75 protein-coding genes and 4 pseudogenes (1 of these 79 cut by a window edge) are annotated in these 115343 nt (G+C 71.2%); 34 read left to right on the forward strand and 45 right to left on the reverse strand.

Going from position 1 to position 115343, the window contains the following annotated elements:
• From ACZ5WG_RS28860 to ACZ5WG_RS28905, 10 genes are all read right to left on the reverse strand, one after another.
• A partial coding sequence (locus ACZ5WG_RS28860) for an acyltransferase family protein (RefSeq protein ID WP_468726950.1) occupies positions 1–527 on the reverse strand: 527 nt, incomplete at its 3' end.
• A 31-nt stretch (positions 528–558) separates the two neighbouring features.
• The gene (locus ACZ5WG_RS28865; RefSeq protein ID WP_468726952.1) at positions 559–1737 is read right to left on the reverse strand and encodes an MFS transporter; all 1179 of its coding nucleotides are present in this window, start codon (positions 1735–1737) and stop codon (positions 559–561) included.
• 206 nt (positions 1738–1943) lie between these two features.
• On the reverse strand, positions 1944–3176 hold the full coding sequence (locus tag ACZ5WG_RS28870; RefSeq protein WP_468726954.1) for an MFS transporter: 1233 nt from the start codon (positions 3174–3176) through the stop codon (positions 1944–1946).
• The gene (locus tag ACZ5WG_RS28875; RefSeq protein WP_468726956.1) at positions 3173–4204 is read right to left on the reverse strand and encodes a zinc-dependent alcohol dehydrogenase; all 1032 of its coding nucleotides are present in this window, start codon (positions 4202–4204) and stop codon (positions 3173–3175) included. The genes ACZ5WG_RS28870 and ACZ5WG_RS28875 overlap by 4 nt, the downstream gene beginning before the upstream one ends.
• Positions 4201–5007 carry a sugar phosphate isomerase/epimerase family protein gene (locus ACZ5WG_RS28880; protein WP_468726957.1) on the reverse strand — a complete coding sequence of 269 codons (807 nt, stop codon included), beginning with the start codon at positions 5005–5007 and terminating at the stop codon, positions 4201–4203. Before ACZ5WG_RS28880 ends, ACZ5WG_RS28875 begins: the two co-directional genes overlap by 4 nt.
• A complete protein-coding gene (locus ACZ5WG_RS28885; RefSeq protein ID WP_468726958.1) occupies positions 5004–6110 on the reverse strand; it encodes an alcohol dehydrogenase catalytic domain-containing protein in 1107 nt (368 codons plus the stop codon). Before ACZ5WG_RS28885 ends, ACZ5WG_RS28880 begins: the two co-directional genes overlap by 4 nt.
• The gene (locus ACZ5WG_RS28890) at positions 6107–7120 is read right to left on the reverse strand and encodes an ROK family protein (RefSeq protein ID WP_468726960.1); all 1014 of its coding nucleotides are present in this window, start codon (positions 7118–7120) and stop codon (positions 6107–6109) included. The genes ACZ5WG_RS28885 and ACZ5WG_RS28890 overlap by 4 nt, the downstream gene beginning before the upstream one ends.
• Positions 7117–7806: an HAD-IA family hydrolase gene (locus ACZ5WG_RS28895; RefSeq protein ID WP_468726961.1), complete on the reverse strand. Its 690-nt coding sequence runs from the start codon at positions 7804–7806 to the stop codon at positions 7117–7119. The genes ACZ5WG_RS28890 and ACZ5WG_RS28895 overlap by 4 nt, the downstream gene beginning before the upstream one ends.
• Positions 7807–7815: 9 nt before the next feature.
• Positions 7816–8583: an SDR family NAD(P)-dependent oxidoreductase gene (locus ACZ5WG_RS28900; protein ID WP_468726963.1), complete on the reverse strand. Its 768-nt coding sequence runs from the start codon at positions 8581–8583 to the stop codon at positions 7816–7818.
• Positions 8580–9827 carry a sedoheptulose 7-phosphate cyclase gene (locus tag ACZ5WG_RS28905; protein ID WP_468726965.1) on the reverse strand — a complete coding sequence of 416 codons (1248 nt, stop codon included), beginning with the start codon at positions 9825–9827 and terminating at the stop codon, positions 8580–8582. Before ACZ5WG_RS28905 ends, ACZ5WG_RS28900 begins: the two co-directional genes overlap by 4 nt.
• 219 nt (positions 9828–10046) lie before the next feature.
• On the opposite strand from ACZ5WG_RS28905, the gene ACZ5WG_RS28910 reads away from it, so the two are divergent.
• Positions 10047–10502: a hypothetical protein gene (locus ACZ5WG_RS28910; protein WP_468726966.1), complete on the forward strand. Its 456-nt coding sequence runs from the start codon at positions 10047–10049 to the stop codon at positions 10500–10502.
• A gap of 63 nt (positions 10503–10565) precedes the next feature.
• Here the strand turns inward: ACZ5WG_RS28910 and ACZ5WG_RS28915 are convergent, their stop codons facing one another.
• From ACZ5WG_RS28915 to ACZ5WG_RS28925, 3 genes are all read right to left on the reverse strand, one after another.
• On the reverse strand, positions 10566–11729 hold the full coding sequence (locus ACZ5WG_RS28915) for an MAB_1171c family putative transporter (protein ID WP_468726968.1): 1164 nt from the start codon (positions 11727–11729) through the stop codon (positions 10566–10568).
• A complete protein-coding gene (locus tag ACZ5WG_RS28920) occupies positions 11726–12157 on the reverse strand; it encodes a hypothetical protein (protein WP_468726970.1) in 432 nt (143 codons plus the stop codon). The genes ACZ5WG_RS28915 and ACZ5WG_RS28920 overlap by 4 nt, the downstream gene beginning before the upstream one ends.
• A gap of 459 nt (positions 12158–12616) precedes the next feature.
• Complete coding sequence (locus ACZ5WG_RS28925) at positions 12617–12769, reverse strand: hypothetical protein (protein WP_468727210.1); 153 nt, start codon at positions 12767–12769, stop codon at positions 12617–12619.
• A 155-nt stretch (positions 12770–12924) separates the two neighbouring features.
• On the opposite strand from ACZ5WG_RS28925, the gene ACZ5WG_RS28930 reads away from it, so the two are divergent.
• Complete coding sequence (locus ACZ5WG_RS28930; protein WP_468727211.1) at positions 12925–13092, forward strand: hypothetical protein; 168 nt, start codon at positions 12925–12927, stop codon at positions 13090–13092.
• A gap of 73 nt (positions 13093–13165) precedes the next feature.
• On the forward strand, positions 13166–13369 hold the full coding sequence (locus tag ACZ5WG_RS28935) for a hypothetical protein (RefSeq protein ID WP_468726972.1): 204 nt from the start codon (positions 13166–13168) through the stop codon (positions 13367–13369).
• A gap of 195 nt (positions 13370–13564) precedes the next feature.
• Here ACZ5WG_RS28935 and ACZ5WG_RS28940 read toward each other — a convergent pair.
• From ACZ5WG_RS28940 to ACZ5WG_RS28955, 4 genes and pseudogenes are all read right to left on the reverse strand, one after another.
• Positions 13565–13849: pseudogene (locus ACZ5WG_RS28940) on the reverse strand (SRPBCC family protein); the annotation flags it as partial.
• Positions 13850–13858: 9 nt separating this feature from the next.
• Positions 13859–14503: a dihydrofolate reductase family protein gene (locus ACZ5WG_RS28945; RefSeq protein WP_468726974.1), complete on the reverse strand. Its 645-nt coding sequence runs from the start codon at positions 14501–14503 to the stop codon at positions 13859–13861.
• 288 nt (positions 14504–14791) lie between these two features.
• The gene (locus ACZ5WG_RS28950; protein WP_468726976.1) at positions 14792–15367 is read right to left on the reverse strand and encodes an SMI1/KNR4 family protein; all 576 of its coding nucleotides are present in this window, start codon (positions 15365–15367) and stop codon (positions 14792–14794) included.
• 378 nt (positions 15368–15745) lie between these two features.
• Positions 15746–16210 carry a hypothetical protein gene (locus ACZ5WG_RS28955; protein WP_468726977.1) on the reverse strand — a complete coding sequence of 155 codons (465 nt, stop codon included), beginning with the start codon at positions 16208–16210 and terminating at the stop codon, positions 15746–15748.
• A gap of 93 nt (positions 16211–16303) precedes the next feature.
• Between ACZ5WG_RS28955 and ACZ5WG_RS28960 the strand changes: the two genes are divergently transcribed.
• Positions 16304–17344 (forward strand): alpha/beta fold hydrolase, encoded by a 1041-nt coding sequence (locus ACZ5WG_RS28960; protein ID WP_468726978.1) that lies wholly within the window; start codon positions 16304–16306, stop codon positions 17342–17344.
• A 1481-nt stretch (positions 17345–18825) separates the two neighbouring features.
• Positions 18826–19488 carry a deoxynucleoside kinase gene (locus ACZ5WG_RS28965; RefSeq protein WP_468726980.1) on the forward strand — a complete coding sequence of 221 codons (663 nt, stop codon included), beginning with the start codon at positions 18826–18828 and terminating at the stop codon, positions 19486–19488.
• Positions 19489–19617: 129 nt separating this feature from the next.
• Here ACZ5WG_RS28965 and ACZ5WG_RS28970 read toward each other — a convergent pair whose 3' ends face one another.
• Both ACZ5WG_RS28970 and ACZ5WG_RS28975 read right to left on the reverse strand, forming a co-directional pair.
• Positions 19618–20427 (reverse strand): alpha/beta fold hydrolase, encoded by an 810-nt coding sequence (locus ACZ5WG_RS28970; protein WP_468726982.1) that lies wholly within the window; start codon positions 20425–20427, stop codon positions 19618–19620.
• Positions 20428–20496: 69 nt separating this feature from the next.
• Positions 20497–21165: a DUF4097 family beta strand repeat-containing protein gene (locus ACZ5WG_RS28975; RefSeq protein WP_468726984.1), complete on the reverse strand. Its 669-nt coding sequence runs from the start codon at positions 21163–21165 to the stop codon at positions 20497–20499.
• A gap of 372 nt (positions 21166–21537) precedes the next feature.
• On the opposite strand from ACZ5WG_RS28975, the gene ACZ5WG_RS28980 reads away from it, so the two are divergent.
• The 6 genes from ACZ5WG_RS28980 (at position 21538) to ACZ5WG_RS29005 (ending at position 27078) form a co-directional block, all read left to right on the forward strand.
• On the forward strand, positions 21538–21720 hold the full coding sequence (locus ACZ5WG_RS28980; RefSeq protein WP_468726986.1) for a hypothetical protein: 183 nt from the start codon (positions 21538–21540) through the stop codon (positions 21718–21720).
• On the forward strand, positions 21717–22598 hold the full coding sequence (locus ACZ5WG_RS28985) for a hypothetical protein (protein ID WP_468726987.1): 882 nt from the start codon (positions 21717–21719) through the stop codon (positions 22596–22598). The genes ACZ5WG_RS28980 and ACZ5WG_RS28985 overlap by 4 nt, the downstream gene beginning before the upstream one ends.
• A gap of 912 nt (positions 22599–23510) precedes the next feature.
• On the forward strand, positions 23511–23822 hold the full coding sequence (locus ACZ5WG_RS28990; protein ID WP_468726989.1) for a hypothetical protein: 312 nt from the start codon (positions 23511–23513) through the stop codon (positions 23820–23822).
• Positions 23823–23901: 79 nt separating this feature from the next.
• Complete coding sequence (locus tag ACZ5WG_RS28995) at positions 23902–24717, forward strand: hypothetical protein (RefSeq protein WP_468726990.1); 816 nt, start codon at positions 23902–23904, stop codon at positions 24715–24717.
• A gap of 492 nt (positions 24718–25209) precedes the next feature.
• Positions 25210–25464 carry a hypothetical protein gene (locus ACZ5WG_RS29000; RefSeq protein ID WP_468726991.1) on the forward strand — a complete coding sequence of 85 codons (255 nt, stop codon included), beginning with the start codon at positions 25210–25212 and terminating at the stop codon, positions 25462–25464.
• A gap of 681 nt (positions 25465–26145) precedes the next feature.
• Positions 26146–27078 carry a helix-turn-helix domain-containing protein gene (locus ACZ5WG_RS29005; RefSeq protein WP_468726993.1) on the forward strand — a complete coding sequence of 311 codons (933 nt, stop codon included), beginning with the start codon at positions 26146–26148 and terminating at the stop codon, positions 27076–27078.
• Between the two features lie 97 nt (positions 27079–27175).
• Here ACZ5WG_RS29005 and ACZ5WG_RS29010 read toward each other — a convergent pair whose 3' ends face one another.
• Positions 27176–28837, reverse strand: a complete 1662-nt coding sequence (locus tag ACZ5WG_RS29010; protein ID WP_468726994.1) for a hypothetical protein — start codon at positions 28835–28837, stop codon at positions 27176–27178.
• A gap of 146 nt (positions 28838–28983) precedes the next feature.
• On the opposite strand from ACZ5WG_RS29010, the gene ACZ5WG_RS29015 reads away from it, so the two are divergent.
• The gene (locus tag ACZ5WG_RS29015) at positions 28984–29478 is read left to right on the forward strand and encodes a hypothetical protein (protein ID WP_468726995.1); all 495 of its coding nucleotides are present in this window, start codon (positions 28984–28986) and stop codon (positions 29476–29478) included.
• Positions 29479–29557: 79 nt separating this feature from the next.
• Here the strand turns inward: ACZ5WG_RS29015 and ACZ5WG_RS29020 are convergent, their stop codons facing one another.
• The 6 genes from ACZ5WG_RS29020 to ACZ5WG_RS29045 all read right to left on the reverse strand — a co-directional run bounded on the left by ACZ5WG_RS29020 (position 29558) and on the right by ACZ5WG_RS29045 (position 32506).
• Positions 29558–30760, reverse strand: a complete 1203-nt coding sequence (locus ACZ5WG_RS29020; RefSeq protein ID WP_468726996.1) for an enoyl-[acyl-carrier-protein] reductase FabV — start codon at positions 30758–30760, stop codon at positions 29558–29560.
• The gene (locus ACZ5WG_RS29025; protein WP_468726997.1) at positions 30757–31029 is read right to left on the reverse strand and encodes a hypothetical protein; all 273 of its coding nucleotides are present in this window, start codon (positions 31027–31029) and stop codon (positions 30757–30759) included. The genes ACZ5WG_RS29020 and ACZ5WG_RS29025 overlap by 4 nt, the downstream gene beginning before the upstream one ends.
• A 197-nt stretch (positions 31030–31226) precedes the next feature.
• The gene (locus ACZ5WG_RS29030) at positions 31227–31484 is read right to left on the reverse strand and encodes a hypothetical protein (protein ID WP_468726998.1); all 258 of its coding nucleotides are present in this window, start codon (positions 31482–31484) and stop codon (positions 31227–31229) included.
• Positions 31474–31710, reverse strand: coding sequence for a hypothetical protein (locus tag ACZ5WG_RS29035; protein WP_468727000.1), 237 nt, complete (start codon positions 31708–31710; stop codon positions 31474–31476). Before ACZ5WG_RS29035 ends, ACZ5WG_RS29030 begins: the two co-directional genes overlap by 11 nt.
• A gap of 212 nt (positions 31711–31922) precedes the next feature.
• Positions 31923–32264, reverse strand: coding sequence for a hypothetical protein (locus ACZ5WG_RS29040; protein ID WP_468727002.1), 342 nt, complete (start codon positions 32262–32264; stop codon positions 31923–31925).
• A gap of 71 nt (positions 32265–32335) precedes the next feature.
• Positions 32336–32506 carry an Lsr2 family DNA-binding protein gene (locus ACZ5WG_RS29045; RefSeq protein ID WP_468727003.1) on the reverse strand — a complete coding sequence of 57 codons (171 nt, stop codon included), beginning with the start codon at positions 32504–32506 and terminating at the stop codon, positions 32336–32338.
• Between the two features lie 265 nt (positions 32507–32771).
• On the opposite strand from ACZ5WG_RS29045, the gene ACZ5WG_RS29050 reads away from it, so the two are divergent.
• The gene (locus ACZ5WG_RS29050) at positions 32772–33212 is read left to right on the forward strand and encodes a hypothetical protein (protein ID WP_468727004.1); all 441 of its coding nucleotides are present in this window, start codon (positions 32772–32774) and stop codon (positions 33210–33212) included.
• 214 nt (positions 33213–33426) lie between these two features.
• Here the strand turns inward: ACZ5WG_RS29050 and ACZ5WG_RS29055 are convergent, their stop codons facing one another.
• A complete protein-coding gene (locus tag ACZ5WG_RS29055; RefSeq protein WP_468727005.1) occupies positions 33427–34905 on the reverse strand; it encodes an esterase/lipase family protein in 1479 nt (492 codons plus the stop codon).
• A 20-nt stretch (positions 34906–34925) separates the two neighbouring features.
• Between ACZ5WG_RS29055 and ACZ5WG_RS29060 the strand changes: the two genes are divergently transcribed.
• The 3 genes from ACZ5WG_RS29060 (at position 34926) to ACZ5WG_RS29070 (ending at position 41719) form a co-directional block, all read left to right on the forward strand.
• On the forward strand, positions 34926–39563 hold the full coding sequence (locus ACZ5WG_RS29060; protein ID WP_468727007.1) for a WD40 repeat domain-containing protein: 4638 nt from the start codon (positions 34926–34928) through the stop codon (positions 39561–39563).
• Positions 39564–39852: 289 nt separating this feature from the next.
• Positions 39853–40548: an RES domain-containing protein gene (locus ACZ5WG_RS29065; RefSeq protein WP_468727008.1), complete on the forward strand. Its 696-nt coding sequence runs from the start codon at positions 39853–39855 to the stop codon at positions 40546–40548.
• Between the two features lie 751 nt (positions 40549–41299).
• Positions 41300–41719: an XRE family transcriptional regulator gene (locus ACZ5WG_RS29070; RefSeq protein ID WP_468727009.1), complete on the forward strand. Its 420-nt coding sequence runs from the start codon at positions 41300–41302 to the stop codon at positions 41717–41719.
• A 19-nt stretch (positions 41720–41738) separates the two neighbouring features.
• Here the strand turns inward: ACZ5WG_RS29070 and ACZ5WG_RS29075 are convergent, their stop codons facing one another.
• On the reverse strand, positions 41739–43109 hold the full coding sequence (locus ACZ5WG_RS29075; protein ID WP_468727010.1) for an SMI1/KNR4 family protein: 1371 nt from the start codon (positions 43107–43109) through the stop codon (positions 41739–41741).
• A 163-nt stretch (positions 43110–43272) separates the two neighbouring features.
• On the opposite strand from ACZ5WG_RS29075, the gene ACZ5WG_RS29080 reads away from it, so the two are divergent.
• Complete coding sequence (locus tag ACZ5WG_RS29080; protein ID WP_468727011.1) at positions 43273–44106, forward strand: NAD(P)H-binding protein; 834 nt, start codon at positions 43273–43275, stop codon at positions 44104–44106.
• 264 nt (positions 44107–44370) lie between these two features.
• Here ACZ5WG_RS29080 and ACZ5WG_RS29085 read toward each other — a convergent pair whose 3' ends face one another.
• On the reverse strand, positions 44371–44559 hold the full coding sequence (locus tag ACZ5WG_RS29085) for a hypothetical protein (RefSeq protein ID WP_468727012.1): 189 nt from the start codon (positions 44557–44559) through the stop codon (positions 44371–44373).
• A 606-nt stretch (positions 44560–45165) separates the two neighbouring features.
• On the opposite strand from ACZ5WG_RS29085, the gene ACZ5WG_RS29090 reads away from it, so the two are divergent.
• Positions 45166–46101, forward strand: coding sequence for a hypothetical protein (locus ACZ5WG_RS29090; protein WP_468727014.1), 936 nt, complete (start codon positions 45166–45168; stop codon positions 46099–46101).
• Positions 46102–46162: 61 nt separating this feature from the next.
• A pseudogene (locus ACZ5WG_RS29095) lies at positions 46163–47463 on the forward strand (tyrosine-type recombinase/integrase).
• A gap of 155 nt (positions 47464–47618) precedes the next feature.
• Here the strand turns inward: ACZ5WG_RS29095 and ACZ5WG_RS29100 are convergent.
• Both ACZ5WG_RS29100 and ACZ5WG_RS29105 read right to left on the reverse strand, forming a co-directional pair.
• On the reverse strand, positions 47619–48122 hold the full coding sequence (locus tag ACZ5WG_RS29100) for a hypothetical protein (RefSeq protein ID WP_468727015.1): 504 nt from the start codon (positions 48120–48122) through the stop codon (positions 47619–47621).
• Positions 48123–48127: 5 nt separating this feature from the next.
• A complete protein-coding gene (locus tag ACZ5WG_RS29105; protein ID WP_468727017.1) occupies positions 48128–55012 on the reverse strand; it encodes an RHS repeat-associated core domain-containing protein in 6885 nt (2294 codons plus the stop codon).
• Positions 55013–55760: 748 nt separating this feature from the next.
• Here ACZ5WG_RS29105 and ACZ5WG_RS29110 point away from each other — a divergent pair.
• Positions 55761–60059 (forward strand): ricin-type beta-trefoil lectin domain protein, encoded by a 4299-nt coding sequence (locus ACZ5WG_RS29110; RefSeq protein WP_468727018.1) that lies wholly within the window; start codon positions 55761–55763, stop codon positions 60057–60059.
• A gap of 157 nt (positions 60060–60216) precedes the next feature.
• Here the strand turns inward: ACZ5WG_RS29110 and ACZ5WG_RS29115 are convergent, their stop codons facing one another.
• Positions 60217–61482 (reverse strand): MFS transporter, encoded by a 1266-nt coding sequence (locus tag ACZ5WG_RS29115; protein ID WP_468727019.1) that lies wholly within the window; start codon positions 61480–61482, stop codon positions 60217–60219.
• Positions 61483–61547: 65 nt separating this feature from the next.
• On the reverse strand, positions 61548–62639 hold the full coding sequence (gene gntD / locus ACZ5WG_RS29120; RefSeq protein WP_468727021.1) for a guanitoxin biosynthesis L-enduracididine beta-hydroxylase GntD: 1092 nt from the start codon (positions 62637–62639) through the stop codon (positions 61548–61550).
• 277 nt (positions 62640–62916) lie between these two features.
• Here gntD and ACZ5WG_RS29125 point away from each other — a divergent pair, with 277 nt between their 5' ends.
• The gene (locus tag ACZ5WG_RS29125) at positions 62917–63039 is read left to right on the forward strand and encodes a hypothetical protein (RefSeq protein ID WP_468727022.1); all 123 of its coding nucleotides are present in this window, start codon (positions 62917–62919) and stop codon (positions 63037–63039) included.
• A 107-nt stretch (positions 63040–63146) separates the two neighbouring features.
• The gene (locus ACZ5WG_RS29130) at positions 63147–64229 is read left to right on the forward strand and encodes a hypothetical protein (protein WP_468727023.1); all 1083 of its coding nucleotides are present in this window, start codon (positions 63147–63149) and stop codon (positions 64227–64229) included.
• A 1-nt stretch (position 64230) separates the two neighbouring features.
• On the opposite strand, the gene ACZ5WG_RS29135 is transcribed toward ACZ5WG_RS29130, so the two are convergent.
• The gene (locus ACZ5WG_RS29135; RefSeq protein ID WP_468727024.1) at positions 64231–64632 is read right to left on the reverse strand and encodes an ACT domain-containing protein; all 402 of its coding nucleotides are present in this window, start codon (positions 64630–64632) and stop codon (positions 64231–64233) included.
• Here ACZ5WG_RS29135 and ACZ5WG_RS29140 point away from each other — a divergent pair.
• The 5 genes from ACZ5WG_RS29140 to ACZ5WG_RS29160 all read left to right on the forward strand — a co-directional run bounded on the left by ACZ5WG_RS29140 (position 64597) and on the right by ACZ5WG_RS29160 (position 77380).
• Complete coding sequence (locus ACZ5WG_RS29140) at positions 64597–71748, forward strand: amino acid adenylation domain-containing protein (protein ID WP_468727025.1); 7152 nt, start codon at positions 64597–64599, stop codon at positions 71746–71748. The two genes, ACZ5WG_RS29135 and ACZ5WG_RS29140, sit on opposite strands and share 36 nt — an antisense overlap.
• The gene (locus ACZ5WG_RS29145) at positions 71745–75056 is read left to right on the forward strand and encodes a non-ribosomal peptide synthetase family protein (protein ID WP_468727026.1); all 3312 of its coding nucleotides are present in this window, start codon (positions 71745–71747) and stop codon (positions 75054–75056) included. The genes ACZ5WG_RS29140 and ACZ5WG_RS29145 overlap by 4 nt, the downstream gene beginning before the upstream one ends.
• Before the next feature lie 142 nt (positions 75057–75198).
• Complete coding sequence (locus ACZ5WG_RS29150; protein WP_468727027.1) at positions 75199–75366, forward strand: hypothetical protein; 168 nt, start codon at positions 75199–75201, stop codon at positions 75364–75366.
• Between the two features lie 172 nt (positions 75367–75538).
• Positions 75539–76216: a hypothetical protein gene (locus tag ACZ5WG_RS29155; protein ID WP_468727028.1), complete on the forward strand. Its 678-nt coding sequence runs from the start codon at positions 75539–75541 to the stop codon at positions 76214–76216.
• 99 nt (positions 76217–76315) lie between these two features.
• Positions 76316–77380, forward strand: a complete 1065-nt coding sequence (locus tag ACZ5WG_RS29160; protein ID WP_468727030.1) for a vWA domain-containing protein — start codon at positions 76316–76318, stop codon at positions 77378–77380.
• A gap of 215 nt (positions 77381–77595) precedes the next feature.
• Here the strand turns inward: ACZ5WG_RS29160 and ACZ5WG_RS29165 are convergent, their stop codons facing one another.
• Complete coding sequence (locus tag ACZ5WG_RS29165; RefSeq protein ID WP_468727031.1) at positions 77596–78708, reverse strand: ABC transporter substrate-binding protein; 1113 nt, start codon at positions 78706–78708, stop codon at positions 77596–77598.
• Positions 78709–79132: 424 nt separating this feature from the next.
• Between ACZ5WG_RS29165 and ACZ5WG_RS29170 the strand changes: the two genes are divergently transcribed.
• The 6 genes and pseudogenes from ACZ5WG_RS29170 to ACZ5WG_RS29195 all read left to right on the forward strand — a co-directional run bounded on the left by ACZ5WG_RS29170 (position 79133) and on the right by ACZ5WG_RS29195 (position 84367).
• Positions 79133–79801: a DUF4097 family beta strand repeat-containing protein gene (locus ACZ5WG_RS29170; RefSeq protein WP_468727033.1), complete on the forward strand. Its 669-nt coding sequence runs from the start codon at positions 79133–79135 to the stop codon at positions 79799–79801.
• A 69-nt stretch (positions 79802–79870) separates the two neighbouring features.
• Positions 79871–80643: pseudogene (locus tag ACZ5WG_RS29175) on the forward strand (ABC transporter permease).
• A 364-nt stretch (positions 80644–81007) separates the two neighbouring features.
• On the forward strand, positions 81008–81772 hold the full coding sequence (locus tag ACZ5WG_RS29180; protein WP_468727035.1) for a thioesterase II family protein: 765 nt from the start codon (positions 81008–81010) through the stop codon (positions 81770–81772).
• Positions 81773–82108: 336 nt separating this feature from the next.
• Positions 82109–82399 carry a hypothetical protein gene (locus ACZ5WG_RS29185; RefSeq protein ID WP_468727036.1) on the forward strand — a complete coding sequence of 97 codons (291 nt, stop codon included), beginning with the start codon at positions 82109–82111 and terminating at the stop codon, positions 82397–82399.
• A gap of 386 nt (positions 82400–82785) precedes the next feature.
• Positions 82786–83586: an alpha/beta fold hydrolase gene (locus ACZ5WG_RS29190; RefSeq protein WP_468727037.1), complete on the forward strand. Its 801-nt coding sequence runs from the start codon at positions 82786–82788 to the stop codon at positions 83584–83586.
• Positions 83587–83590: 4 nt separating this feature from the next.
• A complete protein-coding gene (locus tag ACZ5WG_RS29195) occupies positions 83591–84367 on the forward strand; it encodes a MerR family transcriptional regulator (protein WP_468727038.1) in 777 nt (258 codons plus the stop codon).
• Positions 84368–84523: 156 nt separating this feature from the next.
• Here ACZ5WG_RS29195 and ACZ5WG_RS29200 read toward each other — a convergent pair whose 3' ends face one another.
• From ACZ5WG_RS29200 to ACZ5WG_RS29240, 9 genes and pseudogenes are all read right to left on the reverse strand, one after another.
• Positions 84524–86794, reverse strand: coding sequence for an MMPL family transporter (locus tag ACZ5WG_RS29200; RefSeq protein WP_468727039.1), 2271 nt, complete (start codon positions 86792–86794; stop codon positions 84524–84526).
• Positions 86795–87085: 291 nt separating this feature from the next.
• Entirely contained in the window at positions 87086–90367 is a 3282-nt protein-coding gene (locus tag ACZ5WG_RS29205; protein WP_468727197.1) for a non-ribosomal peptide synthetase, read from the reverse strand.
• Positions 90368–90458: 91 nt separating this feature from the next.
• On the reverse strand, positions 90459–93566 hold the full coding sequence (locus ACZ5WG_RS29210; RefSeq protein WP_468727040.1) for a type I polyketide synthase: 3108 nt from the start codon (positions 93564–93566) through the stop codon (positions 90459–90461).
• A gap of 5 nt (positions 93567–93571) precedes the next feature.
• Complete coding sequence (locus ACZ5WG_RS29215) at positions 93572–100084, reverse strand: type I polyketide synthase (RefSeq protein WP_468727198.1); 6513 nt, start codon at positions 100082–100084, stop codon at positions 93572–93574.
• 60 nt (positions 100085–100144) lie between these two features.
• A pseudogene (locus ACZ5WG_RS29220) lies at positions 100145–105646 on the reverse strand (type I polyketide synthase); the annotation flags it as partial.
• 86 nt (positions 105647–105732) lie between these two features.
• Positions 105733–108861, reverse strand: coding sequence for a type I polyketide synthase (locus ACZ5WG_RS29225; protein WP_468727041.1), 3129 nt, complete (start codon positions 108859–108861; stop codon positions 105733–105735).
• Positions 108862–108913: 52 nt separating this feature from the next.
• Positions 108914–109651, reverse strand: a complete 738-nt coding sequence (locus tag ACZ5WG_RS29230; RefSeq protein WP_468727042.1) for a thioesterase II family protein — start codon at positions 109649–109651, stop codon at positions 108914–108916.
• Positions 109652–109656: 5 nt separating this feature from the next.
• Positions 109657–110898 (reverse strand): cytochrome P450, encoded by a 1242-nt coding sequence (locus ACZ5WG_RS29235; RefSeq protein WP_468727043.1) that lies wholly within the window; start codon positions 110896–110898, stop codon positions 109657–109659.
• Positions 110895–111131, reverse strand: a complete 237-nt coding sequence (locus tag ACZ5WG_RS29240; RefSeq protein ID WP_266674336.1) for a phosphopantetheine-binding protein — start codon at positions 111129–111131, stop codon at positions 110895–110897. Before ACZ5WG_RS29240 ends, ACZ5WG_RS29235 begins: the two co-directional genes overlap by 4 nt.
• Positions 111132–111466: 335 nt before the next feature.
• Here ACZ5WG_RS29240 and ACZ5WG_RS29245 point away from each other — a divergent pair, with 335 nt between their 5' ends.
• A complete protein-coding gene (locus tag ACZ5WG_RS29245; RefSeq protein ID WP_468727044.1) occupies positions 111467–112981 on the forward strand; it encodes an FAD-dependent monooxygenase in 1515 nt (504 codons plus the stop codon).
• A gap of 57 nt (positions 112982–113038) precedes the next feature.
• Here ACZ5WG_RS29245 and ACZ5WG_RS29250 read toward each other — a convergent pair whose 3' ends face one another.
• Positions 113039–115343, reverse strand: the 3' portion of a protein-coding gene (locus tag ACZ5WG_RS29250) for a non-ribosomal peptide synthetase (protein WP_468727045.1). 1532 nt of this gene lie beyond the right edge of the window; the window shows 2305 of its 3837 coding nt (coding positions 1533–3837); its start codon lies off the right edge, out of view; it ends in the stop codon at positions 113039–113041.

Raw genomic sequence — 115343 nt, forward strand, 5'->3', positions numbered from 1 at the left:
GCCCACGCCCACAGCGCGCCCTCCTTGATCCGCAGCACCGGGCGGATCAGGAACGGGAAGAGCAGGTAGAAGAGCAGCTCGGAGCAGAGCGACCAGGCAGGGGTGTTGAGGCCCATGTGGACGGCCGGGTCGGGGAACCAGGACTGGATCAGGAAGAGGTTAGGCAGCCAGACCTTCAGGGGGACCGCCGTGCCGGTGAAGAGCACGATGGTCAGCGCCCAGGTGGCGATGTGGTTGGGAAAGATCTTCAGCAGGCGTCGGCGCCAGAACCCCGTGACCGTGTCGTGGGGTTTGGCCGACCAGGTCAGCACGAACCCGCTGAGCATGAAGAAGAACGAGACGCCCAGCCAGCCGGCCTTGCTGAACAGCCAGCGGAAGCCGTCGGCGACGTCCTCGTCGGCGAACGGGTTCATCGAGATGAAGATCAGTGACGCGTGGAAGAAGAAGACCAGTGCGGCGGCGATGAACCGCAGTCCCGTCAGCGAAGGGAGCTTGGGTCTGGCGGGCGACGCGGGGCTGCTGGGCATGGGGCTGGCTCTCTCGTTCGGTGGACTCGGTTCAGGAAGCCGGCGCGGTGGTGACGGTCTCGGAGCCGACGGCCTTCGGATGGCGGCGGGCGGCATGCACGGTCTGGGTGAGCAGCAGGGCGCCGAGAGCGGTGAACGCGGCGGCGCCGACCGTCACTGCGCGGGTGCCGAAGCCCTGGTCGATGACCTGGCCGCCGGCCCATGAGCCCAGCGCGGCGCCGAGGCCGAACGCGGACATGTTGACGGTGAGGGACAGTGTCGGCGCGTCCGCCGCTGCGGAGAGGACCTTGGCCTGGAGTCCGGGAATCAGGGCGAAGGTGGCCACCGAGAACAGGACCAGGAAGACGGCCGTGCCGATCGCCGAGGGTGCGGCGAACCAGTACAGGAGGCAGACGGCCGCCAGCGTCCAGGACTGGCGGAAGACGGCCGAGTCGGCGGACCGGTTGGCGGACCTGCCGCCGATGGCGTTGCCGGCGATGGACCCCAGCCCGTAGGCGACGAGTACGGCAGGAACCCATGCCGGGGGGAAGTGCCCGACCTCGGTGAGCAGCGGCACCATGTAGGTGATCAGCGTGAACATGCCGCCCGAGCACAGGACGGTGGCCAGTACGGTGCCGATCACCTGCCAGTCCTTGAACACCCTCAGCTCGTGCGCGGCCGACGAGCCGGCCGTGCGGCCGTCGTCCGGGATCACCAGCAGGATCAGGGCCGCGGCGACCAGGGCGAGTACGGCGACGCTCGCGAAGGTGGCGCGCCAGTTCAACTGCTGTGCCACCAGGGTGCCGAGGGGGACACCGAGCACCGTCGCGAGGTTGACGCCCAGTTGGGTGGCGGCGACTGCGGAGCCTTCGCGTCCCTCGGCGGCCATGCTGCCCGCGGTGACGACGCAGACGGCGAGGAAGGTGCCGTGGATGACGGCGGTCAGCATGCGGCCGGCCACCAGGATGCCGAAGGTGGGCGCGAGGCTGGAGACGACGTTGCCGGCGACGGATACCAGGAGCAGCACCACGAGCAGGTACTTGCGGCGGATGCGGGTGGAGACGGCGGTGACGAGCGGCCCTCCGACCACCACGGTCAGCGCGTAGACCGTGACGAGGAGGCCGGCGGTGGGGATGGTCACCGCCAGGTCTCCGGCCAGGTCGCCCAGCATTCCGCTCGGCGCGAGTTCGGCGGTGCCGACGCAGAAGATGGCCAGGATCAATACAGCCATACGGGACCGCATGAATTGCCTCTCGTGAGCAGCGGACGGCGGGGGACGAGGCCGAGGACTCCGGGAATCCGGAGAACTCCCCGGAGGGGTTGGAACGCTGTTCCGGGCAGCGCTCTCCATTGGACGAACTGGCTCAACAGAGAACCGTTTTCAAAGCCTCACGATGACCTTAGTAGCTACTTGTCTCATATACAAGCAGGTTGGGGCTAAGAGAGCGCGGAGGCCGGCCGACGCGCGAGGACGATGGCCAGCACCACCGCCGCGAGTACGACCGAGACCGACGGCAGCCAGGCAGTGGAGTGGCCGAGGAGGACGGCACCCAACGCGGACCCGCCGGCGATCCCGACCTGGAACCCGGTGACGTAGACAGAGGAGGCCCGGTCGGCGTCCCCCGCCGCCAGGCGCATGACCGCCGTCTGGAAGACCGGTCCGGCGGCGGCGAACGCCCCGCCCCATACGGCGACGGCGACGCCGACGGCGGCGTACTGCACCACCCGCGGGGCCGGTAGGAACGCCAGGGCCAGGAGGCCGACACCCACCGCGAACGCCGCCATGGTCACGGTCGCCGCGCGCTGCGGGGCACGGTCATTGTGCCGGCCGATGAGGTAGGTCCCGGCGGCCCCCGCGACGCCGAAGGCCGCCAGCAGTACGACGACTGCGCCCGACGCCCCGGTGGCCTCGGTGACGATGACGGCGAAGTAGGTGTAGCTGAGGAAGTGCGCGGTGACGAGCACCACCGCGACGCCGCACACCCTCAGGAGCTCAGGCCAGTTCGTCTGCCCTTCCTCCGCAGGCGGAGGCGCGGCCGGTCCTGCGGGGGCGTCCTCCCGTGGCGCGGAGCCGGTCCGTCGCGGCCGGAGGGCCCAGGTGAGTGCGTACGTCACCACCACCGTGGCGGCCGCCAGGACCAGAGCGGTGGCCCGCCAGCCGATGAGCTCACCGATGAGGGTCGTACCGGGACTGCCCACGATCGCCGCGAGCGACGCACCGCCGAAGACCGCGGCGGTGGCGCTTCCCACCTTTTCGCGCGGCACCAGGGCCGCGGCGGCCGGGGCGATCAGCGACCACAGCACCCCGTGGGTCAGCGCCGCGGCAACCCGGCTGACCGCCATCATGGCGAACCCGGTCGAAGCCGCGGCGAGCACCTCGGCGACGACCAGGACGCCAAGAGAGACCACCAGTGCCGTGCGGCGCGAAACTCGCGCGGCGAGCGCGACGGCCGGAACCGTGACGATGGCGGCGACCACGGCGTATCCGCTGATGAGCAGCCCGACCTGACCGGCTGTGACATCGAGGTCGGCGGCAATGTCACGGATGAGTCCGACCGGGAACACCTCGAAGGTGACGTAGACGAACGCAGCCGCGGCGAGCACGGCCAGCCTTACCGATGTCGAACCGTCGACCGCCCCGGCCGCCGGTGGCGCCGCCGTACCGCTCATCGGCGCGCCTCGGCGCCTTGACCGAGCCGCACCAGGACCTTGGGGCGGCTCCGCTCGCCGTCCGCCAAGTGGGCGAAGGCGGCCTCCAGTTCGTCGAGCGGGAAGACCCGGTCGACGAGGGCGTCCAGGTTCACGGCCCCGGACTCCACGAGGGCCACGAGCCGGTCCCAGTAGCCGATGCCGGACAGCACGCCGTGGAGCGTGACGTCCCGGATCACCAGGGCCGCCGCGTCGAAACCGTCGACGGCGTGGTGCGGCGTCCCGAGCTGGGCCACCCGCCCTCCCGCCGCGACCAGACGGACGGCCGAGCGGACCGCGGCCGTACTGCCGGACGCTTCGATCACGGCGTCGTACGCCTCCTCGTCCGGCCCGGCCGGCGCGGCGCAGGCGCGCAGTCCGAGGCGGTCCGCCAGCTCCCGGGCGGCGGGCTGCGGCTCGAAGACGACGGGATCGGCGCCCATGGCCCGCGCGACCTGGGCCGCCGCCAGCCCCAGCGTGCCCGCCCCGAGGACGGCGACGCGGTCGCGGGAGGTCACGTCGAGCCGGTCCAGCGCGTGGACCGCGGCGGCGGTCGGCTCCAGCAGGACTCCGGCAGCGTCGGAGAGGCCGTCGGGTATCCGGGTGAGGGTGTCCACCGGTGCGGTGAGCAACTGCGAGCCGGCTCCGGGCCTGTCGCCTAGGACGCCGATCTCGCTGCGGTCGGGGCAGTACCGGATGCGGCCCGCGCGGCAGTGCGGACACCAGCCGCAGGCACGGAAGTTGTGCCCCGAGACCCGCTGTCCGGCCAGGCTGCGTTCCACGCCGGGGCCGATGCCGACCACCGTGCCGATCCATTCGTGCCCCGGGACGAACGGGTAGCTCTTCAGGCCGTCGCGAAGGTAGTTGCTGGTGCCGTCGTAGAAACCGAGATCGGTTCCGCACAGGCCTAGCAGACCCACCCTGACCAGCACCTCCCCGGAGCCCGGTTCGGGCGGGTCGACCTCCGTGACCGACAGCGTGCGGGGACCGGTGAGCTGAATGGCTTTCATCGTGCGTCCTCAGAGTGGCTGAGCCCGGCCGCGGTACGGCAGAGCATGATGTCCTCGCGTAGGCGTCCCGGCGCGTGCCTGTAGTCGTTCTCCACGAGCACGGAGCGGACAGCGCAGTGCCGCAGCAGGTCGGGCAGGTCGTCGAAGGCGGACCCCGGTGTCGGCGCAGCGCCGCCCGCCACGGGGGCTGGATCCTTCACGTGCAGGTCCGGCAGCAGCAGTCCGGGCGCCCCGACCTCTCGGGCGAAGGCCAGCGGATCCTCCCCGGCCTCCCTGAGGTTGCCGGTGTCCAGCACCAGGCGCAGCGCCTGGTGGTCCACCGCGCGGGCGAGGGCGAGCGAGTCGCGGGGGCCCAGGGGCGACTCGTACGCGAGCGTGATGCCCGCCCCCACGACGCGTTCGCACAGCGTGCGCAGCGCATCGACCGTGCCCGCCCGCAGCGCCTCGGTGGTCGGCAGGCTCCGCCGGAAGCCCGGGACGTGGAGGACCTGTGCCCCCAGGCGCAACGCGCAGTCCAGGGCCTGCTCCAGTACGGCGAGCGCCGCCGGGTTGGCGGTCCCGTGGTCGTCGGCCAGTCCGATGTCGTTGACGTGGTTGACCGCGAGGACGGAGATCCGGATGTCCTTGCCGATCGCCTCGGCTCCGCGCAGTTCGGCGGGTCCGCTGAGCAGGGGCCCGCGGTGGGCCCCGCCGAAGTCGAGGTGCAGCAGGTCGGATCCGGCCGCCACGGCGACGCGCGCCGCTTCGCGCCGGTCCGTGCTGATGCGCCATTGCGGTGCGGCGACCGCCACACCACCGGTCATGGCCGTGATGGCAGGCCCCCGATCCGGATGGCGGCCTTGAGCACCCGCCGCCCGTCGGCGACCCGGTCGGCCGAAGCCAGCACCGAGTTGATCAGTCCGGCCGCGGCCGCCAGGTCCACCTCGTGGGTGAGTACGCGCTCCCCCAGGGGTTCGTCGTCCCGCTCTGCCAGGAGGAGGTCGACCGCTTGCCGCAGGTGCTCCCCCGACACCCCGCGGTGGCCGTGGAGCAGCAGCGGGCCGGCCGGTCGTTCGAAGCGGTGCACCCGCGGCGGCCAGGGCCGGCCTCCGCAGTTGTCCGCGCGCAGGGCAGCGACGTCGATGCCGCCGGCGGACAGGGGGATGCGGCCGGACGGCAGGCCCGCATGCACGTCGACCAGCAGCGTGCCCCGTATGTGACGGTCCACGGCGGACAGCGCCTCCTGCGTCCCGGTGCGCGGCGTGGCGATCACGACGGCGACCGGTGAGGGAACTGCCGCCAGCACGTGGGGCAGGCCGGCGTCGTGCGGGTGGACGGCGTCGGCGCCGTGCCCCACCAGGAGCGTGGGCAGCCTGGGGAGTTCGCGCTGCCAGGCCTCACGTGCGAGCCGTCCGACGATCCCGTCGCCCCACACCACCAGGGCGGCGGGACGTGTCGTACGCAGGGCCGTACGCAGGCCGTAGAGGACCGAGGCGAGTGGTTCGGCCAGCGCAGCCACCCGCGGGTGGTCCGCCCCGTCGGGCACCTGCAGCACCAGTCCCCCGCGTACGGCTGTGGCGGGGATGCGGGTGCGCTCGGCCCACAGGCCCGGCAGGTTGTGCCCCAGCAGGAACGAGGGGTCGTCGGGGTGGGTGGGGTTCACGGTGACCAGCGAGCCGACCGGCAGGCCGGAGTCTCCCGGCTCCACGACGTGGGCCACGCCTTCGTGTCCCAGAACGGGGCTCGCGTCGGGGCGCAGCCCGCGCAGGATCTGCCAGTCGGTGCCGCAGATGCCGACGACGGCCGGAGCCAGCAGGACGTCCCCCGGTGCCAGCCGCGGCGTCGGCACTTCGGCGACCTCGACACGGGTACGGCCCAGAGCGTCCGGGGGCAGGCGCCGCAGCGCGCGATGTGTCGCGGCGCTCACTGGACGATCCCGGGCAGCCAGCGCCCGATGCGTTCCGCGCCCTGGAGCGCGTCCACCGCGCCGCGTCCGCAGAAGACCAGCCGGTCGGCGAGCCACGCGGCGTTCCGGCCGCGGTCGGCATAGGAGGTCGCGGTCCCCAGCTGCCGGCGTAACTCATCGGCGTAGTGGGCGCCGAGCCCCTCGACCACTCCCCCGCCGAGCCCCAGCAGGTCGAGGTGCGGGTCGAGGCACCACAGGGTGCGGAGCATGTTGGCGATCGGTTCGACGCACAGTTCGAGCAGGCGCCGCGCGCCGGGGTCCTGCGCCGCGAGTGCCTCGGGGAGCCACTTCGGGAGTTCGGGGCCTGCATCGAGTCCCAGTCGTTCGGCGACACGGGCGATGCCGGGCCCGGAAGCGATCGAGGCGAGGTGGTCGGGAGCCCCGCAGGCGCACAGCAGCCCCGACCGCTCGGGCACGTAACCCGTGACCATGGCCGGAAGATGGCCGATCTCGCCCTGCAGGCCACGGTCGTCGACGGGAATGCGTTTGCGGTCCAGGTCGGCGACGCGCAGCGCGATGCCGCTGCTGATGGTCAGGTACCCGATGCGCCGGGTGTCGTGCCGGGCGTGCTCGACGGCGAAGTCTGCGAGGGCCGCGGTGACGTCGTTGACCAGGTTCCAGGTGACATCGGGTCGGCGCCGGCGCAGGGCGCCTCGCAGGTCGTACGGTGCGGCCTCCGATCCCCACAGCGGCGCCGATCCGTAGACCGTGCCGGTGAGATGGTCGATCGCCGCGCCGAAGGAGAGGGCCGCGTTGGCGTCGGGGGGCGCCGCCCGGCACAGCATGTCGACCATGTCCTCGCGCAGTTCGGCGACGGACCGGCCGGGGTGGTTGAGCCTGCTGGGAGAGCGGAGCCGTTCGACGGGTGCCCCCGCTCCGCCGACCCGCAGCCGCATCCACGTGCCGCCGATGTCCGCCGCCAGGGCCGCCGTGGTGGGTCGCGTCCGGGGCATCGTGAGGGGAGCGGTCATTGCGAGGCCCCCGTACGGCCAGTGACCGGCTCGGGAGCAACCAGAACGACGGATGACGACCCGGCTGCGGATTCGGGTTCGGCGACGCGGAACGCACAGAAGTCGGTGTACCGCTCCGTCACGTCGTCGTAGGCGGTCAGACTGCCGATGACAACGGTGCGTGCGCCGCTGTCCAGTCCCGCCCGGACACCGGCGCCGGAGTCCTCGAACACGATCGTGGAGGCCGGTTCGACTCCCAGGGCGGCAGCGGCGCGCAGGAACCCTTCGGGATGGGGCTTGCCGTGCGTCACCTCGTCCGCGGTCACCATGATCTCGGGCAGCGGCAGGCCCGCGGCGGCGAGTCTGACCTCGGCGAGTTTCCGGCCCGCCGACGTCACGACGGCCCAGGAGCCCCGCGGGAGGGCCGCCAGGAGCTCGGGTGCGCCCGGTATCGCGGTGATGCCGGTGGTCTCCAACTCTTCGTGCGCGACGAGCCGTCGGGTCTCCGAGGCCGCGAGCTCCGGATCGGGAACGAAGCGGCTCACGGTCTCCCGGGTGGGGCGGCCGTGTGCGTAGGCCAGCACTTCCGACAGGTCCAATACGTGCCGCGTGCAGAAGTCGGCCCAGGTGGACTCGACGAGCGCGGTGGAGTCGACCAGCGTGCCGTCCATGTCGAACAGCAGCGCTGATGTGTACAGCTGTGGCAAGGGGTTCTCCTACCGGGAGGTGTTGTCCAGGGGGCGTGACTGGGACGCGGGCGCACCGTCGCCGACGGATGACCAGGTGCCGTCGGCGTGCACGACCAGAGCCTTGCCGTGCTCGGCCGCACCGCGGGTCCCGGCGAGCTCGGCGGCCAGCGGCGCGAACGCCGCCGGGGCCATGTAGCCGCTGTAGTCGAAGTCCTGTGACCGGCGGGCGCGGATGCCCGGGGTGTCGACCATGCCCGCGGGGAGCGCCTGGACGAAGCGCACCTCGGAGGGATCGGTCTCCTGGGAGACGGACTGGATGAGCGAGCTGGCCGCGGCCTTGGTGGCGGCGTAGCCCGCCCGGTTCGGACCGGCGTTGTAGACCACCTCGGACGAGATGTGCAGGAACAGTCCGGGAGCCGTCGCGCGCAGCAACGGCAGCGTCGTCCTCAGCGTCCAGGACAGGCCGTGCACGTTGATGGCGAACTGGTCCAGCCAGTCGGTCTCGTCGGTCTGCAGGAACGGCTCGCGCCGGGCGGTGAAGTAGACGGCTGAATAGCAGACCAGGCCGACCTGGGGCGGTATGGCGGACCGCAACGTCTCCTTGGCCTGGTCGGCGTCGCGGAAGTCGAGCCGGTGCCACACCAGGCGGTCGGCGCCGGGTCCGGCCGGCTTACTGCGGCTGAGGACGTGGGTTTCGATGCCCTGGGCGGCCCAGGCATCAGCGACGCCCCGGCCGATTCCGGTCGATCCGCCGACCACGACCGCCGCGTCCGCGGCCCGCGCCCGCCCGGTCATGCGCTCACCGTCTCGGGCACGGGCACCGCGGCCGCGCCGACGTGGGCCGACGTCCGGCCCTGCTCGCTCAGCAGCCGTGCGGCGTCGCGCAGTTCCGCGGGCGTGACGTCGTTGACGAAACGGTGCCCTCCGATGCCCACTGGCAGCGGCAGCCTCTGCTGGCCGTCCCGGTGGCGCACGGTGTCCCGCAGGGCCTCGTCCAGGAGCGTCGTGTCGTGCAGCACGTCGTTCCACAGGGGCAGGCCGAGCGCTCGGATCACGGCGTAGACACGGTCGGCCTGGGCCTGGCTGACATCGCCGCGCAGGGTCGCGAGGGCCGTCGTGAGCGCCATGTCGATCACGACGGCTTCTCCGTGCAGCAACTCGGGCAGCGCATGCATCTCAAGGGTCGGGCTGAAGGTGTGGCCGTAGTCGACGCAGCGCTCCAGCGTCGACTCCCAGAGATTGGGCTGCAGTTCCTCGAGCATGAGGTGGATGGACTCGGCGATGATCGCGTCCGATGCCGTGGCGAGTTCCTCGGTCGTTCCCTGGAGCCGGTCGGCCCGTACGGCCGCACCATGTGTCTCCAGCAGGGTGAACAGGTCCTCGGAGCGGATGAGGGCCATCTTCAGGATCTCGGCGAGGCCGTTGCTGACGTGCCGTAGGGGCAGGCTGCGAAGGAAGGACCGGTCCAGGAACGTGGCCGTGGCCGGCGCGTACGTGCCCAGCCGGTTCTTGCCGCGCTCGTAGTTGACCCCGGTCTTGACGCCGACTCCCGCGTCCACGAGGCCGATGAGGGTCGTCGGGATACGGATGTACGGCGTTCCGCGCCGGTACAGGCTGGCGGCGAAGCCGACGATGTCGGTCAGGACACCGCCGCCGATGGCGAGGACCGGCTCGCGGCGGCGGTCGATCCCGAAGTCGTTCATGGCGTCGACGACACGGGACACGGCGTCCCACTGCTTGACCGTCTCGTCGGCCCTCAGGGCTACGACGGTGACAGCGATTTCATGGGCGGCGAAGTATGCGCGGATCTGGGCCCCGTAGAGCACGTCGACATTCTCGTCGACGACGACGAGCCGCCGGTCGCCCGGGTTCATGGGCACCTCCGGACAGCCGGTCAGCAGCGCCGTGTTGCCGGGCTCGAACAGGCCGTCGGAGCTGACGACGTGGTAACGCACCTGGCGGACGGCCTCGACCGTCCACGCCGGGCCGTTGTCGACGGCCTGACGGAGCCCCTGAGTGAAAGCAGTACCGCTGCGCATATCCCCTCCAGTTCGAGTGCCACATGACAAGGCAAGTGCACTCTGTATCGGCGCTTCGTCGAATATAGTAGCAGCATGACTTCGTCAGCATCACATGTGTTACACTTTCCGCAAGCGCCGCTATAACGAGCGAGTGTGCGCACGCATGGGTATCCGGTCGAGCCTGAAGACTTCCGTGCTCACTTACGAAACCCGCCGAAGCCCACGGAGGTCGGACGCATGGCAACGCTGGCGGAACGCCTGAATTCCTGGTTCGCCGACGCCGCCACGGCGGACGCGGTGGGCCGCCTGCGCGAGCCGTCGACCGCGGAGGTCGCCCAGGCGATCTCGGACGACCCCCGTCACAGCGTGACGATCTCCCGGAGCTACCTGACGGCCCTGCGCAACGGCTCCCAGACCAACCCGACGGTCAGCGTGCTGTCGGCGATCGTCACCTACTTCCAGTCCCGGGACATGACGCTGCCGGTGTCGGTGAGTGCGCTGATCGACGAAGAGCCGCCGGCCCGTCCGGAAGGGCTGCCCGAGGAATGGGCGGCCCTGGCGGACCGGCAGGTGCGCTCGATCGCGTTGCGGGCCGGCCAGTTCACGCCCGAGCTGCGCGACCAGCTGTTGTCGATCATGGACGTACTGGACGCGTCGAGGAAGACGCAGCCGTCTGAGCAGGACGACGCGTAGCGGAACCGCAGGGACGCGCGGGGCGACGCAGCATGAGACCGCGGGGAGCCGTCCGTCGGCGCCCTACTGGGACAGGGCGCGCATCTCACGCAGTTCGAGGGAGAGCCTGACGAGGGCGCCGAGGTCCTCCTCGTAGTCGGTCCCGCCGGCGCGGCCCTGCAGCCTGGGAGCGAGGACGAAGACGGAAGTCGTCGGCGGGGCGCTGCCCTGGCCCTGCTGCTCGCGCAGCCGACGCAGCGCGCGGTCGACGAGGCACGCGGAACTCCGCGGGTCGTCCTCGGGGGCGGGGACAGACGCCTCTTCGGCCACGAGCTTGATGTAGGGGCCGAGCCGGGTGAGACCGTCCCGGCATTCCACGTACCGCCGGTACACGGCCGGGGCGCTCACGGGGAAGAAACCCCGCCGCCGGATGTGGTGGTCGAGGACCAGCTCGGGATGGATGTCCACCAGCCGGCTCCACAACTCCTCCAGGCCGCGGAACTGAGTCCGGCAGTCCAGCCTCTCCCGCACGATCTGCACCACGCTCACGAAACAGGGCAGACTCAGCCCGGCACACACCACGATGGTGGCGATCTGGCCGAAGGCGAAGTCGTCGGCGTACGTGATCGCCCGTCCCGGTTCGCGCAGCGTCGGCAGATTGACCCACAGGAAACGGAAGACGCAGGTGAGTGCCAGCGCACTCAGCCCGCCGGAGATGACACTCAGCGAAAGCCGATGCAGGGAGCGCCCCTTGCGCGCGTCCCGCGCGGCGAGCATGGCGCACGCGGCGTACCCGAAGAACAGGTAGAAATTGCCGAAGTTGTAGAACGTCCGCACACGCCAGTCGACGAGGAACTCGGACGTCAGCACGTGGTTGCGCAGATGCGGCGGAAGAGCCGCAGTCATAGCGATCATCACAGCCAGGCAGACCGCGCAGGCCACCACCTCCCACGGCCACGGCGCACCCCAGCGGGTCAGCGGGCACTCACGCAGGAATCCGACCATGAGGCCGAGCCCGGTCAGAATGGCCACGTTGTAGGTGATTTTCGTGAAGCCGGGGAATGCGAGGCCGTCGGCCCAGGCGAGGACCGGGGGCTGGGCCAGCACGTTCCCGAGCCCCATGAGGAACAGCGACAGGGCGAGGTGCAGGCGCATGGGGTCGCGGAAGCCTTGCTGGACGAGCGCGGGCATCATCCAGGCCGCACCGCCCAGCAGCGTGACGCTGGCGACCAGGTTGAGAGCGCTCACGTCACCCCGTCGGTGAGGACGAGGCTGTTGTAAACGGAGGGCCGCCACGGCTCGTCCAGGCCGTGGCGCCGCGCGCGCCGGCTCATGGAAAGGGCCTGGTTCATGATCGTCGATGCGATGATCTCGGCGTCGCGCTCGTCCCGATCGGAGTAGCACGTGCGCAGCTGCATGTGCGCCGGCCGCTCACCCGCGAGGTCGTAGGCGATGATGTGGCCCACCTCGTGGAGGATGATGTGCGCCTGGTGCGCCTTGGTGGTCTTCGCCTGATATGCGATCGCGTCCTCGTGCGGTCGCGAGATCAGGACACCGAAAGGACCATCGGCCGGCAGGTCCCACTCGAGCAAGCTGATCGGCGTGCCGCGCATCTCACCGAGCCGCTCGCACAGGGCGGTGACGCTCAGGGGCAGCTGCGGCGCGAGTCGACGCATCAAACAGCGGCTGTGCGAGCGCAATTGGGCATCACGCAGCCGATTTCCCCGTGCGCTCGGCGAATGCTCTAAGCCACGCCCACCCCGACTGCCTAACATGATCGCCCTCCCCGTGTACCGCACCGGCCCGAGCCCCCGGTCGACGACGACCGGTCGATTCCCGGTGAGCCGTTCATACGGGGTCCACGCTACCGACCAGCATGCCGAACCGCCACGAGATCAAGATCACCATCAAGCAACCCGGACAGCGAAACATGTAGGTCAGCCACGCCCTCCGCGCTTCCGCGCGGTAGCCCGTACGGCCCCGTACCGGTGGCGCCCCGGCGCCGCCCCCGCCGCCCCTCAGGACCCGACGTCCTCCGCCACAGCCGCCCCACTCTCGAGTTCGCCTCACGGCTCAACTCGCCGCCACCGCAGCATTACTGAAGGATCATCAGACAAACGGCCAGGTACCCTGAGTCAGGAGGGCTTGGTGTCGGAGAACGCCGTGATCGTCACCTTGCCGTCGCAGTCGGCGAACACCCCGTCGTCTCCGTGGCGATTCTGGTCCGATCCCGCACCGGCAATGCCCAGCACCAGCGTGGGGAAGCCGGACGGGGTGGCCCCGGACACGCAGCAGCCGTCCGCCTCGCCCTGGGCGTCGACGACGGTGAGCCAGGGTCACCGTGCCCGCCGCGCGGTCAGGGGCGGTTCTGTCCGGCGATCCGTTGCCCGCGCCGGCGACAGTGGGGAAGCCGTGCAGCATGCAGGGCTGCGCGGAGGTGTTCGTGACCAAGACGATGGCGGCGCCCGTACTGATCGACGTCGACTCGGACAACCCGGCAGCCTGGCGCACGCTCAGGTACTTTCGGCTCGCGCCTCGGCCGCTTTCCGCGACGAAAGTTGCCCGTACGATCATCCTCCGTGCGGACGAAGACCGCGCCACGGGTCCCTAGCGTGGTCCGCATGACCAGTGACTCGGGGGACCGTAGCGGCGGACGCCAATGGCTTCGGGCTGCAATGGGTGTCGTGGCGGGAGTGCTCGCTGCGGCAGGTGTGTGTGCGATTTTTTGGTGGCTGGGCCTGAACCTGGGCGTCGGCGCGGCCTGGCTGTCCGGCAAGGCTGCGGTGAAGGTGGGCTTCTTCGTGGCCGCCGGTGGCCTCGCCGCTGTGACCGTGTGGTGGCAGGGGCTCCGTGCATCGCGTTCCAAGCCGCCCGAGGAAACGGGCTGAGGCCCGTGCGCGGCCCTTCGGTCACCCGACCGATCGCACCGTCAGCCGGACCAACCAGGGCGTGGCACGCTGCTGGCGGTCGGCGCGGCTGAGGACGAGGGCGGCGAAGGTGCCGGTCCTCGGGCGGAGTCCGTGCGCACACGGGTCAGTTCGGGTGGTGGTGGGTGCGGGCCTCGGCGGTGGCCTTCAGGTGTGCAGTCCCTCGCCGGTCGCGGGGCCCGTCCAGCGGACGCAGGAGTGCCGCCGGAGCTGTTCGACGGTCGAGGTGATCTCCGGACTGGTGGCCGGAGTGAGGACCTCGGCCCGGTGGCGGACGCGGGCGGCGGGGTCGACGCCGGCTCCGCGACAGGTGAGGGACTTGGCGGGGCGTTGGCTGGGTAAGGCCGCTGCATCGGCTGGTAACGCGGCGGCGCCGAGAAGGCCGATGGCGAGCGGGATGGTGAACACGGCCTGGATGCGGGTGCGATGGATACCGGGCATGGGGCCGCCTCAGTCGCCACTTGCGACGCCGCGATCGGGTGCGCTCATGTCCCCCGTCGCGGGCGTGCCTTCGGCGAGCCCGTAGCGCAGGTACACGGTGCCCTTCGGGCCGGCTGTCGGGGGTGCGAGGAGCGTGACGTTCGTGGGCACCGCGCCATCGTCGAACACCTTCTTCCCGACGCCGAGGACGATCGGGTGCAGCCAGAGGTCGAGACGGTCGAAGAGCTTCTCGCGCAGGAGGGTCTGCACGAGGTTCAGGCTGCCGACGACCTTCACGTGCTCGTGACGGTCGCGGATCTCACGCACCGCGTCGGCCAGGTCCGGGCCGAGCTGCGTGGACCCGGCCCACGAGAGGTCGGGGCGGCCGCGAGAGGCCACGTACTTCGGGACGCGGTTGAAGAGCGTGGCGATCTCGTTGTCCTGGCCGCCCTCCTGGTGAGGCCAGTAGGCGGCGAAGATGTCGTACGTCCGCCGGCCGAGCAGCAGGGCGTCCGTGCCCTCGTACGCGGCACCGACCTGTGCCCCGGCTACGTCGTCCAGCAGGGGCGCCTGCCAGCCGCCGAACGGGAACCCCACCGGGTCCTCGTCGGGGCCGCCGGGCGCCTGCCCGACGAGGTCGAGGGTCGCGAACATCTCGATGTGGATGAGGCCCATGGCTTACTCCCGATGAGTCGGTTGTCTCCTTCAAGAGATGGACCTGCGAGTGCCCGCGAACTCATCGCCGCGCCGGAACCCGGCCGCATCTTGCAGGGGCGATTCACCTGGCCGGCTCCTGCGATCCGGCAAAACGGCCCGGGTCGACCCCGCTGGGCACTGCCTTCCGGGCACGTGGAATGCGCCCGGTGTGACGGGGCACCGTGCTCGGCCGGTCCGGCCGCGTACGGCGCTCAGCTAGTGCTGCGGCCAGCGGCGAACCAGGTCGTCGACAGCGGCCGGACGGCGTCAGCGCCTCGACACTCCGAGGGTCTGGTCGGCCGTCGCGAAGCGGTGCTCCGTCAGCTTCAGCTCTTCGTAGAGGTGGCCGAAGTAATCGGTTTCCGCGGTTCCTGCGAGTACCGCGAGCAGGAAGGCGAGGCACCCCATGTCGTGTTGCTCCCACAGCGGGCCGCGCCCCTCGTTGTAGAGCACGGTCCACTCGTCGGGGTGCTGCCCGGGCCGCACCAGCCAGTACAGGAACGCCCCCGTGCCCTCCTCGAACGCCCACGGCAGGACCCGCGCCCCTGCCTCCAGCAGGGCGGCGGGCTTCTCCTCGCCCATCTCCCACAGGTCCGCCAACATCTCGTCCCGTTCCGTCGTCTGCGCGTGCAGGTCGCAGTCGCTGTAGGCGGAGTCCGGGACGAGCAGCCAGATCGTTTCGTCGAAGATGCCGTCCCCGTAGGTCTCGACGAGCTGCTTGTAGTCCGCGGGCAGAGCCGCACCCAGGGCACGCTCGGCCTGCGCCCAGTCCACCGCGGGCGGCGGATCGGCGGGCGGCGGGCAGAGGCGGACGAGGGCATAGGGGGCATCCGGGGCGATCATGGAACCGACGCTACTGGAACCCCCAGCCGGTCCCCTGGACGGGTCGGCGATGAGCACGAGAGCGACGGTCGCGCTCGCCCCGCCGACCTGGCCCCCTCCGACTGGAAGGGACACGTCGAGCGCCTCTGCCTTGGAGCGGCCAACGACGGGAAATACGAGCTCGCCTGCAAGCCGTGGTCAGCTCACGCTCATCCCCCGCTCCGGCCACACACCCCGCTCCGTGTGCAGCGCGTTGAGCTTCCTCGAGGCTTTCAGGAACGTGTAGTCGATCTGCGCGTCCTGGACCGTCGAGCTGCAGGACGCCCTGTCCCTGGGGCTCCGTTCCCGTGGGCCAGTGTCGCCGGGGTCCGGCGGCTCTTCTGGGGCACGGTGGGCTGACTAGACGTGCCGGCGGGCCGTCGTGACGAAGGCGTTGATCAACTCGCTGGTGGTGTCCCGCCGCGGGATGAGGGCCTCGCGGCCGACGGGTCGGTCCAGCTTGCCCACCTCCGTGAACGCAGCGTCCGCCGCGGCCAGTACCTCGGGCTCCTCCGTGATCAGGTGCAGCCGGAACAGCGCGTTCTGGGCCGCGGAGCGCCGCTCGAACGAACGCCCCCGCAAGGCGACCTCCTCCTCCGCGTCCTTTCCCTCGTGGACGCAGAACCAGTGGTGCAGCATGGCCTGGCGGAACTCGACGAGCAGCCCGGCGTACGTGCCGTACACGTCCAGCCGCTCCTGCCGCAGGCGCTCATCGCGGGCCGTCTCCTCCGTCCGCCGGGCAGAGCGCTGCTGGAACACGTGGGTCACGGTGGAGCCCAGCAGGGTGCCGAGGACCGCGATCAGGCTGGTGAGTATGGCGTTCATACCCTTATGCAACCAGCTGCGGGACAGGGCGAGTCGGGCCGCTGCGCGACGCCCGCGAGGCACTTACGCAGCAGCGTCCACCAGCACGCAGGCGTGCGCGAGGAACACCGACGGGCTCACGTTGAAGGCGGCGTCTGCGCCGGAACAAGGCATCGAGCGATTGCGTCACGGCGAACGCCTCAGACGCTCCGGCACCGGACGTACAAGGCCAGTTGCGCTGTGAATGAAAAGCTTTGGCCGTCGATCAGTGCCGAGGCTAGCTTTGCCGCCATGCGCGAGTTGATCACCGACGACTGTCGGACGTTGGCGGTGGAGGAATGGGGCGACCCCACCGGGATACCGGTCGTCTACCTGCACGGCAGCCCGATGAGCCGACTGGCCCGATACCCGGACGATTCCCTGTTCCACGAGCTCGGCGTCCGGCTGATCACCTATGACCGGCCCGGGTTCGGGGGCTCCACGCCGAAGCCTGGGCGTCGGGTCATCGATGCCGCCGCTGATGTCGCCGCCATCACCGCCGCACTCGGCCTGCACCGCTTCGCGGTGTTCGGGGTGTCCGGGGGCGGCCCGCACGCCATGGCTTTCGCTGCCCGGTATCCCGAACGGGTGACACGGCTGGGGGCGCTGGCGAGCCTGGCGCCGCGTGACGCGGCCGGGCTGGACTGGACCGCCGGCATGAGCGAGGGAAACCGCCGCAGCGCCGCCGTGGCGTTGACCGGGAGGGAAGCCGTCACGGAACACCTGGCGAATCTCGGAACGGCCAATTTCCCGCCGCTGCCGGAGATCGAACAGGCGGTCCTTTCCCGACCGGAGATCAGCGCGATGATGGGCCCGGCGTTCGCCGAAGCGGTCCGGCCGGGGCTGGACGGCTGGGTGGACGACGTCACCGCCCTCTTCGGCACGGAATGGGGGTTCGACCCGGCAGACATCACAGTCCCGGCGCGGATCTGGCACGGTGGCCTCGACACCCTGGTGCCCCCTGCGCACGGCGAGTGGCTCGCCGCACGCATGCCGACCGCGACGCTGATCAGACAAGCCGATGCCGGGCACGGCGGCCACTTCGACGCCACCCCCGCAATGCTCGCCTGGCTGATCAGCGATATCAACGGCGAGGCTCACGCCCCCGGAAGCTGACCTCAAGATCACGAGTGGACGATCTCTTCGGCGGTTCCCGCGACAGCCGGGCCGAGATCCCTGGTCCGCACAACCGGACCGTACGACAGGCCCTTCGCAGGGCCGGTCCGGCCCGGACCGGCCCTGCGAAGGAAGACTCAGCCCGACTTCGTCGTCTTCCTGATGACCTTGACGTTGGCTCTCGTCACCAGAGGTGCTGGGTTCGTCACCGGCAGTGGCGGTTCCAGTGGTGAGGTTCTCGGACACCGAGACAGCTCCCACGGCCAGCGCCATCGATGCAGTGAGCAGGACAAGACGCCGAGTGGTCCGAAGGTGAACTTCATTGCGGCCTCGCGCACCGGGGCGCGTCAGTGCAGGCGCTCAGGCTGGTCGAAGGGCCGATGCCGCCGCCCGGGCTGACGCAGTCGCGGCGAGTACGGCTCGCGCTGACACGGCGCACGCGAGGGCGGGCCGGAAGCCGCGGGCGTGTCCGACGAGGCAGGCGATGACAGGTGCGCAAGCCCGCCCGATCCTGCCGACTCCGCCGGGACCGGGGCCGACGACCTATTGCGCCGGGCAGTGATCACCGCGGCAACGCCGCTCATCATCCCGCCCACAGCAGATACGGCCGCTACCGACATACTCGCCCACTCAGCCCCCGCATCAGACGCCGGAGAATCTGCGGACGCAGAAGGCGCAAGCGGATCCGACCCCGACTCCGCTGCCGGCGGCAAAAGCACGTCTGGGCTTTCCAGATCCGCCTCACCCTGCCGCTTAGGCGCCGTCGCCGTCGCCGACTGACGTTCGGCTACCGAATGCGTGGGGTCAGATGGAGGCGGGGAGCTGGGTGCCGATCCGGTCCCCGCGTCGGACGTGTAAACGGCGAGGATCAACGCCGCCAGCCCCAGGCCGACAACCGCGCCCGCCCACAGCCACCGCACACGCCTCGACCCGGTGCCCCACGGCCGGCCTACGCCATGGGCACTCCCTGCCACGATGCACCGGTACACAGCCGCGAGCACGGCGAGGCGTCGGTTCTTGGTGGTCATGCGAGTGGCTCCTGGTCCGGGAGTGCGGCGGGGGCCTCGATGGCCTTCCACCGCCAACGGTGTGTAACTCCATTGCGCCCCGGACGGCCCTACGGGTCACGGCACGGAATCTCGTGGCTTGACAGCCCGAAGGCGTTGCGGGCGCACTCTCGCGGCGTGGGCGGGAGCCGCGGCGCCGGCCACCTACGCCTCTGGCCGGGATGGGGAAAATCGTCATTTAGGATTCAGGCTGGCTGTGGGGCTGCGGCCCGTCGCTGTGCGCGGCGGCTGCGGAGAGGGTGGGTCGGCCGGTCGTTGAGAACGGCCGGTGTCGGGGTTCTGGTCCGGGCGGGACCATGTGACGCCGATCATGAATCTCCCGGGGAATCACGTGCCCGTCGGCGTGCGTCTCAGTGGTGTGGGGCGCCCAGCCCGCCCGCCCTCGAGTAGAAGACCCCCAGGGAGAAGTGAGGTATGCCCGTGATCTGCGTCGGAGGCATGATCGGGATCGGCAAGACGAGCGTGGCCGAACTGCTCGCCAAGGAACTGGGCAGCGAAGTCTTCTACGAGAGCGTGGACGACAATCCGGTCCTTCCGCTCTTCTACACGGCGAGCCCCGAGGAGATCCAGGCCAAGCGCTACCCCTTCCTGCTCCAGCTCTACTTCCTGCAGACGCGGTTCGCCTCGATCAAGGAAGCGTACAAGCAGGGCGACAACGTCCTGGACCGGTCGATCTACGAGGACTGGTACTTCGCCAAGGTCAACCACGACCTGGGCCGGATCAGCTCCCTCGAGATGCAGGTGTACGAGGGACTGCTCAACGAGATGATGCGCGAAATCGACGGCCTGCCCTACCGCAAGGCACCCGATCTCATGGTCTACCTCAAGGCGGACTTCGAGACCGTGCTGCACCGCATCGGCCTGCGGGGCCGTGATTTCGAACAGGACGAGAGCCTCGTCGAGTACTACCGGACGCTGTGGTCCGGCTACGACGACTGGGTACACCAGCACTACTCGGCCAGCGACGTCCTCGTCATCGACATGAACCACACCGACGTGGTCAACAACCCCGACGACGCGGCCCGCGTGGCGCAAGAGGTCAAGAACGCCCTGGCCGCGGTCCAGCGCCGGGGCTGAACACAGGGCGCGCCGAGCTCATGGCAGCCAGCCACCTTCCAGCTGCGGGGTGCGAGCAGGGACAACCGCCTCAACCTGACTGACGCCTGCCCAGTGCCACCGTCACACCCCTTCACGCACGTGGCCGGCTCAGCCGACCTCGTGGTGTTCGCGGGCGGTGGCGACCTCGCGTACCGCGTCGGCAACGGCCCGGAAGTCCTTGCGCAGGATCTTGGAGTGGTTGCTCGCGACCTTCGCGCTGACCCGGATGTTCGGGTTACGGGCGACCACCGGGTCGAGGTTGGCGCGGATCTTTTCCATCAGCTTCGGGTCGCCGCCGAGGTTGCCGCCGGTGGCGAGCACGTACCGGGCCGGCACGGTCACGCGGTCGAAGACCGGGTTGAGGGCGGCGGGCGTGCAGAGCTCGTTGATCTCGATGTTGATCTCGGCGTGCTGTGCGGCGCTCATGCGTGCGGCCAGGCCGAGCGGGCGGGCGATCGGGAACAGCGGGCTCATCCGGCGGAACAGCTTGCGGATCTGGGCCCGGGCCGCGTCGTCGAGCCACTCGTGCGGCATGGCGCCGTCCACGGACACCAGCCCCGCGGCGCGGTCCGGGTTCCGGGCGGCCCAGTGCACGGCGAGCATGGCGCCGTAGGACCAGCCCACCAGGATCGGCCGCTCCACGCCCCTGGCCGCAAGGACGGCGTCGAGGTCGCGCAGGCACGCCTCGAACGAATAGTCCGTGGCCCGCTTCGACTTGCCGCGGGCGCGCTCGTCGAAGGTGATGTGCCGGTAGCCGCTGCCGAGGTCGGTGATGACGCGCCGCCAGTGCGACTGGTCGGCGTAGGAGCCGTTGAGGTAGACCACGGGACGGCCGGGACCGCCGGTGTCGGTCAAGGCCAGAGCGGTGTCGTCGATCGACACCATGCCGGACCAGGCGGACTGCTTGATGGAGGTCACGGTTTGCCTTCTTCCAGGGTCAGAGAGGGATCAGGAGCAGTGGGCGGTGATGCCGTCAGGGACTGCGGGTCAGATGCTGCGGGCGCTGATGTCGCCGTAGGCGGTGGTGGCGTGGATGGTCAGGCCGGGGGTGCCATCGGTGTTCTTCAGGGCGTTGTGGATGCGGCCGTAGGAGGTGCCGGCGTCCAGGGCGGCGGAGACCCCGGCGGCGGCGCCGACCGACACGTTTCCGGCCTGGGTGCTCAGGGTGACCGTGCCGTGTACGGCTTCGGTGATGTTGATGTCGCCCTTCTGGGTGCTGATCTCGGCGGGGCCGCCCAGGCGGCCGACCGAGATGTCGCCGGCGAGGAGGGCGAGGCGGGCGCTTACGGCCTCGTCGAGCTTGACGGAGGCCTGGGCGCCCTCGAAGGCGACGTCGCCGAGTCGGCCGACACCGCGGAACTCGGCACTGGCCGCCTTCGCCTCGACACGGGAGCCGGCCGGCAGCTGGACGGTCACCTCGACCGAGCCGGAGTTGCCCAGGATCCGGTTCTTCGCGGGTGCGGCCTCGATGCGCAGGACGCCGCAGTCGTAAGCGACGGTGATCTGCTCCGCTGCGTTCACGTCGCGGGCCTTGGAGGCGTCGGCGGGCAGGACCTCGACGGTGGTGGTGGTCCGGTCGGCGGCGATGAACCGGATGTGTCCGGCGGGGATGTCCAGGACGGCGGCGATCGGGGCGGTGGTGTCGAACTTCTGCATGGTTCTCTTCCTTCGGCTCGTTGTTTCCGATGAAGGAAAAGCTACGTTGCGTTTAGAGATTCTTCAACACATTCGTTGCGGAAAAACAGTGTTTACGCAGGTCAGCGGGCATAAATCGTTGCAACAAACTCAAGCTTAACGCAACGAGAGCATCTGCATGTTGCAATGAATGCAGGTGAAAGCTATGCCGGACCCTGCGAGCGGGCTCCGGCGTGTCGTCGGAGAATTCCTCCGCGCACAGGCTGCGTGTCCACGAGACCACGGGACCTGCCCCCTTACGGGTAATTTGCCCGAATGGACCGCGGCGGCGCCGAGCTTGTCGAAGGGGGCCCCATGCGGACATCTGGCGAACAACACCGCGGAGGAGAACCGATGGGCAGCATGTGGGACGACGGCGAACCGGCCGGCGGCGAGGAGATGACCGCCGGAACGGGCACGGTCGGCGGCGCGGCGATCGAGGGGCTCCGGGATGAGGCCGGAGACGACCACGAGTCGGACGTTCGCTGGTCGGCGGCCCGCGAGGCGGTCCGGATCCGTGCGGGGGCTGTCCGATGACGGAGGACAGCGCGGTACTGACGTTCGCCGGTGACTTCCCGCCGGTCGACCTCGATGGCGCTGAGCTGGCCCTGTCCGAGCTGGGCAGCACGTCGCTGACCGGCTGGGCTCGGCCGGGTGCGCGGACGCCGCGAGGGGAACTGTGCCTGCCGCTGGTCGAGTACGGCGGCCGCCGCTGGGCGGTGGCGGACGTCCATGTAGCCGTTTCCTCGAGTGGCGGTCCGCGGGACCGGGTGGACGTCCGCTGGCACAGCGGTCATGAGCTGGAGGCGGTGGACCCGCACGGCAAGTACCGCGTGGAGGTGGCGTGGCTGTTGCGGGCCCGGACGCTGAAACTGCTGGAGCTTGGCGACCTGATCGACCAGATCGCGCGGCATGCCGTCACCCTGGCCTCCGGTAACAGGGAGCTGCGGTGGGCGCGGCGCCTGGAGCTCGCCTGCAACGAGGTGGCCTCGCGGGATCCGCTCGTGACGCCTCGGCGGCCGCGCCGGTGCGCCGAGGCGGGTCCGGTGCGGCTGCTTCACGACGTCATGGCGGCCGGCGGGCATCTGGCCACCACCACGGGCACGGTGCGGGCCCGGGCCGAGAGCCCGGACCAGCTCGCGGGGCTGTCCCTGGTCACGGTTCCCCGACGGATGCCCGCTCTCCCGGACGCGCCGGTCCTGCTGGTCAACGCCCTGGCCCACACGCTGGGTCTGCTGCGGGCCTGTGAGGACGTGGCCAACGAGGAGCGGGCCCGAAGCCGTGCCCGTAGTGAGGGAGCATCTGATCCCATCGCGTCGGCCGGGGACGCCTTCAAGACGGAGCGCGAGACCCTGCTTCGGCGCTACACCCCGCAAACTCCCTGGCGCCGTCGGCCGGCGGAAGGGGGCCGGTGACACCCGAACTCCCCCGAACGCCCCGACCGACGCGTCCGCGACGCCCGCCTTGCGCTCCTTCCACACCACCTGGCAGCGCGCGCTGTCAGGCGAGCGGGCATGGCTGGTGCCGTCTACTGCGGTCGCAGCGGGTCGAACGCATTCACAGCCGGCCGGACATGGCGCCGCACTCGGAACAGGCCGGGATACCGACCGAGACACCGGTCGTCTCCGGCGCTGCCCCCGCCGCGCCCCCGTGCCGCGCCTGCAATGCGTCCACGTGCCGGGACAGGACGTCCTTGAAGTGTTGTGCGCGTCGTAGCTCGCGGCTGTCTGTGTAGTGCATACGGCCAACCCCTGATGACGTCCAAGCGGTGATTCCCGTACCCAGTGCAGCGCAGATCAGCACGATCCACGGTAGGGCATCTGTCACAGCGGTTCCTTTCCGTGACTGAGGTGAGAGTGCCGCCTGCGGCCGGGGCTCCGGCGACACCTCGACATAACGCATAGGCATATGACGAGTTGCGTTATGTCAGCCGATTGCAGTCACGCGCAGCATTGTGTTGGTCTTCGTCAGTTCGCATGCTTTACCTACGAGCAGTCGGGTCGGGACCTGGCGGCCCTAGGGGACACAACGCCGTCGGAGTCACCCAAGGGGGCGCGTGGCGGAGCGTGAGCGCCGCGTCAGCGACCGAGTGCGCTTCGCCGGCCGGCCCGGCGGCCGTGCGCCCACAGGAGGTCGCGCATTCCGAAGGCAACCCCGGCTTACGGCACTACTGGCTGCCGACGGAAAGAACTGCAGCTCGCACGGGGTGCGGATGCGGACTTCGCATGTGCATAACCGATAAGAGACACCTGTCAACCCGTGCCTTCCTCGCCACCCTCACCTGCATGGAGCACACCTAACCAGGGTTCCGAAGCGTTGGGTGGACTATGACAACAGCAAACCACTCGTCCATCTTTCCGCAGAGCGGCGCAGAGGGCGACGGACGCAGTGTTCGTGCCGGGGCCACAAGGGTGGGGAAATGGACCTACACGCCGGTCTCGGCAGACTGGGCCCCGAACGAGAGCGCGACGTTGCACCGTGAGGGGAGGGATGTCGACCTCCACTACTCGTCGTCGGTCTTCGAGGACTTCCTGGAGGCGATGAACGCGATCGAGAACGACTTCGGCAGGCGGCTTCAAGAGGCGGCTTCGACCATGTCGTCCGTCGGCGAGCGATCCGGGCGGAACTCCCTTGTATGAATACGGCCTTCAAGACGCGAGTGGTTTCTACGGCCAGCCGGAAGGCCCGGCGTCCTGGCCGGGGCCGGGGACGGAACCCGTGCAGCACGCAGCGCCCACGCAACCGCTCCTCGGGCTGAACGAGATGAACTCCGGGTGGGATCCGGCGGAGGAGCTGGCCTGCCTTCTGCAGGAGTCCAGGGGAGCGAGGCACGCGGAGCCGCTCGACCGCATCGGATTCGACGAAACCGCTGACACGGTCAGCGCCGCCGGCCTTGCCACCGGGCTGCCCCAGAGCACCTACGACAGGCCGCGCACGGAGACCCCCAACGGGCACCGCCGGGTTCCGCCGAAGGCGCCGATGCTGACCCTTTTCCGAACGGGCAGCCTCTTCTCGGCGTTGCTGGTCGCGGTCATCGCCGCCGTGGTGAGCATCTTCAGCGGTCTGGCCATTTCCGAGGCCCTGCGCCAAAGCGCCGGACCGAACACCGCGCACGACGTCGTCAGCTGGTGGCCCCTGCTGCTCTACGGACCCTGGATGGTCGCCTCCCTGTCCATCCTCCGGGCAGCCCTACATCAACGTCGTGCCATCCACTCCTGGTCCATCGTCCTCCTGTTCTCCACCCTCGCCACCCTTCTGTGCGTGGCCCAGGCGCCCAGAACCTTCGCCGCGCAGGCTGCGGCCACGCTTCCTCCCGTCGCGGCACTGGCCTGCTTCCAGCAGCTCGTCCGCCAGATCACACTCACACGACCACCCCGTCACCCCGTGCCGCGCCACCGTAACCGGACGACCTCCCAGCTTCGGCCCCCGGCCGCGCCGAGCAGCCCCGGTACGCCGGTCTCCGAATACCCGGTGGTGGATCACAGGCCTGCGGGGCATTCCGCCCCCGGCTACAGATTCCGCTACGGGTCATGAGGGGGTCGAGCCCGTCGTCGTAGGAGGTCCCGCTGCAGATCGATGTGCGTCCTTTACCGGGGTCGGCGTCGAGGGAGTCCGGAGACAGGGTTCCCCGGAGCACGGCGCCGTGGGGACGCGGTGCACGGCGGTCGAGCGTCGCTGACGTGTCGGACAACTCGATCCTTCCCGGATTCCTGTGCTCGTGATCACTTCCATCACAGGAACGAAGATCGAAACCGATAGGTCACGGGCTGGGCACGGTCTCAGTCCTACGGGTCTCCCGCACCGAACAGTCACGACCTGGGCATTAGGGCCCGCACCGCACCCAGCGGAGCGCGACCCGGCGGATCCGCACGACCACTCTGCACGAAGAATCTGCACGAAGAATCTGCACGCCGTGATGTGCGAGCGCGGGAAATCCTTGTGCTGTTGGGCGCCCGACCGCCTGAACCATCCGAATCGGCAACGCACTTGAGCGCCCCGTTTCCCGTCCATCGAGAGGACAGCATCATGATCCACGACCTCGCCCGCGCGGAGCGAATCCAGTACGAGCGACGCCAGGACGCCGCATACCGGGCCGGCCAGGACGCCGTCACCAACCTCCAGGCCGCACTGGCCCTCGCCGGCCTGGCCCTTCCCTCACTCAGCAACGACGGCCCTGTGGGCTGCCGTGGTCTGGTCCGGCTCGGAGGGTGCAGCACAGACCTTGCCAACCGGCTCGCCGAGGTCATCGCAGCCGGGGCCCACGCCCTGCAAGACCGGTGACAACGGGCTGCGACCGATCCGGAGACACTCGGCCGGCCACCCGAACCACGTCGTGCCCGCAGGCACACCGCAGCTTCCTCGCCACAAGTGACACACTCGCGGAGGTTCTTGCATGAACGCGTGGCAGCCTTCATCCCACCTTCCGAAGGCGCCCGGAACGGAACTCGACCCCTACCGGTTCCCGGGCATACGGGGCTTGGCGGACGCCGAGGAACCGAGCGCCCCGCGCCCCCTGGACCCTCTCCCCGCTTCCGGTCATCCTCCGGGCGGGCTGAGTCCCGCAGACCGCCGACGCCTTGATCTGCACGCTTGCCTTACCGCCGCGGGCGTTCCGCCGCTCGTCGGCGACCTCCACGCCATCGCAGTACTCTCCACGGTCGACGACGCCACCAACGCAGCCGTCAGACGGTGGATCTCCAGCACATTTTGACGCACTCCCCCGGCACGTGCCCCGCGACACGGCCGCGGGTCGGCCCCAGACCGTCAGCAGGTACCCGCCGCCACCGACGGCCGCATTATAGGAACCGCGCAACCGCCGGCCTCCCGTCTTAGTCCGAACAGGTGGTGCTCGTCGTGCAGATGCGTGGAGTGCCGGGCAGGGTATGCAGAATGCGATTTGCCGGTGTCGGCCGTGGGGCGAGGGAGCCTGCGCGAGGTTCTTGAGCTGGAGGTGCACCGCCGGTGACGGCGAACGGAAGTCCCACGGTCAGAAGGCGCCGCCTCGGCGCGGAGCTTCGCCAGCTTCGCCGGGCGGCGGGAATGACGTCCGTGCAGGTGGCGAAGCACCTGCTCGTGTCACAGCCCAAGATCAGCCTCATCGAGACGGGGCGCCGTCCCATCAATCCGCGGGATGTGCGCGACCTGTGCCGACTCTACGGGGTCACCGAGCAGGGCGTCGTCGACTCGCTCATGCGCATGGCGAAGGAATCGGCTCGGCAGGGCTGGTGGGTTGCCTGCGGCGATGTTCCCTACGGCGTGTACATCGGCCTGGAGACGGAGGCCGCCGCCATCCACTCCTACGAGCCGCTGGTGGTCCCCGGCCTGCTGCAGACCCGCGCCTACGCAGCTGCGATCATCGCGGAAACGGTCCCTTGCCCCCCGGTCGAACAGGCCGCAGTCCGTCTCGACGTGCGGCTGCGGCGCCAGCACCGCGCACATCACCCCGCTCGGCCGCTCCGCTTATGGACGATCCTGGACGAATCCGTACTGCATCGCACCATCGGCAACCGCGACGTCATGCGGGAACAACTCGAGCACCTCAACGCCCTCGGTGAACAGCCGCACATCACCGTGCAGGTCCTCCCCCACAGCGCCGGAGCCCACCCCGGGATGACAGGGCAGTTCTCCACCCTCACGTTTCCCGACACCGACGCGGGAGTCGTCTATCTGGAGCGCTTCACCGGCGATCTCTACGTGGAGAAACATTCCGACCGGCGCATGTACCACATCATGTACGACCACCTTCAGGCACAAGCCCTCAACCCTTGCGACTCACGGCACTTCATCAACGACGTGATCAAGATGTACAGCGGGGCGCCAGTGGTCCGGGAGAGCGCCATGAACACGTGGACGCCTGCTCGGGAGGCCGCACTGCGCTCCCCGCTGCCCGTGTGACACATGCCCGGATCCGGCCGGGAAGGGACGTGCCCCGGGAACAGCCGCACTGGCTGTTCCCGGGGCACCGTCGTGAGGGCTCGGCCCGCCGGGCGGATCAGTACTCGTAGAGACCGAACATGTCGACCACCATGTCGGTGGGCTGCCAGCTGCGGTTCCAGAGGTCGATGACGCCGTTCTTGCCGGTGCTCGCCTGGACCAGGTTGGGGACGGTCGCGCCCTTCGTCCAGTTCAGGTTGGAGGAGTTGGGCGGTGTCGGCCGGATCCGGGTCCCGTCGAGGTACGAGGCCCAGGTGTTCGGGTCCGGTGCGACCGTGAGGTGGCCGTCACCCTGGGTGTTGGTGACCGTCGCGTTCAGGACGTAGCCCGTGACCCACGGCTTGCCGTCCCCGAGCGGCAGGTAGCTGTAGTCCTGGCCCGCCACCCGGGACCACTCGCGCGAGTCGTACAACCGCGTGGGCTTGACGGGCAGGTAGGCGGCCTTGCTGTCGGGGCTGTAGTAGCCGACGACGTCCACGATCACGTCGGCCGGGTCCCAGGAACCGTTGCGGACGTTGATCCTGCCGTCGGGGCCCACCGGGACGATCACCGAGTTCGCGACCGTCTGGCCCGACGTGAAGTTCACGTTCGAGGTGGACGGGGCCTGCTGCCCGCTCGGGAAGAGCGTGAGGTGGCCGGCGCTCCGCGGGTTGGTGACCGTGACGTTGAGGGCTACGGCGGTGACGCCCCCGGACGGGACGCCGGCCTGGCCGGCGATCTGGACGGGGAACGTGCCCTGCCCTGCGACCTGACCCCATGAGATGCCGAGGCCCTCACGGCTGTCGACGATGCGGGCCGGGTCCAGCGAGGTGTAGCCGCTGGCGTTGGTACGGGTGAAGTACCCGGTGACGTCCGCGATCAGGTCCACGTTGCCGTAGCTGCGGTTGACGAGCTCCACGTAGCCGTCCGTGCCGACGGGCACGATCGTCATGTTCGGCACGGTCTGCCCCGCGACGAAGTTGACGTTCGAGGTGTTCGGCTGCTCCGTGCCCGACGGGTAGGCCGTGATGTGGCCGCCCGAGCGGGCGTTGGTGACGGTCAGGTTGAGGGCCACGGCGGTCGCACCGTCCGGAATGCCGCTGTTGCCGCCGACCTTCACACGGGTCGTGCCGTACGGGAGGACCGGGCCGGCGGCGGCGCCGGTGCCGTCGCGGGTGTCCAGCAGCCGGGTCGGGCCGTGCGGGGTGAACTTCGAACCGTATGCCTGGGTCTCCACGCTGTTGGTGGCGGTCACGTTGTTGTTCAGGTCGGTCAGGGTGACTGTGACCTTGTGGGTCCCGACCTCGGAGAACGTGTGGTTCGACTTGAGGAGCTTGGCGTTGGTGGTGTGGGTGGTCTCGGTCTGACCGTCACCCCAGTTGATGTCGACCCGGATCGAGGACTCGACGCTGGTGCTGATCTGGGATGCCAGGCTGATGCCGTGCGCGGTGGTGCCCGAGGCGAGCAGGTCGACCGCGAGGCCCGGGTTGTCCTTCGCGGCGTCGGCGGCCTGCGGAGCGGCGGCCGTCTTGCCGGTCTTGCCCGCATCGGCGGGCGCGGTGGTGGCCTTGCGCACGGTGCGCTTGGCGGGGCTGTGGAAGACGGCGGAAGCCGCCGCCGCGGCCTTCGCGGAATCGATCTTGGCGGCCACGCTGCCCGTACGGTCCGCAGGCTGGTCTGAGGCCTGGGCCACGTTCGGTACGAAGCCGATGGCTGCCGCGACGACGGCAGCAGAAATCATGACGCGGTGACGCTGCACCGGTCCCCCCTTGTTCTTGAACCTGTTCAGAAGGTGAAGCGGATTCAGAGTACACATAGCGGCGGTGCGTACGAACATGTTTCCGCCGCGGAGGGGGTGGCCTCCCCCTCTCTCTTTACTGTGGAGTCATGAACGTGTTCGGCGGCGCTGACGGTCGGTACCTGGAGATGACGAACGGCGGCACGGCGGTGTTCGTGGACGTGCTGATGCTCGCCGTGTCCGCGCTTGCCCACGAGCCGTGGGAGTTCCGTTTCGCCGCCCTGCTGACGCTCCAGGACCAGAACGTGATGGGGCGTGGGGTGGTCGGCTTCGGCCTGGCAGAGCTCGACTGGGGCGACACGCCGCAGGAACGGGCCGCGGCCAAGGACTTCCTGCTACGCGTGCTCGATCTGGCGCTGTCCCGCCACCGGTGGGAGGAACTGACCTACGATCCGCCCCGAGCCGAGGGGTACCTGCGCGCCTACCGGGCGATGGTGGAGGAGTTCGACCCTGCGACCGCGAGGGCCGGCACGGGCGTCCTGCCCGGACTGGACGAGGCCGCGATGGCCTCGTGCGTACGCCACCGGGTACTGGACGCGCTGCCGTTCTGGGAGGCGTGCCTGTTCTGCACGGCTGCGGTCTGAGGGGCCGTACCCCTCGGCCTGTCGCCCAACGGCAGCGGCACCCGATCGCGTACCCGGTCTCGCGTGCGCTCGGGTCGGTCTACCGAGGTGCGGGCCAGGCAACCTCGGTCTCGACCGGCTGCCCGTAGGTCACGCCTTCGAGGCCCCAGCCGTAGAGTTCCCGGACCTGGCTCATGAACCAGTCCGCGCCGGCCCGGGCTGCTTCGATGCCGCGCTCGGGATCCGCCCACAGTTCCCGGACGCGGTCTTGGACCTGCTCGTCGAGTTCCCAGCCGTCCAGCCGGATCCGCCCTGCCGCATCGAGGAGCAGCGGGGTGCGGCCCTCCAGCTGGTCCCACAGGTCCACGGCCTGCTCGGCCGTGGTGCGGAAGCCCTCCTCGCCGAGAACGGTGCGGAGGAAGGCGGTGTACAGGGCGATGGAGGGGATCGCGCTGGATGCCTGGGTGACGGCGGCGCCGGCCACGACCGTGAAGACGCGGCCGTCCTGCTCCTTGAGTGCGGCCGAGGTGTTCAGGTCGTGGGCGGTCTGCTCCAGGTGTTCCTTGGCGGCACCGATGGTTCCCTGCCTGTAGACGGGCGCGGTCACCTCCGAGCCGACGTAGGTGAGGGCAGCCGTGGTGAACTTGTCCGCGAGGAGCCGGCGAGCGGCCAGGGCGCGCACCCACAGGGCCCAGTCGTCGCCGCCCATCACCGCGACCGTCGCGCGCGTCTCGCCCTCGGTTCCGGGTTCGATCCGGGCCCGGGTGACCTTCGGGTCGGTGCCGGAGAAGTCGAGTGCGGGTGCCTCGTAGGCGGCGCCGATGGGTTTGATCACCGAGTGGTGGACCGTGCCCGTGGCCGGGTCGGTACGGCGGGGTGCTGCGAGGCTGTAGATGAGGTAGTCGACGGGTCCGTAGTGCTGCTCCAAGAGGTCCATGACGTGCGTCTTGGCGTCCGTGGAGAAGGCGTCGGTGTTCACGAAGCGGATGTCGTGGCCGTCCTCGGCGGCGAGTCGGGCGGCGGCCGCGGTGCGGTACCACCCTGCTGTCGCGGTGCGGCGCCCGGTGTCGGCGGCCTCGTAGGCGACTCCGATGCCGCGGATGCCGTGCCGGCGCAGTCCGGCCAGGAGGGTGGCGAGCCCGTAGCCGGCGGAGTGTCCCAGGATGAGCGCGACGGGCTTGCGGCCGTCGGTACGGGCCGGGATCGCCTCCCATGTCCGGCGTACGGTCTGCGCGGCCCCTTCGGGGTGGGAGTTGACGATGAGGAATCCGCGCTGCTTGGGCTCGATCTGGCGAGGGCTCACGATGCGTCCGTTCCGTTGGGGGCGAGGCGGGCGAGGCGGGCGAGGAGAGCGCGCAGGTCCGCGACCGCGTGGAGGCGGCCGGTCTCCTCGTCCGGGATGACGACGGACAGCCGCTCTTCGAGGTCGGTCGGCAGCTCGGCCAGGGCCGGGCGGTCGACGCCGAAGTCCTGCTCCGGACACCCGTCATCGAAGATCGTATCGATGGTTCCGTCAGCGGCTCGTGACAAGGTGTCACGCAGAATGTGGTCGGTCGTTGTGCTGTGCGGCATTGACACCGCCTCGCCTCTCACCGGCCGACGGCCGCGGCCGCGCGAAGCCTCGTCATCAGCTGCTGTTCGGGGATGACCGGGAGCGGAGTCGTAGCCGGTGGCCCGTTCAGGGCAAGTGCATGCGGAGTCGCCAAACAGCCGCCACCCACGCTGGGCTGCATCCTCCAAGCGGATCCAGGGCGTTGCCGGTGTGCAACTCAGGCTTCGACGTAGGCCACGATCGTGATGGTCCGCAGGGCAGTTACGTAGTAGATGACGCGCACCCCGTCGATCTCGTCCGCGTAGTCGCGCAGCAGGGTGCCGGGCACCTCGGTGCCGAGTTCGGGGTTGACGCTGACGGCGACGATCGCGCGGTCCAGGCGGTGCGTCTCGTTCGCGGTGAGCTTGGCCAGCTGGGTGAGCGCGGGCTCCACCATGACGACGCTCGAGCGGCGCGCGGAGTGGTCAGGCGACACGGGGCCGCTCGTCCGCGAGACGGGCGAGGTGGGCGTCGCGAGCGGTTTCCCACAGCACGCCGGTCTCCGGGGACGGGTAGCCGTTCGCAGCGATGTCCTCGAGCACGGAGGCGAGGACGTCGGCCTTCGCGCGCTGGTCGGCTGCGTACGCGAGGACGGACGCGGCGGCGTGCTCGTCGAGGGGCAGGCGTTCGGGCACGGGCGCGGTGGCCGGCTGCTGGCTCATCCGGGGCTCCTGGGCTGTCATCTGACGTGTGTCACCACGGTATCGGCGGGACGGGCCGCCGCACCCCGGTACGGACGAATCGTGCCCCGGCGCCCCCCGCGCGACCGCTCACCCTGCAGCCGGCGCCGCAGCCGCAGCCGCAGCCGGCCCAGCTGGCGAGGTACGGCGCCGGGCTTCGCAGGCCCGGCAAGAGCCACGGCCTGAAGTCGGCCTCAGCCACCGCCCTGGAAGGCCCACAGCACGAACGCCGCCGCGTACAGCACGAAGGTCGCCAGGTGGGCGTAGACCAGGGCCACGAAGGCGCCGACCCCGCCCAGGACCAGGCAACGGGCCCGTGCGCCCGGGCGGGACGGCGGCCACCAGGAGGCTGCCACCAGGGCCATCGGAACGGCGTACGGCAGGGTCAGCCACGGCGTGGCGTGGACGACCGGGCAGGAGCGGTATCCCCATGCACCGCCCAGTACCGCGGCCACGGTGAACAGGGCCGGGGCCAGCCACCACGGCGGGGCCAGGGGCCGAGCGGCCGGAGGTACGAGGGGCGGAGTCGCGTTCATGGATCCATTGCACGGCTTCGTGCGCACCGTCCGCATGGGCGCACGTACTCAGACGGTCCTGGTCCGCATGCTCACTGCGCTTCGCAAGCCTCGCGGAGGGTTGCAGGGACACGCCCGCGGTCGTTCACCAGATGGCCATTCGCACGCGCCCAGCGGCGTATGGGCTCATCCTCCGGACGAGGATCGAGCCGACGGGCCCTGCCAGGTCCGCTCCGAGAAAGCGGCGACTGCTGACCATCCATGGGCAGACCGTACGTGGGGCCACTGACAACGAACGCTTCTGCCCGTGCTGCTGAGGGCCGGCCATGGCGCTCAGCAACGCGAGGAATTCCAGCGGGCCCCGGTACCGGCGCGGGTGATGCGGTCGGCGGTGGCGAGGACGGCGGAGGATATCGTCGAGCCCCGGGCGATACCGAACGTGAGCCCGAACAGCCGGGAACACATCGCGAACAGGAACGGGGGCGAGCAGCACATCCGCATCGTTCGCCCGGAACCGGATCGGTACTGATGGCCGCCACCTCACCCTCCCCCGCTACGGGCGACGGCGCCGCGCGCCCGCGTGCCGTCCCGTACGGCACCGTGACGGCGGCACTGATGGTGCCGCTGATGACCGTGGCGGGTGTGGGGACCTCCCTGCACACGCAGGAGATGCAGCACGAGTGGGCCGACCGGCAGCGGGAAGCGTGTCGGCACCTGCCCTTCCCGGTGGCGGAGTACGTCGCAGGGTGGGCCGGTGCGGTCCTCGGCGTGACGGCGGTGGCGGTGTGCGTGCTGCTCGCGCGGCGGCTGCGCGGCCGGTACGGACTCCGGCTCGGGGAGACCTGGCCGGGTCTGCTCGCCGGCACCACCGTGTGGTTCAGCGTCCTGGCGATTCCGATGGAGCTGATCCAGCTGTACGTCGTGTACTCGGCCGCCGCGTCGGGGATCAACCTCGGCGACGGGTGCTAGCCGGGCGCGGCGCGCCGGGCGCCCGCCGCGCGGCCACGGGATCGGCGTCGGCGGGTCTGGAGCAGGGACGCGCCCGGCCGGCCTGACGAGGCGTTCACCAACGATGGCGGGCGCCGGTGTCCCGCTCGGCTGCGTGCCGGGCGACTGCGGCGACGCCGGGGCCGGGGCCTTGAATGCGGCTGCTCCGGGCATCTGCCGTTCGAGCAGGCCGGGTTCAGTCCTCCGCCTCCGCCAGGGGCTCGTCCGGGTCGGTGGCCATGGTCAGCTGGGTGATGTCGCAGCCGTCCGGGGTGCGGACGTCGATGCGGTACAGGCCCGGGGTCGGGGCGGTTGCCGTTGCGGTGGCCACGCCGTCCTCCCAGGTCAGGGTGAGTGGGGTCGGGCGGGTGGGGTTCTCGAGGTCCGTGAGGCGGCAGGTCAGGCCCGAGAGGGTGTCGACGTCGCTGAGGTGGAGCTTCCAGGGCCGGCCCGCCGGGACCAGGTCGGGGGCGCTCAGGCCGCAGCCGGCCTCGCCCTGGGGCGGGCCGGGGTTGATGTCGTCGCGGACGATCTCGGTGACGGCTTCGAGGGCGGTCTGCGCCTTGGCGACGTCGCCGTGCTGGAGCGGCAGGTGGGTGATGATGTCGGTGAGGATCGCCGACTCCTTGTAGACGGTGCCGTCGCCGTGCACCTGGAAGTACCGGACGCGGTCGTGCCGGTCGAGGATGAAGGTCCCGTCGGAGTTCTGCCGGGCGCCGTCGAGGTGTGCCTCGACCTTGCCGTCGGTGATCGTCAGGTTCTGCCAGGTGGGCTGGTTGATGCCGACGACCGAGCGGTGGCCGGGCAGGGTGATGCCCTTCTGGCCGTGGTGGAAGCGGGCCGCGTTCCGCGCCAGTTCCGCGTCGCCGCCGATGGCCGCGACGTCGCTCGGCGTGAGGTGGCGTACGTCGTCCCCCGCGCGCAGGCTCCGGTACTGCGGCAGCAGGTCGTGGAGGCCGGGCATCGTGGCGCAGATGGCCCGGAGTTTGCGGTGCGGCAGCCGTACGGGGGCACCCCGGCCGGTGGCGAGGATGACGGCCGCCTTGACCGAGCCCTGGAAGGGCGTGCCGAGGGTGATGACGCCCCGGGTGTCGGCCTGGAGGTCGCTGTCGTAGCCGGGGTCGAGGGCCGCGCGGGTGACGAGCCCGCCCATGGAGTGGGCGACGAAGACGAGCCGTCCCTCCCGCTGGTCCTGGCGGTGGCGGCGGGCCTGGGTGTGGGCGGGGTGGCGGCGCCAGTCGGTCAGGTGGAGGCGCGCGGCGTCGGCCAGTAGACGGCCGTTGACGGCGACGGGCAGGCGCCAGTCGTAGGCGAACTCCAGGATCGCGGCGTCGTCGGCGACGCTGGTGCGGATCGTGTCGACGAGGTCGGTGTACGGCTCGCTGCCGGCGAGGTACGGGGTCCAGGCGGAGTGCTTGAGGAGGCCGGTCGCCTCGATGCGGCCGGTCTTGCCCGCCAGCTCGTCCTCGGTCATGGCCAGGGACTTCAGGCCGGCGGGCGTGGTCCAGGCCTTCAGCAGCCAGGAGACGCCGCCGAGGCCCCAGACGGCCTTGCCGGTGTGCGTGTCGTGGAGGGTGCTGCCCATGATCCCCGGTACGACGACCACCGCGTCCTGGGTGACGTGGTCGGGTAAGTCGTCCGTGCGGTGCCGGCGCTGGCGCTGCTGCTCGTTCATGGCAGTGAAGAATAGGGACCGTGGACGGGCAGCGGGGGGAGATCGGCTTAGCCGATGCGGTGGAGGAGGCTGCGCTGCCGGTGGTGGTGGGGCCGCCGCCCGCCGTGGTGGGGCCGCCGCCCGCCGGCACCTTGTACGTCCTGCCGATGGAGGACGGGACCGAGTCACTGCGCCAGGCCCTCGGCGCGCAGCTGGAGGCGGTGGCGCTGTGGTGGGAGCGGCCGCCCCCGGACGGGCCCGGATTCGTGAAGGTGGCGCCCGCACAGCCGGTGACCAGCCGTCATGACGTGGAGTGCTTCCTGGAGACGGCGGGGATCCGGGAGGCGGAGCCGGACGTCCCCGTGGTGCTGTACGTGTCGGGCCACGGCCTCACCTCGGGCGCGGCCAAGCACTTCGCGGTGCTGCGGGACACCGATACCCAACGGCTCCTGGCGACGGGGCTGCGTACGACGGAGATCGTGATCGCCGCGCTCGACTCGCACGCCCGGGACGTCCTGGTGATCGTGAACATGTGCGAGTCCGCCGACGTGGGAGGGGAGTTGCTGGAACTCTCGCGGAGCCTGGACACCGCGCGCACCACGCGCGCCACGCTGAACGTCCTGACCACCGCGGCGCCCAAGATGCAGGTGTTGGGCGGGGAGTTCGCGCTCGTCCTGCGCCGGGCCCACGAGTGGCTGCGCACGGCCGGCGGGGTCACCCGCCCCTACCTGACGATGGACGAGTTCAGCCGGGCCCTGTACCAGGCGGCGCAGGCGGTCGGCGCGGAGCTCGGCCGGAGCCTGTCCCTCGACTGCCGCCCGCTGATGGGCGGCAAGCTGCACGTGGCGACCGCCGCGCTGCCGAACCCGGGCTACCGGCCGGAGCGGGCCGCGGTGGAGGAGAGCCGGCAGGAGGTGGCGGCGACCCTGGAGGACCTGGACTACTGGCTGGAGAAGGCCAGTGGCCGCACCGGCGCCGACGACACCGGATGGTACTTCTCGGGCCGCAAGCGCCTGAACGCCTCGGTGGTCTCCTTCCTGAAGGGCGCGCCGGGGGTCCTCGTCGTCACGGGCATCACCGCGAGCGGGAAATCGGCGATCCTGGGCCGCGCGGTGACCTTGAGCGACGCGACGTTCAGGACGTCGGCCCTGTTCGCGGCCGCCGTCGGCCACTGCCCGCCGGACACCGTTCCGGACGAGGGCGCGGTGACCATCGCGGTCACCGCGCACAACCGGGAGCCACTGGGGCTGTTGACGGTCATCGCGAAGAAGCTGGGAGCCGCGGCGGACCCCTCGGGCAGGGACCAGCTGAGCCGCTGGCAGTTGGGGCTGCGGAGGTTCCTCGGCTCGCCCGGCCCCATGGTGACGGTCGTCGTCGACGCCCTGGACGAGGCGACCGACCCGGCGGCGGTGGTCCACCAGGTCCTGGTGCCACTGGCCGGACACCTGTCCGGCGCCGCGCCGTCGTCGCCCGTACGGCGCGGGTTACGGCTGGTCGTCGCCGTCCGCAGCAGCGATGGCGCCGACCGCCTCGTCCCGGACGGCGGCGGCGGCGGCGGGCAGGAACTGCTGGGCCGGCTGCGGGACGCGTTCCCCGGGGCGGCCGTGCTGCGTACCGACGACGAGGACATGGGCAACGACGTGGAAGGGTACGTACGGGCCCTCCTGGACGGGGAGCCCAACTGGGCGGGACACGACCTGACCGAGGTCGCGCGGACGGTGGCCGAGGCGGTGGGGCGGTCCTTCCTCGACGCCCGCGTGGCGGCGCACCAGCTGCGCGCCGAGGGGCCGCGGCTGCCGGCCGACGCGGGCTGGCTCGCGCGGCTGGGCGAGGGCACGACGGGACTGCTGAAGGACGATCTGGCGAGGTCGGCGGAGGACGGCCTGGGGGCGGACGAGGCGCTGGCGCTGCTGCGCGCGACGGCGTTCGCGCAGGGGCGCGGCATCGCCTGGGGGGAGGTGTGGCCCGCTGTCGCGTCCGCCGTCCACGGGAAGGCCCTCCGGGATGCCGATGCCAAGATCCGGGTGCTGCTGGAAGGCCGGCTGGCTGGGTATCTCACCCGTGACGCGGAAGAGGACCAGCGGGTGTACCGGCCGGCGCACGAGCGGCTGGCCGCTGTCCTGCGCGCCTGGCCCGTGGGCGGCGCGGCACCTGGTGGGGGGATGGGAATGACGGATGGTCAGGATGAGCCTGCCGAGCAGCCTGATGGGGCCGGCGGCGCTGATGAGGTGACGGGGACCGGCGCGACGGGGGACGCGTACGAGGACACGTGCGGGGACACGTGCCGGGACACGTACGGCGACACGTGCGGGGGCGACGATGCGGCCGTGCACGCCCGCATCGCGCGGGCGCTCGCCGATCTGGCCGCTCCGCACACCGGCGGCCGCGCCGCCGGCACCGCCCCGCACCCGTACGTACGGCGGTACCTCGCGCGCCACGCCCGCCTGGGCGGGGTCCTGGACGACGCGCACGTGCCGGCCGACGTGCTGCCGTGGCTGACCGGCAGCCCGATCCGCGGGCTGCTGGGCCCGGGCCGGGGGCAGGAAGGCCGGCTCTGGCTGGAGGCGTGGGCCGCGGTCGAGCCCTACCTGCACCGGGCGGACCGGGAGGACCACCCCTCGCGCCTGGCCAGCCTGCACCTCGCGTACACGGCGCTGCGCCACCCCGGCCTGCCGCGCCCGCGGACCGCCGAAGAGACGGCGGGGCCGCTGGCGGTGCTGTGGTCCCGGTGGACGCCGCCCGTGAACGTCCTGGCCACCCTCGGCGCCACCGTGCGTTCCCTGACGGCGCTGCCGGCACCCGACGGGCGCCCCGCCCTCGCGGCGGGCGACGACGACGGCGGCATCGAACTGATCGACGCGGTCGAGGGAACGGCGGTCCGCGAACGGATCGGCGCCCACGAGGGATCCGTACGCCATCTGCTCCTCGCGCCGCGCCCCGCGCAGTCGCCGCTGCTCGTGTCCGGCAGTACGGACGGCACCGTCCGCCTCTGGGACCCCGCGACCGGCCGCCTCGTCGACCAGGTCCACCGGCCCGGCGGGATGTGGATCGCCGACGTGTGCGCGTACCGCGACAGCGGGCACGAGCTCGCGGTGTTCTGCGTCAACGGGGACGGCGTGGTGGTCTGGTGGAACGAGCGGATGGGCCCGCTGGACCTGCTGACCCTGCCGGGCGACACGCCGCGTACGACGACCACCGCGCTGGCGGCGGTGGAGGAGGAGGCGCCCGGCCGGCCGTTGCTGGCGATCGCCGACGGCGCGTTCCTGGCGTTCCGGGACACCGCGGCCGGGGTGGAGGCGGCGCGGTTCGATTTCCCGGCCGACGTACGCGTACTCGCTGCGACCACGCGGCCGGGGACGGTCGCGGCCGGCCACGCGGACGGGAGCGTCACCGTCTGGGGCGTCGGCGGACCGCTCGCCACCCTCACCGGTGCCGACGGGCCGGTGAGCAGCCTGGCCGCCCTCACCCTGGGCGAACGCCACCTCCTCGCGGCCGGGACGGGCAGCCGCATCGCCGTATGGGACGTCTCCCGCTGGGACACCGCCACGAAGGAGCCTCCGGCGCTGCTCAGCGGGCACACCGCCGCGGTGACCGCGCTCAGCCCCGTCGCCTCCCCGGATTCCGGGATCCTCGCGTCCGCCTCCACCGACGGCACGCTGCGCCTGTGGAACCGTGAGGTCCTGGGGCGCGCGCTGGCCACCGCCCGTACGCCGGCCGAGCCGGCGCCGACGGGCGGGGCGCTGCTGCTGCCGGAGCCGGGGGACCTGCGCGGTCCGTCCTGGTTCGCGCTGGGCGACGGCCACCCGCACATCGAGGTGCGGGACATCGACACGGGGGACGCGGTCGCCCGGATCGACACCGGCCGGCCGCCGTCCGCGATGGCCTGGGCGCGCCGGCGGGAGGGGCGCGTACTTGTCTCGGCCGGATGCGAGGACCACGGCATCCGGCTGTGGGACGCGGGTACCCGGCAGGCGCTGCCGGACGTCCTGGAGGGGCACTTCCTCCCCGTCCGCGCCCTTGCCGGCTGTGCCACCGCCGACGGCAGGCACCTGCTGCTGAGCGGCGGGGACGACGAGACGGTCCGGCTGTGGGATCTGGACCGCCCGGGTCCGCTGCGCGAGTGGACCGGTCACGGCCTGCGGGTCCTGGCGGTGGCGGCCGCCTCGTGCGAGGGGGGCGGGGACTGGTTCGCCTCCGCCAGCTCCGATGGCACCGTACGGCTGTGGGACGCGGAACGCGGTGGTGCGCTGGGCGGTCCCCTGCGCTGCGACCAGGGGCTCCTGCACGCCGTCGCCGTCAATCCCGGCCCGCTGGGCGGCCTTCCGCCGCATCTGGCCAGCGGCGGCGACACGGGCACGGTGCGGCTGTGGGACCTGCGCGAGCGCCGGCCCCTGGGCGAGCCGCTGACCGGCCACACCGCGGCCGTGCGCGCCGTGGCCCTGTGGAACGCGGAGGGCCACGGCAGCTTCGTCGCCTCCGGTGCGGCCGACGGGACCATCCGCGTCTGGGACGCCGCCACCGGGCAGTGCCGGCTGCTGCTCGCGGTGGGGAGTCCCGTACGCAGCCTCGCCGCGCACCCGTCGGCGGCCGGTGGGCGCGTCGTGCTCTCCTTCGCCGGGGACGCCGGAGCCGCCGCGGTGGAGATCGACCTCGCCGAATGCCGGGCGGGCGGAACCTGATCACCCGCATGCGCCCCCTGCGTTCCTTCGTGCGCCCCCGATGACCACCGCAACCCGGTCGCGTCGGTCGTACCAGAGCATGAAAATGATCGTTCGGCATGTGCCACGGATCAATACGCCGTAGGACGCGCGCCATCCGCTCATGAGCGCCCCTCATGAGCATCACTCCGTCACGAGACCGGCTCTCCCGGCGGCCGGACCGCCCCGCCGGCCCGGCCGCCCTCCGCGAGCCACGAGCATCACCGGCCCGCGCCTCGCGGAGGGCGGCCGGAGCAAGGAGAGCGGCCGCATGAGCCGGGACACCGTACAGCCGGACGTCGTCCTCATCCCCGCGCCCGACCTGGGCGTATGGCGCCTGGGGAAGGCCAAGAACCCGGTCACGTACGAAAGGATCAGCCAGGAGGACGCGTCCCGGACGGGCGGAAACCGCTGGAGTCTGGTCAGCTACGACACGCTCTACTGCGCCTCCCAGCACGACGGGTGCTTCGCAGAGGCGTTAGCACCCTTCCGTGTGGACCCCAAGATGCGGGAGGTCATCGGCGACGAGTGGATGAAGCCGTCCTACATGACCCCCGGCAAGATCCCCCGTGACTGGACCACGCGGCACATCCTGGTCCGTCTGCAGCCTCCCAAGGAGGCCCGCTTCCTCGACGTGGACGACGAGCGGACCCTGGAGACGCTCTCCCGCGAACTCAAGGACGAGCTGGCGGAACAGGACGTGGACAGGCTCACCACGGAGCACATCCAGGGCTTCAACCGCCGGATCACCCGGCTGATCTCGGCGTGGGCCATCACCCAGCGCACCGGCCCCTCGAGGCAGGAGCGCCTCATCCACGGCATCGCCTACCGCTCCCGCTTCGGGATGCGCCAGTGCTGGGCCGTCTTCAACGACGTGGACCTCAAGCAGGAGGAGACCAGCCTGATCTTCCCCGAGTCGGAGGCGCTGCGGCGGGTGGCCGAGGAGTACGACCTGACGATGCTGTGACCGGAGCGCCCTGGAGCACGCCGGGGTAGCCCCGGAGCAGCCCCGGAGCAGCCTCCGCCCGCCCCCCTCAACCCCCTCATGTTGCCCACCCGAAAAGGGGACTGAAACCAACCCGAAAGCCGCCACATTGCTGTCGCCCAAAAGAGCGAAACAACTCGTTCTCTGCCACCCCCACGCCGCCGGACACCCTCCCAGCTCAGCAACATATACACAGGTCAAGACGGAAGTCCGGCTTCAAACCCGCCAGTTGACGCACCGTCGAGAACGTGCTGAATTCTGCCTAAGAGGTGGAGTTGGAAGGTGATAATGGGTAACCTAACCAGTACGTAGACCAACTTGGAGCATGTGGGGGATCTCATGAGCAACACCCGTTGCGCCGTCAGTGCGTTCTTACCCGTCGGGCCCGCGCCGCGCGTCGCGGCACCACCGCCCGCCACGGGCTCTGCACCCTCAGATCACCCCAGTCATCCATGTGCCGGATCCCCTCGGACCGGAATACATCGATGCTGAGTGCCGGCAGCTAACCGCTGGTCGGCACGCCCCACCCCACCCGCGCTGGTACACGCTTCCCGGCGGGTCGGGAACACACCACGAAGCGTTCGCAGCTCGCCGAGACCGAGCGTCCCTTCCGTCTGCCCTCGCGGCAGCACGCGACAGCCAGGTCCTGCGGGCACACCCCGACACCCGTCGCCTGAACACGCGACCCGCCACCGGACGGGCGCGCAGTCAGGGCAACGAGGGAGACCTGACCATGCCTTCTGACACCACCACGCCCCCCGTCGCCGTCGCCGTTGCCGTCGCCAAGAGCGTTGCCAGCGCCGAAAGAGCCCACGTCGCCACCGTGCGCATGCACATCAGCGAGATCGCCCGCTTCCTCCAGGAGAACCTGGGGCAGCGGCTGACCGCGCGGATCGCCAACATCAGCGATCCCAAGCAGGTCGGCAAGTGGGCATCGGGCGACACCACGCCCCGACCCGAATCGGAGCAGCGCCTGCGCGCGGCCCTGCAGGTCTTCCAGCTCATCCAGGACGCCGAAAGTCTCTACACGGCACGCGCTTGGATGATCGGCATGAACCCGCAGCTCGCAGACGAGGCTCCGGCGCAGTGCATCGCCGACGGCAGGATGCGCGACGTGATGGTGGCGGCCCGAGCCTACGTCGACGGCGGCTGACTCCACGCGTACCTGCCGGTCATACAGTGGGGCCGAGGTCTCCGTCGAGGAGCGTTTGTACGATCTGGGGCCGGTCCCAGAGGGCCAGGATCTCGTTGGCGATGGCCACGACGGGCAGGTGGTCCTGGTCGCGCACCTTGACGGCTGCGGCCTTCAAGGTGCGCGGGACGGCTCCGGCGTCCAGGAGGACGCGCCATTCCTCCGTGCCGAGTTCCAGGAACTCCAGTCCGGTGAGCCCGGCGACTTCCAGGGGGTCGGCCAGTGCGCCGGGGAAGGCGGTGAGCGTGCGCAGGCGGGGCAGGCCGGCGACAGGCGCGAGGCTGAACGGCCCGCCGTCCCGGGCCTCGATGGACAGGACTTCCAGGGCGGGGTGGGCCGCGGCGCGGACGGTCTCAAGGCGTCCGTGTCCGTGTCTGCTGCCGACCCTGGCCACGGCCGGGAGCTGGTCCCCGTGGCGATCCCGCCGTTCCTCTCTCATCCGGCCCAGGACGAAGTCGGTGAGGGAATCGGCCACGAGCTCGGCACCGAGGCTCTGCTCGTGATCGATCAGGATGACCTGCCCGAAGTATCCGCCCGGGCCGGGAGTCAGGTCGACCGCGAACTCGTCGCCGCCGTTGCTTCCGAAGCCGATCCAGCCCGGTGAACCGGCCAGACCCTGCACCGCGGCGTCGGGCGGGGTGCTGATCGTGTCCGTCGCGCCGAGGTCCCAGCCGGGGTGGCGGATTGCCGCGTCGATGCTGTACAGGTGTTCCAGCGCGGAGAACTCACAGCCGACGGCCGTGTTGACGCGATCCATTGCCGCATAGTCGTCGCTCCAGCCCTCCCACCGCGGGGTCGCCCGGTAGAGCACCCTCATCTCGTCGGAGAACGTGACGCCCAGGCGGGCTTCGGCGGCGGCGATCTCCTCCTCCGTGGCACCGACGGCGTCGGGCAGCCGCTCGCGGAGCGTCCGCTCCAGCAACTCGAGGTCCGCCGAAGGGGCCGGCACCACCCCGGGCAACGGTTCGGGAAGCTGCCGCCAGGGCTCGGCCTGGGCGCCTTCGACCAGCACGAGTACCCCCAGGTCCGGGTAGCCGATGGCCGGTTCCACGACCGGGCTGGGCCACACCAGCCCGAGCCTGGTCCTTCCGTCCGGCTGGACCTCCGCCCTGAACGCGACCTCCTGCACTCCGTCGCGAGCGAGCGCCCTCTGTATGTCCTCCACCGCGATCCGCCCGTCCGGCGACATACGTCCCGGATGGGCCAGACTCCAGCCGGTTCGGCTGATGCGTCCCGCCACACGGGCGGACCGGGCGGCACGCCTCTCCCCGTCGCCGCCCAGCATGAGCCGCAGCACGGGCTCCCAAGCCACGAAATCCCGTACCGAAGTCGAATGTCCTTGATCAACCATGCGCAGACCGTACGCGCAGGCTGTGACAGTGGATGCCGCCGGGCTGTCGGCGTACACGTGAACGTGCCCAGCAGCAGAAGGGCAGGGGACTCCTTGACCTGAAGTGTGATTGAGCTTCTAGCGTGCTCTCCAGTTGATCACTTGACGACGGGAGGAGGCGCTCGTGATCCTCGTGACCGGAGCCACCGGAAACATAGGCAGTGCGCTGTTGAAGGAGCTGCGAGCATGCGGTGCCGGGCCGCTGAGGGGGCTCACCCGAAATGCCGCACAGGCCGCCTTCCCCGAAGGGGTCGAGGCTGTGGAGGGCGACTTCGCGGAGCCGGCGTCGTTGAAGCCCGCGCTGGAGGGGGTGCGCTCGCTGTTCCTCGTGTCTCGCCTGGGTTCGGACGCCGACATCCTCGACGCCGCCCGGCAGGCGGGCGTGGAGCACGTGGTGCTGGTGTCGTCGATTACCGTCCAGACCCATCCACACCTTGGCCCCGCCGCCGAGAACTTGACGGTCGAGCAGCTGCTTCAGGAAAGCGGCGCGGCGTGGACGATCCTGCGGCCGACGCAGTTCGCGTCGAACGCCCGGATGTGGGCAGCCCCCATCCGGCAACACGAAACCGTCCGCGCGCCGTACGCGGACACGGCGCTGCCAACGATCCACCCCGCGGACATCGCGTCGGTGGCACGGGTGGCGCTGACCGAGCCGGGCCACCAGGGGCACACGTATGCCTTGACCGGTCCAGAGCCGATAACTGCCCGGCAGCAGGTCGAGGCCATCGCGGCAGCCCTCGGGCGGGAGATTCCCTTCGAAGAGATCAGCCGCCAGGAGGCCCGCGCACACATGGCCGCGGTCTTCGGGGCCGAGGCCGCAGACGCGGTGCTCGACGTCACGGGTGGAGACGTCAACGACGAGCTCCTGACGGTACGCGACACGGTTTCGCAGGTCACCGGAATGCCGGCCCGGCCGTTCCGGCAGTGGGCTTCGGAGAACGCCGCAGCTTTCCGCTGAATCCCTCCGCCTGAGCACGTTCGTCGTTCGTCCGTACGTGGCTCGGCACATTGACGGGTACGCCGACACGGGCCTCCCGAAAACACCGCAGGCAGACGAGGGCGTGGCTACCCTGCGGGTCAACTCGAGTGCTCTCCGATCGGTGTGGGGCACTCACGGTGATCCCGGGCCCCGCACTCTCCGCCCACCAGGTGGCCACGTTCACCATCTCTGCGGGATCGGGCATGGACCACATCGAGGACGAGCGGCCATCGCCGGTGGAAGTCACACCGGGTCCGGCAGGTCCATGAGCGCGAGTTCGGCCGGATCGACCACAGCCGTGATCTCGGTGATACGGCCGTCGGCGACGATGAAGGCGAGGAGCGAAAGCGGGGTCCCGTCTTCGCTCCAGGCGATGACACCGGGGAGTCCGTTGACGGTCGCCGCATGTCCGCGAGCTGCGCCGCCGGCCACCCGCGCGCTTCCCCTGGTGTCGCCGTCCTCACCGGCGCAAGACCACCTGTCAGTGATGTCCGGCGGTCCGCACCAATCCCCTCCGAGCTTCGCGCGGGCGGGCGTTCAGCCCGGTGACACGGTCTATCCCGTCCGGGTCCTTCGCACCCGCCTCCATGTGCTCGGCGGGATGGAGGTGTCCCGGATCATCCCGTACGAGCATGCCGGGTCGGAACTCCACGACGACGACTAGACGAAACTCCTGGACTGGCGGCCGCTGAAGGCGGGCTGTGTGACCGAGGTGGTCCTCGGGCCGCCGGGCTCTCCCCTGACGTTCGGCCCAGTCCTCCCTCCCGACCTTCTGGAGCGCCTGACGTTCACCTCTCGTCGGGGTGAGCGCACGCTCAAGTACGTCGAGGAGGTCGACTGATCCGTTCGGTGAGCCTTCAGGGCATCTACCGGCTCGCCGTCGACTCCGCTGCTGCGCTCCACGAGCTCGTCCTGGACCTCTGCCAGTGATCGCCTTGCCCTCTGTTGGAATGACGGCTATTCGCCAGGGGCGCGTAGGCCTTTATTGAGGCAGCCATGGCGTGCGGCGGGTTGGGTGGGTTGACGGATGATGGGGTTGTGGCACGGATCTCCGCGCAGCCGCTTAGCCTGCGGTCCATGAATCTGGATGCTGAACTGAGCGCGCTGGCAGTCCAAGAGGACCTCCCCGTCGACCTGGTGTGGCGTCTGCTCCGGCATCCGGTGGCCCGCCGCTCGGTGGCTCTGAGGCGCCGGGACCTGACCGAGCAGCTGATCAAGGAGATCATTGAACTCGGCTCCGCACGTTCCCTCGCTGCCAACACCTCCGTGCCCGCCGACGTCAGGGCCCGGCTGGCGGAGCACCCGGAGCCGTCGGTCCGGTGCGGGGTCGCCGCGAGCGTCGCGGACGAGCCGCCGGGGTTGCTGGCCCGGTTGGCGGACGATCCGGATCCCTCCGTGCGGTCGTTTCTCACGATGAACGAACGCCTGCCACCGGAACTGCTGGCCCGCCTGGCCTCAGACCCAGAGCCCAGTGTGCGGTCGTCGATCATCCAGCGCTGGCACGATGCCCCGGACCGTGTGCGTCGGGCTCTGCTGACGGATGCCGATCCCAACGTCCGCAGGGACAGTGTTCTGGCGTACCCCCCGCCGGCGGACCTGCTGCCAGGTCTGATCGCTGATCCAGTGACCCGTGCCGCCGCCGTCCGATACACAGCCCCCTCGCTGGAACTGGCTAGCGACCCGGATTCCGCTGTGCGCGAGGCCACCGCTGCCCATCCGGACCTGCCCACCGGTCTGCGTGATCTGCTGGCAGAAGACCCGGACGTCTTTGTCCGTAACGCGATCGCAGCCCGCCCGGACACCCCGCTGGCGCTGCGTGTGCGGATCGTGGCCAGCCTGGAGACCGACAGCCCCCTCGCGGAGTGGATCCTGTCGTCCCGCCGCAACCCACACACGTGTCCCTCACCAGCACCGGCCCCGCCGATACTCACCCGAGAGCAGGCGGAATTGCTCCTCGCCAGGGCTCACCTGTAGGCGTGACAGGCAGGGAGCCGAAGAGGGCCGTTACCAAGCCTTTCAGGGTGGGGTCGGTTGGGTGTGGCCGGTGGTGGTGGCCAACGGCGGGACGGTCTACCAGCGCAAAGACGGACGCTGAGAAGCCGCCGGCTACGTCCTCGCCCCGGGCAACACCCGCAAGCGCGTCCGCGTCTACGGCACCACCCGCAAGGAAGCCCTGGCCAAGCTCACCGAGAAGATCGCTGCCAGCAACCGCGACGTTCCCGTTCCGTCCGCACAGGGCAGCGTCAGCGCCTACCTGACGTACTGGCTGGAGGCCGTCGCTGTCCATCAGCTCCGAGAGAACACCCACACCCGATACACCGCCTGCGTCAACCAGTACCTCGTCCCCGGCCTGGGCAAGAAGAAGCTCGCCGAGCTCACCGCCAAAGACGTCTGTGCCTGGCTCAACCAGGTCCGCACCACCTGCCAGTGCTGCGCCCGCAGCATCGATGCCGGCCGTGATCAGCCCCGTTGCTGCGCCGCTGGGGCGTGCTGCTCCAAGCGGCTCTCCCCACTGACGCTGGCGTACATCCACTCTGTCCTCAAGTCCGCCCTGGAGCACGCCGTCCGCGAGGAAGAGATCACGCGCAACGTCGCCCGCAACGTCCGCACTGGCACACCCCAACCTCGTCGCTTCGAACCCTTCACCGTCGAGGAAGCCCGCCAGTTGCTCACCGCCACCGATTCCCGCCAGTTCCTCACCGCCGCACAGGGTCACCGGCTGCACACCCTGTTCGAGCTCGCCCTCCACACCGGACTCCGCAAGGGCGAACTCCTCGGACTTCGCTGGGAAGACATCGACCTCGACGCGGGCACCGCCGCAATCCGCCGAACCTTGCAACGCACCAACGCAGGCGGGCTCACCACGCTACCCACCAAGACGCGGGCCTCCGAACGCCGCATCGCACTCCCCACCCTCTGCGTCCAGTCACTGAAGCACCACCACGACCAGCAGCAGCGCGAGCGCGAGGCCGCGGGCGCCACGTGGCAGAACAACGGGCACGTGTTCACCACTGCGCAGGGAGGCCCAATCGGCCCTCCTATCTCACCCGCGCCTTCACCACGCTCCTCCGCACGGCCGACCTCCGCCGCATCCGCTTCCACGACCTCCGTCACTCGACCGCCACCCTGCTCCTGGAACAGGGCGTCGAACTCGTCGTGATCAAGGAACTCCTCGGCCACGCCCACATCGGCGTCACCGCCACCGTCTACGCACACGTACGGCTCCGCCTCCAACGCGACGCCATCGACACCCTCAGCACCGCGCTTGGCAGCTCGGCGACCACCAAGGCCAACAGTGACAGCGACGAACTGCCGCCCTGCACCATCGTCCGCTGACGTTGCCGTCATCTACTGCCGTCACCCCACGCAGAAGCCCCGCCAGGACACACCCGGCGGGGCCTCATTTCGCTACAGCGAACGAATTGAGCAAAGAAGACCTCGGGAATGTATCGGGCTGTACCAAGCTAGTGAACAGTCAGGCTCTCGGCAACTCAACTATTCCCAAGACTCGCTGACCGCTCCCACTCTTCAACCTCGCGCAACAGCGGCCCTACCACTGACTGCGCGCCGGCCGCATAGACCACCCACCGGAGCTCCTCGCAGCCATATACCGCCTCTCCGTGCGAATCAATCCACATGCACACAATATTTCCGGATACCGCCGTCACATCCCACCAAGACCAAGTTCGCTGGCCCGGCTCAAATGAGTACAGGAAATCCTGAACTGTCCACTCTTCATCACCCCGATGCACCGCATACCTAGGAGCCGCCTCTGCCCAAGCGTCGGCAGCCCAAGCGGGCATGTCGGCCTCTGAGATCGTCTCGGACTCAAAGTCGGCATCCAAGCCCGCCTTGACTCCAGCCCCGATCAACTCCCGCAGTCGCCGCCCAAAAACCTCTACCTCGTTCCACGCCTCCACCTCGATGTAGAACACCGACAACATCCCATCTGGGAATTCATCGGGACGGTTAGCGATCCTGACAAGTTCAGCCATTGATGTCACCGAACCACTCTCCCAGAACCAGGAATTGCGGCGGAAAGCAACGCGGAGAAGTTCTCCCCGCCAAACAAATCATGCGGGATGCCATAAAGATCAGCTGCCACCTTCGGGTCATCGATCTGAGGTCTGCCCACGGAGTCGATGTTCCACTCTCGCCGACTCATACCCTTCGGTCGACGCTGACCGATGGCTGCGGCGCGGACCTCGTCGAGGAACGACTTCGGAACGTCGAAGGCAACGATCTGGCTTTCCGAGCCGCGGAATGCCTCAGTGTGCTCGATGTTGCCGCTCATATTGACATGGATCATCGCGTCACCGCTCGCCGTAACGTTCCCGTCGGCACCAATGTGTATCCGCTCGCTATGCCCCCCGGCGCGCTGGGCTCGGTAGACCGTAACGTTGCAATTGTGCACGAGGACCGGCGTGGCGCCCGCGAGCACATAGTACGTGTGGAAGTCGTTGACGGTGAGGTTGTGGGTGGTAACTGCGTAGGGGTAGTTGCGCTTGGTTTGGACCGTCAGGGTGGTGCCGTCGGGGCGGCGGAGTTGATCGCCCGGGGTGAATTCGCCCGCGTCGACCCACTGGTGGCGGGTTTCGTTCCAGTGCGGGTGGTGGAGGGTGGAGGTGAGCTGGACGGGCGGGGCGCGGGGGTTGGACTCGTCGGTGAGGGTGAGGTCGGTGAAGTCTTTGTCGTCCGGGGTGGTGATGGTGGCCGTCACCTGCTGGGGACGGGTCTCGCCGGTCTGCGGGTCGGTGGCCAGGACGGTGTCGCCGACGCGGACGTCCTGGATCTCCTTGGTCGTGCCGTCGGCCGTCTGGACGCGGGTACCGGTGGGGAAGCTGTTGAGCTTGCAGGCCACTCCCGCTTCTGTTTCCGCGCCGCCGCTGCTGTGGGATTCGCTGCTGGCGACCGAATCGGCGTCGCCGGATTCTCTTGCGGCCTTGGCTTCCGTGCCGGCGCTGTCGGTGGCGGTTTCCTTGCCTGCCTTCTCCGCTGATGACTGGGCGGCCTTGGCTTCGGCTTCGCCGGCTTCCTTTGCCGCCTTCTTGGACCGGGTCACCGCCTCAGCCGCGCGGGCTACGCCGCGTTCGGCCTCGTGGACGGCGTCGTATGCCTTGTTGATCTCCTTGTAGATCTTGAATGCCTTGATGCCGACCTTGATGGCCTTGGCGATCTTGCCCCAGGGGACGGCGCCCAAGGCCGTGTTGATGCAGGCCATGACGTCGCCCTTGGTGAAGCAGTCACGGGCGTCGTTGTAGCCGATCAGGTCACCGATGAGGTCGACGACCTCGTGGACCAGGTGGTCCCGCCTCTGCTTCGTCTTGCGGAGCTGCGTCGTGGCGCTCTCGAGTTTGTCGTCGCTGGAGGGGGTGGTGGTCGCCTTGTGGTCGGAGAGGGTCTGCGTCTTGATGTAGGAGCTTCCGCCGCATTCACCCTGCTCGCACTTGTATGCGAGGCCGCTGGGGTCCGACTTGTTGATCGGGTCGTTGTTGGAGTACGCGTACGCGTTCCACTGCTGCGGGTCGCCGGCGTCGAGGATGGGGTCCGGGCTGATGAAGCGGCCCGTTGTCGGGTCGTATTCGCGGGCGCCCAGCAGGGTGAGGCCGGTGGACTTCTCCTTGGTTCCGCCGATGAAGCCCTTGTCCCCGGCCCAGGTGCCCGGGGCGGGCTGGGTGCCGCGCTCGTTGCCGAAGGGGTCGGACGCGCGACGGACGTGGGCGAGGTCGTTCGCGTTGAACTGGACGCCGCCCGTGCCGTGGTGGTCGGAGCGCTGGTAGGTGAGGGCGGAGGTGCCGCCGGTGGTGGTGCGGGTGATGGACAGGCCGCCGGGAGCCGCGTACGTGCGGGTGTTGGAGACCTTGCCGGTGGCGGTGTCCAGGGTGATCTGGTCGGTGCCGAGGTTGAGCGTCGTGCTGCCCGGGTCCCGGCGGATGAGCTGGTTGCCGCCCGTGCCGTACAGGTAGCTGGTACCGGCGCTCTCACCGGTTCCGGTGATCTTGTCGAGCTTGCCCTGGTCGTTCCAGGTCAGGTTCTTGGTGCCCGGGGTGCTGGTGATGGAGGCGGTGTTGCCGCCCGCGTCGTACGTGTACGACGCGGCCTTGGTGCCGGACGGGCCGGTTTCCGTGGAGGTCATCAGTGCGTGCGGGCCGCCCGTGCCGCCGCCGGTCTTCGGGTCGGTGGAGGGGGTGTTCTGGCGGCCGCCGAAGGTCTGGGTGACGGTGGTGTCCTTGGCCGCGTTGCCGGTGACGTCCTTCTTGACCAGCTTGGTGCGGTTGCCGAGGAGGTCGTACTCGTACTGCTGCCAGTACGGGGCGGGTCCGCCCACGCTGGGCTTGCCGGTGCCGTCGACGGCCGGGCCGCCGAAGTTGGTGCAGCCGCCGACGCCGGGGACGCTGGGCTGGGGAGCCGTGCTCTGGCTCCCGGTGTCGGTCCACGCTTGGGTCAGTCGGCCCAGGTAGTCGTGCGTGAAGCACTGCAGGTCACGGGTGGCCCCATCCTGCGTATTGCCGATCGAGGTCAGCTGGCCGACCTGGTTGTAGGTGTAGTCGACGACGTCGACACTCGAGGTCGCCGCGGTCTGCTTGTCCAAGGTCGAGCGGATCTGCCGCCCGGTCGCGATGTCGTAGCCGATCGTTGAGACGACCTGCTTGGCGCTCTTGCCCACCGTGGTGCGGATGACGTGACCGTAGGGGTCACGCCGCAGGTCCATGACGTAAGGCGAGGGGGTCGTGCCGATGGTGCCGTCGAACGCCGCAAGGTTGCCCGCCGCATCCATGGAGAACGTCATCGTCTCGACGCCCAGACCCGCCTGCGGAACGCCCGGAAGCTCAGTGCTCGCCAACTGGCCGTACGCATCGTAGGTGTTCTTGGCCTCGTAGGTCCCCGCAAGCCCCTTCTCGACCGCCGGGATGGTGGTCTTCGTGCCGAGAGGGCGGTAGCCGCCGTCGTAGCCGGTGACTTCGGAGATGTAGGCGCTGCCGCCGGCTCCGCCGACGTAGCGGGTGCTCGTAGCAGGCTTGCCCAGGGCCTTGGAGTCATAGGTGAAGGCACCCACCTGCTTGGCCGGGTCGACGGCCTTGCCCTCATAGGTCGCGGTGGCGCGGCCGAGGAGGTCGGTGACGGTGGTGGCGCTCTTGTTCCTGCCGTCGGTGACGGTGGTGAGGTTCCTGCTGTCGTCGTAGACGGTGGTGCTGGTTCCGGCGTCCGGGTCGGTGGTCTTCACGGTGCGCCCGAGGAGGTCGTAGGTGAAGGTCCACTCGTTGCCCGCGGAGTCCTTGCGCCGCAGTTCCTGGCCTTGCGTGTTGGTCTCGTAGGTCGTCTCGTCGTAGGGACCGGTGGGCGTGTTCGACTTGTACTGGCGCAGGAGCGAGGTGGTGCCGTTGGTGATGGTCGCGGTGGCATAGCCGCCGTTCGGCGGGATGGTGCGGACCTCGTCGGCGCCCGGGTACTCGGTCTTCGAGCGCCACTGTTCCACGCCGTACGACTGGAAGACGGAGGCCGTCGTGCGGCCCAGGCCGTCGAAGACGGAGACGGTCTGCGCGGGGAGCTTGCTGTCGGGGTTGACTCCGCCGTTGGGCAGGAACAGGGTGCCCGACGGACCGGCTTCGTCGTTGTAGTAGGCGGAGCTGGTCTTGACCTGCCAGCCGTGTGAGTCGAACAGTGCGTCCGTGATCAGGCGTCCGCGGGTACCGGAAACAGGGTTCGCCTGTGTCTGGCGGGTGCGTCCGAGTCCGTCGTAGACCGTGTAACTGGACGTGTACGAGTCGTCGTTCATGAGCGCCCGGCTCAGGACGCTGGACGGTGCGTTGGTGCCGTTCATCGCATAGGAGTACTTGCGTACGGGCAGGGCGCCCTTCGCCCGTTCCTGGCCGGGCTGCCAGACGGAGGTGACACGGCCGAACTGGTCGTACTCGCGTTCCGCGACGTGCTGGTTCTCGTCCGTCGTCTTCAGCGGCAGCGAGCGGCCGACATCGAGGGTGGTGGTCGTCTTCCAGCCGAGCGGGTTGGTGTGGGTGACCTCGGTCGGTATGGAGCCGGTGGCCGGCTTGTACTCGGTGGTGGTCACCGCCCCGTCGGGGTGAGCGGCGTCCTTGCGGGTCTTGTTGGTGTTGCTCGTGACGCGGCCGTACGCGTCGTACGTCGAGGTGGAGTTGAGCCGGTACACCGGCTTGCCTGCGTCGTCGTACTTCTCGAGGACCGAGGTGCCGGTCTGGTCCCCGGTGGCGCCGGCCTGTCCGGCGGGCAGGTTGTCGAACGAGGCGAGGGTGTCGCCGACGGTGTTCGCGGCCGTCGGGGTCTGCCCGCAGGCGCCGGAGAGGACCAGGGTGCGGGAGGCCAGCTGGGTGAGGGCGCCGCCGGGGCCGGCGGCGTAGTCGAAGGTGGTGCACAGGCGCTGGTCGGGGCGGGACAGGTCGCTCTTGTCGTCGACCTTGGTCGGGCGCGACAGGAGGGTGTCGTCGTATTCGGAGGTGCGCTCGCTGATGCGCCAGGTCTTCCCGTCCGCCAGCTTCGCGCGGGTGGTGACCTTGGCCGTGTTCTGGGCGCGCGCGGTGATGGCGGGCAGGTCTCCGGACTGGGCGCGGGTCGCGGTGTCCTTCTTGCCGAGCCAGGGGGTGGTGACCTCGTCGGCCACGACGGTTCCGCCGTCGCGGTCGTACGTCTCGGTCTGGCGGACCCGGCCGGACAGGAGGTTCTCGTCCTTGATGGTGCCGCCCTGCGCGTCGGGCACCGTGACGCTGCGCTTGGTGCCGTTGGCGAGGACGTCGCCGTCCATGCCGCGCAGGTAGGTGGCCACGCTCTTGGTGCGCGGGGCTTCGGCCGCGTTGCCGTTGCCGGTGCGGGTGGTGACCGTGGCGTAGCCGCGGAACTGGTCCCAGGTGCGGGTCTTGGGGTCGGCGAACTCGGAGTCGTTGCGGTGCCAGGCGATGCCGCCGCGGTATTCGTAGTCGGTCACGGTGGTGACCTGACCGGCCACCAGGTCCTGCTGGGTGACGGACTGGACGACGATCTTGTTGAACCAGTCGTTGACCGGATCCGGGTAGGACTGCTTGGGCAGGTACCACTTGACCGGCATGCAGGCCATCGTGTTGCCGTCCTCGGAGGAGGGCATGGTGCCCTTGACCCTCGAGCACTCCGGCTCTTTGTAGACGACGTTGATCAGGCCGCCGGTCTCGGTGGTGATCTTCTCGATGCGCGGGCGGTAGTAGTGGGGCGCCGAGGCGTCATTGCCGTCCGGGCGCCGTACCACGCCGTCGACGCGGTTGGCGATCTGCCGCGGCTGGAACGACACCGCGGGCAGTTCCTTCTCGGGCTGGCCGTTGGATGCCTTGCGCACGATCGAGTCGAGCCAGAGCGTCGGGGAGGTGCCGTCGCCCGGGTTCTCGAAGGACTGGTTGAGGAAGTAGGAGTCGATGCGGCGGTAGCCGGTGCCGGCCAGGACCTCGGTGTCGATCCGCTTGACGCGCTTGGAGGAGAAGTAGGTCGGCGAGAGGTTCAGGCACTGGCCGGCGGCCGGGCATTCCTGGTCGACGGGTGTGTCGGGCCAGGAGTTCGCGTTGGCCTTGGTGCGCTGGGCGGGGGCGCAGGCGGGGGCGTCATCGGGGAAGCAGCGCTCGGCGCTGCTCAGCCACACCTGGGCGGCAGGCTTGGCCGCGCCCTTGGCCGCGATCTGCTCCGGCAGGCGCTGGCCGTAGCCGATCCAGGTCGGGTAGCTGGCGCGCTGGTAGAGCGTGTTGGTGCCGGTGCCGTTGTTCTGGCCGCCGCCGCGCCCGTAGTAGTTGTCCTCCTGCTCGTAGCGGTAGGAGACGAGGTTCTGGTGCGGATCCACGACGTAGTCGAGGTTCCACTGCCAGCCCAGCTTCTGCCACGTGCCGTTGGCCGGGGTCTGGGAGCCCAGGCACTTGTCCTGGCCGCTGTTGAAGTAGACCGGGACTGTGGAGACGGACTTGGCCTCGGGGTCGGTGCCGTCACCGCCGGGGAGGCGGTTGGAGCCGAAGTAGTACTGGGTGCCGTCGGTCGTGGTGACCTTGAAGCCTTCGCCCTTCCAGGCGGCGTTGCGCTGATCGGTGAGGCGCTCGACTTTCGTCCCGTCGTCGCCCTGGAGGCGGTACACGCAGGTGGTGTCGTCCCGGACGATCTGCCCGGAGTGGCCGGCCAGGTTCAGCGAGAGGATGTCGCCGGCCCAGCACTCGTCGCCCGAGTCCTTGATGCCCGCGTCCTTGCACCCCCTGTACGAGCGCGAGATCGAGCCGGGGCTCCAGTCCCAGCCCTCTCCGAACAGGCCTGCCTGCGCGTTCGTCGACGCCGTGCGGCCGTCGACGGAGGATGAGTCGTAGCCGAGGGAGATTCCCGGCCCGGCCCCGGCGATCCCGTTGGGTACCTCGACGGTGTAGCCGTAGGTGAAGTTCGCGGCGTTCGCCCCGGCCTGCCAGGAGGCGGACGGCTGCAGCGGGCTGGCGGTGTAGTCACCGCTGGCGCCCTTGGGGCCCGGCTCCAGCGCGAGCGCCACGTCCTGGGCGGCCAGCACCTGCGGGGCGGCCGGCGATGCCGACTTGGCGCCGCCGGGCTGGTTCTTCGGCGCGGAGGCGAAGGCAGCGGGGCTCTTGGGCACGTCCACCTCGGCGACCAGGCGCCCGGAGGCGTCCCGGTGTGAGGCGAGGGGCGTACGGGTCGTGCAGCCGGTGGCGCCGGGAGTGGTCAGCGCACAGGTGGGCAGCTGAACGAGACGGGCGCGGTCGGCCCAGTTGGCTCCGGCGGCCTTGGCCCATGCCGAGACGTCGAGACCGACTTCCACCTTGCCCGCGGGGCCGGCGCCGGCGGTGCTGCTGAGGGCGATGAGTGCGCCGTTGACTCCGGCGGCCCGGGTCTTGGCTGCCTCCTTCACCTCGACATGCAGTGTGCTGTCCTGGCCTGATTGTGTGGCCGATCCTCCAAAGGCGAGAGAAGACAAATTCGCCGAACGATTCACGCCATTCGCGGGCGCAATCCAGACAGGAAGTCCGCCAGCCTGGACGGCCCCGGGGCCGGTGATGCCTCGAGCCGTTTCCTTGGGGCCCAAGGTGACGTTTGCCGCGCCGGCCGGAATCTTGCTCTTCGATTCGGGGGACCATTTCCGGCCAGCCGGCGCCTGCTTGGCCGAAGGCTTGGCATTAGCCCCCTTGACGGGTTTCGCATCCGGCAGCGGCGTATTGGGTGGAACCCACACCTTTGGCGGCTTGTCTGCCGCTTCGACTACGGGAAGGCCGAGGCCGGAGAAGAGAACTGACAGCGCAGCGACGACCGCGATGCGCGACCGTCTGGTGCGCGAGCGCGCGGTGGAGCCACCTCTACGAGACAACCGAATCCCCCCACAGGACACAGGAAGCGTGAACCCCGGACCGGCAAGGCCCAGATCAGAGGCACCTTACGAAGTACACGTTCGATTTATCAGCGGAGTCTCATATTCCTCACGCGTGACTCATGTCACTTGAGGTGCGCCTCGGGCGTTCACCACCCAAAGCGGACAATGGAATCTCATAAATCGTTGACAGAATTGCAGACGTGAAGACATCGTGCGGCTGGCTTCTGTCCGTCTCACAGCTCAGGGGGGCTTTCACGTGAGATCGTCATTTTCAGCATTGCGGACACCAAGGATGGGGGGCCGCACTCGGCGGGCCTTGCGCGTCTCGATGCTGCCCGTTGCCGGAGCAGCCGTACTCTCACTCGGAGCCGGCCTGATCGCCGCTCCGCCCGCAGCGGCTGACGGCGGCGTGCGGGGCCACGGACCAGGGCAGTCCGCCTGGCCCGCGCCTCCGCCCAAACCCGCGCCGAGCGCGCAGGAAACGGCCATCACCAAGGCCCTCGCCGAGGCCAGGAGCAGTGGCAAGCGGGTGGCCGTCGCCGATCTGACCACCGCGGGCTCGCAGACGTTCGCCAATCCCGGCGGCACGCTGACCACCGATGCCACTGCCGTGCCGGAGCGCACGAAGGGCGCGGACGGGCAGTGGCGCGCGCTCGACGCCACGCTCCACGCCGCCGCTGACGGTGCCGTCGTACCGGCCGCGGCTTCCTCGAAGCTCAGCTTCTCCGGCGGCGGCACGGGCCCCATGGTCTCCATGGCCACGGCCGACGGCCGGAAAGTCGCCTTCAAGACCCCGTTCGCGCTCCCCAAGCCCGCACTCGTCGCGGACAGCGCCCTCTATCGCAACGTCCTTCCCGACGTGGACCTGCGGCTGACCGCCGACCGGCAGGGCGGCTGGAGCCAGGTCCTGATCGTCCGCACCGCCCAGGCCGCCGCGAACCCGGCGGTCAGGAAGCTGCGGCTGGATGTCGAGGCAGACGGGCTGACCGTCGCCGGCGACAGCGCAGGCAACCTCGACATCAAGGACGCCAAGGGCCGGACCCGCTTCACCAGCCCGAGCTCCTTCATGTGGGACTCGGCCGCCGCACCGGCTCCGGCCGCCGCCCAGCGCCTGAGCAAGTCGGCCGGCGCCGACGCCCCGCAGTCCGCCCCGGCCACCGATGATCCGCCCGCGGCCTCCACCGCGGACGGCCCGGGCGCGGGTGCCACCGTAAAGCCGGTCAAAACGACGGCCGACTCGAAGGGGATCGAGCTCGTCCCCGACCCCGATCTGCTGGGTAAGGGCACCGGCCCCTGGTACATCGACCCGGGCTGGAATCCGGTTCTGGACAACCCCAACCAGGCCTGGGCGCAGGTCCAGGAGGCGTACCCGGACACGAACGAGTTCAACGGCACCGAGTACGGTCAGGACAAGCCGGCCACCGGCTACTGCGGCTACAACATCGGCAACCCGCCCTGCACCGGAATCGGCCGTACCCGCGCTTACTTCCAGATCGGGGTCGACTCGAGGCTGTACAACACCGAGATCATCAACGCGACGTTCTCCGCGACCGTGATCTCCTCGTCCAGCCCGAGCACCGGCAGCACACCGATGGGCCTGTACTCCACCAACGCCATCGGCAACCCGACCAGCTGGAACCGGCAGCCCTGCGGCACGGGCTCCACCATGCAGGGCTGCAGCCAGGTCGGGCACACCAGCATGTCGGGCACCGGCCAGATCGACTTCAACGTCACGGACCTGGTGAAGAACGCCGCCCGATACCAGTGGCCCACCATCACCGTCGGCCTCGCGCCCGACGACGAGTACAACAAGTACTACCGACAGCGGTACGAGAACACCCCGCACATCGTCGTCGAGTACGACATCACGCCAACCGTCTGGTGGCCCCGCACCCGTCCCACTCCTGGCTTCGCGAACTCGGCCTCGTACGCCGACTGCCGCACGCCCGGCACCGCGAACCCCTGGGACAACCCCGGCTGGGTCGGGGCCAACAACAACGTCACCCTCACCACCTCCACGTACTCGGCCACCAAGCGCCAGCTCCAGACGACCTTCCAGTACTGGGACGACGACACCGGCAAGACCGAATACGCCCAGACCGGCTGGAACGGCGACTACGGAGACGCGACCGTCGACGTCGGCGCACTGACCGACGGCCACCAGTACGGCTGGACCGCACGCACCACGGACGGGACACTGACCAGCGCGGCCACGGAATGGTGCTTCCTGCGCGTCGACCGCACCCCTCCCACCGCAGCCGTCACCTCCACCGACTTCCCCGCCTCCGGCACCATCGACGCCCACCCCAAGCGCGCGGGCGACGAAGGAACGTTCACCCTCTCAGGCACCGATCCCGTACCGGCAGCCGGCGGGCGCACCTCGGGCCTGGCCTGCGCCCGCTGGACCACGGACCCCGTCAAGGCCGCGGCCGTCAACTGGAAGTGCACCGATACCGAAACCGGCATAGCCAAGCTCACCGACGGAAAGACCACCATCAAGGTCACCCCCCAGCGGTGGGGTACCAACTACCTCTACCTGCAGACCCAGGACAACGCCGGCAACCTCTCCCAGCCCGTCGCCTACAGCTACTACGCCCCGTCCAACCCGAACAGCCCTGCGCCGATCTTCGGCGATCTCACCGGCGACAGGAGGGCGGACATCCTCCTGCCCGACAGCGCCGGCACGCTGCGCCTGGTCGGGGGCGACAGCGACCCTGGTGCGGCCCCCAGCGCCCGCCCGCAGCTGGCCCCCGGCTGGAACGGCTGGAATGGCATCCACACCACCCACCGCGGCAGCCTGGGTGAGAAATCCGTTGACGATCTCTTTGCCCACCAGCCGGGCCAGCCCAAGTTGTACATCTACCTCAACGACGCGACCGGCGGTCTCGATGGCACGGCACCCGTAACCGTGACCAAGCCCGGCAGCTGTGTCACACCCGCCGGGGCAGCAATCGACTGCACCGCTCACGGCTACGGCACCGACTGGTCCAAGGCGACGCAGATCGCGGCCTTCGGCTCACTGTCCGGGGACACCGCAAAGGACGGGGCATTGGGGCGTACTTCCTTGCTCTTCGTCGAGAACGGGAGGCTCTGGCTCGCCGCGGCCGGAACTGTAAACAAGCTCGGGCCCCGATCCATCCTGCTTTCGGCCAACGACGCCCGATGGGACGGCTACGAGTTGATCACTCCCGGGCGTGCACAGGGCACAGACCTGCCAACTCTCTGGGCGCGATCCAAGGCCGACGGCACTCTGCACGCCTTCCCGGTCAGGGGCACAACGCAGGAACCCGACCTCAGCGGCTTCACCGACCCGTCTGCAGGCACGATCGGCGGCAAGTTCGAACCTGCCCGCTACCCGCGGGTCGGCTCCGACGGCGACCTCACCGGGGACGGCATCCCCGACCTGTGGGCTGTAGATGGAGGCCAGCAGCTCGTCGCGTTCAAAGGCACGGGTACCGTCCCGAATGGCGGCACTGTCCCACACCCCACGGTTACCGACGTTGATGTGACCCCGATCTTCATGGGCAACCTCAACATGCCGACCGGGCAGTGGAAGCTGACCGGGCAGAACGGCACCATCACCCGGGATTCGGTCGGCACCAACGACGCCACCACGACCGGCATCACTTTCTCGACCGACACGATCGGCGGCCGCGCAGCCACCTACGCCGCTTTCAAGGGCTCAGAGTCTCCAGCGACCATCACGGCCGCCCGTTCGGCCGTCGACACGACGAAGAGCTTCACCATCAGCACCTGGGCCAAGGCCGGGGCCGAGAGGAGGCTCATCGCCAGCCAGGACGGCAATCGGACGAGTTCCTTCATCTTGTATGCCGACTCCTCGCACTGGCGCTTTGCCCTGGCTCACGCCGATGCCGACGGATGGCCGTTCGACTACACCGACATCGCCAACGACGCCGCCCGGTTCACCCCGAACACGTGGGCCCGCCTGACAGCCGTCTACAACGCCGACACCGGCCTCATGAGCCTCTACGTCAACGGGGTCCTGGCCGGCACCGCGCAGCACCGGGCCTCCACGAGCCCTGCCGCCGGTGGGCCTCTCGTCCTCGGACGGTTCAAGGCCGACGGAGCCAGTGCGGACACGCTTGACGGCGGCATCAGCGACTTCGCGGTCTATCCGTACGCCGTCGCCCCCACCGCCCCGGACGCCGTCGGCCCGATTGCTCTGACGGCCTCGGCCGCCAACTGCGTCGACAACGACTTCAACCGCCCCGACGATGGCAACAAGATCCAGATCGCCGCCTGCAACGACTCCGACGCCCAGAAGTTCCAGATCCGGGGCGACGGAACCATCCGTACCAACGGCAAGTGCCTCGGCGCGGTGAACGCAGGCACCGCGAACACGACGCTCATCGAACTCCAAACCTGCGACAGCAGCGCCCCGCGCCAGCGGTTCCTCCCCCGAGCCAACGGCAGCATCCACAACCCGGTCTCCGGCCGCTGCGTCGACCTCGGCAACTTCGACACCCGTCCCGGAACCCCGCTCCGGCTGTTCGACTGCAACAACAGCCCCGCCCAGCGCTGGACCATTCCCACCCTCGGCACAGCGCCTCTCCCCGCCCCCGGCGCGTAGACGCCCTCACCCGAGCCGACGCAGCGGCCGCTTCCCCGAAGTCCGGGGAGGCGGCCGCTGCCATGCCGAAACGAGGCGGGTCCGCTCGGGCCTGCAGGCGCCTCTCCCCGGCCGCACGTCACAGCGCGTGAAGCGCCGCAGGTTCAGCGCCGCGGTGTCAGGCCACGGCTCCGGGCTGGGCGACGGGTTCGGCGGTCTTCTGGTCCTCGGCGTCGGCCGGGGGTGCCGTGAGCGTGGCGCGGGCGGAGAGCAGCGCGGGGCCGCACAGTGCGAGCGCCAGGAAGATGCCGCCACCGGCGATCACGAAGACCAGCCGGGCGTGGCTGTCGGGGCTGAGCAGGCTGCCGGCCAGGTAGCCGGCCGTGCTGCCGAAGAAGGCGGCGGAGGACAGCGTGCCGCCCACCCGGCCCAGCACCTCGGCGGGCACGGCCTTCTGCAGCAGCGTCTCCTCGCCGACGTTGGCCACACCGTTGCCCAGGCCCGCGATCATCTGCATGGCGATCGCGGCGAGCAGCACCGGCGCGGCGGCCGTCAGCAGCAGGCCCAGGCCGGTGAAGAACCAGCCCGCCAGCAGCACCCACACGGGCGAGCGGCTCTCGGCGGTGCGGACCAGCCACAGCGAGGCGGCGACCATGGCGACGCCGAACGACGCGGACAGGATGCCGTATCCGGTCTCGCCGGTGTCCAGGGTGTGCTCGGCGAGGAAGACCAGCGCCAGGTTGTCGAGCGAGCCGAAGAACAGGCCGAGCAGGAGCAGCAGCACGATGGCCCGGGACACCCGGTGGTGCCGTACGAACTTCAGCCCCTCGACGGTGTCGCCCAGCAGGGTCCGCCGCTGGCCGGTGCGCAGCGGCTCCAGTGCCGGGATGCGGGTCAGCAGCAGGGCGGAGATGACGAAGCTGCCCGCGTTGACGGCCAGCGCGCCGTACTCGCCGCCCCAGGCGGAGAACACGCCGCCGAGCACCGGGCCGAGCGCGGCCTGGAGGTTGAAGGCGGTGCCCATCCACGCGTTGGCGGGCATCAGGTCCTTCTCGTCGACCAGGCGCGGCACCACCGTGCGGCCGGCCGCGGAGAAGACGGTGGAGGCTGCGGCGGCCACCGCGACCAGCGGCACGAGGACGGCGAGGCCGGGCCGTGCCAGTACGACGACCCCGAAGACCAGGGCCTGGACCAGCTCGGCGGCGATCAGCAGGCGCCGCACGCCCATCCGGTCCGCGAGCGCCCCGGCGAGCGGTCCGAAGAACCTCGGCACGGACTCGGCCAGGAGGATCAGCGACACACCGGTTCCGGCGTGGTCACCGCGGCTGACCAGCAGGACGAGCGCCACCATGGCTGCGCCGTCGCCGACGAGCGAGACCGCGCGCGCCAGCCAGAACCGGCGGAACAGCCGGTGGCGTCGGATCAGATTGGGTTCTGCGGCCAAGGCCTTGAATCCTTTCAAGGGGAAACGGACGGTCCGCGCGCGGTGTGAGCACTTGCGGCTGTGGGTCAGACCACGGCCCGGCCGTGGTCGCCGAGCCGGGATCCGGCGCTGCGCCGCAGATCGGCCGTGAGGTTGATGCGCTTGAGCCAGCGGTCGGTGCCGTCGTAGCGGGGCGTGAACGGCCGGCGGCCGTGCACCGCACGCTTGTTGTCGATGACGAACAGGTCGCCGCGGCCGATCACCACGTCGGTCAGCTTCGCCTCGATCGCGGCCAGCAGTGCGTCCTGCGCCTCCGCTGCCTGCGGGTCGAGCGGGTTGGTGTGCATGAACGGCGGGTCCACGCGCAGCCACGGGGCCGCGGGGTCGCCCTCCAGCAGGGCGATCGGCTCGGGCCGGTTCGCCATGGTGTCGATGCGCCGGAACTGCTCGGCTCCGGCGGCCTCCGCGTCGTCGGCGGCGCCGGTGGCCACGTTGAAGTTCTTGGAGTGCGACTCGTCCGGAAGGATCGCGAAGCGCTTCTCGAAGAGGACGGCGCGGTGCTCGTCACTGAGCTCGACGTCTTCCATGGCCGCGAAGGTCGTGGGCACCGCGTCGTGGTTGCGCAGGCCCAGCAGGATCATCCAGTCCGCGCGGTGCGGGTGGAAGGCGTCCTCGGTGTGCCAGTCGAGCAGGGCGGTCGATCCCGAGCCGAGCTGGCTCTGCTCGTGCCCGGGCACCGGGTACAGGTCGAGGAGCAGTCGGCCGCGCTGCTGGCTGCTGAACGAGAAGGGCTCCCCGAGCAGGGAGCCGACCAGGGACAGCACCGCGTCCGCGTGCCGCAGCTCGGGGCGGTCGGGGCGCTCCTGGTAGCTCATCGGGGTGGGGCCGAGCGCGTTCTCGTCGATGAGCAGCCCGCTGATCAGGAAGCCCGCGTGCGGGGACCCGGCCAGGCGGAACTCGGTCATCAGCCGCCGCAGCGAACGCGGCAGCTCATGGGCCATCAGGGCGGCGAGCTGGAGGGATCGCCGGGCATCCAGCGAGGCCGAGGCCCGTGCGTACTCGTGGGCGAGTGCGGCCACGCTGTGGCGCTCGTCGGGCAGGAGTTCGATGCGCGGGACCCCCGGCCCCGGCTGTGACGCCGCGGTCGGTGCGATGACGGCCGGTGCGATGGTCTGCATGGTGGCTCCCTTTCTCAGGAGGCGTGGAGTTGCCGCAGCCTCTCAGGATCCACTCGAATGACACTCAAGAAACGTCGCGGGAATCGCCGCAACCACTCTTGCACCCATGCAAGTTGGTCCGCATGTCGCCTCCATCGCCTTTCAAGCGGTCCTGTAGCCAAGCGAGTTGTTCTGTTGTCGGGAAAGGCCGGGGCCCCGATCGGGAACCGGCCCCGACCACGCCGGATGCGCACCCCGCGTATACCGGAGCTCCACCAGAACACGACGAGGAGTCGACGTGACCCAGAACAAGCTGGACCAGCAGTCCGTTCAGGCCAACGCCAAGCCGGAGGCCCCGAAGAAGGCGTCGATCAGCTCCCGCATCAGCAAGTACGGGAAGTACGACCGCCTCGAGGGCTGAGTTCGAGTCGTGCTCCGGGGTGTGAGTGAACAGCACTCACACCCCGGCACGCCTTCATGTGAGTGAACGGCACTCACACCCCGGCACGCCTTTACAGGGAGGTTTCCTTGAGCACTGCACAGCCCGTACCGATCAGCCCGGAGCAGTTCCGCAAGGTGTTCGGGGGTGACCTCGCAGACGTCTTCCTCCTGGTCACGTCGCCGGGCGTGCGCAGCGCGCTCACCGTCGAGACCGGCACCGTCCCGGTACAGGAGTTCACCTGGACCGGCCCCGACTCCCGCGCGGGCCTCATCGCCGAGATGGCCGCCATCCGCGCCTCTGGCCGCCGTGCCTCCGTCCTGTGGATCGCCGACGACGAGTTCGTCCACTTCGACGACGAAGACCTCGTGGGCATGGCCATGGGCGCCTTCTCCAGCTTCTCGGTGCCCTTCTCCGTGGAGAGCCTGCGCAACAACATCCGCGTCGTCGCCGACGTCGACTACGAGCGCGAGCTCGGCATCGAGGAGGAGTTCCTGACGCTCCTCGACCAGGCCGACGACATGCTCTTCCTCGGCCGCGAGTTCGGCACCGAGGCCGTCTTCCAGCACCAGCTCTCCGAGCACTGGTTCTCGCTGCACGGCCCGCTCCTGCCCGGCCAGCAGGTCGTCCTGCCCACCGGTGAGCTCAGCTCGCTGGTGAACGCCTCGGGCGAGTTCGAGCTCCACACCCACTTCACGCTGAACGGCGAGATCACCCTCCAGGGCGCGCCCATCGTCCACCGCGGCGGTCACGAGACCAGCCTCGCCGAGACCGAGCGGGTCTACCGCGACCTCGCCTCCATGGCGGACCAGCCGGCGGTCATCACGCTGGCCGAGGGGCGCATCACCGCGGTGCGCCCGGCCGTCGCCGGACGCACCGAGTTCGCCGCCAACCTCGAGAAGCTGCTGGCCCAGGACGACCGCTACGCCAAGCTGCACGAGATCGGCTTCGGCACCAACGCCAGCTGCTCCCCGCTGCTCCCGGGCAACCACTTCGCCAACGAGCGGCACCCCGGTGTGCACCTGGGCCTGGGCCTGGGCACGTTCACGCAGTTCCACATCGACCTGATGAGCACCTCCATCGACGTGCTGATGCGCGGCGTGGACGGCCGCGACGTGGAGCTGTTCCCGGCCCTCGGCGTGGCCCCGGCGCGGATTCTCACCGGCGTCTGAGTCAGTCGGACGACAACATGTGCCCGGCCGCTTCCAGAGCGGTCCGGGCCCGCTCGTACTCCCCGGCGGGGACGAGTACGAGGTCCGCGTCGAACGTCGACGCGGCGAACACGCCGATCCCGGCCCCGGCCAGCGGCACCAGCATGCTCGCCAGCATGCCGGGCAGGTCCAGCGAGTGTGCGCCGGTCCCGTACAGCCCGCGCCACGGACCGCTCGCGCCGGACGCGCCCGGCAGCCGCTCGGCGCACACCACGGTGAGCCCGTCCCGCGCCCGGGTGACCGAGGACCACGGACGGCCGGGCAGCAGGGGCACGGGGGCGTCCGCCGGCAGGCGGTGTACCCACAACTGGTCAGGGAGGACGTAGAAGTGCTGCGCAACGATGGTGACGGAGAGTTCGGCCATGGGGACGACTCTAGGGCGTCGGCCGCGGAGGCCGAGTTCTGGCTCCCGCGCCTGAACGGTGCCTGCCGCGAACCCCTGCTGGAGCCCGCGGGCACGCCCGGCGCCGTCACCGCAATGCCCGGCCGGGTGGCCCCCGAAGCCGCCGCCGCCCTGCACGCGATGACCGGCGGCGCCCCCGAAGGCCTGCTGCTGCTCACCGTCGCCGCCGCCCGGATCGCCCTCGCCCGGCTCACCGGGTCCACCGGGTCCACCGGGTCCGGTGCGCCGGGGCGGGTGCCGGTCCTCGTACCCGCCCTCGGCACCGCCGGCGGGTCCGAGTTCGCGCTGCTGGCCCCGCTGGACCCCGCCGCGCCCGCCACCGACTTCCTGGAGGCCCTGCACTCCGAGCTGGAGCAGGCCTCCGCCCGACCCTGGCGGGACCGGGACGCGCTCAGCGCCCGGCTGGACGCCGTCACCCCCGGCACGGGCTCCGCCCTGGCGCAGCTCGCCGTCGTCTGCCCGGCCCTGTACGGGGACCGCACACCGGCCCCCCGGGCCGCCCTGGTCCTGCGCGCCGAACCGGCCCCGGACGGCGCACTGTCGGTCACCGCCCACGGCGCCGCCGGCCTCACCGCGGCCCTGCCCCGCTGCGTGGCCGCCGTACTCGAGGCCCTCGCCGCCGACCCGCGCCGGACCCCGGCGGAGATGGACGTGCTCGGCGCCGCCCAGCGCGCCGAACTCCTCGCCCTCGCCGAGCTGCCCGCCCCCGCGGCCTTCGAGGCCGCCACCCTCACCGCCCTGTTCGAGGAGTCCGCCCGGCGCACCCCCGACTCCGTCGCCGTCACCGGCGAGGGCCGCACCCTGACCTACCGGCAGCTCGCCGCCGAGGCCGGGCGGGCCGCCGCCGCGCTCACCGCACGGCACGGCATCGGCCCCGGCGACGCCGTCTGCGTCATGGCTCCGCGCGGCGCCGACCTCGTCACCGCCTTCCTCGCCGTCCTGCGCACCGGCGCGGCCGTCGTCCCCCTCGAACACCGCCACCCCGCCGCCCGCGTGGCCCTGCTGGCCCGGCTGAGCGGCGCCCGCCTGGTGCTGCGCGCCGAGGGGTACGGCCCCGCCGACGAGGAGCTGCCCGTCCCGGTGGCGGGCCTGACCGCCCTGCTCGCCGCGGCGCCGGCCGACGCAGAGGCCCGCGACGCCGCCGAGCCCGGGGCCCCGGCCATGGTCCTGTTCACCTCCGGATCCACCGGCACCCCCCGTCCGGTCGCCGTGTACCACGACCAGCTGAGCCACAAGATGCTGACCGGGATCCGCGCGCTCGGCATCGACGCCGCGACCCGTACCGCCCTGCTCTCCGCGATCACCTCCGACGCCACCGCCTTCCAGGTCTTCGCCACGCTCCTCGCGGGCGGCACCCTCGTCGCCGTCGGCGACCCCGACCGGCTCGACCCGCACGCGCTGTGGCAGCAGGTGCGCGACGGCGAGATCAACCTCGTCAACTGCGTGCCCGGACTCCTCTCCGTGCTGCTGCGCGCCCTGCCCGAGGACGGCGAACTCCCGCTGCGCCACCTGCTGCTGGGCGGCGACACCATCGCCCGCGGGCTGCTGCCGCGTACCGCCGGGCGGCTGCGCATCGACACCTTCGGCAATCTGTACGGGCCCAGCGAGGCCACCGTCGAAGCCACCATGTTCATCCGGGACGGCGCGCTCGCCCAGCGGCTCGACCGGGTGCCGGTCGGCCGCCCCTCGCCCGGCTACGGCGTGTTCGTGGTCACCCCCTCCGGCGAACTCGCCCCGCGCGGCGTACCGGGCGAGATCCACGTGGCCGGACCCGGCGTCGCCCCCGGCTACCGCGGGGACGCCGAGGCCACCGCCGCCCGCTTCGTCCGCTCCCCGCACGCCGGGGACGCCCGCGTCTTCCGTACGGGGGACCAGGGCCGCTGGAACGCCGACGGCGAACTGGAGTTCCTCGGCCGCGCCGACGGCCAGGTACAGGTCTTCGGCACCCGGGTGGAGACCGGCGAGGTCGAACAGGCCCTGGTCCGGCATCCGGAGGTGATCGAGGCCGTGGTCGTGCCCCGCACCGCCGCCGACGGCACCGTGACCCTGCACGCCTGGTACGTGGCCCGCCCGCAGGCGCCCGGGGGCGCCCCGCTCGCCCCCGACGCCCTCGCCGAACGGCTGCGCGGGCAGCTGCCCTCCCCGATGCTCCCGGCCGGCCTGCACCGGCTCGAGACGCTGCCGCTCACCGTCCACGGCAAGGTGGACCGGGCCGCGCTGCTCGCGCTCCCCACCGCTGCGCAGGGCCCCGGATGGCAGCCCGCCGACGCCCTGGAACAGCTCGTCCACGACGCCTGGGCCGAGGTGCTGGGCCACCCGCCGCACTCCGCCGACGAGGACTTCTTCAAGGCCGAGGGCCACAGCCTGGCCGCCGTCCAGCTCGTCGCCGCGCTCTGCGAGGGCACCGGACGCCCGGACGCGGCCCGCGTCCACGACGTGCTCGACCTGCGCACCCCGGGGGCGCTGGCCGCCGTACTGCGCGAACGCGGGGCCCTGCCCGAGGACCCCGGTGCGCGCGCCGCGGCCGCGCCCGCCGCGCGGGCACCCCGGTCCGGGAACACCTTCCCCGCCTCCAACGCCCAGCGCCGGATGTGGCTGCTGGACCGGCTGGACGAGTCGCCCCTCCCCCCGTACACGATGGTCGAGGCCTACCGGCTCGACGGCCCCGTGGACGAGTCCCGGCTCGCCGCCGGCGTCGACGCGCTGGTGGCCCGGCACGAATCCCTGCGGACCGTCCTGCGCCAGACGCCCGGGGGCCTGACCCAGGTGGTCCTCGACCCGCCCTCCGCGGTCCTCGCCACCGAGCGGGACACCACCGTGGACGAGGCCTTCGCACGGGCCTGCCGCCACCGCTTCGACCTCGCAGAGGGCCCGCTGGCCAAGGTCTCCTGGCTGCCCGACCCCCGGTCCGGGAACGGGCCGGCGACGGGCGGCGTGCTGCTGTTCACCGTGCACCACGCGATCTGCGACGGCTGGTCCTTCGGCCTGCTGATGCGCGACCTCCTGCGCTCGCTGACCGGCAAGGCCGCCGCGCAGGAGCCGGCGCCCACGTACACCGAGCACACCGACCGGCTCGCCGCCCGGCTCGCGGGCCCGGCGGGCGCGGAGCACCGCGCGTACTGGCAGGAGCGCCTCGCCGACCTGCCCGAACCGCTGGAGCTGCCCGCCGACCGGCGCCGCCCCGCCGCCCGCAGCGCCGCCGGCGGCACCGTACGCCTCACCCTCGACCCGGAACTCACCCGCGCCCTGGCCGAGCTGTGCCACGCGAACGCGGCCACCCCCTTCATGGGCTTCACCGCGGCGCTGCGCGTCCTGCTGTGGCGGCTGTGCGCGCAGCCGGACGTACTGCTGGGCACCGTGGTCGCGGGCCGGCCCGACCGGCGGTCCGCCGAGACGGTCGGGCTGTTCGCCAACACCGTGGTCCTGCGCACCCCGGTGGACCCCGCCGGCTCCTTCCGCGAGCTGCTGGCCGCCGTGCGCACCACCGCGCAGGAGGCCATGACGCACCAGGAGTACCCGTTCGAGCAGCTCGTCGAGGACCTCGCGCTGCCCCGCGACCCCAGCCGCAACCCCGTCTTCGACGTCCTCGTCGAGACCGTCCTCGACGACGGCGCCGGCGCCCCCGGCGGCAGCGGCCCGGCCGTGCGCCACCTCGACCTCGAACAGCCGGTCAGCGACTTCGACCTGGCGTTCAGCTTCCTCGACGCCCGGGCCGGGGCCCCGGGCGAGCTGTGGGTCGGCTACACCGACGACCTCTTCGACCGGGACAGCGCACGCCGCATGGGTGAGCGGCTGGTCCACCTGCTCGCCGGGCTGCTGGCCGGCCCCGACGCCCCGCTGCCCGGGATCCCGGTCCTGCCCGCCGCCGAACGGCGTTTCCTGCTCGACGAGGCCAACGACACCGCCGCCCCCTTCCCCGAGCACCGGACCCTCCTGGACCTGGTCGAGGAGCAGACGGCCGCCGGCCCCGGCCGGCCCGCCGTGGTGCACGGCACCACCGTCCTCAGCTTCGCCGAGCTCGACGCCCGCGCCGAGGCCGTCGCCGCCCGGCTGCGGGCGGCCTGCGCCGCGGGCCCCGGAACGCTGGTGGCCGTGGTCACCGAGCGGACCGAGTGGATGGTCGTGAGCGCGCTCGCCGTCCTGAAGACCGGCGCCGCCTTCGTCCCGCTGGACCCCGAACAGCCCGGCGACCGGCTCGCGTTCGCCCTCGCCGACAGCGGGGCGCTCGCCGTGCTCGCCGACGGCCCGTACCACGCCAAGACCGCCGCCCTGACCGGCCTGCCCGTCCTCGACCCGCGCGCCCCCGCGGAGCCCGGCGCCGCCCCCGCCCCGCTGCCGCCCGCGCACCGGGCCGGTCCGCACGACCTCGCGTACGTCATCTACACCTCGGGCTCCACCGGCCGCCCCAAGGGCGTCATGATCGAGCACCGCGGCATCGTCAACACCGTCCACTACCGGGCCGGCTACTACGGGTTCGGCCCGGACGCGGCCGTGCTCCAGGTGCCGCCGCTGCACTTCGACAGCGGGGTCAACGACATCTTCTCCGCGCTGATCGCCGGCACCCGGGTGGTGGTCCTGGGCAAGGACCGCCTCCTCGACGTCGAGCACGTGGCCGAGGAGATCGGCCGCAACGCGGTCACCCACATCATGCTGGTCCCCAGCCTCTACCAGCTGATGCTGGAGCGCTGCGCGCCCCGGCTCACCTCCGTCCGCCAGATCGTCCTGGTCGGCGAGCGGCTCCCCGAGGCCCTCGCCGCCCGGCACGCCGACCTGCTCCCCGACACCGTCCTCTACAACGAGTACGGGCCCACCGAGGACAGCGTGTGGACCACCGTCCACCGGATCACCGACCCGGGCGCCGACGTCCTGATCGGCCACCCCATCGCCAACAAGACGGTCGACGTCGTCGACGCGCACGGCGACCTCGCCCCCGTCGGTGTCCCCGGCGAGCTGTGCATCTCCGGCGCGGGCCTGGCCCGCGGCTACCTCGGCAACCCGGAGCTGACCGCCGACCGGTTCGTACCGCACCCGCTGCGCCCCGGCCGGCTCATGTACCGCACCGGCGACCGCGCCGCCCGCCGGCCCGACGGCAACCTGCTCTACCTCGGCCGCATCGACGACCAGGTCAAGATCCGCGGCCAGCGGGTCGAGCCGGGCGAGGTGGCGGCCGTCCTCGCCGAGCACCCGGAGGTGCGGCGCTGCGCCGTCATCGCCGTGCCCGACGAGCGCGGCGAACTCGGCCTCGTCGCCTACGTGGTGGGCGCCGCCGCCCCGCACACCCTGCGGGCCCACCTCACCGAGCTGCTCCCGGCCGCGATGGTCCCCCGTACGTACGTCCCGATCGACGAGCTGCCGCTGAACCCCAACGGCAAGCTCGACCGCCGCGCGCTGCCCGCCCCGCCCCGCGAGGAGCCGCTCGCGTGCGCGGACCTGAGCCCCACCGAGGAGCGGGTGGCCAAGATCTGGGCGGACGTGCTCGGGAGCCCGGTCACCGACCCCGAGGCCGATCTGTTCTCCCTCGGCGGCCACAGCCTGACCGCCGCCCGCCTCGCCGCGGCCCTCCAGGAGGAGTTCGGCGTACGGGTACCGCTCGTCACCGTCTTCCAGCAGCAGACCGTACGGGCCCTCGCGGCCGTGCTCGAGCAGCCGGACGGCATCCCGCTCGGCGCCCCGGCCGCCCCGGCGGCCGTGCCCCTGCTCGCGCCCGCCCCCGACGGCGCCGTCCTGCCGCTCTCCCGCGCCCAGCGCCGGATCTGGATGGCCGCCCGCACCAGCCGCAACCCCGTCGCCCTCAACATCAGCGACGCGGTACGGGCCGGCCGGACGCTCGACCCCGGCGTACTGCGGGCGGCCGTCACCGCCCTCGCCGACCGGCACGAGGCGCTGCGCACCCGGGTGGCCGCCATCGACGGCACCGTCCGGCAGATCGTCATGGACCGCCTTCCCGACGGGCCGCCGCTGTCCGTCCTGCGCATCGACGGCACCGACGAGGCGGTCGCCGAGGCGGTGGACGCCGCCCACGGCACCCCGTTCACCCTGGCCGCCGGCCCGCTGTTCGCAGTGCGGCTGCTGACCGGCCACCCCGGCGGCGACATCCTGGTGATCACCGCCCACCACATCGTGTACGACGGCGACAGCGCCGCCCTGGTGGCCCGCGACCTGCTGGCCGCGTACGACGCCCTCGCCGCCGGACGCGAACCGTGGGACGGCCGCCCCGCCCGCCCGTACCGCGACTGGGTGGCCGAGGAGGCCGCCTGGCTGGAGGGCCCCGAGGCCGCCCGCCAGCGCGCGTACTGGACCCGTACCCTCGCCGGGCCGCTGCCCCGCCTCGACCTGCCGGACGCCGGCCCCCGCGAGGACGCCGGACGGCTGGGCGCGGGACTGGTCAGCCGGGCCCTGCCCGCCGGCGTGCTGCACGCTGCCGCCGAGTCCGGGGGCGCCACCCCGTTCACCGCCCTGCTCAGCGCCTGGGCGCTGGTACTGCACCGCCGTTCCGGCAGCGCCGAGGTGGTCATCGGATGCCCGGCCGGCACCCGCGACCGTACGGAGACCGCCGAGACCGTCGGCTGCTTCGTCAACGCCCTGCCGGTGCGACTCGCCCCCGGCGAGGCCCACAGCCCGGCCGAGCTGCTGATCCAGGTGCGCGACCGGCTGGCCGAGGCGTACGACAACGCCCGCTTCCCCTTCGACACCATGGCCGTGGAGATCGCGGAGCGGCCCGCGCGCGGCCGCCGGCTCGTCTACGACGCCGGACTGAGCTGGGAGACGCCCGAACGCTTCGAGGGCGGGCCCGAGTTCCTGCCCGCGGCCCCCTCGCAGACCCCGCTCACCGACGACCTGCGGATCTACGCGAACGAGCGCGACGGCCGGGTCCTGCTCGAACTCGCCTACGACCGGGCGCTGTTCCCCGAGGCCACCGCCGAGGGGCTGCTCGACGAGGTGGTGGACCTCCTGGGCCGCCACCCGTCCTGGGACCCCGCCGCCGCGGACCGGTCGACGCCGCCCCGCCTGTCCGCCTCGCCCGCCCGCCCTGCCGAAACCGACCGACCGCACACCGCAGGGAGCGTACGTCCATGACCGCAGCACCGATGACCCGCCTCGAGCCGGGAGCGGCGGTGACCACCTGGCAGCAGACCCTTGCCGCACTCAACGACACGGCCGCGCCCGTCCCGCGGGGCCCGGTGGCGCACCTGCTCGCCGAACGCGCCCGCGCGGTCGCGGACCGGCCCGCCGTGGTGGCCCGCGACCGGGACCTCACCCACGGGGAACTGCACGGCCTCGCCGAGGCGCTCGCGGCACGGCTGCGCGAGCGCGGGGCGGGGCCCGGCGTCCTGGTCCGGGTGTGCCTGCCCCGCTCCGCCGAGCTGGTCGTCGCCGTCCTCGCGGTGCTGCGCGCCGGAGCCGCGTACGTACCGCTGGACCCGGACCACCCGGCCGAGCGGCTCGCCCAGCTCGTCGACAGCGCCCCCGCGCCGATCACCCTGACCAGTGCCGGGCTCGCCCACCTGTTCCCCGCGGCGGGTGTGCTGGAGGTCGGCCTGGACGCGCCGGGCGCCGTCGGCCCGGCCGTACCGGAGCCGGGCGGGCCGCAGCCGGGCCCGGCCGACCTCGCGTACGTCATCCACACCTCGGGCTCCACCGGCCGCCCCAAGGGGGTGGCCATCGAGCAGCACTCCCTGGCCAATCTGCTGGAGGCCACCGCCGTCCCCTTCGGTCTCGCCCCGGGCCGGCGCGTGCTCCAGTTCGCCAGCCCCGCCTTCGACGTCTCGGTGTGGGAGATCCTGGCGACCCTGTGGGCCGGGGCGGCCGTCGTCGTCTTCGACGAGCCCGTCGCCTCCGCCGAGGCCCTGGCCGCACTGGTCCGCGAACGGCGCGCCGACACCGTGTTCCTGCTCGCCGCGCTGCTGGCCCAGCTGGACCCGGCCGCCTTCCCGGGCGTACGGACGGTCGTCACCGGCGGCGAGTCCTTCAGCCAGGCGCTGGTGGACCGCTGGGCCCCGGGCCGCGACCTCATCTACGTCTACGGGCCCACCGAGGCCACGGTGTTCCAGTCCTGGCACCGGTGCCTGCCCGGCGCCCCCGGGGAGCCGGCGACCATCGGCCGCCCCATGGCCAACCTGCGCTACTCGGTGCGCGACGGCTCCGGCGCACCGGTCGGCCCCGGCGTCGAGGGCGAGCTGTGGATCGGCGGCGCCGGCGTGGGCCGGGGCTACCTGGGCCTGCCCGACGCGGGCGCGCCACGCTTCGTACCCGACCCCGACGACCCCCGCCCCGGGGCCCGGCTCTACCGCACCGGCGACCTGGCCCGCCACCGCGCGGACGGCACCCTGGACTTCCGCGGGCGCGCCGACCGGCAGCTGAAGATCCGCGGCTTCCGCATCGAGCCCGGCGAGGTGGAGGTGGCGCTCACCGCTCTGCCGGGTATCGCGGCCGCCGCCGTGGTCGTGCCCGAGGGGACGGCGCAGAAGCTGCTCGCCGGGTACGTGGTCACCGACGGACCGCTGCCCGCCGACTGGCGGGCCAGGCTGGCCGAGCGGCTGCCGTACTACATGATCCCGGCAGCGGTGATCCCGCTGGACCGTATGCCGAGCACTCCCAACGGCAAGATAGACCGCCGCAGCCTCTCCGCCCGCGCCCTGCCCACGGTCCTCCCGGCCGTTCCTGCCGTTCCGGCTCCCGACTCCTCCGCCGGGCTCGCGCCCTGGCCGGACGCCGGTGCCTCCGGCGGTGCGGGGGTGCCGTCTGCCGGGCTGCGGTCCGCGGCGGATGCCGGTGGGGCGGCCGACGCCGTCCGTGCCGTGCTGCGGGCTCTGTTCTCCGAGGCGTTCGGCCAACCGGTACCGGACCACGGCGACTTCTTCCTCCTCGGGGGCAACAGCCTCAAGGCCGCCTCCCTGGCTACCGAGGCGGCGCAACGGCTGTCCGTACCGGTCCGCGTCCGCGACGTGTTCGAATGCCCGAACGTCACCGACCTCGCCGACCGGCTGGCGTCACGCGCCGCCTCCGCGACGGCCGGACCCGAGACCGGGGCCGTGGCCCCGGCCGGGGGCACCGACGGGTCGCAGGGCATCAGCGGGGCTCAGCGGTGGCTGTGGCTGGAGAACCGGACCCGGGGCGCCGGGGCGCGCGAGAGCGCCGCGTACCACGTGCCGATGCTGCTGGAGTGCCACGGCGCCGCCGATCCCGAGGCGCTGGGCGCCGCGTTCGCCCGCCTCCAGGAGCTCCAGCCGCAGCTGCGCACCGTCTTCCGCGAGGAGTGGGGGGAGCCGGTGCCCGGCCCCGCGTCCGAGCGCGCCCGCCTGGCGGTCCTGGACCTGCCCGACGAGGCCGCCCGCGCGGCCGCCGTACAGGAGTGGGCCCACGCCCCGTTCGACCTCGCGCACGGGCCGCTGGTGCGGGCCGCACTGCTGCGCCGCCCCGGCGGCCGGGACCGGCTGCTGGTCGTCCTGCACCACATCGTCGGCGACCAGACCTCGCTCGAGATCATCGCCCGGGCCCTGGCCGGGACCGGTCCGGAGCCGGCTCCGGGACTGCCCGGCCGCGCCTCGTACGAGCCGTCCGGCGGGGACGAACTCGCCTACTGGCGGAGCCGGTTGAGCCCGCCGCCGACTCCCCTCCCGCTGCCCGTCGACCATCCGCGCACCGGCCCGGCCGGCCGGGCCACCGCGGTCACGGCCGCGTACCTCGACGCCGCCGAACTCGAGGCGCTGGAGGAGCTCGCGCGCAGCCGCCGTACGGGACTGTTCCCGGTGCTGGCCGCCGCCGTTGCCGCCACGCTGCACGAGGTGACGGGCGCCGGCGACATCAGCCTCGGCACGGCCGTCAGCCGCCGCCCCGCCCTCGGGCCCGGCCCGGGGGGCGCGGTGGGCTGCATGGTGAACACCGTGGTCCTGCGGACCGCCGTACAGGGCGGATCGCCCTGCGTCGCGCTGGTCGACGACCTCGCGGACCAGGCGGTCGGCGCGATGGACCACGGAGGGCTGCCCTTCAGCGAGCTGGTGCGCACCCTGGACCCGCCGCGGCACCCGGACCGCAACCCGTTCTTCGACGTGTGGGTGACCCTCTGGGACGAGATCGACACCGGGCCGGGCGCGCTCCGGCTCACCGGCGGCCCCATCCCGCTGGGCGAGGGCCTGTTCGACCTCTCGTTCCAGTTCTCGCGTTCCTCGAGTGGCTTGAAACTGCTTCTTCAGTACGACTGCGCACTCTACGAACCGGGCACGGCACAGGGACTGGCCGAAAGGGCCGCCCACGCCGCGCGCCGGCTGTCCACGGCCGGCCCGCAGTCCCCGGTCTGCTCGCTCACTCCCCGGGTGGAGGCGCCGCAGGCCCCGATCGGCCGTCCGGCGTTCGCAGGGTTCTCCTGGGGCGCCACCCGGCCCTGAACCAGGAAGTCAGACCGACTTCCGGCTGCGCTCCACCGGCCACGCCGGCGCCCGTGCCGAGGCCGGCGCGGGCGCCGTGTCCGCCCAGATCGCCTTCGTGCGGAGCCGTACCGGCGCCGCACCCACCGGAAAGCAGGAACTCATGACCGAGTACAACCTCCCGAGCGGCACCGCTTCCGACGACGCCGGCTCCGCCGCTCCCGCCGCCGTCCCGGCGCCGCGCCGCCGCTTCACCGTCCAGCGCGGCGGCTGCGGCTGCGAGGGCAAGCCCTCCCCCACCGCCCAGCAGAAGACCGCGGAGAACAGCTGACGGCGCCGGAACGCCCATTTCTGCGCCCCGGCCGCCGGCGGCGGAGCAACCGTGACCGCATCCAGGACTGGACGTTTGTTTGGTTACGGCCGGGGTCGGCTGTCAGGATCGCCTGACGATGCGGCAGCCACGTGCGGTGGCGCCGCCCGACGGGTCGAACGGGGAGCGGGGAATGCAGTCGAGGTCCGGCGTCGGTTCGAGGGCGGCGGCCGTTGTGGCGCTCGCGGCCTTGGTCACCGCCTGTGGAAACGGTTCGGACGGGGCGGGTACGCAGAAGCCGACGACCGCGGCTGACACGGGTGTGGGTGCGGGCACTTCAGCCAAGCCGTCGGCAGGCACGAAGGATGTCGCCACCGTCCTCAACACCGAGCAGAAGATTCGGTCGGCGCTTCCCGACCCGTCGCAGATGCACGAGTGGACACCGAAGACCGGCCGCGCGCACGTCGAGGAACACCCCAAGTCCCCGGCGGAGTGCGGCCCGGATACGGACTGGGAATGCGCCACCATCGCGACCGGCTCGGCGAAGTTCGAAGCATTCGGCGAGACCGTCGTCTTCAGCATCAGGGCCTACCCCGACCAGAAGGCCGCCCAGGACGCGTGCGGCAAGGAGGCGGCCCGGTCGGCCGAGTACACCAAGGCGGACGTGCCTCCCGTCGGCGGTATGACCAGCCACGCGTACCACCGGAACGCCGGCGGCCTCGACGGCCTCGACCTCATCATGTGCACCGGTACGGTCATGGCAGAGATCAGGCTGGAAGGGCCGGGCAGCGACCTGGACCCGGGCACCGCCCACAGATTGGCCCAGGGGGTCTTCGTACCCCGTATCCAGGAGGCCGCCGCAGCCTCCTGAACCACGCTGAGGGTGCACCGGAGGAGGACCTCCCCCGTTGTCAGTGGGTCCTCATAGTGTGCGGACATCACTCGGGGAGCTCGGCGAAGGAGCAGAGTCATGTCCGCCATCAAGATCCAGCACAAGGTGAATCACGTCGCGCTGGTAGTGGACTGTTCGGGTTCCATGCACCAGCACCAGAGTCAGCTCATCCGTGTCGTGGACGAGTTCGTGGCGGGATTGAAGGCCGAGTCGGACAGTCTCGGCCATGAGACCCGGATCAGCCTCTACTCCTTCGACCACAAGGTGGAGAACCTGGTCTGGGACATGGACGTGAAGCATCTGCCGTCCATGCGCGGTCTGTACGAGGTCAACAATGGTGCTACCGCCCTCATCGAAGCCTCTCTGAAGTCACTGGACGACCTGGGCCACATCTGGGAGGCGTACGGGGAGCACAGCTTCCTCCAGATCGTGGTGACGGACGGCGAGGAGAACGCCTCCGGGGGCGACAGGCGGCACGACGGCGACATGGCCATCCTGGGCCCCTGGCTCGACAAGATCGCGGCGAAGATGGGTGCGCTTCCGGGGCACTGGACTTCCGCCATCCTCGTTCCGAACTCCCTGGCGAAGCGCACCGCCCAGAACTACGGCTTCCCGGCCGGAAACATCGCCATCTGGGATGCCGATTCCCAGGAGGGTGTCGAGGAGGCGATCGGTACCGTGCGCGCCGCCGCCACCAGCTTCCTCCGCGGCCGCGAGAAGGGCGTGCGCGGTACGAAGAACCTGTTCGCGGTCGGCCAGGACATCTCGGTCGACGACGTGCGGGCGAACCTCGAACCGGTCCCGGCCGACAAGTACCGACTCCTGAAGGTCGACACGGAGGTCGAGATCCGGTCCTTCGTCGATTCGCATCCGGGCGTGACGTACGAGCGCGGCTCGTGTTACTACCAGCTGGGCAGCCGGGTCCAGGTTCAGCCCGACAAGGAAGTCATCGTGGTCGAGAAGGACACCGACCGCGCGTACACGGGCGACGCGGCACGCAGTCTTCTGTTCGGCACGGGCATCCAGGGGACCGTCTCCGTGAAGGCGGGGCGCAATCCCAAGTTGGAGGTGTACGTGCAGAGCCGTTCGGTGAACCGCAAGCTCAAGCCGAAGACCCGTCTGCTCATCATGCTGTCGAGTTGACCCGGCCCTGGAGAGCCGGGCTTGGAGGTAGCGCCCAGCTGGCTGCTGGGTGGCTCCTCCGTTCAGACACCCGCTACGGGGTGGCAGGGACGCGTGACTCACGCCCCGCGTTCCACATGGCCTCGCCCATGCGGGCGATGTTGTGGGACGCGTTGTCGTCCGCGGCCGGCCGTGGCGCCCGTATCGGAGTCGTTCCGGCCTTCGGATCCGTGCTCTCAGCCGGTGTGGAGGATTCGGAAGCGGTCGGGTTCCGCCGGATCCCGGTCGGCGACTTGGACCGGCGGCCAAGCCCACTGCCACACGCCGATGCCCGGCGTGCGGGAGAAGTGGATGTGCCCGCGGGTGCCTTCGACTGCAACGCGCGGCCAGGATTCGGCGGTGCGCGCCCGGTCCGGGCCGTTGGAACGCAGCACGTCGGCGAGGACGGCGACCGTGTCGTAGCCCTCGAGGGCGACGAAGGAGGGCGCTTCGCCCAGCCGCTCACGGAGGGTCTTCTCGACTCGTTCACCGAGTGGGCCGAGGCGCTCGGGCAGATAGCGCAAGAACGGGATCGCGGCGCCGTCCTCGCCCAGCAGCGTCGCCCATTCGGCGAACTCCGGCTGCCCGGCCGGAGCACCGATCAGGATCTCGGCGAGGCGCCGGTCGCGGCGGACGGACTTGACGATCGGCACGGCCGGATCCGGGTGGCCGACCAGCAGAAGAAGGGCTGTCGCATCGTTGTCGGCGAGTTCGTCGCACACCGCCGCGGGGGTGAGCGCGCTCATGTCGAGTTCGATGACCGTGCCGCCGCGCGGAGCGAGGCAGTCGCGCAGAATGCGGGCCCCGGATGCCCAGTAGACACTCGGCTGGGCTGCTACGGCGATGCGGCTGTGGCCCGCGCCGAGGAGGAAGTCTGCGTAGATCTGCCAGCCGTGGGACTGTGCCGGGGCGAGGCGCGCGACCCACTCCGTCGGCTGTTCGGTGAGCGCGTCGAGAACCGCTGACGAGCAGAGGAACGGCAGGCCGAGGGCGTCGGCCCTGGCGGCAGCGGCGCGAGCGACGACGCTGTGATACTCCCCCGCCAAGGCGGCTACGCCCAGGCTGGCCAATTCGTCCACGGCGGCCGCGGCCCTGTGTGGATCGGCCGCGGTGTCCCGGACCAGCAGCTCGAGTGGCTTTCCGAGGATCCCGCCGGCGTCATTGACTTCGCGAACGGCCAGCTCGAGTCCAGCGAGCAGGTGTCGGCCTGCCCCGACCCAGCCGGGCCTGGTCAGCGGAACGAGAGCGCCGATGCGGACGGACGATCCGTCAGTCCGGTCCGCTCCGGGTGGCGATGGTGGCGTATGCATGCGTTGGCGTCTTCCGAGTGGCGATCCGGTTGCAGTCTGCCCGGATCGCAGAGTGAACGTGAGTGGCGCCGAGCGTAGTTGAGCCGAGAACGGCCGGCTTCGGCGCGTTTCCCTACCGGACCCGGCCCAGGGCGTTCCCGTCGGCGTCCGCTGCTCGCTGCAGCGCATCCGGGGAGCCCGCCGGCGTCGCCTTCACGGTCCGTGGTGTCTCCAAGTATCGCGTTCACGCTCAATCCATTGCAACGAAACGAGGATGGGCGTTGCGTTAGGTTCAATAACATTGCAACGATTTCTAGCATCTCACCTGCAGTGATGCTGATTTTGCGCAACGAGCGTGTTGCCAGATCCCTGAATGCAACGTAGCTTTTCCATCATCAGAAACAGCGGGCCGACAGAGTGCACGCTGGAGCAGAAGGAGAGCACCATGCAGAAGTTCGACACCCCCGCCGGCAGCTCCACCGTCGTCGACATCCCCGCCGGACGCATCCGGTTCATCGCCGCCGACCGGGACAACACCACCGTTGAGATCCTGCCCGCCGACGCCTCCAAGAGCCGTGACGTGAAGGCCGCCGAGGGGACCACCGTCACCTACATCGACGGCGTCCTGCGCATCCAGGGCGCACCTGCCAAGAACCAGGTCCTCGGCTCTTCGGGATCCATCGAACTGACCGTCCAGCTGCCTGCCGGCTCCCGTATCGAGGCGAAGGCGGCCAGCGCCGAGTTCCTTTGCGTCGGACGCCTCGGTGACGTCTCCTTCGAGGGTGCGCAGGCCACGGTCAAGATCGACGAGGCGGCGAGCGCCCGGCTGACCCTGATGTCGGGTGACGTCTCGGTCGGCCGCCTGGGCGGGGACGCGCAGATCAGCACCCAGAAGGGCGACCTCCAGATCACCGAGGCCGTGCGCGGCACGGTCACGCTGCGCACCGAGCACGGCGAGATCACGGTCGGTGCCGCCCGGGGCGTTTCCGCTTCCCTGGACGCCGGCACCACCTACGGCCGGATCCACAACTCGCTCCAGAACAGCGAGGGCGTTGCCGGCCTGAACATCCACGCCAGCACCAACTACGGCAACATCACCGCCCGCAGCCTCTAACCCGCAGCGTCAAAGGGAGCGTCCATCATGACCGGCTTGGCCATCGCGGCAGTCCGAGGAGACCGTCCGATGAGCTCCCTCTCCCTCACCGTTCGTGACTCGTCCACGATGCTGCGCCGCAACCTGCTGCACGCGCGCCGCTACCCGTCACTGACGCTGAACCTGCTGCTCACCCCGGTCATGCTGCTGCTGCTCTTCGTCTACATCTTCGGCGGCGCCATGAGCGGAGGCATCAGCGGCGGCGGAGACCGCTCCGCCTACATCGCCTACATCGTTCCCGGCATCCTCCTCATGACCATCGGCAGTACGGTCATCGGCGCCGCCGTATCCGTCTCCACCGACATGTCCGAGGGCATCATCGCCCGCTTCCGCACCATGGCCATCCACCGCGGCACGTGATCGGCGGTGTCCTGCAATCCCTCGCCGGCGTCGTCCTCGTCGGCCTCGTCGGCGTGGCCATCGGCTTCCGCTCCCACGACGCCACGGCCCTGGAATGGCTGGCGGCGTTCGGGCTCCTCGCGCTCTTCGCCGTCGCACTCACCTGGATCGCGGTCGGCATGGGCATGGCCAGCCCCAACGCCGAAGCGGCCGGCAACAGCGCGATGCCGCTGATCCTCCTGCCGCTCATCTCCAGCGCATTCACCCCGATCGACTCGATGCCGGGCTGGTTCCAGCCCATCGCCGAGTACCAGCCGTTCACCCCGGTCATCGAGACCCTGCGCGGCCTGCTGCTCGGCACCGAGATCGGCAACAACGGCTGGCTCGCCCTCGGCTGGTCCATCGCCCTCATCGCACTCGGTTACCGCTGGTCGACGGCATCCTTCAACCGCGACCCCGAGTAGCAGCCATGAGCGCGGACCGCCCAGGGCAGCGTGACCCGGCATTCCGCCGGCGCACGCCGCCCTCGCGGCAGTCCCGGCCACCGGTTCCTGACGTCGATGTGGACGCGCTCACCGGCCGTCCGGTGCACCGGACGGCAGCGGCTGTACAGGTTCTCCAGCGCAGTGCGAGCACCCGTCGAGGAGCGGGCGCGATGCTCGGGTCATGAGCTCCGATACGGACGGGCGCGAGCCCTCGCGGAGCACCCGAACCGCCCGCCGGCGCCCCATCCCCCGAGGGCACCGGCGGGCTTTCGCTCTGCCCGCTGCCGGGTCGGTGTGATCAGCGGGGCAGTGTTGCCGGCACAGACGAAGGGACACACCGACAATGAACAACACGTGGTTCCGGCGCTTCACCCCGACCACGGGAAACGGGCCGCGCCTCTTCTGCTTCCCGCACGCCGGGGGCTCCGCGACGGCGTACGTGCAGCTGGCGCGTGTGCTGCCCGCGGACTTCGACGTGGTGTCCGTGCAGTACCCGGGGCGCCAGGACCGGTACCACGAGGAGCCGTTCACGGCCGTGGCCCCGCTCGTCGAGGCAGTGGCCGAGGAGCTGGCCCACGAACTGGCCGCGGACCCCGGACGGCCGTACGCCCTGTTCGGCCACAGCATGGGCGCGCTCGTCGCGTTCGAGACGGCCCGGCTGCTCGTCGCCCGGGGCGAACTGCCCGGACCCCAGCGGCTGTTCCTCTCCGGCCGGGGAGCGCCGCGACCCGGCACCAGTGCCCAGTACGAGTTCTACGACGACGCCGACGTGCTGGCCGAGCTGCGCAGGCTGGGCGGAACCGACCAGTCGATGCTCGAGAACCCCGAGGTCCTGGAGCTCGTACTGCCGGCACTGCGAGCCGACTACCGGGCCCTCGCCGCGTACGACTGGCGCGGGGGAGAGCCGCTCGCCGCTCCGATCACCACCCTGATCGGGGACAGCGACCCGATGGTGACGGTCCAGGAGGCCGGGACATGGCGGGAGCAGACCAGCGGTGACTTCGACCTGAAGGTCTTCCCCGGCGGTCACTTCTACCTCGTCGACCAGATCGACCAGGTCGCCGCGGCCGTCACCGAGGGGCTGCTCGCCTCCGCCACCGCTTCCTGACCGCGCTTCCTGGCCGGCCGTCGGCCGGCTGCGCAGACGTGCCGGGAGTCGAACGCCGTGCCCCCGCCATTCGGTGACGAGCCGGTCCACGTCCACGGTGCTGCGCAGCCGGCCTGGCCGGCCATCGGCTGTCCGGTCCCCGCCGCCTGCTGCCTCCTTCGTCTCGCCTCGGCCACCGTGGAGGCCGTCCCACGCCGGAGCGAGTCCGCCGCTTTCCCGGTCAGTGAGCCGAGCGCGCTGAGCTTCAGGAGATCGCGAACGGCGAGAGCGCCGCGGCCACGGCTGCGGCGCACCCCCTGCATCGTTCGCCCGTCACAACCGGAGAGGCCACGAGCCGTGAGCAACCCCTCGTGCTCGATGCAGGAGGAGAAGAAGCCGGGATGGTCTCTGACCGTACTGCTCTTCGGTGCGGTCAACGCCGTACTCAACTTCGGCGGCGCCTGGTCATGGTGGGCCTTGCTCTGGGGGCCGCTGTTCGCCATCGGTATCGGGGCCATGGTGTACGAGTGGCGGCTGCTGGCCCGCGTCCGGTGGCGCATGAGCACCCTGGAGTGGATATTTATCGCCATTGCCCATGCCGGCCTCGCCGCCTCGCTCGCAGCCGTCCTCGGCGTCCTTCGCCTCTGACCCACTGGCGGCCGGCCAGGCGCACCGCTCGTCGGGACGGGGCCCAGCGGGATACTCCGCATCCGCGCCCTGCCGGTCTCGGAACCGTCCGGCCCCGCGATCCGCGGTGACCGGCTGCTCCTGCTCGGAGGGGCCGGGCGGGGCATCGACACCGCTACCCGGCGGGATGCCGTCCACCACCTCCGGCTGACGGACCACGGAGCCGTCGTCGTCGGCCGCGAGGGCCTCGTCTTCCCGAACGGTGACCCCGTCAGACGCTACGCCCGCCCCGTCTGCCGGGGTCCGGGCGTTCGTGGCGGCGATCGCTTCGGCGGTGAAGCTCGTGTGAGGTCCGGCTTGATGTTGCTGGTTGACCTTGACCCTGGGTCAGGGTGGACGCTGATGGCATGACAAATTCCACTTCTTCGTCCTGGACCGGCATGGTTCCTGTCGACGACACGGCCCTGGCGGTCACCGACACGCGCGGCCCCGGCCGTCCCGTCGTCTTTCTGAACGGCTCCTACGCCGACTCCCGGCCCTGGCGGCCCGTGATCGCCGAACTCGACTCCGGCTGGCGGCACATCACCTACGACGAGCGGGCCCGCGGACGGTCGAAGCGGTCGGCGGACTACTCCTTCGAGGCGTGCGTCCGAGACCTCGATGCCGTCCTCGAGGCGACCGGGGTGGAGCGGCCGCTGCTCGTCGGCTGGTCGTACGGTGCGGCGCTCGCGGCGCACTGGGCCGACCGGAATCCGGACCGCGTCCTGGGGGTAGTGGCCGTGGACGGCGGTATTCCGTACGGTCTGACCGGCGAGGAGGGCCGTGAGCGGATCCGGCGGCTGTTCCGCCGGATGCGGTGGCTGCTGCCGCTGGTGCGCCCGCTGGGCCTGGCCGCGCGGATGACCGCCGACCAGCATGCCGACATCAACATCGAGGCCAACGAGGTCAACGCCGCCATCGGGCCGGTCCTCGACCGCTTGACCTGCCCGGTGCGGTACGTCCTCGCCACGGGTGCCAGCCTCGGCGGGGGCCAGGAGGAGATGGAGAAGATGCGGGCAGCACTCGATCCGGTGCTCGCCCGTAACCCGAACGTCAAGGTGAGCGCGAAGGTCGCGAGCAACCACTCCAAAATTCTGGCCAAGGACTTCCGGGCCATCGCCGCGGCCGTCCACGAGACCGCGGCCGCCCACGACCAGAGGGCCCGCTGAGCCGATGGCGTACGGACTCACGATCGGTCAGGCGGCCGCGTTCGCCGGCGTCACGGTGAAGACCGTGCGCCACTACCACCGGCTCGGCCTGGTCGATGAACCGGAGCGCGACGGCTCCGGTTATCGCCGGTACGGATCGTCCGACATGCTGCGGCTGGTCCAGGCCCGCACGCTCGCCGACGCGGGCGTGCCGCTGGCCGAGATCGGGGATCTGCTCGACGCCGATCCCGAGCAGTTCGCCTCCGCCCTGGACGATGTCGAGCGGCGACTCACCGATCGGATCGACGAGCTGATCGCGCGGCGCGCGGTGCTGCACCGGCTCGCCGCCGGCGACCGGCTCCTGCTGCCCGAGCGCGCGTGCGTGGCCTTGGACCGGTTCGCGGAACTCGGCTTCGGTGCCGAGTACGTGGCCATCCAGCAGGAGGCCCTGGTACTGGCCCGTGCGCTGGTGCCCGAGGTCTTCGACAGCTTCCTGAGCCAGCTCGAGCGCCAGCTCGGCGACCCCCAGTACGTCGAGCTGATGAAGCTCTGCCAGGACGCCGAGTCATGGGATCCCGACGACCCACGGCTGGACGAGATCGCGTCCGCCCTGGCCGCCAAGGTGCTCGCCAACCGCGAACTGCTGTCGCTGCCGGCCGAGTTCCGGGCCAGGCCCGACGCCGCCACCCGCTACGGGCTCATCAACCACCACCGTGAAGACCAGGCGCCAGCGGCTGCCCGGCTGACCGAGCTGCTCGAGGCGAACCTCCGCGCAGCCGGCGTCGACATCCCGCATCAGTAGCGGCCCGGGCAGCTGCCGGCGGCTCGGCCCGGAGACGGCGGCCGGCCCGGTGGCTGGTGCCACCGGGCCGGCGGGGGTGCGGTTCCCTGACGGTCCGGACGGGGGGGGCCGGTCCGCCGCGGGAGTCCGCTGCAGGTGTCCCCTTACGGGGATCCGCTAGGAGACGCGGTCCGCGAGCTCACGCTCGCGGTGCGGGACCGAGCGGGCCACGATGCGGTTGAGCTTCTCGCCCTCCACGTCGACGTTCGGGAGCAGTGCGTCGAGCCAGCGGGGCAGCCACCAGGCGGTCTTGCCGAGCAGGGCGAACAGGGCGGGCACGATGGCCATGCGGACGACGAAGGCGTCGAAGAGGATGGCCGTCGCCAGCCCGAAGCCGATCATCTGGATCATGTCGTTGGCGTCCAGGATGAAGCCGGAGAACACGCTGATCATGATGGCCGCCGCGGCGGTGACGACGCGGCCGCTGTAGCGGAAGCCCGTGGCCACGGCCTCGTCCGGGCCTGCGCCGTGGACGTAGGCCTCGCGCATGCGGGAGACCAGGAAGACCTCGTAGTCCATGGCCAGGCCGAAGACGATGCCGATCATGAAGATCGGCATGGTGCTCATGATCGGACCGGTCTGGTCGATGCCGAGGACGTCCTTCAGCCAGCCCCACTGGAAGACCGCGACGACGGCGCCGAGGGCCGCGCTGACCGACAGGAGGAAGCCGAGGGCCGCCTTCAGCGGGACGAGCAGCGAGCGGAAGACCAGGACCAGCAGGACGAAGGCAAGGCCGACGACCAGGCCGAGGTAGGGCACGAACGCGTCGTCAAGCGTCTTCGAGAAGTCGATGAGCATCGCGGTCTGGCCGGTGATCAGCACCTCGCCGGCGGTCTGCTCCTCCAGGCCGCCCGCGAGGGCGCGGAGGTTGTGGACGAGGTCCTCGGTCTTCTTGTCGGCCGGACCGGTGGTCGGGACGACGTTGAGGATGGCGGTGTCGCCGGCCTCGTTGGCGACGGCCGGGGAGACCGAGGCCACCCCGTCCACCTTGGCGAGGGCCTTGCCGACGGTGTCGCCGGCGGCCTTGGCGTCCTTGGCGCTGACCGTGACCATCAGCGGGCCGTTGAAGCCGGCGCCGAAGGACTCGGACAGCATGTCGTAGGCCTTGCGCTGGGTGGTCTCCGTCGACATGGTGCCCTCGCCCGGCAGGCCGAGCTCCAGGCTGGCGGCGGGCACCGCGAGCGCGCCGAGGCTCACGACGCCGACGAGCAGGACGGCGACCGGGTTGCGGAGCACGTAGCCGGCCCAGCGGGAGCCGAGGTTCGGCTTGTTCGGGTCCTTCTTCGCGGCGCGCGCGGCGGCCTTGGCGGCTCGCTTGGCGGACACGCGCTGCTTGCGGGCCGACAGCGGCCCGCTCCAGAACAGGTGGCGCTCGCGGCGGGGCAGCACCTTGAACGGGGCGAAGCCGAGCAGTGCGGGAACCAGCGTCAGCGCGATGAGGACGGCGACGGCGACCGTGCCGGAGGCGGCCAGGCCCATCTTGGTGAGCAGCGGGACGTTCACGACGGACAGGCCGGCCAGCGCGATGATGACCGTGAGGCCGGCGAAGACGACGGCCGAGCCGGCCGTGCCGACAGCGCGTCCGGCGGCCTCCTCGCGGTCGCGGCCCTCCGCCATCTCCGAGCGGTAGCGGGAGACGATGAACAGCGCGTAGTCGATGCCGACGGCGAGGCCGAGCATCATCGCCAGGGTCGAGGTGGTGGCGGAGAGCCCGAACGTGCTGCCGAGCGCGGTGATGCCGGAGATGCCGATGGAGACGCCGATGGTGGCGGTCAGGAGCGGCATGCCGGCCGCGATCATCGAGCCGAAGGTCAGCAGCAGGACTATGGCGGAGACCAGGATGCCGATGCCTTCGCCGGAACCGCCCATCTCGGCCTTGATCTTGACGGCGTCACCGCCGGCCTCGACGGTCAGTCCGCCGGCCCGGGCCTTCTCGGTGATCTCGTCGAAGGCGTCGTGGGCCTCGTCGCTCACCTCGGGGCCGGGGACCTTGTAGGTGACCACCGCGTAGGCGGTGGTGCCGTCCTTGCTGATGGTGTTGGCCTGGTAGGGGTCGGTCGCGCCGATCACCTCGGGGGCCTTGGACAGGTTCCCGAGCAGCTCGGTGACGCCGGCCTTGGGACCGTCGTCGGAGATCTTGGCGCCCTGGGGGGCGCGGATGACGACCCGGGCGCTGGCGCCGGTGGCGCTGGCCGCGGGGAACTTCTCCTTGAGCAGGTCGAAGGCCTTCTGCGACTCGGTGCCCGGCATGGAGAAGGTGTCGGCGGGGGGCGGGGGTGCGGAGGACGCCGCGACTCCGACGCCGCCGAAGATCAGCACCCACAGGACGACCAGCAGCCATCGGCGCCGGAACGCCAAGCGGCCGAGTTTGTAAAGGAAGGTGGCCACGGCGAGTGGACTCCCATCGGATCGGCAGAGCAACAGGCAGGACTCAAGGACGATAACAAACCGCTCATGCGGTTTTCTTAATGGCAGATGGATTCACGCCACCACACCGGCTTCAGCCACGAACGCTGTGCGGAACCACTCACACGGTTCGATCCAGCACGAGCTGAACCCCGTCGGAAGTTCACCGGAGGCCGGTGGTGGCCCACTTGAGCCCCGCTCGAGGACAGCAGGCAGCACAAACGCCCGCGGCCCCTGGTCAGGGGGCCGCGGGCGCTCGGCGTCACGGCGCGGTCAGAGAACGGCGCCTTCCCTCGTCCTCCTGCGCAGAGTCGGCCTGCTGGACTGGGCGAGGTCCTTCCACATGTCCGAGAGACCGGTGATGGTGCGCGCCGCGAACAGCCTGCGGATCGACACCTCCTGGTTCAGCTCCGCCCGGATCAGGCCGACCAGCCTGATCGCCCGCAGCGAGTTGCCACCGAGGTCGAAGAAGTCCTCGTCGATGCCCACCCGGTCCAGCTCGAGCACATCGGCGAACGCCGCGGCCAGAACCCGCTCGGTCTCGTTGCGCGGTGCCCGGTACTTCGCGTCGAACTCGGGCTCCGGCAGCGAGGCCCGGTCCACCGTCCCGTTGACCGTCACCGGCAGGCGTTCCAGCACCGTGAACACCGACGGCACCATGGACTCCGGCAGCCACCCTGCGGCGAACCGGCGCAGCTCTTCGCCCGAAACGGCCTGGCCGCGGACCGGGACCACATAGGCCACCAGCCGCTGCTGCCCGGAACCGTCCTCCTTGACGACCACGACCGACTGTGCAAGGCCGCTGTGCTCGGACAGCACCTCCTCGACCTCGGCCAACTCGACTCGAACGCCACGTACATCGACCTGGGCGTCGGCCCGGGCCACGTACTCGAGCCGGCCGCCGGTACCCCAGCGCACCCGGTCTCCGGTCCGGTACATGAGCCCGCCGGCCGGACCGAACGGGCAGGGCACGAACCGCTCCGCGGTCGCCCCGGGCTGCCCTGCATATCCACGGGCCACGCCGGGGCCGGCCACGTACAGCTCTCCGGTCACGCCGACGGGGACCGGCGCCAGTCCCGGACCCAGCACGTAGAGGGCGGTGTTGTCCATCGGGCGGCCGACCGCGGACGCGAGGCGCACCGGTTCGTCCGCAGCCAGGCGCTGGCATGCGGCGAAGACGGTCGTCTCCGTCAAGCCGTGGCCGGTGACGATCGTCAGCTCGGGGCAGGCCTCGCGGACCCGGCGCAGCGCGGCCGTGGACACGCGGTCACCACCGGTCCACACCTCGCGCAGCCCGGCGAAGGTCTCGGGGCGTTCTGCCGCGATCGCCGAGAACAGGCTCGCGGGCAGCCACACCGTGGAGATCTCGGTCGCCGCTCGCACGGCGGTCAGCGCGTCGATGTCGAGCTCCCCCGCGGGAGCCACGACCACGCGGCCGCCGTTCAGCAGAGGCACCCACAGTTCGAGGGCGAGCGCATCGGCGGTGTGCGGCGCGTGCCACAGCACGGTGCTGTGGCCGGCCTCCTTGCAGTGGCGGTCCTTGACGAACCGCTCCATGTTCCGGTGCGTCACGGCGACTCCCGTGGCCGCACCGGTCGTTCCGGAGCCGTGCATCACGGCCAGCAGGTTGTCCTGGTGCGACGGGACCGCAGCCTCCGGCGCACCGCTGTTCTCGTCGTCGGCGCCGTCCGAGCGGATGTCGTCGAACACGATCGCCGGAACGTCCAGGCCGGAGGAGAGTGCTCCGGCCGTCGCCGCGTCGGTGAGCAGAGCGCGCGCCGCAGAGCCGCCGACCTGCGACGTGATCTGCTCCGCCGGGAGCGTCGGGTCGATCGGCAGGTAGGCCCCGCCCGCCTTCACCACGCCCAGCAGCGCGACGGCGAGGTCCACCGATCGGGGCATCGCCACGGCGACGACCGTCTCGGGTCCGACGTGCTGCCGTCGCAGCGCCTCGGCCAGCCGGCTCGAGCGCTCGTCCAGCTCCCGGTAGGAGACCTCCGAGTCGCCGGACACCATCGCGATGGCGTAGGGGTCCCGATCCACCTGCAGGGCGAACAGCTCCGGGACCGTCAGCCCCGGCAGCGGCACGTCCGTGTCGTTCGGTGCCGTCAGCACGCCGTCGCGCTCGACACCGCCGACCACGTCCAGCGCACCGATCGGCTGCGTACCGGCGGCCACCACGGCACGGATGTGCGCGATCAGCTCCTCGCCGAGGAAGCGCAGCTCCGCGCGGTGGTACAGGCTCGCAGGGGCGTCGAGCCGGATGTAGAGGTCGCTGTCGGCGCTGCCGTCGGTGTAGACGCCGATCGACAGTTCCTCGAAGGTGCCGGTCGTCGCGCCGGAGTAGCGCGCCGGGCTGTCGGCGAAGTGGAGCTGCTCCACGAACTCGACGACGTTCATGACGGCGCCGAAGCTGCCGCGGCCGCTCAGGACGGTTCCGCTCGCGCGCTGGATGTCCGAGTAGTGGCAGGCGGTGTGGCCGAAGAGCTCGTACGTCTCGTCGACCATGGCGTCGGCGATCTCGGCGAAGGTCGCACCGAGCGGAACGGCCACCCGTACCGGCACCACGTTCACGGCCAGGCCGGGCGTCCGGCTCGCCACGCCGACGCGGTTGCCCACGGCCAGCGAGAGGAGGAACTCCGGACGGTCGCAGCGGTGCCGGAAGAACACCGCCGCGGCCGCGGTCAGCATCTGCGACATCCACACGCCCATGTCCGTCGCGGTCTCGGTCCAGACGTCGGCCTCGGCGCGCGGAACGGTCAGCGTCCGGCTCACCATGCCGATGGTCTCGGCCACCTCCGACCAGCGGTCGGCGCTGCTCAGCGGCTGGGAGAGCGCGGCCCGCAGCGAGTCGGACAGGGCGACACGCGGAACCTGGGCGGGCGCCGGGGCATCCTTCAGGTAGTCGCGCCAGAACTCCGAGTCCTCGGTGAACTTCTGGGAGGCGAGGTACTCCGTCGCCTCGGCCGCGAACGACTCGGCGTCCCACGGGTGCGGCAGCTCCGGTACGTTCTCGCCCCGCACCAGCGCCGTGTAGACCTCGGCGAGGCGCCGCGAGAGCAGGCCACCCGCGCCGAACCCGTCCGATATGAGGTGGTGGTAGGCGATCACCAGGAGGGAGCGGGCCTCCGCGAGTTTGACCACACCCAGCCGGAACAGCAGGTCCCGCGACAGGTCGAACGGCTGCCGCACCATGTCGGCCAGCGCTTCGCGCGCCGCCTGCTCGGGATCGGCCTCGGCACTGAGGTCCAGGTAGAACGGCCGCCAGTCCCCCAGTTCCCGGGGTACCAGGCGCAGCCCGCTGCCGTCGTCGACGAAGTTGACGCGCAGCACCTCCGCCTCGCCCATCACGTGCAGGAACGCGGATTCAATGACCGCCGCGTCCAGCTCACCGTCCACATCCCACATGGTCAGCGCATGGTTCGGCGTGTCGGGAGCCATTTCCTGCGCCCGCCACATGCCTTTATGCGCAGACGACGCACCGAACGAACGCACACAGATCAACCCCTCAGCAAACAGGCCCGGGAATCGGAGAACTTCACAGATCACCCCCACCTTCAGGGAAGTGGGTCGGCCGTTCAAGACAACTCGGTGCCGGGCGGGACAAGCAGCTGTGGAGCTTGCGTGTCCCGCCGGCGGGACATTCCTACGCGGCCATCGAGGACGTGACGTGCTCGGCGATCCGCCTCGGCGACGGGAACTTCAGGACCAGGTTCGCCCTCAGCTTGAGTCCGGTCGATGCGGTCAGACGCTTGCTCAGCTCCACCGACAGCAGGGAGTCGAATCCGATCTCCTTGAACTCCTGGTCGGGGTCGACGGACGCGCTGGACGGGTGTCCGAGCACGACGGCGACCTTCTCGAGGACGTGCTCGAGCACGAGTGCCTCCGCGTCGTCCCCGGAGAGGGCGGCGAGCCGCTCCGGCAGGGGTACGAGGTGGTCGTCGCCGGCCGGTGCCTCCGTCGAGGGCACCTCCGCCGCCACCGCCGTCTGCGAGGAGTTCAGCCAGTACCGCTGCCGCTGGAACGCGTACGTCGGGAGGTCCACCCGCTCGCGAGTCCCGAACAGGGCGTCCCAGTCCACCGACCCGCCCCGGACGTGGAGCTGGGCCAGCGAGCCGACCACGGCCTCCACCTCGTCCCGGTCCCGCCGCGACGAGGACAGGACCAGCGCGTCGTCCACGTCCTCGACGATCTCCTGCACCGGGACGGTCAGAACGGGGTGCGGGCTCATCTCGACGAACACCCGGAAACCGTCCTCGGCCAACCGCTGGACGGAGGTCTCGAAGAGGACCTTCTCGCGCAGGTTGTCGTACCAGTAGTCGCCGTTCAGCTGTGCGGTGTCGATGACCTCGCCGTGGAGGGTCGAGTAGAAGGGCAGCGCCGACGTCTTCGGGCTCACGTCGGACAGCGGGCCGAGCACCTGCTCGCGGACCCGGGTCACGTGGTGCGAATGCGAGGCGTAGTCGACCGAGATCCTCCGCGCCTGAGCGCCGTCGGCCTTCATCTTCTCGACGAACTCGTCGAGCGCGTCCGGCTCCCCGGACACCACCACGGAGCGGGGCCCGTTGACGACGGCGATGCTCAGCTGGTCGCCCCACGGAACGAGACGTTCCGCTACGACTTCCGCGGACTCCGCGACCGATGCCATCCCGCCGTGACCGATCAGGTCCACCAGAGCCTTGCTGCGGAGCGCCACGATCTTGGTGGCGTCCCTCAACGACAGTGCACCGCAGACGTAGGCGGCGGCGATCTCGCCCTGGCTGTGTCCGACCACGGCGGCCGGTTCCACACCCCAGGAGCGCCACAGGCCGGCCATCGACACCATCACCGAGAACAGCGCCGGCTGGACCACGTCCACCCGGTCCAGAGACGGCGCCCCGTCCACGCCGCGCACCACGTCGAGCAGCGACCAGTCGACCCACTCGGACAGTGCGGCCGCGCACGCGTCGAGGCTCTGCGCGAAGACCGGGAAGGTGTCGTACAGCTGCCGGCCCATGCCGACCCACTGCGACCCCTGCCCGGGGAACATGAAGGCGACACCGCCGAGTTTCCCGGTGGCTCCGCGCACCACCGCGGGGGACTCCGCACCCTCGCCCAGCGCCGTCAGAGCGCTCAGCAGCTCGTCGCGACCGCGGCCCAGCACGACTGCACGGTGGTCGAACCGCGACCGGCTCGACAGCAGCGACGCGCCGATGCCGGCGATGTCCGCCTGCGGGTCGGCAGCGAGGAAGTCGCGCAGCTTGCCCGCCTGGCCCTGCAGGGCGGCCGCGCTCTTGGCCGACACCACCCACGGCACCAGCCCGCCGACGACGCCCGGGCCCGGGACCCGCTCGTCCGCCTGCTCCTGCTGCGGAGCCTCTTCCAGGATCACGTGCGCGTTGGTGCCGCTGACGCCGAAGGAGGACACCCCGGCCCGGCGCGGACCGTCCGCCCGGGTCCACTCACGGCCCTCCGCCAGCAGTTCGACCCCGCCGGAGGACCAGTCGACGTGCCTCGAGGGCGCGTCGACGTGCAGGGTCTTCGGCAGGTACCCGTGGCGCATGGCCATCACGGCCTTGATGACCCCGCCGACTCCGGCGGCGGCCTGGGCGTGACCCATGTTCGACTTCAGGGATCCCAGGAAGAGCGGCCTGCCGTCGGCCCGGTCCTTCCCGTAGGTCGCCAGCAGGGCCTCCGCCTCGATGGGGTCGCCCAGCTTGGTTCCGGTGCCGTGGGCTTCGACCAGGTCCACCTCGGAGGGCTTGACCCCCGCGTTCGCCAGTGCCCGCCGGATCACCTTCTCCTGCGCGCGGCCGTTGGGAGCGGTCAGCCCGTTGCTGGCGCCGTCCTGGTTCACCGCGGAACCGCGGACGACGGCGAGCACCGGGTGGCCGTTGCGCCGGGCGTCGGACAGCCGCTCCAGGAGCAGTACGCCCACGCCCTCGGCCCAGCCGGTCCCGTCGGCCCCGTCCGCGAAGGCCTTGCACCGGCCGTCGGCCGACAGGGCGCCCTGGCGGGCGAACTCCACGAAGGCGGCGGGCGTCGACATCACCAATGCCCCGCCGGCCAGCGCGAGGGAGCACTCCCCCGCACGCAGGGACTGCACTGCCATGTGCAGGGCCACCAGCGACGAGGAGCACGCCGTGTCCAGGGACACCGCCGGCCCGGTCAGCCCCAGTTCGTACGCCACCCGGCCGGACGCGACGCTGAGCGAGCTGCCGTACAGCAGGTAGCCCTCGAGCTCGCTCTGGCCCGACTCCAGGAAACGCCAGCCGTACTCGGTGGAGCTCACCCCGGAGAAGACGCCGACCTCCGCCCCGCGTACGTCGGCGGGGACGATGCCGGCGCGCTCGAAGGCCTCCCACGACGTCTCCAGCAGCATGCGCTGCTGCGGGTCGGTCGCCAGCGCCTCGCGCGGGCTGATGCCGAAGAAGTCGGCGTCGAAGCCTGCGACGTCCGCCAGGAACCCTCCCTGGCGCACGTACGCGCTGCCGACGGTGTCGGGGTCCGGGTCGTACACGTCCCGCCACCCGCGGTCCGTCGGGAACGCGTCCACGACGTCCCGGCCGCTGCGGATCACGTCCCACAGTTCCTCGGGCGACGAGACGCCTCCCGGGTAGCGGCAGGCCATGGACACCACGGCGATCGGCTCGCCACGGCCGGCCTTCAGGGCGTCGTTCTCCTGGCGCAGGCGGTCGCGCTCCTCCAGCAGCGTTCGGAGCGCCCGCTGGACCCGGTCCCCGCCCTCCGCCGTCTGATCCGCGGAGTTGGTCATGTCACTTACCTCTTCTCATCCAGAGCCAGGTCGAGCAGCGCGTCCAGGTCCATGTCCGACAGTTCGTCCGCACCGGTGTCCGCGTCCGCCGCGGATGCCTCGCCGTTCTCCTGGGGCGGGTTGGCGCACGCCAGGACCAGCTCCAGGAGGCCCGCGCTGCGCAGGCCGTCGATCGAGACGTTCCGCAGCACCTCGCGGATCACAGCGTCCTCGTCCTGGCTCGCGTCCGCCTCGGGACGCAGCAGGCCCAGCAGGTGCAGGCCCAGCTCGCGCGGCGTGGGGTAGCTGAAGACGAGGGTGGACGCCAGGCGCAGTCCGGTCGCGGCGGCCAGGCGGTTGCACAGTTCGACCGCGGTCAGCGAGTCGAATCCGAGCTGGGTGAACGCCTGGTCGGCGTCGACGGCCGCGCCGGACGGGTGTCCGAGCACGACGGCGGCCTGGTCGCGGATCCAGTCCAAGGCCGCTGCCTCCGCCTCGTCCGCCGGCAGGGTGACCAGCCTGGCGGCCAGGTCCACGGAGCCGCCGTCCTTGGGCGTGCCCGCCCTGCTCCGGCGCGGACGGCCGGAGTCGGCGAGGCCGCGCAGCAGCAGCGGCAGCTCGTCGGCGGCCTTGCTGCGCAGCCCGGCGACGTCCACCCGGGCCGGGACGAGGACCGGCTTGCCGCTCGCGCACGCCGCGTCGAACAGGGCCAGTGCCTCGGGCGTCGGCATCGGGGCGATGCCCATCCGCCGGAGCCGGGAGAAATCGGCCTGGTCCAGGTCCCCGGTCATGCCGCTGCTCTGCTCCCACCAGCCCCAGCACAGCGAGGTGCCGACCAGGCCGGATGCGCTGCGCTGGGCCGCCAGACCGTCCAGGAAGCCGTTCGCCGCGGCGTAGTTCGCCTGTCCTCCGGTGCCGAGCGTGCCGGCGAGGGCGGAGAACTGGACGAACGCCGACAGGCTGTGCTCCCGGGTCAGCTCGTGCAGGTTGACCGCACCGCCGACCTTGGCGCGCAGCACGTGGTCGAGGCTCTCCGGGGTCAGCGATTCGACGGTGCCGTCGGCCAGTACGCCCGCCGCGTGGACGACCGCCGTCAGCGGGTACCGCGGGGGCATGTCCGCGAGCAGGTCCGCCAGGGCATCCCGGTCCGCGATGTCGCAGGCCACGACCCGGACGGCGGCGCCCGCCTCCTCGAGGTCCGAGACCAGCTCGGGAACCCCGTCGGCCGCCGTTCCCCGACGGCTCGCCAGCACCAGGCTCCGTACGCCGTGTTCGGCGACGAGGTGCCGCGCCACCAGCGAGCCGACGCCCCCGGTGCCGCCGGTGACGAGCACGCTGCCGCCGCCGAAGCCACCGCTCAGGTCGAAGACCAGCTTGCCGACGTGGCGGCCCTGGCTCATCTCGCGGAACGTCTTGCGGGCGTCGCGGATGCTGCGGACGGAGATCGGGCTGAGCTGCACCCGTCCGTCGGCGAACAGCTCCATGACGTCGCGGAACATCTCGTGGATGGTGTCCGGGCCCGCCGTGCCGTAGAGGTCGAAGGCCTGGTAGTCGACTCCGGGGTGGTCGGCCGCGACCTGCCCGGCCTCGCGGATGTCCGTCTTGCCCATCTCGATGAAGTTGCCGCCGCCCGGCAGCAGCTTCAGCGAGGCGTCGACGAAGGTGTGCGCGAGGGAGTTGAGCACGACGTCGACACCGCGGCCGTCCGTGGCGTCGAGGAACTTCTCCACGAACTCCAGGTCGCGCGAGGACGCCAGGTGCGCGTCGTCGAGGCCCATGCCGCGCAGCGCGGGCCACTTGGCCGGGCTGGCGGTGGCGTAGACCTCGGCGCCCACGTGCCTGGCCAGCTGGACGGCGGCCGTTCCGACGCCGCCGGCCGCGGCGTGGATGAGGATGCGCTGCCCCTTCTGCAGCTTCATCACGTGGAAGAGCGCGTAGTAGGCGGTGAGGAAGGTGCTCGGCATGGAGGCCGCCTCGGCGTGGCTCCAGCCGTCGGGGACGGGGGCCAGCAGCCGGTGGTCGGCCACGGCCACGCTTCCGAAGGAGCCGTTGAAGATGCCGGTCACCCGGTCGCCCGGGGCGAGGCCGGCCACGTCGTCCGCGACCTCCAGCACGATGCCCGCGCCCTCGCTGCCGAGCCCGGAGTCGAAGTCCGTCCGGTCGATGAGGCCCAGGGCGATCGTGACGTCGCGGAAGTTGAGGCCGGCCGCCTGGACGGCGATGCGGACCTGCCCGGCCTCCAGGGGCGCCGCCACCTCGGGGCACGCGACCCACGTCAGGTTCTCCAGCGTGCCCGCCTTCGTGATGCCCAGCCGGTACGCGCCGTCTGCCGGGGCGTCGAGCTGGTGGTCGGCGGGCGCGGCCTGCACCATCCGCGGCACGAGGGACGTACCGCCGCGCAGCGCCAGCTGGTCCTCACCGAGGGCGAGGGCGTCCGCGAAGGCCGCCCACGAGGTCTCCTCGTCGTCGATGTCGACGAGCCGGAACCGGCCGGGGTGCTCGGTCTGCGCGGAGCGGATCAGGCCCCACACGGACGCGCCGGGCAGGCTCTCGACGTCGTCGCCCGCGCCGGTGGCCTGCGCCAGGCGGGTGAGCACGACCAGCGTGGACGCGGCGAGCCGGTCCTCGGCGAGGAACTTCTGGACGGTCTCCAGCACGTGCTTGCCGGCGTCACCGACCGTGGTGAGCAGGTCGTCGCCGGGGGCGACGGCGTCGTCGAGGCACAGGACGAGGTGGCGGGGGGCGTCGGCGGCGAGGACCTCGCCGAGGGACGCGTACAGCGAGACGCCGCCGTCGCCCGCGGCGACGAGCCGGGCGGCCCGGCCGGTCTCCGAGCCGATGACGCCCCACTGCGCGCGGCCGGCGTCCGGCGCGGCCTCCGGGGCCGGGCGCCAGTCCAGTGCGTACAGGGACTGCTCGCGGCCACCGCGCGCCGAGCGGACCTGCTCGGCGCTCGCCGGGCGGAACGTCAGCGCGTCGACGTGGGCGATCTCGCGGCCGTGCTCGTCGGCGATCACGAGGGACACGACGCCTTCGGCGGCCGGGGTGAGCTTGACGCGCACGGTCGGGCCGCAGTCCCCGGCGAGGTGCACGCCGGACCAGGCGAAGGGCATCCAGCCCTGGTCGCCCGTCACGGTGATGACGCCGCCGGCGACGACGGCGTGCAGCACGGTGTCGATCAGCGCCGGGTGCAGGGTGAACCCGCCGTCGGCGCCTTCCGGCAGGGTGGCGAGGGCGAACAGGTCGTCGCCCTTGCGCCAGACCTCGCGCAGGCCGCGGAACAGCGGGCCGTAGTCGAAGCCGCCGTCCGCGAGGGAGTCGTAGAGGCCGTCGAAGCCGATCTGCTCGGCCCCGGCCGGCGGCCACGCGGCGAGCGCGCGGGCGTCGTCGGCCCGGCCGGCGTCCTGCGGGGCGCCGGGCGCCAGGGTGCCCATGGCGTGCCGGGTCCAGCCGCCGGCACCGGCGGCGTCCTCGGCGGGACGCGAGTACACGTCCAGGGAGCGGCGGCCGCTCCCGTCCGCGGCGCCGGCGACGACGCGCACCTGCACGTCGCCCGTGTCGGGGAGGATCAGCGGGACTTCGAGGGAGAGCTCCTCGACCGAGGCGCAGCCGACGTGCTCGCCCACCGACAGCGCCAGGTCCATGTACGCGGTCGCCGGGACGACGACCGAGTCGAACACGGCGTGGTCGGCGATCCACTCGTGGGTCCGCAGGGACCACAGGTCGGTGAACACCACCTCGTCGGTGCCGGGGTGGTCCACCACGGCGCCGAGCAGCGGGTGCTCGGCGGCGGACAGGCCGGCGGAGGTCACGTCCGCGGACGCGAGGCCCGACAGGAAGTCCATCCAGTAGCGCTGGTGCTGGAACGCGTACGTCGGGAGGTCGACGCGCTCCTGCGTGCCGAACAGGGCGGCCCAGTCCGCGGCGGCGCCCAGGACGTGCAGCTCGGCGAGCGCGCCGGCCAGGCCCTGCGCGACACCGCGGTCGCGGCGCGAAGAGGCCACGACGACGGCGTCGTGCACGCCCTCCGCGGCGAACGCGTCCTTGGTGAGGCCGGCGAGCGTGGAGCCCGGGCCGACCTCGACGAAGACGTTCGCGCCGGCCGCGCGGGCGCGCTCCACGGCGTCGTGGAAGCGCACGGGCTCGCGGACGTGGTCGACCCAGTGGGCGACGGACGTCAGCTCCTGGAGGGTGGCCTCGCGGCCCAGCAGCGTCGACACGACCGGGATCGACAGCTCGCCGCCCATGGGCAGCGCGCGCAGCGCCAGTTCGAACTCCTCGAGGACCGGTCCCATCAGCGGGGAGTGGAACGCGTGGTCGACGGGGAGCAGCTTCGCCGACCGGCCGTCGGCGACGAGCCGGTCGCGCAGGTCGTGGACCTCGTCGCGCAGGCCCGAGACCACCACCGACTCCGGGCCGTTGACGGCGGCGATGCCGGTACGGGTGTACGGGCGCAGCAGCGCGGCGACTTCGGCTTCCGAGGCGCGGACCGCCAGCATGGCGCCCGGCTCGGCGACGGCCTGCATGGTGCGGCCGCGGGCGGCCACGATGCGGGTCGCGGTGTCGAGGTCGAAGGCTCCGGACACGTGGGCGGCGGCGATCTCGCCGACTGAGTGGCCGATCAGGTGGGTCGGCTGCGGGCCGTACTGGCCGAGGAGCCGGTAGAGGGCGACCTGCAGGGCGAACAGCGCGGGCTGCATGACGTCCGTACGCTCGCGGCCCTCGGGCTCGTCGGCGAGGAGCAGGGGCCGGAGCTCGAACGGGAGGTGCGCGTCGAAGCGGGCGCAGACCTCGTCGAGGGCCTCGGCGAAGACGGGGAAGGTGTCGTACAGCTCGCGGGCCACGCCGGTCCACTTCGAGCCCTGGCCCGGGAACATGAGGGCGAAGCCGCCCGGCTCGCCGGCCGCGCCGCGCACCACGGCGGGGGACTCGGCGCCCTCGGCCAGCTTCGCGAGGGCGTCCAGCAGGTCGTCCCGGCCGCTGCCCAGCACCACGGCGCGGTGCTCGAACTGCGCCCGGCTGGAGACCAGCGAGGCGCCGATGGCGGCGAGGTCCGCCGCCGGGTCGGCGGCGACGAACGCGCGCAGCTTCTCGGCCTGCGCCCGCAGCGCCTGCTCGGACCGCGCCGACAGCGCCCACGGCACGATGCCCGCAGCGCCGGCCGGCGTGCGGTCGGCGGCGTCCGGGGCCGGCTGCGCCTCGGGGGCCTCCTCGAGGATGAGGTGGGCGTTGGTGCCGCTGGCGCCGAAGCTGGACACGCCGGCCCGGCGGGGCCGGCCCGGGGCGGTGGTCCAGTCGCGGGCCTCGGTCAGCAGCTCGACCGCGCCGGCCGTCCAGTCGACGTGCGTCGAGGGCTGGTCCACGTGCAGCGTCTTGGGCAGGACGCCGTGCTGCATCGCCATGATCATCTTGATGATGCCGCCGACGCCGCCCGCCGCCTGGGTGTGGCCGATGTTCGACTTCAGGGACCCCAGCCACAGCGGGTTGCCCGGCTCGCGCTCCTGCCCGTAGGTGGCCAGCAGCGCCTGCGCCTCGATGGGGTCGCCGAGCGTGGTGCCGGTGCCGTGCGCCTCGACCACGTCGACGTCGCCCGCCTGGACGCGGGCGTTGGCCAGCGCGGCGCGGATGACGCGCTGCTGCGCCGGGCCGCTCGGTGCGGTCAGGCCGTTGGAGGCGCCGTCCTGGTTGACGGCGGAGCCGCGGATGACCGCCCAGATCTTGCGGCCGTTGCGCTGCGCGTCGGAGAGCCGCTCCAGGACCAGCATGCCGACGCCCTCGGAGAAGCCGGTGCCGTCCGCCGCGTCGGCGAACGCCTTGCACCGGCCGTCGGCCGAAAGGCCGCCCTGGCGCGCGAACTCGCGGAGCACCTGCGGCATCGCCATGACGGTGACGCCGCCGGCCAGCGCCAGGCCGCACTCGCCCTGGCGCAGCGACTGCACCGCCTGGTGCACCGTCACCAGCGAGGACGAGCACGCGGTGTCGGTGGACACCGCCGGGCCCTCCAGGCCCAGCGCGTACGACACGCGGCCGGACGCGACGCTCAGCAGGGAGCCGATCTGCGCGTAGCCCGAGATGTTCTCGGGGGTGAAGTAGTGGTTGCCGTACCCGAAGTAGGCGATGCCGGCGAAGACGCCGGTGCTGGTGCCGCGCAGGGAGTGCGGGTCGATGCCGGCCCGCTCCAGGGACTCCCATGAGGTCTCCAGCAGGAGCCGCTGCTGCGGGTCGGAGGCCAGCGCCTCGCGCGGGTTGATCTCGAAGAAGTCGGCGTCGAAGTCGCCCGCGTCGTGGAGGAAGCCTCCTTCCCGCGTGTAGCAGGTGCCCGGCCGCTCGCGCTGCGGGTCGTAGAGGTCCTCCAGGTCCCAGAAACGGTCCTCGGGGAACTCCGACACGACGTCCGCGCCCGCCTGCACCAGGTCCCACAGGGCCTCCGGGGACGCCGCCCCGCCCGGGAAACGGCAGGCGACGCCCACCACGGCGATGGGCTCGGCGGCGGCCTCGGTCAGCTCCTTCAGACGCTTGCGGGTTTCGATCAGCTCGATCGACGTCCGCTTGAGGTACTCGAGAACTTCGGCGTTGTTGTCGTTTGTCATCGCTCTCCCCTAGCCGAGCTCTTTGTCCAGTAGCGCGAGAAGGTCTCCCGCCGAGGCCGAACTGATCTGGTCGACGATGCCGACCGGTGCTCCGGCGCTCACCAGCGAACGGACTCGGCCCTGCAGCTCGCCGAGCAGAGTGGAAATCGTGTTCTTGTCCTCGTCCCCGAGTTCGAGGAACGCCTCCTCCAGCCGGGCGCCCAGTCCGTTGATCTCCTTGGCCAGGTGATCGGCCGGAGATTCCGGGGCAGCACCGGAGTCGGGGGTGATACGCGCGTTCAGGAACTGCGCGAGGGCGGTGGGGTTCGGGTGGTCGAACACCAGCGTGGAGGGCAGCTTCAGGCCGGTCACCGCCGACAGCTTGTTCCGCAGCTCCAGCCCGGTGAGCGAGTCGATCCCCAGTTTCCTGAACGTCGCAGCCGCAGTGATCCGCCGGGCGTCCGGGTGGCCGAGGACGATCGCGGTCTGCGCCCGGATGGCATCGAGCAGCACCGCCTCCGCTTCCGCCGGCGCCAGCGAGGCCAGCTGCTGCGCGAGTGCGCTGTCGGTGGACTCCCGGTTCCCCGGGCCGCCGGATCCGGCGCCGGTCCCGGTCAGAGCGCGCAGGAGCGGTGAAGCCGCGCCCGGAGCGGCGAGGTTCAGCCGCGCCGGCACCAGGACCGGCTCGTCCAGCGAGATCGCCGCGTCGAAGAGCGCGAGGCCCTCCTGCGACGCCATCGGCAGCACGCCCTGCCGCTGGAGGCGTACGACGTCCGTGTCGCCGATGTCGGCGACCATCTCGCTGCGTTCGGCCCAGAAGCCCCAGCACAGCGAGGTGGCCGGCAGGCCCTCGGCCCGACGGGTCTCCGCGAGGCCGTTGAGGAACGCGTTGGCCGCCGCGTAGTTGGCCTGTCCTGCCGTCCCGAGCACGCTCGCGATCGAGGAGAACAGCACGAACGCGGACAGGTCCAGATGGCGGGTCAGCTCGTGCAGGTGCCAGGCACCGTTCACCTTGGGCGCGAGGACCGTGTTCACGCGGTCCTCGGTCAGCGCCTCGACGACTCCGTCGGCCAGCACGCCCGCGCAGTGGATCACCGCGGTCAGCGGGTGCCCGGCCGGCACCGCGGCGATGAGCTCCGCGACGGAGTCACGGTTCGCGACATCGCAGGCCACGACCTCGACCTGGGCTCCCGCCCCGGTCAGCTCCTCCTGCAGCCCTGCCGCCGCCGGGGCCGCCAGGCCCCGCCTGCTGGTCAGCACCAGCCGGCGCACGCCGTGCCGCTGCACGAGGTGGCGGGCCAGCATCGCGCCCAGGCCGCTGGTGCCACCCGTGATCAGCACCGTCCCGGACCCGAGAGCGGGAAGGTCCTCCGCCCCGCCGAGGGCTCCGGAACCGGCGGACGCACCGTGGGCGCGGGCCAGTTCCGGCGTGGTCACCTCGCCGGCTCGGATCTTGAGCTGGAGTTCTCCGGTCCCGGCCGCCGCGGGGACGCGGGCCCACGAAGCGGGCCGGCCGTCCGTGTCCACGAGCGTGAACCGGCCCGGGTTCTCGGTCTGCGCGGTGCGCACGAATCCCCAGACCGCGGTCGCCGCGGGGTCGGGGTGGGCCACTTGGTCGTCGCGGATCGCGTCCTGCGTCACGACGACCAGACGGGATTCTGCGAACCGGTCGTCGGCGAGCCAGTCCTGCGTCCACCGCAGCACACGGTGGAGGTTCCGCTCGACGGCGGCGGGTGTGTCAGCGCCGTCCGTGCCGGTCCGGCCGATGCCGGCGATGACGATCGGGGGGATCGCGCTGCCGGAGGCGGCGAGTTCCCCGAGGCCGGCGAAGACCTCTGCGCCCTCTCCCAGGTCCGCGGCGACCGCGGCGGGTTCGCCCAGCACCGCGTACCGGCCCGTCGCGTGACCGGAGGGGACCGTGAGGGGGGCCCAGTCCACCTGGAACAGCGCGTCCTGGTGGTCGAAGCCCAGCGCGGTCAGCTTCTGGACGTCCGCGGGCCCCAGGGTCAGCGATTCGACGCCGCCGACGGGGGCTCCGCTTCGGTCCGCGATGGTCACGGACAGCGCGTTCTCCCCCACGGGTGCGAGACGGACGCGCAGCACGGCCGGCTCGGCGGGGTTCACGCGGATGCCGGTGCAGCGCAGCGGCAGCCAGCCCTCGGGCCGGGAGTTGTCCACGAACTGCCCCAGGCCGACCGGGAGCAGCGCGGCGTGGAACAGCGCCGGGTGGATCCGGTACCGGCTGCGGTCCGCGCCGTCGGCGGCGGGCAGCTCCACCTCCGCGAACAGGGCGTCGCCCTGGCGCCAGACCTTCTGCAGGCCGCGGAACAGGGGCCCGTAGCCGAAGCCGAGGGCGGACAGCCGGGCGTACTCGTCCTCGAAGGGTACGGCGACCGCGCCCGCGGGAGGCCACGCGACGAGGCTTTCCCGCGCGGGGGTGCGTCCGGTGTCGGACCCGACGACGCCGACGGCGTTGCGCGTCCACCCGGTGTCGCCCTCGCCCCGGGAGTGCACGCTGATCACGTTCTTGCCGTCGACCACGACGCGGATCTCGCGCTCGGCCGTCCGGGAGAGCACCAGCGGCGTTTCCAGGGTGAGTTCGTCGACGACGTCGCCCCCCGCCTTGTGCGCGGCCCAGACCGCCATCTCCAGCAGCGCCGTTGCCGGCACCAGGACGGCGCCGTGGACCACGTGGCCGGCGAGCCAGGGGTGGCGCTCCAGGGACAGGCGTCCGCTGCCCACCACGCCGCCGTTCTCCCCGTCATCGGGCAGATCGATCACGGCGTCGAGCAGAGGGTGGTCCGACGTGCTCCCGGCGGTGGTGGTCTCGCCGGGTGCGTTCAGCCAGTAGCGCTGGCGCTGGAAGGCGTACGTGGGCAGCTCGACCCACGGGCCGTCCCAGTCCTGGAACGCGTTCTCCCACGACACGTCGACGCCTGCCACGAAGGCCTCGGCCGCCGACCGGTGGAAGCGCGCGAGGCTGCCCTCGCCGCGGCGCAGCGTGCCCACGGCGGCGGCCTCGACGCCCGCGCTGTCCAGGGTCTGTTCCACACCGATCGTCAGTACGGGGTGGGCGGACGCCTCGACGAAGAAGCGGAAGCCCTGTTCGGCCAGTGCCCGGGTCGCCTCCTCGAAGCGGACCGTCCGGCGCAGGTTGGTGTACCAGTACTCGGCGTCCATGCAGGTCGTGTCGAGCCAGTCGGCCGTCACGGTCGAGAAGAACGGCACCTCGGCCGTACGCGGCCGCAGCCCCGCCAGAACCCGGCGCAGTTCGCCGTCGATGGCCTCCACGTGCCGGGAGTGCGAGGCGTAGTCCACCGGAACCCGGCGGGCCCGCACCTCGTCGGCCTCGCAGGCGGCCAGCAGGGCATCGAGCTCGGCCACGTCGCCCGACACCACGACGGACGAAGGCCCGTTGACGGCCGCGACCGACAGCCCGTCCGTCAGACGTGCGCGTACGTCTTCCACCGGGAGCGCGACCGACACCATGCCGCCGAGCCCGGACAGGGCCAGGATCGCCTTCGAGCGGAGCGCCACCACCTTCGCGGCGTCCTCGATCGACAGGGCGCCGGCGACGCACGCGGCCGCGATCTCGCCCTGGGAGTGGCCCACGACGGCCGCGGGCTGCACCCCGTACGAGCGCCACACCTCGGCCAGCGACACCATCACGGCCCACAGCACGGGCTGTACGACGTCCACCCGTTCCAGCGCGTCGGCATCGCCGAGCACGTCGTGGAGGGACCAGTCGACGTGCGGGGCCAGCGCGTCCGCGCACTCCTGCATGCGGCGCGCGAACACGGGGGAGGACTCCCACAGCTCGCGCCCCATCTCGACCCACTGCGACCCCTGGCCCGGGAACACGAACACCGTCTTGCCCACCGGCTTCGCGACTCCGGACACCACACCGGCGGCGCCGCTCTCGTCACCCGCGGCAGCGGCGGTCAGGGCAGCGAGCAGCTCGTCCCGGTCGGCGCCGATGACCACCTGGCGGTGGTCGAAGAGGGATCGCGTCGTCACCAGCGAACGGCCCACGCCCGCGAGCGGGAGGGCCGCGTCCGCGGCCACGCCGTCGCGCAACCGCAGCGCCTGCTCCCGCAGGGCTTCTGCCGACCGCGCCGACAGCACCCACGGCACCGAGGCGGGGGCCGGAGGGGCCGTGGCCTCCTGCGGTGCCTGCTCGGGGGTCTCGGGTGCCTGCTCGAGGATCAGGTGCGCGTTGGTGCCGCTGATGCCGAAGGCGGAGATGCCGGCCCGCCGGGGGCGTCCGGGTGCGCTGGTCCACTGACGGGCCTCGGTCAGCAGCTCGACCGCACCCGATGTCCAGTCCACGTGCGTGGACGGACGGTCCACGTGGAGGGTCTTGGGCAGCACGCCGTGGCGTATCGCCATGGTCATCTTGATGACGGCGCCGACGCCAGCGGCCGCTTGTGTGTGGCCGATGTTGGACTTCAGGGAGCCCAGCCACAGCGGGCTGTCCGCTTCGCGGTCCTGTCCGTAGGTGGCGAGCAGCGCTTCCGCCTCCATGGGGTCGCCCAGCCTCGTACCGGTCCCGTGCGCCTCCACCGCGTCCACGTCGCTCGCCTGCAGCCCGGCATCGGCCAGGGCTGCCCGGATGACCCGGCGCTGGGCCAGTTCGTTCGGCGCGGTGAGGCCGTTGGAGGCCCCGTCCTGGTTGGTCGCCGAGCCGCGGATCACGGCGAGGATGCGACGCCCGTTGCGCTGAGCGTCCGAGAGGCGCTCGAGGACGAGCATGCCCGCGCCCTCGGAGAAGCCGGTGCCGTCTGCCGCGTCGGCGAACGCCTTGCACCGTGCGTCGTCCGACAGGCCGCGCTGGCGGCCCATCTCCACGAGCAGGCCCGGGGTCGGCATGGCCGACACCCCGCCGGCCAGCGCCAGGGTGCACTCCCCGGACCGCAGGGAGCGGACGGCCTGGTGGACGGCTACGAGCGAAGACGAGCACGCGGTGTCGGTGGACACCGCCGGGCCCTCCAGGCCCAGTACGTACGCCACCCGGCCCGAGGCGACGCTGGGGAGCGTGCCGGTGAGCTGGAAGCCCTCGACCTCGCCGGATGCCGCGCCGCCCATCCGCGGGCCGTAGTCGGTGGTGTAGATGCCGGTGAACACGCCGGTCGCCGTGCCGCGAAGTGCGGCCGGGTCGATGCCCGCCCGCTCCAGCGCCTCCCACGACGTCTCCAGCATCAGCCGCTGCTGCGGGTCCATCGCGAGCGCCTCGCGCGGGCTGATGCCGAAGAACGGCGCGTCGAACTCCGCGAGGTCGTGCAGGAACCCGCCCGAGCGCGTGTTCGTCGTCCCGGGCACCTCGGGATCCGGGGAGTACAGCGCCTCCACGTCCCATCCGCGGTCCGACGGGAACTCGGTGATCGCGTCCACACCCTCGGACACGACTCCCCACAGCCCTTCGGGGGACGTCACCCCACCAGGGAAGCGACACCCCACACCCACGACCGCGATGGGCTCGCGAGCGGACTCCTCCAGCTCGCGCACCCGCTCGCGCAGGTCCTGCGCATCGCCGACGGCGCGTCGCAAGTAGGACCGGAGCTTGTCGACATCCTCCACCAGGGCCTCCCCCAACCAATGACTCAGAAGAACAGGTGTGGCTACACGTAGCCGCGTTCGATCATTTCGTACAAATCGTCATCACTGCGACTTTCCAGACTCGGGCTCTCCAGGCCCGGGATCTCCGGATGCGCAGCCACCACCGTTTCCGGGACCTCGGTCGCCTGCGGCTCGAGGAGGGAGAAGACGTGGTGGGCGAGCTTCTCGGGAGTGGGGTAGGTGAACGCGACGGTGGCCGGGAGCCGCACTCCGGCCACCGCGGCGAGCCGGTTGCGGAGCGCCACGGCCATCGAGGAGTCGAATCCCAGCACCTTGAAGGTCTCGGTCGACCTCGCCTCGAGATAGGCGAACGTCCGGTCCGCGTCCTTCGCACTCAGCAGCGCCGCCGTTTCGGCGCACACGAGGGTGAGGACCGTTGATTCCGAGCCCAGATACGCTGCCCTGGTGCTCGCGTCCGGTCCGCTCGGCTGCGCGGCGGGGCTGTTCGTGGCTCCGGTGTCATCGGCCGCTGTCAGCCAGTACCGCTGCCGCTGGAACGCGTAGGTCGGCAGGCCGATCCGGCGCGGCCGGTCCGCGGTGAACACCGCCTTCCAGTTCACCGGCACACCGCGTACGTGCAGTTCGGCCAGCGACGCCAGGACCTGGCCCGCGCTCCCGTCGCGCTTGTGCAGGGTGCTCACCACCACCGGCGGGGTAGCCAGCGCGTCGGCGGCCTCCTCCATCGCCACCTGGAGCACGGGGTGCGGGCTGACTTCCACGAACACGCCGCCGTGGTCCTGCATCAGGCCTTCGACCACCTCGCCGAAACGCACCACCGAGCGCAGGTTGTCGTACCAGTACGAGGCGTCGAGCACGCGGGTGTCGAGCAGTCCGCCGGTGACCGTGGAGTGGAACCTCACCGCCGACTCCCGCGGCGAAAGACCCGCGGTGTCCTCGAGCAGACGGTCACGGATGGCTTCGACGTGGTGGGAGTGGGAGGCGTAGTCCACCTTGACCCGGCGCACCCGGACGTCGTCGCCGGCCGCCATGGCGGCGAACTCGTCCAGTGCCGCGCCGTCTCCGGCGATCACCACCGAGGCCGGCCCGTTGACGGCGGCCACGGAGAGCCTCCCCGACCACTGCTCCAGCCGGTCGTGGACCCATGCGGAGGGCGCGGCCACCGCGCTCATCCCGCCGCCCAGGCCGGCCAGGTCGATCAGTGCCCGGCTGCGCAGGGCGACGATCCGGGCCGCGTCCTCGAGCGACAGCGCGCCCGACACGCACGCCGCGGCGATCTCGCCCTGCGAGTGGCCCACGACGGCGTCGGGGACCACGCCGAGGGAGCGCCACACCTGCGCCAGCGACACCATCATCGCGAACAGCGCCGGCTGGACCACGTCCACCCGCTCCAGCGAGGCGGCCGACTCCGCTCCGGTCAGCGCGTCCACCAGGGACCAGTCCACATGCGGGGCCAGGGCCTGCGCGCACGCGTCGATCGAGCGCGCGAAGACCTCCGACTCCGCGTACAGCTGCTTGCCCATGCCCAGCCACTGCGACCCCTGACCGGGGAACACGAAGACGACCGGGCCCAGCGGCCCCGCGGCCACCCCGCGAACCGCCCGCGCCGAGTCACCGCCCGCCGCGACCAGGTCGAGACCGGCCAGCGACTCGTCGCGGTCACCGCCCAGCACCACTGCCCGGTGGTCGAACACCGACCGCGTCGACACCAGCGAGTGCCCCACATCGGCCGCCGACAGCGACGCGTCCGCGGCCACGAGCTCCCGCAGCCGCGCCGCCTGCTCCCGCAGCGCCGCCTCCGACCGTGCCGACAGCACCCAGGGCAGCACCCCGGAAACGCCCGTGGAGGTCGGGGCCCCGTCCGTGGCACGGGGTTCCGTCCGCGCCTCGGGGGCCTGTTCGAGGATCACGTGAGCGGTGGTGCCGCCCAGGCCGAACGACGACACGCCGGCGCGGCGCGGCCGCTCGGCCGTCCCCGGCCAGGGTCGCGCGGCCCGGACCACCTCGAAGTCCTCGTGGAAGTTCTGGATGCCAGGGTTCGGGGCGCGGAAGTTCACGCTCGGGACGAGGTGGCCGCGGTCCACGCAGAGCGCCGCCTTCACGAAGCCGACGAGTCCGGCGGCCGGCTCCAGGTGCCCGACGTTCGCCTTCACCGATCCGATCGCCAGGGGACGGCTACGGCCCGTCTCCCGGAACACCTCGCGCAGACCGGAGACTTCGGCGGGATCGCCCATCCGTGTGCCGGTGCCGTGGGCCTCGACGTAGTCGACGTCGTCGAACGCAACACCCGCGCGTGCGAGAGCGGACAGCACGGCCGAGGCCTGCCCGGTGGGGCTGGGGTCCGGCATCCGGCTGGACGCGCCACCGCTGGCGACGCCCCAGCCGCGCACCACCGCGTAGACGTGGTCGCCGTCGGCTACGGCGAGGTCGAGCCGCTTCAGCAGGACGAACGCCCCGCCCTCTCCCCGGACGAAGCCGTTGGCCCGTTCGTCGAAGGGGAAACAGGTGCCGTCGGGAGACAGGGCACCCAGGTTCGCCAGGCCGAGTCCCGCTTCCGGGTCGACGACCAGCTCCACGCCGCCGGCGACGGCCATGTCGACCGCGCCGCTGCGGATCCGGTCGCACGTCAGCGCCAGCGACACGAGTGAGGAGGACTGGCCCGAGTCCGCGCAGAAGCTCATGCCGCGGAGGTCGAACAGGCTCGAGATCCGGTTCGCGATCAGCGCACCGCTCGAGCCGAGCGCGGCGTAGTGGTCGTCCTGGTCGCTGCCGGACCGCTTGCGCAGCAGCTCGTACCCGGAGGGCCCGCTGCCGACCACGACGTCGATCTCGCAGCCCGCGAGCGCGGCCGCCGGGATCCGGGCGTCTTCGACGGCCTCCCAGGCGAGCTCCAGCCCCAGCCGCTGCACGGGGTCCATGGCGGCCGCCTCCGCGGCACCCGTTCCGAAGAACTCCGCGTCGAACCCGTCGATGGAGTCGAGGAACGAACCCGAGTTCAGGGTGTCGGCGTCCGGGTGGGACATGTGGTTCGAGTCGGCCGCCCGGTGCTCGGGGAACTTTCCGACGGTCGACTCCCCGTCGAGCAGCAAGCGCCAGAACTCACCCGGATTGTTCACACCGGGGAAGCGGCACGACATCCCGATGACGGCAATATCGGCGGCTGCGCCACTCATACGAATTCCTTCCGGTTGCCTCGGCATACGGCTCTTACGGGCTGCACTGCTTTCACCGCCAACAGGTCAACAACTTCTGCAGCTCGTCCGGCGCGTCCATGAAGTCGTAGTGGCCGCCTTCGACGACCCGGAATTCGACCGAATCCGAGTACTGACGCCACCCTTGGAGCTCGTCGAGGCTCACGTCGGGGTCGTCCTGCCAGTGCAGGACGACGATGGGGCAGTCCACCTTGACCGGCTCCGGCCGCCGGTACGCGCCCGCGGCTGCGTGGTCGCGGAGCAGCACGAACATGCCCATGTCGATCATGTCGGGCCGCGGCTCGATCCCGCGGCTGCGGAGGAACGACTCCAGCTCGGCGCGCAGCTCGGGCTCGGACATGGTGAGCATCCGGTCGCGCGAGGCGTCGTGCGGGGCCGGCTGGCCCGACACGACGAGGCAGTCCGGGCCGCGCAGGCCGAGTTCGGCGAGCCGGAGCACGGTCTCGTACGCCGGCATCGCACCCGCGCAGTGCGCGAAGAAGGCGTACGGGCGGTCGAGCAGCGGCTCCAGCGGTCCGACCAGGCTCGCGGCCAGGTTCTCGTAGGTGCCGTAGTGCGGGTGGCCCAGCCGGTTCTCGCGGCCGGGGAACTGCACCGGGCAGATCTCGACGTCGTCGATCGCGGCCGGCCAGGCGCTGAACGCCGAAGCCCCGGACCCGGAGAAGGGGAAGCAGAAGATCCGGGCGGGGTGGTCGGCGGACGGCGGCCGGACGAACCACGGCGAGGCGGCGGTGGTGGAGCCGGTTGTCATGGCGTCTACCGTTTCTTGCCGACGATGGGGAGGTGGGTCATCCCGGCGATGAAGTACGACCGCAGGTGCTGCGGTTCGCCGGCGAGCTCGATGGATTCGAAGCGCTGGAGCAGCTCCTCGAAGAAGATGCGCAGCGTCATCCGGGCCAGCGGCGCCCCGATGCAGAAGTGCGTCCCGAACCCGAACGCGGCCTGGCGCTTGGCGCCTTCGCGCGTGATGTCGAACGTGTGCGGGTCGGGGAACAGGGACTCGTCCCGGTTGGCCGAGCCGATCCACGCGACGACCGCGCCGCCGGCCGGGATCACGCCCCCGCCGATCTCGACGTCGTCCACCGCGTACCGCATGAAGTTGCACGCGGCCGAGGTCCAGCGCAGCCCTTCCTCGACCAGGTTCGGGACCAGCGACAGGTCGGCCGCCGCCTTCTCGTACTGCACGGGCCGCTCGATGAGCGCCTGCACGGTGCCCGAGACGGTGTGCGGCGTCGTCACGTTGGCGCCCAGGAGGATGCTGTAGCCGTCGAGGGCGATCTCCTCGTCGGAGAGCGGCGTGCCTCCCGGCGCGACGCTCATGAGGTGGTGGAGCAGGCTCTCGCCCTCCTCGCCGGTCGCCCGGCGGGTCTTGACCCACTCCTTGACGTACGTGACGAGCTCGTGGTGGGAGATGGCCAGGGTCGCGGCCTCGCTGCCCATCTGGAAGTGCGGGTCCGAGGGAGCCGTCACCATCGCGGTCAGCTGGACGAGCTCTGCCCAGTCCTTCTCCGGGATGCCCAGGAGCGGGCCCGTGACCATCGCCGGGAGGAGCAGCGCCTTCTCGGCCAGGTCGAAGGTCTCGCCGTCGAGCGCCGGCTGGAGGAAGCCCACGACGGTGCGCCGGATCGAGTCCTCCCAGGACTTCACGGCGCGCGCGGTGAGCTTGGAGCCGAGCGGCCGGCGGACCTCGGTGTGCCGCGGCGGGTCGGTGGACGTCATCAGCACGCCGGCGGCGACGTCGTCCGTCCCGAGGTGGGTGGGCACGGTGCCGCGCTCGGAGGTGAACTCCCGGTGGTCGCTGAGCACGCGGCGGACGTCCTCGTAGCGGGTCACCGACCAGAACTCGCGGCCGTCCGGCAGGACCTGGTGGTGCAGGGGCGCCTCGGCCCGCATCACGTCCCAGATCGGGTGCGGATCGCCCGACGTGTAGAGGTCCAGGTCGAACAGGTCGACGCTGTCGAGGTCGATGTCGCGCCCGGGACCAGGCGTCAACCTCACGCCGCCGCCCTCCCCTGCTCGATCAGCTCGGCGACCCGGGCCGGGGTCTGTGCCAGGTAGAAGTCGCGCACCGACAGCTGGACGCCGTAGTTCTGCGACACCTGGTCGATGATCTTGATTCCGGTCAGCGAATTGCCGCCGAGCGTGAAGAAGTCGTCTTCCACCCCGACCTCGGGGCAGTCGAGGAGTTCCCTCCACAGCTCGGCGATTTCCTGCGCCAGCGTCGATTCCATTGCCACTCTTTCCTTCCTCCGCCACCACGACCACTGGGGCCCTTTGCGCTGTCCCGCCGGCGAGACAAATTCTTTGAATGGCCGAATCGAGTGTCGCGTGAATGCGCGACCGCTCACACCGTGTTGGTGGTCTCCGGTGCTCTCCGGCCGCTGGGGTTGAGCGTGGACCGGCGAGCCTGCACGCGACGCCCCTGTCCCGCCGGCGGGACAGGACAAGTTCGCCGGCGGCTCGTGCCGCCCGGCACCGACGTTCCTTGACCGGCTGATCCGCGTTCAGTGAACGTGGACGTGATTTAACGACGTTAGAGGCGCACTGGAACAGAGGGGGCAACGACGTGGGAAACACCGGCTTCGACACGGACGTGGTGATCGCGGGCGCCGGGCCGACGGGCCTGATGCTCGCCTGCGAGCTGCGGCTGGCGGGCGCCGACGTGGTGGTGGTCGAGCGGCTCGCGGAGCGGACGGGAGAGTCGCGGGCCGGCGGGATCCACTCCCGCACCCTGGAGGTGCTGGACCAGCGCGGGATCCTGGACCGCTTCCTCGCGGTCGGCGAACTGCAGCCGGTGGGCCACTTCTCCGGCCTTTATCTGGACTTCGACGAGTCGGAGTCCAGGCACCCCTACCCGCTGATGATCCTGCAGTCCGACATCGAGCGGCTGCTGGAGGAGTGGGCCGCCGAGCTCGGCGTGCAGGTCCGCCGCTCGTCCGAGGTGAGCGGGATCCAGCAGGACGAGGACGGCGTGACGGTCGGGCTGGGCACGGCGGACGCGGCTCCGGCGACGCTGCGCGCCCGCTACCTCGTGGGCTGCGACGGCGGGCGCAGCACGGTGCGCAAGCTGGCGGGCATCGACTTCCCCGGCACCGAGGCGACGATGACCGCGCTGATCGGCGACGTCGAACTCCCCGATCTGCCCGAGGACTACGTCTGGGTGCGGCGCTGCGCGGGCGGCGACTACTCGGCGATCGCCTTCGAGCCGGGCTGGTACCGGGTGATCACCTCCGAGTACGACCGCGTCGCGGACCGCGACGAAGCCCCGACGTTCGAGCAGCTCCGGGAGTCCCTGATCCGGGTCGCGGGCACCGACTTCGGCATGCACAGCCCGCGCTGGGTCTCCCGGTTCAACGACGCCGCGCGGCAGGCCGCCGAGTACCGGAAGGGCCGGGTGCTGCTCGCTGGCGACGCGGCGCACATCCACTTCCCGGCCGGCGGGCAGGGGCTGAACATGGGCGTGCAGGACGCGGTCAACCTCGGCTGGAAGCTCGCCTCGGTGGTGCGCGGCCAGGCGCCCGAGAGTCTGCTGGACAGCTACCACGCCGAGCGGCACCCGGTCGGGGAGCGCGTTCTGCACAACACCCGGGCACAGTCGGCCCTGGCCCGCCCCGGCGCACAGACGGACGCGCTGCGCGAGGTGTTCGGCTCGCTCATGGTGTTCGACGACGTCAACCGGCAGCTGCGCCTCATGCTCACCGCGCTGGACATCCGGTACCCGGTCGACGTCGACCACCCGCTGGCGGGCCGCCGGGTCCCCGACGCCGACCTCAAGACGCCGGAAGGCACCATCGGCGTCTACGACCTGCTGCACGCCGGCCGCCCCGTACTGCTCGACCTGAGCGGCAGCGCCGCGGTGGCGGCGGTCGCCGGGGGCTGGGCCGATCGCGTCGACCTCGTCGAGGCGCGGAGCGAGGACGACCAGTGGGCCGTCCCCGCCATCGACCAGGTACCGGCTCCCGCCGCGCTCCTCATCCGCCCCGACGGCCATGTCGCCTGGGCGTCGGACGGCGGCACGCCCGACACCTCCGCGCTCCGGACCGCCCTCACCACGTGGTTCGGTCCGGCCCGGCAGGGCTGAGGGACGACATGACGGCGGCCGCCAAGACCCGTTCGGGGTCTTGGCGGCCGCCGTCCGTCATTCAGCCAGCTTGCGGTTGATGACTTCGAACACTTCCGCAACGGCCGCGGGCATGTTCATCTCGTGGTGCGTGGCGTGTACGTCGTGCACCTCGATGGAACCGGTGACGTACGGCCGCCACAGGTGGGCGTACTGCTCGTCCTGGAGGGTCGCGCTGAAGAACAGCACGTCACCGCCGTAGACGGGCGACTCGAACGTCATCATGAGGTTCGAGTTGTTGGCCAGCACCTTGGACATGGTGTCCAGGAACTGCTGACGGTTGTCGGTGCCGATGTACTGGCCGAAGAAGTCCTCGAGCTCCGACCGGTATTCCGCCAGGGTCTTGTTGGCGTGGATCTCCGTCCACCCGTGCCCGCCGGGCTGGGAGTCCAGGATGGCCACGAGGGCGATCTCGTGCCCGAGCTTGTCCAGCGCATCGGCGACGGCCTGGACGACGGTGCCGCCGTAGGACCAGCCGACCAGGTGGAAGGGCCCCTCCGGCTGGATCTTCAGCATCTCGTTGACGTAGTCGTCGACCATCTCCGCCACGGATCCCACCAGCGAGTCCACGCCGTCGGAGCCACGGGACTGCAGGGCGTACGCCTTCCGGTCCTGCACGTGCGTCACGAAGCTGAAGTACGCCCAGCCCAGCCCGCCTCCCCCGTGGAAGAACCACATGGGCTCCTTGCCCGTGCCGGGGTCGCTGTTCAGCGGCAGCACGACCGCGAACGGGTCGTCGTTGTCCATGGGAGTGCCTATGAGCAGCAGCGAGGCCAGCTCGGCCACCGTGGGGAACTTGATGATCGTCCTGATGGGGATCTCGACGTCGAACTCCTTGCGGATGCGGACGCTGAGCCGGGTGGCCAGGAGCGAGTGCCCGCCGTGCGTGAAGAAGTTGTCGTGGATGCCGACCTTCTCCCGGCGGAGCAGCTCGGCGAAGAGGGCGCACAGCTTCTCTTCGTGGGCGTCGCGCGGCTCGCCGCCGATCACGGCGGGCGTGTGCTCCGCGGGCAGTGCCCGCCGGTCGAGCTTTCCGTTCGGGGTCAGCGGGATCTCCGCCAGCGGGATCAGGGCGGAAGGCACCATGTACTCCGGCAGACGCCCGCGCAGGTGCTCGGACAGCTCGGCGAGCAGCCGGCCGGCCGCCTCGTCGTCGTGGCTCCCCTCGGCCGCCCGGACACCGGAACCGGCCGCCGGCACCACGTAGCCGACGATGCGCTTGTCGCCTTCGCGGTCCTCGCGCACCACGACCACCGCCTGCGCAACACCGGGGTGGCGGGCCAGCGCGTTCTCGATCTCGCCCAGCTCGATGCGGAAACCCCGGACCTTCACCTGGTGGTCGGTTCGCGCGATGTACTCGAGCTGACCGTCCCGGTCCCACCGCACCAGGTCCCCGGTGCGGTACATCCGCGCACCGGCAGGGCCGAACGGACACGCCACGAACCGCTCCGCGGTCAGCTCCGGCCGGCCCTGGTACCCGCGGGCCACCCCGTCACCGGCGATGTACAGATCGCCCTGCACCCCGCGCGGAACCGGCCGCATCCGCGAGTCGAGCACGTACACCTGGGTGTTCCCGATCGGCGTCCCGATCGGCGGCGCACCGGCCCCCGCCTTCACGGGCGCCATGGTCGACCACGTCGTCGTCTCGGTCGGGCCGTACCAGTTGCCCACTTCGACGGCCTGCTCCGACAGCGTCTCGGCCAGCCGGGCCGGCACGGCCTCGGCGCCGGTGATGATCCGCAGGCCCTGCGCGGCGTTCGGCTCGTGCGTCAGCAGCATCTGCCAGAACGCGGGCGTGGCCTGCACCACGGTGACCCCGTGGCGGCGTATGAACGCCATCATGGCCGACGGGTCGGTGACGGTGTCCTTCTTCGCCATGACCATGGTCGCGCCGGCGACGAAGGGGAGGTACAGCTCGGTGTTCGCCATGTCGAACGACACCGTCGTGCTGAACAGCATCCGGTCGGCGGGCGAGAGCGGGAACCGCCGCTGGGTGGAGGCGATGAAGTTCGCGAGCGCGCCGCGCGGGACCGCGACCCCCTTCGGGGTGCCCGTCGACCCCGATGTGTAGATCACGTACTGGGTGTTCTCCGGACGGACGGCCACCTCGGGTGCCACATCCGGATACTGCGAGCAATCCGCGCCGGCCAGTGTGCCGGCATCGAGCACGAGTACCGGGTCCACCTGCTCGAGGATGAAGTCGATCCGGGAGCGCGGGTGCTCCGGGTCGAGAGGAACGTAGGCTCCGCCGGCCTTCAGCACCGCCAGCAGCGCCACCATCAGATTCACGGTCCGGGGCAGGCACACGGCGACCAGCGATTCG

Source organism: Streptomyces sp. NPDC032745 (assembly GCF_055579465.1).

Coding starts and splice junctions, on each gene's coding strand:
- ACZ5WG_RS28975 (WP_468726984.1), bottom strand. CDS start 21,165: ATGCAGAAGTTCGACACCACCGCCCCGATCGCCGCCGTCCTGGACATC.
- ACZ5WG_RS28880 (WP_468726957.1), bottom strand. CDS start 5,007: ATGACCGGTGGTGTGGCGGTCGCCGCACCGCAATGGCGCATCAGCACG.
- ACZ5WG_RS29045 (WP_468727003.1), bottom strand. CDS start 32,506: ATGGATGGTCAGCAGTCGCCGCTTTCTCGGAGCGGACCTGGCAGGGCC.
- ACZ5WG_RS29055 (WP_468727005.1), bottom strand. CDS start 34,905: ATGAACGAGCAGCAGCGCCAGCGCCGGCACCGCACGGACGACTTACCC.
- ACZ5WG_RS29210 (WP_468727040.1), bottom strand. CDS start 93,566: ATGACCAACTCCGCGGATCAGACGGCGGAGGGCGGGGACCGGGTCCAG.
- ACZ5WG_RS28980 (WP_468726986.1), top strand. CDS start 21,538: ATGGGCAGCATGTGGGACGACGGCGAACCGGCCGGCGGCGAGGAGATG.
- ACZ5WG_RS29035 (WP_468727000.1), bottom strand. CDS start 31,710: ATGAGCCAGCAGCCGGCCACCGCGCCCGTGCCCGAACGCCTGCCCCTC.
- ACZ5WG_RS29065 (WP_468727008.1), top strand. CDS start 39,853: ATGAGCCGGGACACCGTACAGCCGGACGTCGTCCTCATCCCCGCGCCC.
- ACZ5WG_RS29015 (WP_468726995.1), top strand. CDS start 28,984: ATGAACGTGTTCGGCGGCGCTGACGGTCGGTACCTGGAGATGACGAAC.
- ACZ5WG_RS29135 (WP_468727024.1), bottom strand. CDS start 64,632: ATGGCCGAACTCTCCGTCACCATCGTTGCGCAGCACTTCTACGTCCTC.
- ACZ5WG_RS29075 (WP_468727010.1), bottom strand. CDS start 43,109: ATGGTTGATCAAGGACATTCGACTTCGGTACGGGATTTCGTGGCTTGG.
- ACZ5WG_RS29195 (WP_468727038.1), top strand. CDS start 83,591: ATGGCGTACGGACTCACGATCGGTCAGGCGGCCGCGTTCGCCGGCGTC.
- ACZ5WG_RS29165 (WP_468727031.1), bottom strand. CDS start 78,708: ATGCATACGCCACCATCGCCACCCGGAGCGGACCGGACTGACGGATCG.
- ACZ5WG_RS28955 (WP_468726977.1), bottom strand. CDS start 16,210: ATGAACGCCATACTCACCAGCCTGATCGCGGTCCTCGGCACCCTGCTG.
- ACZ5WG_RS29025 (WP_468726997.1), bottom strand. CDS start 31,029: ATGCCGCACAGCACAACGACCGACCACATTCTGCGTGACACCTTGTCA.
- ACZ5WG_RS28945 (WP_468726974.1), bottom strand. CDS start 14,503: ATGGGCCTCATCCACATCGAGATGTTCGCGACCCTCGACCTCGTCGGG.
- ACZ5WG_RS28900 (WP_468726963.1), bottom strand. CDS start 8,583: ATGACCGGGCGGGCGCGGGCCGCGGACGCGGCGGTCGTGGTCGGCGGA.
- ACZ5WG_RS29050 (WP_468727004.1), top strand. CDS start 32,772: ATGGCCGCCACCTCACCCTCCCCCGCTACGGGCGACGGCGCCGCGCGC.
- ACZ5WG_RS28920 (WP_468726970.1), bottom strand. CDS start 12,157: ATGCGTCGACTCGCGCCGCAGCTGCCCCTGAGCGTCACCGCCCTGTGC.
- ACZ5WG_RS29010 (WP_468726994.1), bottom strand. CDS start 28,837: ATGATTTCTGCTGCCGTCGTCGCGGCAGCCATCGGCTTCGTACCGAAC.
- ACZ5WG_RS28950 (WP_468726976.1), bottom strand. CDS start 15,367: ATGATCGCCCCGGATGCCCCCTATGCCCTCGTCCGCCTCTGCCCGCCG.
- ACZ5WG_RS29000 (WP_468726991.1), top strand. CDS start 25,210: ATGATCCACGACCTCGCCCGCGCGGAGCGAATCCAGTACGAGCGACGC.
- ACZ5WG_RS29240 (WP_266674336.1), bottom strand. CDS start 111,131: ATGGAATCGACGCTGGCGCAGGAAATCGCCGAGCTGTGGAGGGAACTC.
- ACZ5WG_RS28870 (WP_468726954.1), bottom strand. CDS start 3,176: ATGAGCGGTACGGCGGCGCCACCGGCGGCCGGGGCGGTCGACGGTTCG.
- ACZ5WG_RS28905 (WP_468726965.1), bottom strand. CDS start 9,827: ATGCGCAGCGGTACTGCTTTCACTCAGGGGCTCCGTCAGGCCGTCGAC.
- ACZ5WG_RS29225 (WP_468727041.1), bottom strand. CDS start 108,861: ATGAGTGGCGCAGCCGCCGATATTGCCGTCATCGGGATGTCGTGCCGC.
- ACZ5WG_RS29070 (WP_468727009.1), top strand. CDS start 41,300: ATGCCTTCTGACACCACCACGCCCCCCGTCGCCGTCGCCGTTGCCGTC.
- ACZ5WG_RS28910 (WP_468726966.1), top strand. CDS start 10,047: ATGGCAACGCTGGCGGAACGCCTGAATTCCTGGTTCGCCGACGCCGCC.
- ACZ5WG_RS29155 (WP_468727028.1), top strand. CDS start 75,539: ATGCAGTCGAGGTCCGGCGTCGGTTCGAGGGCGGCGGCCGTTGTGGCG.
- ACZ5WG_RS29190 (WP_468727037.1), top strand. CDS start 82,786: ATGACAAATTCCACTTCTTCGTCCTGGACCGGCATGGTTCCTGTCGAC.
- ACZ5WG_RS29100 (WP_468727015.1), bottom strand. CDS start 48,122: ATGGCTGAACTTGTCAGGATCGCTAACCGTCCCGATGAATTCCCAGAT.
- ACZ5WG_RS29145 (WP_468727026.1), top strand. CDS start 71,745: ATGACCGCAGCACCGATGACCCGCCTCGAGCCGGGAGCGGCGGTGACC.
- ACZ5WG_RS28875 (WP_468726956.1), bottom strand. CDS start 4,204: ATGAAAGCCATTCAGCTCACCGGTCCCCGCACGCTGTCGGTCACGGAG.
- ACZ5WG_RS29040 (WP_468727002.1), bottom strand. CDS start 32,264: ATGAACGCGACTCCGCCCCTCGTACCTCCGGCCGCTCGGCCCCTGGCC.
- ACZ5WG_RS29110 (WP_468727018.1), top strand. CDS start 55,761: ATGGGGGGCCGCACTCGGCGGGCCTTGCGCGTCTCGATGCTGCCCGTT.
- gntD (WP_468727021.1), bottom strand. CDS start 62,639: ATGCAGACCATCGCACCGGCCGTCATCGCACCGACCGCGGCGTCACAG.
- ACZ5WG_RS28965 (WP_468726980.1), top strand. CDS start 18,826: ATGCCCGTGATCTGCGTCGGAGGCATGATCGGGATCGGCAAGACGAGC.
- ACZ5WG_RS29160 (WP_468727030.1), top strand. CDS start 76,316: ATGTCCGCCATCAAGATCCAGCACAAGGTGAATCACGTCGCGCTGGTA.
- ACZ5WG_RS29180 (WP_468727035.1), top strand. CDS start 81,008: ATGAACAACACGTGGTTCCGGCGCTTCACCCCGACCACGGGAAACGGG.
- ACZ5WG_RS28890 (WP_468726960.1), bottom strand. CDS start 7,120: ATGACCGCTCCCCTCACGATGCCCCGGACGCGACCCACCACGGCGGCC.
- ACZ5WG_RS28985 (WP_468726987.1), top strand. CDS start 21,717: ATGACGGAGGACAGCGCGGTACTGACGTTCGCCGGTGACTTCCCGCCG.
- ACZ5WG_RS29150 (WP_468727027.1), top strand. CDS start 75,199: ATGACCGAGTACAACCTCCCGAGCGGCACCGCTTCCGACGACGCCGGC.
- ACZ5WG_RS28865 (WP_468726952.1), bottom strand. CDS start 1,737: ATGGCTGTATTGATCCTGGCCATCTTCTGCGTCGGCACCGCCGAACTC.
- ACZ5WG_RS29170 (WP_468727033.1), top strand. CDS start 79,133: ATGCAGAAGTTCGACACCCCCGCCGGCAGCTCCACCGTCGTCGACATC.
- ACZ5WG_RS29230 (WP_468727042.1), bottom strand. CDS start 109,651: ATGACAACCGGCTCCACCACCGCCGCCTCGCCGTGGTTCGTCCGGCCG.
- ACZ5WG_RS28990 (WP_468726989.1), top strand. CDS start 23,511: ATGACAACAGCAAACCACTCGTCCATCTTTCCGCAGAGCGGCGCAGAG.